Below are 115,343 nucleotides of genomic sequence, written 5' to 3' on the forward strand. Positions count from 1 at the left end.
ACCCTCGATACGTTGCCGTATACACACTTTCCAGGCGTGCTCCTTCAGCCACTCGGACACCTCACCAAATTTTTACTTCTTTGAAGTGGCTTTCGGAGCACGTAAACGTGCATCTTGCCGACTTCGTCGGTGGGCAGCCACTCGGACACCGCACCCAATTTTGGTCTGTGCTTTAACGTGTTCAGCCAACACGAATTCGCTGCGCCGTTGCGCTGGAACGGGGCGTAATGTAAGGGATAGGCGCGAGGCGGTCAATGCAATTTTTTATCTTTTGCCACTGTTTGCTCAATAAGCGAACCAAGTGACTAAAAATATGCCATTTCCTATCCCTTTCCATCAATTTTCAATCGCTTCGTGCAAATGTTCTCCTCGAATCGCCTCTTCCAGTGAGCCGTAGAACTCCAGCTCTCCCGCCACCGGACGCACCTTGGCCCGCGCCAGGGTCTTGAGGGGCTGGAATTGCAATTCAGCCACCTTGAGACGGACCCCCGCCTTGGCCATGCGTTTTGCGAACTGCTGGAAGGCGGTGAGACCGCCAGCATCCAGGATGGAGACCGCCTCCATTTGCAGGATCAACTCCTTGTGGTCCTTCACCTGGGCAAGCAACTCGTCAAAGACCCGCTCGGCGGCGGCAAAGAACAGTGGCCCGTTGATCTTGTAGACAAGGGTCGAGGGGGACACCTCGCTGGCATAGCGTTTGTGATCCGCCAGGTTGTGCAGCCTGGTCATCTTGGCTATCTCGCGCATGAACAGCAAAGAGGCCAGGATCACCCCGAAGGTGATGGCGATGACCATATCGAAGATGACGGTCAGCGACAGGCAGACCAGCAGCACCAGTACATCGGATTTGGGCGCCCGGCGCACCAGATCCACCACCTTGTGGGCCTCGCTCATGTTCCAGGCCACCAGCAGCAACAGGGCGGCCATGGCAGAGAGCGGCAACCAGGAGAGCCAGGGAGCCAGCACCAGGATGGCCGCCAGCACCACCAGCGCATGGACAATACCGGAAATGGGCGAGGTGGCACCGGCCCGCACGTTGGCGGCGGAGCGCGCGATGGCGGCCGTCGCCGTGATGCCGCCGAAGAAGGGGGCCAGGATGTTGCCAAGCCCCTGCCCCACCAGCTCGCCGTTGGAGCTGTGCTTGCGACCCGTCATACCATCGAGCACCACGGCGCAGAGCAGGGATTCGATGGCCCCCAGCATGGCCATGGAGAAGGCGGCGGGCAGCAGCCGCTCGATGGCGGCGAGGTTCCACTCCACCGGTGCCCCGTCCGGCCCCGGCAGCGCCCAGGGCATCACCAGGGTCGGGGCGATGGGGGGAATGCCCATGCCCTGACTGCCGTCGGCCAAGGTATAGCTGAACTTGCTGCCAATGGTGGCGACGTCCACCCCGAACTGGTGCAGACCAAACCCGAGTCCCACTCCCACCAGCACGGCGGGCAGATGGCCGGGTACCGGCAGGCGCAATCTCGGCCAGAGCAGCAGCACCGCCAGCGTCGTCACCCCGACGAGGGTGTCCCCCCACTGCCAGCTGGGCAGGGCATGGGCCAGCGCCTGTACCTTGCCCAGATAGGTTTCCGGCATCTCCAGGACCTGCAGGCCGAAGAAATCCTTGATCTGCAGGGTGGCGATGACGATGGCGATACCACCGGTGAACCCCAGGGTCACCGAGGGGGGAATGTACTCGATGAGGCGCCCAAGACGCGCCATGCCCATGGCCACCAGGAAACAGCCCGAGATGAGGGTGGCCATCAACAGGCCACCCACGCCGAATTGCTGGGCCACCGGGTAGAGGATCACCACGAAGGCGGCAGTGGGGCCCGAAATGGAGAAGCGGGATCCCCCGGTCACGGCGATGACGATGCCGGCGATGATGGCGGTATAGAGCCCGTGCTGGGGCGGCACCCCACTGGCGATGGCCAGCGCCATGGCAAGGGGAATGGCGATGATGCCGACCGTGATGCCGGCGATGAGGTCGCGGCCAAAGCGCGCCACGCTGTAGGGTTCGTCAATGCAGGATTGGCGCAATGCGATGGCCAGCTTCACGCCTTGTAAGGAAGCTTGATTGTGCATGTCTAGGGTAATACCAGAAGAGGGAGACAAAGGCCGGGGTGAACCGGCACCCGATCATCATCAAGGGCCGGCAGAGCTGTCGACGCGGCGATGGTATCGAAGGCAACCATACCCGACCCGGCCAGATAATTCGATGGGCGGGATCAAGAAATGGCCATGAGCGCGCAATATTGTCGGTGACACCCCGAATATCAACGCCGTTTCCCGCCACGGCAGGTTTCCCCGGTCACGGTACTCTGCGGATGAACGACACCACGCCTCCTCCTGGCAGTATGCGGGAATCAGGATACCAAGCAGGCACAACCCGGCCGAAGGCGCGATCTCAAGCTCCTGATTGTGCTGAAAATAGTCCGCGCTGCCCAAGTTTTGGGCAAACGGGCCAAAAAGCCATTTTTTACGCCGACAGGCGGGTTGACACCCGGGAGATGGGCCATTAATATCCGCCCCGTCTCGACGATACAGGCAATTCCTCCTTAGTTCAGTCGGTAGAACGGCGGACTGTTAATCCGTATGTCACTGGTTCAAGTCCAGTAGGAGGAGCCAATTCCCTCGTAGTTCAGTCGGTAGAACGGCGGACTGTTAATCCGTATGTCACAGGTTCAAGTCCTGTCGAGGGAGCCACATTTTAAAGCCCAGCCTTTTGGCTGGGCTTTTTCATATCTGCTCTTCCGGGTCTGTCCACGGCCCCCTGCACGATGGAGCGCCAAACCGCCACCTGCTTGCTTTCCTGATTCCCCATGGCCTTCGATGACGGCCCTTACTCGTCCCTAGGCGCGTCACCAGGGTGTCACAGAGATCCCAAAGACTATGATTGATTCGAAAAGGACCATTTGGAACTATCCAGTCAAGGAGCCATCATGTCACACCCTGCTTCACTGGCCAGTCGCCTGCATGCCCTGGCACTCAACAACACCCTGTTCCCCGATCTCCATCAACTCGAGAAGGCAGAACGGACCCGGGCCATCTACCGGATTTTCCACACTGTCGCCAGCACGGCTGCTCTCGGGCAAGAGGATATCGTTGACGACCTGGCCCCCCTCCTCACCCTGATGGAGTCTCCCTGCCTGACCCGGCAAGGGGGGCTCTGCCCCTTGCTGGCCAGTCATTACAATCTCTATCTCGGCACGCTGCTGGAGCTGGGGGATCGGCACCATCCGGAGATCATCGGCCAGATTGAGGAGGCCCTGGCCCTACGCACTCACGGGCTCTATCTGGTCACCGAGCTCGGTTGTGGCAACAATGCCATGAGCATGGCAACCGAAGTCCGCTACGACAGTGCCACTGACGGTTTTATCCTCCATACCCCCCATCGGCATGCCGCCAAGTTCATGCCCTACATCGCCCTGGAAGGGCAACCCAAGAGCAGCGTGGTGATGGCCAGATTGTGGGTCGGTGAGCAAGACTGTGGCATTCATCCCTTTCTGGTGCCCTGCCGGGACACCCGTGGCGCACTGTGTCAGGGGGTCAGCGTCTCCAGCCCGGACGTGCTCGATCTCCCCTACTTCGACGTGGTGGATCACGCCATCATCACCTTCGAGCAGGTGGCGCTCCCCCGCTGGGCATGGCTCAGGGGTCATGAGCACGACATCAGTGCTGGGGGCGTCTTTCACTCTCGTCTTGCCAGCCAACGCGACATTTTCTTCAGCTCCCTGCGCCGTGTTGAGTGGGGAAAACTGGTGCTGACCGCCTCCCTGATCCCCGGCTTGAAACTGAGCCTCGCACTGGCCATTCACTACGCGCAGCATCGACCGCTGCACGCCCACAACGGGCGGGTCATACCGCTGGCGCACCATGCCCTGCACCGCCGGATACTGACTCGTGCCTATGTGACGGGGCTGGCCGCCATGGCGCTGTATGAAGGGATAAAACAGCGACATTTGCCGGATGGACGGCACTCCTCCCGCTTTCAGACCGACGCAGGCCTGGTCAAGGCCGTCGCCGTCGAACTGATGCGAACCTCCCTGCAACATTGCATGCAGCGGTGTGGTGCCCAGGGAAAATTCCTGCGAAATCGCATCGCCCCTACCCTGCAACTGTGCGATCTGGTCGGCACCGCCGAGGGAGACAGCATGCCCGTCCTGATGAAGGTGGCGAAGGATATTCTGGCCTGGCCTGATGAATCCCTGGATGACGGCACACCCCTGGGCCAACTGCTGCTGCGGATGCGCCGACAGATGAATCAGCAACTGGCCGACGCGACGGACAAACTGGCCGCCTGGCACGACCTCGGCTGCGAGGCGGCCCGCCTCGGCTGGCTTGCTGGCAACCTGGAAGCCTTGCGTCACCTGGGGAGCAGGGACGACATCCGCACGGCCTGCCGGGAGCAGCTCATGCTCGATTATGCTCCCCAGCTCCTGCATCACGGGCTGTGCAGCCCCGCCGAGATTGCCGCCCTGCCCGCACGGCAGGAAGCCACGCTGGATCATGTCTGGGAACATCACGCCGCCCGCGTGCCGGACGAGTTTGACGTTCGTGACCTCATGGCCGCGACGCCGCTGGGCAGCCCGGACCTGGCTTCGGCCTGGTTTGCCCTGGCCCCGTCCCTGCATGATCCCCATCCAGAAGGTTGAACGTTGGGGCCAGCAGGCCGCCCCTCCACTCCCGGTGCCTGAATCACCCCAAGCCCGGCCATCGGTCGGGTTCTTTCTTATCCCCCTGCCCCACCTCGGGGCAAGGGCGCTCGCCTTCCGCCCCCGCATCCCGATGCGCCCGTCCCTTGCCCTCATGGCCTGTTGCCACAAGATGGCGCAGGCTTACCCTCTATGGGGTACCACTCTGGTGCGCCCTGCCTTGCCCCTTGATGACATAAAAGTCATCCATATGATTTTTCAATAAAAAATTACTGACACTGGCCTCGATAGCGACTCAATTGGCTGGCACAGCCCTTGCACTTTGTGATGTACGCAGGGACGTCACAAGGAGTTGCCTATGCTGCCTATCAAGCCCCCCGGACCCGGTTGTTACGACGAGATGCTGCTCACCGACAACCAGTTTCGCGATCATTACCACGCCTACCTCTCGTGGCTGCACCAGACCGACGAGAAGAGCATAGAGCGCAAGCGTGAAGAGGCCGACCTGCTGTTTCGCCGGGTCGGCATCACCTTCAACGTCTACGGGGATGGGGACGGCGCCGAGCGCCTCATCCCGTTCGACAGCATTCCCCGCATCATTCCCGCCCGGGAGTGGCAACATCTGGACAAGGGGATCCGCCAGCGCGTCACCGCCCTCAATACCTTTCTGCACGACATCTATCACGATCAGCGCATCCTGAAGGCGGGGGTGATCCCGGCTGCCCAGATCCTCACCAATGCCCAGTACCAGCCCTGCATGCAGGGGGTCGACCTGCACCGGGACACCTATGTCCACATCACCGGGGTCGACATCATCCGCAACCACGACGGTGAGTACTATGTGCTGGAGGACAACCTGCGCACCCCCTCCGGGGTCTCCTACATGCTGGAGAACCGCAAGATGATGATGCGCCTCTTCCCGGAGCTGTTTCACAACCAGCCCATCGCCCCGGTGGAGCGCTACCCGGCCCTGTTGCTGCAGACCCTGCGCGAGAGCAGCCCGGTGGACAACCCCTGCGTGGTGGTGATGACCCCGGGACGCTTCAACAGCGCCTACTTCGAGCACAGCTTCCTCGCCCAGCAGATGGGGGTGGAGCTGGTGGAGAGCGCGGATCTGGTGGTCAAGGATGGTCAGGTGCTGATGCGCACCACCACGGGGCTGAAAAGGGTGGATGTCATCTATCGCCGCATCGACGACGACTTCCTCGATCCCCTCGCCTTCAACCCGGACTCCCTCATCGGCGTGCCCGGGCTGCTCTCGGTCTACCGCGCCGGCGGCGTGGTGCTGGCCAATGCCATCGGCACCGGGGTGGCGGATGACAAGTCCATCTACCCCTATGTGCCGGAGATGATTCGCTTCTATCTGGAGGAAGATCCCATTCTCAACAACGTGCCCACCTGGCAGTGCCGCGAGCCGGCTGCCCTCTCCCACGTGCTGGCCAATCTGGAGGAGCTGGTGGTCAAGGAGGTCCATGGCGCCGGCGGCTACGGCATGCTTATCGGCCCCTGCGCCAGCCGCGAGGAGCTGGCTCGTTTTCGCGAGCTGCTCAAGGCGCGGCCGGACAACTACATCGCCCAGCCGACCCTCTCCCTCTCCACCTGCCCGACCTTCGTCGACGCCGGCATTGCCCCTCGCCACATCGACCTGCGCCCCTTCGTTCTCACGGGGCAGGAGCTGCGCCTGGTACCGGGCGGCCTGACCCGGGTCGCCCTCACCGAAGGCTCCCTGGTGGTCAACTCCTCCCAGGGCGGTGGCACCAAGGACACCTGGGTCATGGAGGGCAGCCCATGCTGAGCCGCACCGCAAGCGAACTTTACTGGATGTCCCGCCACCTGGAGCGGGCGGAGAACACGGCACGCATGCTGGACGTCACCCAGACCATGTCGCTGATGCCCTCCATCGACGCCGATCACAGCGAGCTGGTGGCGCCTCTCACCATCAGCGGCACCCATGAGCCCTTCCTGGCCCGTTACGGCCAGGTGAACATGGAGAACCTGCTGCAATTTTTCTGCTTCGACGAGGAGAACCCGAGCAGCATCTTCAGCTGTCTGCGCATGGCCAGGGACAACGCCCACGCCGTGCGGGGCAAGATCCCCGGTGAGGTGTGGGAGAGCATCAACGCCGCCTGGATAGAGATCCGCCGGCGCCGCCAGGCGGGCCTCTCCAGCGGCCAGGCCCAGGAGTTCTTCGACTGGATCAAGGAACGCTCCCACCAGTTTCGCGGCGCCACCTATGGCACCATCATGCGCGGTGACGTGCTCTGGTTCCTGCGCCTTGGCACCTTCATCGAGCGGGCCGACAACACGGCGCGCATCCTGACCGTGAAGTATCAGGTGATCCGGGAGGACGAGGACAGCGTGCGCGAGTTCTACCGCTGGAACGCCCTGTTGCGGTCAGTGGGCGCTTACGAGGCCCACCAGACCCTCTACAAGACGCTCTCCCATGCCTCCATCGCCGAGCTGCTGATCCTGCGCAATGAAGTGCCGCGTTCCCTGCGGGCCTGTCTCGACGAAATGGAGCTGATCCTGGCCCAGATCGAGGGCAACGCCGGTCAGACGCCCCGGCGCCTGACCACCATACTCAACGCCCATCTGACCTATGGCGCCATCGACGATGTCTTTGCCCTCGGCATGCAGGAGTACCTGAGTGATTTTCTCAGCGATATCGGCGCCATCGGCCAGAGCATCCACGCCGCCTACCTGGAGGTATTATGAGACTCATCATCGATCACCAGACCCGCTACCACTATGCCGACGTGGTCCGCCGCAGCACCCAGTACCTGCGCCTGACTCCCCACAGCACGGCCCGCCAGCAGATCCTCTCCTGGGAGCTGGAGCTGCCGGGGGAGGCCACCTGCACCACGGACGGTTACGGCAACATACTGCACGTGCTGAGCCTGGAGTCCCCCCACGAGGGGATCCTGATCCGCGCCCACGGGGAAGTGGAGATCTGCGACGACGCCCCGGAAGATGAGGAGTCCTCCCTCATCTCTCCCCTGAGCTACCTGAGGCCCACCCCCCTCACCCGCCCGACCCCGGCCCTGCAGGATCTAGCGAAGGCCTGCCTGCCAGAGGCTCCGACCCTGGCCGACTTGCAGAGCCTGATGGCACGCATCCTGGTGCTGATGCCCTATCAGCCCGGCAGCACGGATGCCACCTTCAGCGCCGACGAGGCACTTGCTTCGGGCAGTGGCGTCTGTCAGGACCACACCCATGTCTTCCTGACCTGCTGCCGCCACGCCGGCCTGCCGGCCCGGTACGTGAGCGGTTACCTTTACAGCCAGGACAACAGCCACGTGGCGATGCACGCCTGGGCCGAGGTGTGGATCGAGGAGCGCTGGCACACGTTCGACGTCACCAACCTCACCAGCTCCACCAGCGAGCACCTCAAGCTCGCAGTCGGCATGGATTATCTGGATGCCTGTCCGGTGCGCGGCGTGCGCTATGGCGGCGGGTGCGAACAGTTGCAGAGCCAGGCGCAGGTGACCCGCCTGGATGGACAGCAGCAATGAAGACCGGGAGAGTCCTGGCGGGAGTGCGGTCATGACCTATTGCGTCGCCATGTGCTTGCAAGACGGCATGGTGTTTGCGTCCGATTCGCGCACCAATGCGGGGGTGGATCACATCGCCACCTTTCGCAAATTGCACCTCTTCACCCGGGAGGACAGGGTGATAGTGCTGCAAAGCGCGGGCAATCTGGCCACCACCCAGAGCGTCATCAGCCTGCTGACGGAGGGGCAGGAGCTCCTTGCCCTCCCCAGCCTCTACGAGGCTGCCGCCCTCATCGGCCAGACCATACGCACCGTCATCAGCCGGGATGGGGGTCAGCAGCAGGGCCATATCAACTTCGGCTGCAACATCCTGCTGGGGGGGCAGATCCGGGGGGAGCGCCACCGCCTGTTCCACATCTATCCGGAGGGCAACTTCATCGAGGCGAGCGCCGACACCCCCTACTTCCAGATTGGTGAGAGCAAGTACGGCAAACCCATCATCGATCGCATCATCCACCATGAGACGCCGCTTCAGACCGCATTGCAGTGCGCCCTCATCTCCATCGACTCGACCCTGCGCAGCAATCTGTCGGTGGGCTTGCCCCTGGATGCCCTGGTCTATCACGAGGGCAGCTTCTCGGCGACGAACCAGCACCGCATCACCGAACAGAACCCCCATTTCGTGGCGCTGCGAAAGGCATGGGGCGAGGGGTTGCAGCAGTTGTTCCAGGGCCTGCCCACTTTCCCCCTCTAGGCCGGGCGGGAGGCGCCAAGGCGCTTTCCCGCTCCTTTCTTTCCGGATATTCTGGCTGCCTTCCTTTTCGATGGAGTTTCCCATGCGCCGCTTCAACGTCATGCTCAACGGCAGCCGGTTGATGATGTTCCCCTTCTATGTCTGCATCCTTATCTGTGTCGCCCTCCTGATGGTGAAGTTCGCCATGCAGCTCTATGTGCTGTGCCGCGACATCATCGACATCCACTATCTGGATCTCATCACGGGGGTACTCACCCTGGTGGACTTCGTGCTGGTGGCCCAGATGCTGATCCTGGTGGCTATCTGCGGCTACGTGCAGTTCATCAAGACCCCGGAGCAGCGAGCGGCCCTCGGCGACAACTGGCTCAGCAAGATCAACTTCGCGTCCCTCAAGCTCATCGTCATCAACTCTCTGGTGACCATCGCCGGCATCGAGGTGCTCAAAGCCTTCCTTGACGACGGCACCGGCAACGAGATCGAGATGAAGTGGTCGGTCATCGTCTTCCTCGCCTTCTCCACCGCGGCACTTATCTATGCGGTGACCGAGCGGCTGGCGGAGCACAAATAGGGCCCGGCGCCATTCAGGGTCTATTCATCAAGAGCCGAATTGATAACTCTTTTCATTACCCTTACTGCATTGTAAACTTGCTCGCCCCGGGCTGAACCGCCCGGGAGCTGGAGCACCCATGACGAGTCTTTCCCTCTCACCACGACACTGCTGGCAGTGGCTGGCCTATCACCATCAGGCGGCCGAGGGTGCCCTTTATCTGATGTTTTTCTCCGGTCTGCTGCTGTGGGAACCCCTGACACCGACCTGGTCCCTGGCGCGCTGGAACCTGTTTTTGCACGTCGCCCTCTCGCTCACCCTGTTCCCCCTGCTGTTTGGCGCCTTCTGGCTTTCCCATCGCAGCCTGCTGCGCAAGAGCCGCAAGCCTTTTTTGCGCACCACCGGCCGCATCATCGAAGCCTTGCTGCTGGTCTGTCTGGCAAGCGGAGTGGTGCTGGTGCTGCACGGCACCCCGGGGGACAGCCTCGGCAACCTTGCCAGCTGGGCCCACTGGCTGAGCGCCCTCGCGTTGACGCCCCTGGTGCTGCGCCACGCCTGGCGCTGGACCATCTTGAAATGGCGCACCTGATCTTATGTTGAAGTTGTTGTTATCCCTGATGTTGGCCGCCCTGCTGCTGGGGACCGCCTCGGCCCGGGAGATGGGCGCCGCCATGATTGCCTATGACGAGGGGAGCGCCCCGCGCCTCGTCACCGCCAACCAGAGTGCCGGCTCCGTCACCCTGCTCGAGCGGGGCACTGGCAAGCGCCTCAACGAGGCACAACTGGGGGGCGATCTGCGCCAACTGGCCCGCGCCGATGACGGCACCCTGCTGGTCACCGATTACAGCGGCGATCGCCTGCTGCTCTTGGATGATGAACTCGAGCTGGAAAAGGCGATCCCCACCGGCCATAGACCCTATGGCGTCATCTTCGATCCCAAGCGGCGCTGGTTCTGGGTCACGCTGTTCGAGGGAGGGCGCCTTCAGGCTTATGACCGCACGGGCAACCTCCAGCTGGATGCAAAAACCGCCGAGACTCCCCGCGGGCTGGCACTGACCAACGACGATCGCCTGCTGCTCACCCACGCCATGACAGGCCAGCTCGCCATCTATGATCTCGCCAAACTTGAGAAGGGCGCTACCCTCCCCAAGCCCAAGCTCATCACCCTGGCGGAAACCCACAGCGACACCCCGAGCGACTCCCAGGGATTGCCGCGCCTGCTGGACGGCATCGCCCTCTCCCCCGATGGCAGCGAAGCCTGGCTGCCCCACGTGCTCTGGAGTTTCGACCACCCCTTCCAGTTTCAGAGCACCGTCTTCCCGGCGGTTTCCATCATCGATCTCGATGAAGAGAAGGAGCGGGTCGATGAAAGAAAACAGCTCTTCTTGCAGATCAACCTGCCCAGCGTCGGCAACCGCAGCCAGATCGTCTCCAACCCGTTCGCGGCGCGCTTCGCCGCCGATGGCAAGCGGGTCTACCTGACCCTGGCGGGTTCCGAAGACTTGCTGGTGTTCGACCTGTCGCGCAGCGGCAAGCAGAACAGCAACCGCCACCGCCGCAAGAAGTTTCAGGGGGGCGCCAAGGCGACCCAGCTCTTGCGTCACCTGCCGGGCCAGAATCCGCGCGATCTGCTGATCGATGGCGACCACATCCTGATCCACAACGTCATGGGGCAGGATCTCACCCGCCTCAATAGCGGCGGCAGCGGCCCGTTTGCCCGGGTCACCGTGGATGTGCCCCACTTCGCCAAACTGGTAGAGACCGATCCCCGCCCCGAGCCGCTCAAGCGCGGTGAGCGGTTGTTCAACCTCGGCAACACTGCCGCCAACAGCCGCTTTCCCATGGCGGGGGACAACTGGATGAGCTGCAACTCCTGCCATCTGGACGGGTTCAACTTCACCAACCGCTATCTGATGGCGGCCCATCGCCAGCAGAGCGGCGACAACGCCATCAACGGCCACGCCAACCTCGCCAACATGGTGGCGGGGGACTTTATCGGCGAATACCTGCGCATGACCCAGCAGACCCAGGGCGGCATGGGCCATGACACCCGCGATGGGGCCGAGCCGGTCGACCCCGCGAGGCCCCATCCCGAGGTGCAGGTGATGATGGAGGATCTGCACGCTTTCGTGACCAGTGATGGCAACCTCCCCTATCTGGCCAACTGGCTTAGGCTCGATGCCCCGCGCAGGGATCCTGCCAAGGCGCCGACCACTCACCCGAAGGAGTGGCTCAACTCCGCCTCCTGCCAGAACTGCCACCAACAGGCGTTCCTGGACTGGAGCGAGAGCAACCACCGGCTGATGGGCAACTCCCACCCCTACTACAAGGTGGTGCAGGCATTGGCCCGCGAAACCGAGGGCGAAGCCTTCGGCCAGTGGTGCCAGGGCTGTCACATGCCCCAGCAGGTGATGAACGGCCAGACTGATCTGCCCAAGGGCTCCCACATGTTCGAGCAGGGCGGAGCCTCGCTCATTGCCGCCCACAAGGCGGGCGAACCTGTGGTTGAGGAAGGGACTGGCTGTGTGCTCTGTCATCGCATCACCAAGCTCGAGGATGCCGGCGGCAACAGCGCCTTTACGGTCAATTTGAAAGACCGCGAGAGCTATGTGTTCGAAGATGCCCCGGGAGGCAGCCTCCAGCACTGGCTGGCCGAGCGGCAGATCAACGCCCGCCCCGCCATGCACAAGGCCTCCTACCAGAAGGATTTCTACCGGGACGCGGCCCTGTGCAAGTCGTGCCACAACGAGTTTGCCCCGGGCACCGGCGCCAATATCGTCAACACCTGGGATGAGTGGGAAAAATCCAGCTTCGCCAAAGCCGAAGATCCTGCCAAACGGCGCACCTGCATCGACTGCCACATGAACCCTACACCTGGCAACGGCGGCGCGCCGGTGGCGGGCCAGTCCACCGAAAACGGCACCGTGAAAGAACGGCTCTATCGCCACAACTTTACCGGCGCCCAGCATCAGCTGGTGGGGCTGAGAAGTGCAACCCTCGAGCAGGAGAGCCTGGCGCTCTTGCGCTCCAGCGCCACCCTCTCGGCCCGCATTGAAAACCAGAGTGGCCAACCCGCGCTGGTGGTGAGAGTCGCCAATACCGGCGCCGGCCACGCCCTGCCCACCGGGGTCGCCGATTTCCGTGAACTCTGGCTGGAGCTGACCGTCACCGACGCCAGCGGCAAGCTGGTGCTCCAAAGCGGCCAGCCGGTGAACGGCGCCGTCCCTGAGGATGCGCGGCTATTTAGAAAAGTGTTTGGCGATGCCGAAGGCAAGCCGGTGGGGCTCAAGTTCTGGCGCTACGCCAAGCTCCTTGAAGACACCCGCATCCCGGCCGATGGCTGGCGCGATGAAGCCTGGCCACTGCCGGCGGATGCCCAGGGGCCCTTCAAGGCCGATATCAGACTCAATTTCCGCACCTACCCCAAGTGGGTCAGTGATGCGGTGCGCGCCGCCGAGCCGAGCTTGCCGGAGCCACCCATAGTGCAACTCAATCGGCTGCAACTGACCCTGCAGCCCCTCCCCGTCACGCCCGATACGGAGCCTCAATCCTGATGTTCGCAAGTTTTCTCATTACCCTGCGCGAAGGGCTGGAAGCCTTCCTGCTGGTCGGCATCTGCCTCTCCTACCTCGCCAAGCTGGGGGCGAGCCGCTACAACAAGTTCATCTATCTGGGGGTGGGCCTCGGTCTTGTCGCCTCCCTTGTCATCACCTTCCTGTTCCAGGTGGTGGTGAGCCAGTTCGAGAGCGAGCGCTACAACCATTTGCTGATGGCGGGGATCCTGATGTTCGCCACCCTGGTGCTCACCTATATGGCTATCTGGATGCAAAAACAGGCCAAATCCCAGGTGGGGGCCATGACGGCGCGCATCGATGCCGCCATCGACGGTGGCAACCTGTTTGGTCTGGTGCTGCTCGCCTTTCTGGCGGTGATGCGCGAAGGCTTTGAAACCGTGCTCTTCTTCTCGGCCCTGGTCTACTCCGGGCAAGGGGTGGATCTGCACCAGGGGCTGATGGGGGCGCTGGCGGGGCTGCTGGTCTCTGTGGTGCTGGTGTGGGGGCTGCTGCGCTCCACCCGCAAGGTGGCGCTGGCCCCCTTCTTCCGCTGGACCGGCCTGCTCATCATCATCATCGCCGCAGGCTTGCTCTCGTCCGCCGTCAACATGTTGCAGGCAGCGGACGTCATCACCTTCTGGACAACGCCCGTCTTCAACATCAGCCACATCCTCGACGATCAGGGGGTATTCGGCACCTTCCTGCGCGCCCTGTTTGGCTACAACGCCTCACCGGCCGGCCTGCAATTGCTGACCTGGGCCTGCTACCTCATGATCTTTGTCACCCTCTGGCATCGCAACTATCGCCCCCAGGGGAGCGCCGCCCCGACCAGGGGCTGAGCCCGGGGATCACACTCTGTTCGGGAGCCGCGCACAGGCGGGCTCCCCCAGCTATCACGCCGTTTCGGAACACTCATGAACGACAACAACAAGAAGCACATTGCGGTGCTGGGCGCCGGCCCTGCCGGTCTGATGGCCGCCTGGCGCCTGCGCCAGGCCGGTTTTGCGGTCACCCTGTTCGAGCAGGAGCCGGTCGTCGGCGGCATGTGCGCCACCCAGACCTTCAAGGGGCGCGACGGCGAGTATCGCTTCGACTACGGTGGCCACCGCTTCATCACCAAGAACCCCGAGCTGCTCGCCTTTATCGACGAGCTGATGGGGGACGACCTGCTCCACGCCGAGCGAAAGAGCGTCATCCGCTTTGGCGGGCGTACCTATGACTACCCCTTGAACCTGCTCAACCTGCTCAAGACGGCGCCGCTGGCCCTCATGGCCGGTGCGGTGAAGGATCTGCTGCTGTTGCCCTTTGCCAAGAAGCCCACCGATTTTGCCAAGGCGAGCTTTGCCGAGTGGATCCAGAGCCACTTCGGTCGCACCCTCTACCGCCAGTTCTTCGAGGGCTACACCGGCAAGTTGTGGGGCATCAACCCGGACCAGCTCTCCGCCGACTGGGCCGGCCAGCGCATCAGCCTGATCGATCTCAAAGACGTGGCGCGCCGCCTGCTGCCAAGGCGCAACGGCAGCATGTCGGTGCGCACCTATGCCCGCAAATACCGCTATCCCAAGTACGGCTTCGGCCAGATTTTCACCACCCTGGGGGAGCGGTTGGTGGCCGAAGGGGTTGAGCTGAAAACCGGCGCCACCATCACCCGCCTTGAGCAGACCGATGGCCGCATCGAACGGGTTTATTGGAAACAAGATCACGTTGAACAGAGCGAGCGCTTTGATCAGGTGATCTCCACCCTGCCGCTGCCGCTCACCTGCCAGCATCTGGGCTTGCCGTGCGATCTGCACTACCGGTCGCTTCGCTTCGTCAATATGCCCCTCAAACAGGAGAACCTGTCGGACAATACCTGGCAGTACCTCTCCGACCCCCATATTCTGGCGACCCGTCTGCAGGAGCCCCGCCGCCGCAGCCCCTTTATGGCGCCCCAAGGCCAGACCTCGGTGATGCTGGAGATCCCCTGCAATCCGGGCGATGCCACCTGGCAGGCACCGCTCTCTGATCTGCGCGGCCGGGTCACCGCCGATCTCGACAGCCTCGGCGTCGATACCCAGAAGCTCGGCGATGAGACATTCGAAGCGCGCAGTGAATACGCCTATCCGCTGATGGATCTGGGTTATCAGGCCCGCCGCAACGAAGCCATCAAGGCGCTGATGCCGATAGGCAACCTCATCATGACCGGCCGTCAGGGGACATTCCGCTACATCTTCACCGACACCGCCATGGAGATGGGGATGATGGCCGCAGACATGGTGATCGACGGGGTGGACAGACGTCACGCCATCTTCAATCATCGCAACGAAAATACCGTCATTGAAACCCAGAGCGTGGCGTGAGCACGATGACTGGTGTTCAACAGGCAGACAGACGCCGCAACACCTTCAATCATCGCAACGAAAATACCGTGATCGAGACCCAGAGCGTGGCCTGAGTGCCGCGCCATGGGCATAACCTCTTGGCATAAGTAAGGAGAACAGGATGACCATCCGCCCGGGTTTACTTGCCCTCACCCTGCTGCTGACCCTGAGCGGTCAGGCGCAGGCTTACTCCTACGCCGCCGCCGGCAAGGAGCCGCTGATCGATGCCCGCGAGGCACTGCTCGGTGCCGCCACCGACGGCAAGGATGCCAGCGCCACCTTGAACGACATCGCCGAGGAGCTGACCTATCTGGAAGAGCACCACAAGGTCGAGCTGCAGGCACCGCTGGCCGCCGCCATCAAGGCCAAAGACGCTGCAACCACCGCCGCCCTGCTCAACCGGGCCTACAAAGCGGAGATCGAGCGCCGCCTCGAGGGGGCCAGCCAGAACCTTGGCGACTACCAGACCGCCAAGGTGCTGGTGGTCAAGAGCAAGCGCTTCCTCGATTTGATCCTCCCCTCCCTCGACGAAGGGGATCGCAAGGCCGCCGAACAGGCGCTGGCCAAGGTACTGGACGCCATCGGCAACCCGGGAGTGTTCGGGGTGGGTGCCAAACCTGCCGATGCCGCTGCCTTCACCGAGGCCGAAAAAGCGCTGATGGCCGTGCTGGCGTCGCTTTGATGGCCACCAGCCCATCATTGCGCCAATTCGTTGTGACAAACGGTGGGTTTCGCTGCACTCTCCCCACCCTACGCACGGCCTGCCGATAGATGCACCCGGACGCCGGTTTGCCCCCTTCTCCCCTTGCGGGAGAAGGGCTGGGGATGAGGGGGAAGGCAACGTATCGGCGTTGGGCTTCCACCAGCTCAATCACCATGTGGCTGCTTGCCCTGCTGCAACTGGCCTGGCTTGGCTGGCTGCTGACCTTCCCCGTTGCGCTCGATTCCGACGATGCCCTGAACTTCGCCCACGGGGTGGTGCGCTTCAGCGTGCTGGAGTTCTCCCCCCACTTTCCGGGCTACCCCGCCTTTATCTGGCTGGCGCGGCTGATCAATCTGGCGGTGGACGAGCCGGCCCGCGCGGTGCAGTGGGCAAGCCTCTTGGGTAGCAGTTTGCTGGCACCGCTCGCCGCCTCCCTCGCGGTCAGGCTGTGGCAGCGGCCAAGCTTGCTGGCGCCGGTCTGGCTGCTGGTGTTGGCCCTGCCGCTCACCCCCACCCTGGCGCTCTCCGGCCTCTCGGACGGGCCGGCGCTGGCCGCCTGGCTGGGCGCGCTCCTGGCTTTGCAACAGCGAAAGATAGCGCTGGCGGGTCTGCTGCTGGGCCTCATGCTGGCGCTGCGTCCCTCCTACTTCGTGTTGGCCCTGTTGCCCCTTTGGCTGGGGATGGCGCAGCAGGGCGCGCGCGTCAGATTTGTGCTCCCCATCGCGCTGGTGGGGCTAGCCTGCCTGCTGTTTGTCTGGCAGGCCGATGGCTGGGCCTATTTCAGCGAGGGGCGGCGCTTTACCGACGGTCACTTTACCCTGTGGGGCAATACGGCGGCGGCCCACGGGGATCGGCTGCTGAGCTGGGCGAATACCTTCAACGAGCAGCTCACCCCGCTCTGGCCCCTCTTGATGGGAGCCTTGCTGATACTGCCACTCTGGCAACGGTCAAAAGATCACAATGCGACCCCCTCCGTGCTCTGGACCCTCTACTGGCTCGTTCTGCTGCTCTGGACCCTGGTTGGCCAGAATCCGGACAATCCCCGCCATCTGGCCCCCATCACCCTGCTTGGCCTGGCGCTGCTGGCAGACTGGCTGCCGCGCCGGGGCGAGCTGCCAGCCATGCTGGGAGCCCTGTTGCTGCTGCTCTGCACCCTCACCCCGCCGGCGGCGCCAGCCATGACCCGGGCCGCCAAGGTGGCCGAGCAGGCGTGCCCGGCGCTGGTGACCCAGTGGGGGGTGAGGCTGCTTAGGGAAACCACAACCCTGCCCGTCACCGACGGCTGGTACCGGGGGGATGCCGCCCTTGCGCTCACCCAGGGGGCCTGCCGCCTCAGCCGCCGCCCCCTGGGGGCAGAGGCGCTACCAGGGCCTTATGACACCCTCTGGTTTGCCCCCCGCTTTCACGCCGAACCCGGCCTCTGGCTCGCCCTGCCCCGCTGAACCGGGCGCTTGCGAGGGCATCGCACGACTCGTCTACACTCACAGCCGGGTCTGTCAGGAACCAGTGCAATGGAAAGAAACACGAGCGGAACCGGGGAGGGGATACGGGTCGCGCTGGCCCTGTTGCTGGCCTGCGCCCTGCTGATGCTGCCGCTCTGGTGGCAGGGGGGCAGCCAGGGACACGATCTGTTTCATCACCTGCTCTCCGGCCACTACTTTGCCCGCCAGCTCTGGCAGGGGGAACTCTATCCCCGCTGGCTGATGGCCATGAACGGCGGCTTCGGCAGCCCCACCTTCTTCTTCTATCCCCCGCTCCCCTACTACGTCAGCGCCCTCTTTGCCGGGCCCGGTGCCCACCCCCAGCAAGCCATCTACCCTTTGCTTGGCAGCGCCACCCTGGCCCTGCTGCTCTCCGGGGTGTTTGCCTATCTGTGGCTGCGTGCCACCACGCCCCCTGGCCGGGCCCTGGCCGCCAGCCTGCTCTATCTGGCGCTGCCCTATCATGTCGCCATGGATCTCTATGCCCGCTTCGCCCTGGCGGAGTTCTGGGCCTTCGCCTGGGCTCCCCTTATCCTGCTGGGGCAGGATCTCGCCCACCGCGGACGACCTCAGGGGTTGCCCCTGCTGATCCTGGGGCTGGCGCTGCTGGCCTTCTCCCACCTCCCCAGCCTCTTGCTCATGATGGGGCTGGTCACCTTGCGCGCCTTCTGGTTCGCCAGACGCACCCGCACTCTGACGCCCTGCTGGCAAGCCCTCGGCGCCCAGGGGGTGGGGCTTTGCATGGCAGCCGCCCTGCTGCTGCCCGCCCTGGCGGATCAGGGGGCCATCTCCATGGAGCTGATGCGCGGCGGCATGTTCGACTACAGGCGCAACTTTCTCGACCGCCTGCCCAGCGCCTGGGAGGACTGGCGTTTTCGCGGTCACCTGGCGTGGCAAAGCATGCTGACCCTGGCCCTGCTGCTCATCGCCTGGGCCGCCGCCCGGGAGCCGCGCCACCCCGAGCTGCTGTGCTGGGGGGCGATCGGCGTCGTCGCCTTCCTGATGATGCTGCCCCCGAGCCAGCCTCTCTGGAGCCTGCTCACCCCCTTGCAGCGGGTGCAGTTTCCCTGGCGGCTCAACCTGGTGCTCGCCCTTGCCACGGTCGCCGTGGTGGCGCTCGGCACCCAGCCCCATCGTCTCTGGCAGGGGCTCTGGTGGGGAGTATTTCTGCTGACCCTCCTCTCCACCCTGGCCTATGTGCGTCATGCCCCCCTGACCCAGGCCCCCGAACGGGAGGCCATGGCATTCGAGTTCGACAGCAAGCGCAGTGCCCGGGAATACAGGCCAAGGCAGGTGCCGGGGGGCATGTTCGCCCCGACCCTGCTCGCCTGGAAGGAGGAGTTCCAGCCGCCCGTCAGCGCCGAACCGCCAGGCGCGAGCTGGACCCTGACCCGCTGGCAACCCCGCGCCCTGGCGCTGGAGATCAAGGCCCGGGTGCCGACCCGGCTGGTCCTGCACCAATACCATTACCCCGGCTGGGAGGCCCGCCTCGACGGGCACCTGGCGCTGACGGTGAGCGCCAATCGCCAGGGGTTGATGCAACTCTGGGTTCCGGCGGGCCACCACAGCCTCACCCTGACCCTGGCGGCACGCTGGCCGGAGCGCACCGGCAATGCCCTCTCCCTGCTCGGATGGCTTGCCTGGCTCTGGCTGCTCTGGCGCCACACCAGACAAAAGGGCATCGGGCAGGATGCACCTGATCGCGCCCGCCAAAACTGATAGACTCAACACCTGCCTCTTAACCCGGCCCAGCCCACGACTCGGATACCCTATGCCCCAAGCCAGCTCCCTCTCCCCCCGTTTCCTCTTCATCCTGCTCGGTGCCCTGGCGGGCCTGACTCCCCTCGCGGTGGACATGTATCTGCCCGCCATTCCCGCCATCGCCCGGGATCTGGCTACCAGCATCGACGGCGCCCAGCTCACCATCAGCGCCTTCCTGGGGGGCTTTGCCATCGGTCAGCTCTTTTACGGGCCGCTCGCCGACAGCTTCGGCAGAAAGCCGGTGATCCTGGCGGGCCTGACGATGTTTGCCGTGGCCTCCGTGGGCTGCGCCATGGCGGACTCCCTGCCTGAGCTCCTCGCCTGGCGCATGTTGCAGGCCGCAGGGGGCGCCGCGGGTTCCGTGGTGGTCAACGCCCTGCTGCGCGACCTGTTCGAGAAGGATGCGTTTTCCCGCGCCATGTCCTTCGTCATCCTGGTGATGACCCTCGCCCCCCTGGTGGCCCCCGTGGTGGGGGGGTATATCAGCGCTCACAGCGACTGGCGGGTCATCTTCTGGCTGCTGGTGGCCATCAGCCTGCTCATCTGCCTGGTGATGCAGTGGAAGATTGAGGAGACCCTCAAACCCGAGCACAAGCAGCCCCTGCGACTCGGGCAGGTGCTTCGCAACTACTGGGGTGTGCTCTCCCACCGTGGTGCCATGGGCTATGTGCTGTGCGGCGCCCTGTCGAGCTCCGGCATGTTCGCCTTCCTGAGCGCCTCCCCCTATGTCTACATCGAGTATTTCAAGGTGCCGACCGAGCACTACGGCTGGCTCTTTGGCCTCAATATCCTGCTGATGATGGTGGTCACCTTCGCCAACAGCCGGCTGGTGAAAGGGGTGGGTGCCGAGCGCATGCTGCGATACGGCCTGACCGTGCTGCCGCTCGCCGGGGCCCTGCTCATCTACAACGCCTGGAGCCAGACCGGGGGCCTGTGGGGCATCGTCATCCCGGTCGTGCTCTTCGTCGGCCACATCAGCCTGGTGGGGGCCAACGCCATGACCGGCCTGATGGGCCACTTCCCTCAGTCCGCAGGCACCGCCTCGGCGCTGGCGGGTACCCTGCGCTTTGGCCTTGGGGCCCTGGTGGGGGTGCTGGTCAACCTCAATCCCCCCGAATCGCCGCTCCCCATGGCCATCGCCATCGCCGGCTGCGGCCTGGGGTCGGCCCTCAGTTACTGGCTGCTGAGCGGCAAGCGCGTCCCCTGATGCCCTGCAATGAAAAAGCCCTGTCCATGGACAGGGCTTTTTGCATCGGGGCGCAGGCCTCAGTCATCGGCCTGCAACCCGCTGCGCGCCAGGATCTCGCTCTCCAGCCCATCCAGGCTTAGCTGGTTCTTCTTGCGCCAGTAGGCCTCAATCCCCTCCTGCCCCTGGCGTGCCGACCAGTTGGCGAGATCCTCCCTGTCTCCCTGATAGTCAAACAGGGGCACCGACATGCCGCACGACGTCTGGACCCGTTCAATGTCCAGCAGGAAGATCTGGCGAGCCGCGACGCTTGGGGGGAACAGCGCCAGCAACGACGGCCACTGCGGATCAGTGCGGTGCAGCACCCGTGCCTGGCCATAGGCCCGCAGAATAAGCGGCGCCCCCTCGAAGGCGCAGAACATCACCGTCATGCGCGGCTGTTGCAGCACCTGGGCCGCGGACTCGTTGCCGCTGCCGGTCAGGTTGAGCCAGGCCAGGGTGTGGGCATCGAGGACGCGCAGCGAATCCCCGCCCTTGGGTGAGAGATTGACCGATCCCTTCGCGGCCGCCGTGCCGACAAAGAAGATCTTCTGCCCCTCGATAAAGGTGACATGGCGCGGCGAAAGCGCCTCGAACAGTTGTCCCATCCTGCCTCTCCCTGGTGCCTGGAACCGGATTCCCTAAAACAGGGCGCTGTTGAGCCACAGGTGCGCCCCTATGCCGACCATATAGCCAAGCAAAATGGCAGGCAACCACTTGAGGTGCCCGACGAAGGTATACATGCCCCTGGCCTGTCCCATCAGGGCCACCCCGGCGGCGGAGCCGACCGAGAGCAGACTGCCCCCCACCCCGGTGGTCAATGTCACCAGCAGCCACTGCCCCGTGCTCATCTGCGGCTCCATGGAGAGCACGGCGAACATCACCGGAATGTTGTCGATCAGGGCGGAGAGCAGGCCGATGGCGACGTTGGCCAGGGTCGGATCGCCGCCGTCGTAGAGGAAATGGGAGGCAAGTGCCAGATACCCCATAAACCCGAGGCCGCCGACGCACATCACCACCCCGTAGAAGAAGAGCAGGGTGTCCCACTCCGCCTTGGCAATCTTGTTGAACACATCGAACGGCACCACCGAGCCCAGACGCAGCAGCCTGGTCTCGTCCCCGGTGCGCTCATACAGCGCCCGTGCCCGGGCCAGGGTGACGGGCTGGGTCTTTCGCAGATAGAAACTGAAAAATTGCAGGTAGCCCAGCCCCATCATCATGCCGAGCACGGGGGGCAACCCCAGGAAGTGATGGCAGGCGACGGCGGTCACTATGGTGAGCACAAAGAGCAGCACGATGACAACGGCGCCGCGCCTTGGCACCACCATCTCGCCCGGCATGGCGGGCACCAGACGGGGCACCATCAGGCTCATCAGGGTGGCCGGCACCAGGAAGTTGAGCAGGGCGGGGATGAAGAGCAGCAAGAACTGCTGGAACGGCACCTTGCCCGCCTGCCACACCATCAGGGTGGTGATGTCGCCAAAGGGGCTGAAGGCGCCGCCCGCATTGGCCGCCACGACGATGTTGATGCAGGCCAGGTTGATGAAACGGCGCTCCCCGTTGGCCACGTTGAGCACCACTGAACACATCAGCAGCGCCGTGGTGAGGTTGTCCACCACGGGGGAGATGAAAAAGGCGAGAAAACCGGTGAGCCAGAAGAGCGTGCGCAGGCTGAAGCCCGCCTGCACCAGTCGTACCCGCAGCACGGCGAACAGCAGCCTGTCCTCCATGGCGCTTACATAGGTCATGGCCACCAGCAAGAAGAGCATCAGCTCGGCATACTCCAGCAGGTTGTGGCGAAAACCGGCCTGAACCAGCTCGCTGTGCCCCTGCCCCGTATAGACCAGGCCGATGGCTATCCAGATGATGCCGGCGGCCACCAGCACCGGCTTGGATTTTCGCAGCTTCAGGTACTCTTCGGCCATCACCAGGGCATAAGCCAGGGCGAAGATGGCGAGGGCAAAGAGCCCGACCCCGCTGTGGGTCAGATCGAGGGGGCCGTTGCCCGCAGCGGCGGGGGCACTGAGCAGGGCCGCCCCGGGCACGAGGCGAAGGAGTCCAGACATGGCGGCATCTCCTGGCAGGCGTCTGGCATTGAGGCTAGCAGCGCAAAGGGAAGCCGCCTCTTTGTCATCCTGATGAGCGGCCCGCCGCGGGCACTCAGGCAAACATGAGCGAGGCCCGTTGCCGGGCCCCGTCATCAGGAGGTCTTCTTGCCAAAACCCGATTGCTTGAGGGTGTAGCCTGCGCTGTTTTGCCAGGCATCCAGCCCGCTTCGGTTGTTGCCCGCCACCAGGCTCGCGGCCAGGCTCGGGCTGTTGAAGAGCTGATCAGCGGTAAAGATGAAGCCCCCTTCGGGGTGGGGAACGAGCACCCCCTTGCCCAGCAGCTCCTGGCGCAGCTCGATCACCGCCTCGCGCAGGGAGGCCGCATCCTCGCCGTTGGCGGTGGAGCCCGCCTGGACCATGAAACCGGGGTTCTGCCGCTTGCCCACCGGATAACCATGGGCCTCTGCCCCCTTGCCGTTGAAGTGGTAGAGCTCTCGCTCCCCCGGCTTGTTGTCGGAGAGGGCCTTTTGCAGGGTCATCAGCTCGTTGTAGATATCGATGGGGACCACGGCAGCCTGCTTGACGCCCTTGCTGTCGACGATAAAACTGACTTGCTTGTGTAACATCCTTGCTCATCCTGTGACCCATGGAAGACCCTATTCTAACCACCTCAGGCGAGCGGGATCCAGCGAGGATCCCCATCCCTTTTGCAGGCGCGATCACTAACTGGCATAGTGACGGACATTGTGAAAGCCATTGACCATCAAACGGTTATCCCATGCTTAGCCTGCGCAACCTCAGTAAACGCTTCGCCAACGGCGGCGAGACGCTCCCCCTGTTCGAGGGGCTGGATCTCGCCCTCACCCCGGGGGAAACCTGCCTGCTGCTGGGGCAAAGCGGCTGTGGCAAGTCCACCCTGCTCAACCTCATCGCCGGTCTCATCGCCCCGGACGAGGGGGAGATCTGGCTGGAAGAGACCCGCCTCGACACCCTGCCGACAGACGAGCGTGCCCGGCTTCGCGGGCGCCATTTCGGCATCGTCTATCAGGATTTCAACCTGCTGCCGACCCTGACCGTGGCCGAGAACCTCGCCCTGCCCCTTCAGATAAACAACCTGCCCCAGGACGATGGGCGCCTCGATGCCCTGCTCGCGCGCCTTGGCATGAGCCACAAGCGCCACGCCTGGCCGGAGCAGCTCTCCGGCGGCCAGCGCCAGCGGGTGGCGCTGGCCCGCGCCCTCATTCATCAGCCCCGTTGGCTGCTTGCCGACGAGCCCACCGGGAGCCTTGATGAACACAACGCCGAGCAGGTGATGGCCCTGATGATGGCGGCGGTGCGCGATACCGGCGCCGGTCTCTTGCTGGTGAGCCACAACCCGGGCTATGGCGACCTGGCGGATCGGGTGCTGCGCCTTGAAGGGGGGCAACTGGTCGAGCTCAAGGGGCGCCGCCATGGCTGACGTTTGCCGGGGGGCCTGCTGATGTTGCCCCTCAAGGCGCTGCTGCGCCTCTATCGCGCTTACCCCTGGTTGCTTTTGATGAGCCTGGCCGGGCTCACCCTCGGGGTCACCCTGGTGGTGGCCATCGAGCTCTTGAACCACAGCGCCCGCACCAACTTCGTCGCCGCCCGCAGCCAGCTCGCCGGGGAGGCCAACTACCGCCTGGCCCCCCAGGGTGGCCTGGATGAGCAAGTCTACGTGAGGCTGGTGCGAAGCCAGCCGAACCTTGACGCCATGCCAGAGCTTCACGCCTGGCTCAAGGACGAGCAGGGGCGCAGCTTCCAGATGCTGGGGATGGATCTCTTCAACCCCGGCCCCCTGCGCCGCCTCTTTGGCGATGCGCCAGACAGCCAACCCGATGTCTCGTTGAATCGCGCCGACAGCGTCTGGCTGGCCGCCCCCGAGGCGAGGCGCCTTGACTGGCAACCGGGCCAGTCGCGAACCTTTGTGCTGGGGGATGAGGGGCAACGCCCCCTGACCCTGACCCTGGCGGGCACCTTCGAGCCCGGCGCCGTCCCCATGGAGCGGCTGCTGGTGACCGACATCGGCCTCGCCCAGCCCCTGCTTGGCAAGGAAGGCAGACTGGATCGCATCGTCTTCAAGCTCAGCGAGCAAGAGGCCAATACCTTGCAAAGAGCCTTGCAGGCGGCCCTGCAATCCTATGCCCCCCATCAACCCCTCTGGCTTGAGCCCATCAGCCCGGCGCTCGATGCCAGCCAGCTCGGGGATGCGCTGGCCCTGAACCTTACCGCCCTCTCCCTGCTCGCCATGGCGGTGGGATTGTTTTTGGTGTTCAACGCCCAGCGCTTCGTGCAGAGCGTGCGCCGCCCCCTGCTCGCCCAGCTCATCATTCTCGGGATGCCGCCGCGCCGGGTGCTGCGCTGGCTGACCCTGGAGATCCTGATCCTCGCCAGCATCGGCACCCTGCTCGGGCTGCTGCTGGGCAGCCTGTTGGCCCTCGCCCTGATGGGGCAGCTCACCCAGGCGCTGGCCGATCTTTATGGCCCCAACCCCATCGACCTGCTGCGCCTCTCCCCGACGAGCCTTGGCAAGGCGCTGGTGATTGGCCTTCTGGGGATGCTTGCCGCCAACCTGTCCGGCTGGTGGCAACTGCTGCGCCAATCCCCCCTTGCGCTGCGAGAGGGCAACAGTCGCCCACCGGCTCACCCCTGGCAACGCCGGGGCCTTGCCATCGCCATCCTGCTGCTGTGCGCCCTGTGTCTATGGCGGCCAGAAACCGGCCTTGGCGGCGCCCTCTTCGTGGCCGGAGGCTGGCTGCTCGCCATGGCCCTCCTGCTGCCCGATGCCCTTCGCTCCTTGCTGGGGCGGCTGAGTGCACGCGGCCCCCTCACCGCCCGGCTCGGGGTGGCCGAAACCCTCTATCACCTGGATCGCACCGCCATTGCGGTGATGGCGCTGCAACTGGCCATCGCCGCGGCCATTGGCATCGGGGTCATGGTGTCGAGCTTTCGCTCGAGCGTGGAGATCTGGCTCGGCCAGCGCCTGGCCGCCGATCTCTACGTCACCGCCCCCAAGGGGGTGGCAGGCAGCAGGGGCGCCCTGGGCGAGCAGACCCTCAACACCATCCTCGCCTCGCCGGATGTGCGCGCCGCCTCGCGCCGCTCGGTGCACCCGGCCCGCTGGCAGGGGCAGCCCATCGAGTGGGCGCAGATGGACTTTATCCCCGAGCTCAAAGCCGCCTATCCGCTGCTGGCCGGACGCTGGCCCGCCACCCCCGACGAGGTGCTGGCGAGCGAACCGCTGACGGTGCGCCTCGGGGTCAGGGTGGGCCAGCGCCTCGAGGTGAGCGGCGAGCAGGGGCCGCGAACGCTCACCGTCACCGGCGTCTATCAGGATTACGGCAGCGACAAGGGGCAGATACTGCACGCCTTCGAAGGGGGCAAGGTGCAATCCCTGGCCCTCTTCAGCCCGCACGTTGATCGCCTCGCCGATCGCCTGCGGGCCCAGTTTGGCGAGCGGGTGAACCTGTTGCCCGCCCCCGCCATCCACGCCGCCGCCCTCAGGGTGTTCGACCAGACCTTCGTAGTCACCGAGCTATTGAAGTTGCTGATCCTGGGGATCGCCTTCGTCGGCATCGGCTCGGCCTTTATGGTGCTGGGGCTGGCCCGGCGCGGCGAGTTGCAGACCCTGCAAAGCCTTGGCCTGAGCCCCCGCCACTGTCGCCGGTTGCTGGTGTGGCAGGGGGCGGGATTGGGACTGCTCACCGCGCTGTTGGCCCTGCCGGTGGGTTATGGCCTTGCCTGGGTGCTGATTGAGGTGGTCAATCCCCGCGCCTTCGGCTGGCGGCTGGCCTTCGAGGCTGCCCCCCTGCACGCCGTCACGGCGCTCCTGCTCGCCCCCGTCTGTGGCGCGCTTGCCTCCTGGTACGCCGCAAGGAGAGTGGTATGACATATTGGTTGGCGCTCTGGCTCGGCCATGGCTTGACGATCCCATTGACCAGATCCCTGTCACCGCACTTGATTCAGCGCAGAGAAGCGCACAGAGCTGCCGCGAACCATCCCCTCTCCCTTCGGGAGAGGGCCAGGGTGAGGGGAATCTTGTCCTCTTGGCTCGCAGCCCTCTTGATCCCGCTTATTGCCATAAGCGGCCACGCGCAGGCCAGCGATCTGGGGAGCATCCTTGGTGGTGGCAGCGATCACTTCAAAAAGGCCCTGCCGGGCCAGTCCATCAACCTGCCCGTGGATCACGGTGCCCACCCCGACTACCGCTCCGAGTGGTGGTATCTCACCGGCAATCTGAAAGACGAACAGGGGCGCGACTACGGCATGCAGTGGACCCTGTTTCGCCAGGGTATCGAGCAAGCAATTAAGTCGGACAACCCCTGGCTCACTCCCCAGCTCTGGCTGGCCCAATTCGCCATCACGGATGTGAGCAAAGGCAGCCACCAGCAGGACGAGCGCACCAGCCGCCAGGGGCCGGGGCTCGCCGGTGCCAGCGGCGGTGAGTATTGGCTCAAAGAGTGGGTGCTGGCTTCTCAAGGGGAAGCGCTCTTTCCCGCCACCCTCAAGGTGCAGAGCAAGGCGGGGGATCTTGATGTGAAGGTGAGTGCCGCCAAGCCAGCGGTGCTGCAAGGCAAAGCGGGTTACAGCGAGAAGAGCCCGGGCAACGCCTCCTTCTACTACTCCTACCCCCGCCTGATCATCAGCGGCACCCTGACCCTGGATGGCGAGACCCGCACCGTCAGCGGTGAGGGGTGGTTTGATCACGAGTGGAGCAGCTCGGTATTGGCCGAGTGGCAATCGGGCTGGGACTGGTTCTCCCTGCAACTTGATAACGGGCGCGAGCTGATGCTGTTTCGCCTGCGCACCAAAGCGGGCCACACTGAGCCTGAGAACCGCTACGGCATCCTGATCGAGCGGGATGGCAGCAGCCGGGTGCTGAGCCCAGATCACATCCACCTCACCCCCGGCAAGACCTGGCGCGGCCCCAAGGGGCAAGCCTACCCCATCGAGTGGCAGCTGGAAGCCGCCGATTTGAACCTGACGATCCGTGCCCGCCAAGCCAATCAGGCCATGACGGGACGCTTTGACTACTGGGAGGGGGCGGTATCCGTCTCGGGGGATGCCAAGGGCGTCGGCTATCTGGAGATGACGGGGTATTGAAACCTTGAAATCTGTTTCGCTTCAAGAAATTATCCATTCCCCACACCCTGAGTTGCATTTTAATTCAGTAGAGATGACAGGTTATGATAAAACCTCCATCTGCTCCTTGTTAATTTATCAACCTTTTGTAAAAGAACCCAATGCACACTTTCTATTATATTTTGCCAAAATAAAGTTCTGTATCACATTTCAATGTTAACGTTTTACGTATTATTATTTATTCAACAGCAAGTTGAGGAAAAAATGAAAGTTGAGGATTTAAAACCCAAAGAACGCCTGCGTATTATGGACCTAGTTTCTGAGGCGGGTATTGACGTAAGTGATTGGGCAAATTTCAAAGGTGGTGAGGGAAAGGCTGCATCTAACCCGAAGTATTGCTATGAATGGTCTTACGAGAACACGAATAAAAATATAATCGTGTTAAACCTTTGGTATGAAGACATTAAATTTTCAAATGGCAGCATTGTCCAGAGTTTGAACATGCGAAAGGTCGCCCAAAATGTCACAACTTCGCCACAATCAAGGCGAGCGATAAAAATGGATTTTTCCCTCCAAAAAGCAGCGCGTCTAAATTGGCCACTAAGGGTAATCATCTGTGATGGAGTCCAACACGAGCAAACAACGGGCCGTGTGAAGTCTACTGCAGAAACGCGCCTTCTTGATTCTGAACTTTGGTACGTTCAGTCTTATGATTCTGACAGCGGCGATTGCCTCCTTATTCGCAGTCAACCCGAGCCAAAATATGTTGACCAGTTCCAGCATTTGGAGTTACCTGAAGGTGAAGGGAAAAGAAAGGAAGTCACTGGAATGATCTTTCAACGGGACCCCAAAATCAGGAATTATGTGTTGACCAGGGCCAGGGGACTGTGTGAATGGTGTGGTGCCAAAGGCTTCGAGACACGGTCAGGCTCTATTTATCTGGAAACCCACCATATACAGCCACTCTCAGAGGGTGGAAGCGATGCAATCACTAATGTAATTGCACTCTGCCCGAATCATCATCGTGAAGCTCACTTCGGTAACAAGGCTGATGACTTAAGAAGTAATTTTTTAAAATGCATCATGAAAACAAGCACTCAAATGTAATCAACGGATAGATTAACTATACCGTAGGCTCGATTTAGCCACGCCAATCGAGCCTACTATATAACCCTAAACCGATGTCCTGTATTGAACCTCACCCAACTCTGTATAACTTATTATCAGCATCTTCCATTAAATAACTCACGCATCGACCATCTGGCTAGATACAGTCGTCAACAACGGTCAATTGAAGTGCTCCAGCATGTCGATTACAACCCTCTTTCGCTTTCTGCCTTGATGGCGCCCAGTATCCGGCGCCGGATCAGGCCGCTGACGGGGCGGATCAGATACCAGTAAGGTGCGAACTTGAGGCGGCAGGCCAGATCCGGGCAGAACACCCTTGTCTGGGTGGTCAACCGGGTGGTGCCGTTTGGCTGGCGGCTGGCCGAAAACCCCAGGGCGAGCTTGGCGACGCCTGGCGCCGCAAAGTCCAGATACGCCTGACTGTCCACCATGGTCACCAGACCAAAGTCCGGCCGCCAGAACCGGCCGACAAGGCCGTAGAGCAGCGTGTTGTCGTCATGGCTGTCGAGCGGCACGAATCTGTCCAAGCCAAAGGGAGGCGGGCTGGCGCTCTGTTGGCGACCGAGAAGATGCCCAAGGCGCATCGGCACTTCCCGCAAGCCGATCAGGTGGCGAAAGGCCGGATCCGCTTCCGGTCGATAGTTGGCCGCCGCCTGGATGACGGTGTGCGGGTCGGCGGCAATATCGCGGGCGTGCTCTTCACAGAAGTGATAGGCAGGCAGATAGTGGTTTAGCGGCGTAATCAATTTTTCCTTACCATCGTTCGTATCAGTATCGGCCCCTTTCATAGCACGTAGCACCAGACAAGTCCCGTTTTTAAGCCACCTTGTTCACCCCATTGAAAACGGCAGGATAGTTATCCTGCCGTTTTTTTCCCCTATCTCGCCGCCTGATCCACCAGATAGAGGATGCTGTGATAGGGAATGCCGGCGTGCTGGCTGAGCCCCATTTCGCAGGTGCGGCTGTTACTGAATCCCTGACGACAATCGTTGGGGACCTGGGCGGGCAGGCTGGCAAGCGCTGCGGCGTTGAGCTCCGGAGTCATCAGCCCCTTGTCGCCGGCAAAGCCGCAGCACTGGATATGCTCAGGGACTATCACCTCCCGGGCGCAGGCGCGGGCCACCGCCAGCACCTTATCCCCCAGCCCCATACGCCGGCTGCTGCAGGTGATATGGAGCATGACGGTCTCATCGATGGGGGTCAGCTCAAGGTGGGGCAGCAGGTGTTCCAGCACAAAAGCGGAGGGCTCGAACACCCGAAGGCCCTTGCCGAGTGCCCCCGAGAGCAGTCGCTGCACGCAGGGGCTGGTATCGAGCAGCACGGGCCAGCGCCCCTGCTCGCTTGCCTGCCACAGCGCCGCCGCCAGCTCACTGCGCTTGGCAGCTGCTACCTCGCTCATCCCCTTGCTGTCATAGGGCATGCCGCAACAGAGCCCCTCAATGCCTTGCGGCACTATCACCCGGCAACCCGCTTTATTGAGCAGGGATAACACCACGTCCGGCAGTGACGGGGCCTCCTCCTGCTGGCCGAACACCCGGCTCGCGCACGACGGCAGGTAGACCACAGCGCGATCCCTTGTTTCGTCATTGCTCCTCTCCCCTTGCGACCACTGGTAACGGCTCGGCCCCGGCAGGGTGGGCAACCAGGCGGGGGTGCGCTGGCCGCTCAGATGGCGAACCCCGTTCACCAATCCTGCCAGCGCCTTGTCTCCCAACACCTTGCCCGCTATGGCTTTGAGGCCCAGCGCACTGCGGGCGGTGCGGGTAACGCCAGCGAAATGATCGGCGCTCCATCGGGCAATGGGCACGAAGCGCTGGTACTTGTCAGTGCGCAGCTTCTTGATAAGGCTGCCGGTGTTGATGCCCACCGGGCAGCGATCGGCGCAGAGCCCGGTCGCGGCGCAGGTGTCGATGCCCTGATAGTCAAACAGCCGGGCAAGCTCGCGGGAGGGCTCATCGGCACGAGTGCGGCGGGCCAGTTCGCGGTAAAGCACGATGCGCTGGCGCGGCGAGAGCGACAGGGTGCGCGAGGGGCAGACCGCCTCGCAAAAACCGCACTCGATGCACGGATCCACGATGGCATCGCTCGCCGGCATGGGCTTGAGGTGGGCCAGGTGGGCCTTGGGGTCATCGTTGATGATGACGCCAGGATTGAGCAGGCCATCGGGGTCGAGCAGCGCCTTGATGCGCCGCATCAGCGCCATCCCCTCCGACCCCCATTCCAGCTCCACATAGGGGGCCATGTTGCGGCCGGTGCCGTGCTCGGCCTTGAGGGACCCGCCAAAACGCACCGCGACCAGCTCCGCCACCGCATCCATAAAGGCGCCGTAGCGGGCCACCTGCGCCGGATCGTCGAACCCCTGGGTAAAGACGAAGTGCAGGTTCCCCTCCAGCGCGTGGCCGAAGATGATGGCTTCACCGTATTCGAAGCGATCAAACAGGGCTTGCAGCCCCGCCACCCCTTGCGCCAGACGCTCGATGGGAAAGGCGACATCCTCGATGATGACGGTGGTGCCGGTGGTGCGCACCGCCCCCACCGCCGGGAAGAGCCCCTTGCGAATGGCCCAGAGGCCGGCGCTCTCGGTAGTAAAAGGCACAGAGGCGACCTGAGCGAACTCGGCCGCCATGGCCGTCACCTGCTCGCAGCGATCCACCAACTCCTCTTTCGATTCCCCATGCACCTCCACAAGCAGGGCGCAGGCGGCCAGATCCAGCGTCTTGATAAAGTCCGGCAGGCCGGGTTTGCCCGCCACCGAGCGCAGGGATCGCCCATCCATCAGCTCCACCGCCGCCACCGGCGCACTTTTCAGGCGCGAGGTGGCCAGACACGCCTGCTCGGCGTCCCGGAACACCAGCAGGGCCGAGGCCTTGTGGGGGTATTCGGGCACGGTATCGAGCACCACCTCGGCGATAAAGCCGAGGGTTCCCTCCGAGCCGATCATCAGGTGGGTGAGGATATCGACGGGATCCTCATGGTCGAGCAGGGCATTGATGGCGTAGCCGGTGGTGTTCTTGAGCCGGTACTTGTGGCGGATCTTGGCGGCAAGCTCGGCGTTCGCCAGCACCTCGGCGCGCAGGGCGGCAAGCCCCGTGAGCAGCTCCGGGCGCACAGCCGCCAAGGCGGCGCGGCTCTGGGGATCGCCACTCTCCAGCACGGTGCCATCGGCCAGCAGCAGGGTCATGGCGTGCAGGGTGTGATAGCTGTTATGGGCGGTGCCGCAGCACATGCCGCTCGCGTTGTTGGCGGCGATGCCACCGAGCTTGCAGGCGTTGATGGAGGCGGGATCCGGCCCAATCTTGCGCCCCAGGGGCGCCAGATAGCGGTTGGCATCGGCGCCGATCACCCCGGGTTGCAGGGCGATGCGCGCCCCCCCGTCCAGAATGCGGTGGCCGCGCCAGCTGTCGGTCAGGGTGATGAGCACCGAATCGCTCAGGGCCTGGCCCGAGAGGCTGGTGCCGGCGGCGCGAAAGGTGCACGGCAGGCCCAATTCGCGGCACACTCCGAGCACGAAGCGCACCTCCTCGAGGGAGTCGAGGCGCACGATGCGCTCGGGCACCAGGCGGTAGAAGCTGGCGTCCGTGCCGTGGGCCAGCCGTAAATCCGGATCGCTCACCAGCCGCTCCGGCGGAATACGCGAGAGCACGGCGGCGTCAAATTCATTCCAGCGCATCAGCAATCCTCCACCAGCACCACCAAGAGGCGGCTCGGGCCGTGGGCGCCGTAGGCCAGGGTCTGCTGGATGTCGGCGGTCTTGGAGGGGCCGGAGACCAGCAACAGGTTGGTGGGCATGGCCTGTTGCCAGCGCCCGGCCGCCACCAGCCCCGCCAGGTTGTCGGTTATGGTGGAGGCCGCCAGCAGGGCGATATGGCAGGGTGGCACAAGCGAGAGGGTGCGCGGCTCGCCGCCATCCGGCAGCAACACGAGCGTGCCGGTATCGGCGATGGCCCCCGCGCAGTGGGTGATGCCCGCCTGACAGACGTCGAACAGATCGTCCTTCCAGCTCGCGAACTCGCCTGCGGGGGTCAACACAGATCGCCCGGCGCAAGCCGCCGCGACCGCCGCCTGCCAGCGACCGCCCTGGCCACAGGCCAGATGCGTCACGCCTTCTTGATCCAACCAGGCGGCCAGATCCCGGGCCAGGTTTGCCTGTTGGACTGTGAGGATCTCGGCATGGCTGGCGCTGATCCCGGCAACAAAGCGCTCACGCCGCGCCTGAACATCCTCCCCGCGCCAGGGCTGCCAGCCATGGGGGGCGTGGGCCATGGGGGTGGCGGCGCCGCGCAGGCGGCTTAATATGGCCTCTTTGCTCGACATCTCAGGACTCCTTCTTCTTCTGGCGCAGCAGGGCGTGTAGGCTCTGGGGGGCGGGTTTGGGGGCTTCGCGGCACTGGGTCCAGGGGCCCAGGTGTTTGGGCATCAGCCCCCGCAGGCGACCGGCCACCCCGGTTGCGGCGTGGTAGAGGCGCGGGTGGGTGGCGGCAAAGGCAAAGCCCTGCATGGCAAGGGTTTCGAGCCGGCTCCTGGCCGCCCCCTGCCCCGCCAGCGGTTCGTGGCCGGGCTGTGCGTCGTGCTTGGCCTCCCGGCGCAGGCGCTGCAACAGGTCGGGAATGGGGATGCGCACCGGGCACACCTCGCCGCAGGCACCGCACAGGCTCGAGGCCGTCACCAGATCGCTCGTGCTCTCCAGCCCCAGCAGGTGGGGGGAGATGATTTTGCCGATGGGCCCCGGGTAGATGGTGCCGTAGGCGTGGCCGCCGATGCGGGTGTAGACCGGGCAGTGGTTCATGCAGGCGCCGCAGCGGATGCACTGCAAGGTCTTGCGCAGCTCCTCGTCCCGGTAAGCCTGGCTGCGGCCGTTGTCGAGCAGCACCAGGTGCACCTCGTCCGGGCCGTCCAGCTCCCCTGCCCGGCGCGGGCCGCTGATGACGTTGAAGTAAGTCGTGATGGCCTGTCCGGTGGCCGAGCGGGTCAGGGCGCTGTAAAGCGGCGGCACGTCGGATAGGCACTCCACCACCTTCTCGATGCCGGTGATGGCCACATGGACTTTCGGCACCGTGGTGCACATGCGCCCGTTGCCCTCGTTCTCCACCAGACACAGGCTGCCGGTCTCGGCCACCGCGAAGTTGACACCGGAGAGTCCCATGCCGGCGCGGCGAAACTCTTCGCGCAGGGCCCGCCGCCCGGTCTGGATCAGGGCGTCCACGTCCGTGGTGGGGGTGAAGCCTTCGAGGTTGCTTGCGAAGGTGTCGCTCACCTCCTGCTTGTTCTTGTGGATGGCGGGCATGATGATGTGGGACGGGGTGTCGCCGTCGAGCTGGACGATAAACTCCCCCATGTCGCTCTCAAGGCAGCGGATGCCGTGGCGCGCCATCTCGTGGTTGAAGCCTACCTCCTCGCTCACCATGGACTTGCCCTTGACGATGCTGCTCACCCCATGTTGCTGGGCGATGCGAAGGATGATGGCGTTGGCCTCGACCGGCGTCTGGGCCCAGTGCACCCGGATGCCGTTGCGCTCACAGTTGGCTTCGAGCTGCTCCAGCAGGTCCGGCAGACGCGAGAGACAGCGCTGGCGAATGTGCTCCGCCGCATCGCGCACCGCCGCTTCTTCCTGCGGGTCGGCGAAGGCATCCCGGCGCTTGGCGCGCAGGTAATCCATGGCGCCGCGAAAATTCTGGCGCAGCACGGGGTCGGCCAGGGCCGCCTCGGCCTGGGGATGGAAGCGGCGCGGCGAATACTTGGCGTGATCAGACATGGGGCTGGGCCTCTTTGGTATGAGCCAAATCGCTAACAGCGGCGCCGTTATGAGCTATTTCGTCACTGTCGGGGCGGCTATGGGCGAGCAGGAAGCTCGCCAGGTGGGTGGCAGGCAAGATCCTGCCCTGATAGGCCAAGGATCCCTTGATGTTCAAGAGGCACCCCCAGTCCGCGCTCACCAGGGTGTCGGCGCCGGTGGCCAGCAGGTGGCGGGTCTTGTCCTCCACCATGGCCTGGCTGATGTGGGGGTGGCGCACCGAGAAGGTGCCGCCAAAGCCGCAGCACTCGCTCTCGTAGGCCTGTTCATGCAAGGTGACGCCATCGAGCTGCCCCAGCAGGCTGCGGGCCGTGGTGTGTACCTGCATCTCGCGCCGGGCCGAGCAGGAGGTGTGCATGACGATGCTCGCCTCCCCTACCCCGTGCCAGCGCACCCGGCAGATCCGAGCCAGAAACTCGGTGAGCTCGAACACCCGATCGCAAAAATCGGCCACCTCGGGGCTCTCGGGGAAGAGGCGGCGGTAGTGGTGGTGCATCATGCCGCCGCAGGAGCCCGACAGCACCACCACCGGCCAGGGCTCGGGGAAGAGCGCCATCTGGCTTTGCGCCACCTTGCGCGCCTCCTCCTCGTGACCCGAGGTGTAGGCCGGCTGCCCGCAGCAGGTCTGTTTCTCGACAAAGTGCACCCTTATCCCTTCCCGCTCGATCAGGGCGATGGCATCGAGCCCCGCCACCGGGTCGAACAGGTCCACCAGACAGGTGGCGTAGAGATAGACATCGGCCGGCTTGGCCGGGTAGACCCGCATTACCTTCATCACTTGCTCTCCTTACTTGAGCTGCAGCAGTGCGTCCGAGATGTGGAAGCTGTACATGAGCGCCAGCCCGATAAGGCCGGTGACCAGCAGGTAGTAGAGGGTCGGCAGCGCGGTCTTGCGCAGCGTCGCCCCCTCACGACCGAGCAGCCCCACGGTGGCCGAGGCCGCCACCACGTTGTGAATGGCGATCATGTTGCCGGCCGCCGCACCGACAGCCTGCAGGGCCAGCATGGCGGCGGTGGAGACCCCCAGGGTCTGGGCCACTTCGAACTGGAACTGGCTGAACATCATGTTCGATACCGTGTTGGAGCCGGCGATAAAGGCCCCCAGCGCGCCGATGGTGGCGCTGAGCGCCGGGAAGAACTCCCCCACCAGCCCGGCGGCAAAGTTGGCGGTGGTCACCGGCATGCTGGCGAGATCCGCCCCGTTGACCCCGGAGTTGATGAAGATGCGCACCATGGGCACGGTGAAAATCAGCACGAAGCCGGCGCCGATCAGGGTACGGCTGGACTCCCCCAGTGCCCGCCCGAAGGGGGCGAGGGAGCGCGATTGCAGCCAGGTGGCGAGCAGGGCGCAGAGCACCAGCAGGCCCCCCGGCAGGTAGAGCGGCTCAATGGAGGCGCTGACCCCCTTCTCCCCCAAGAGGTCCGTGAAGGCGAGGCTCACCGACAGGAGGCTCGCCTTGAACTCCGGGCTCACCCGGCTCGCCACCAGCAGGAGCGCCAGCGCCACATAGGGAAACCAGGCCAGCATGAGCGACATGGGGCGGCCGGCGGCCTCTTTGAGATCGAGCTTCAAGGAGCCCAGCCACTCGGCGGGCCACTCGTTCTCGGGGGCGAAATCCCAGGAGTTCTTGGGCACCAGAAAACCGGCTCGCGCCGCCGTCACCACCAGGGCCAGCCCCACCAGGCCGCCGATGAGGGACGGGAACTCGGGGCCGAGCAGCATGCCGGTGAGGGCATAGGGGACGGTGAAGGCGAGCCCGGCGAAAATCGCAAACGGCAGGATGGAGAGCCCCTCGGTCCAGCTGCGGTTGCGGCCGAAGAAGCGGGTCAGCATCATCACCATCAGCACCGGCATCAGGGTGCCGACGGTGGCGTGAATGAGGGCCACGTTGGTGGTCACCTGTTGCAGGTAGATGTCCCAGCTGCTGCCACCGGCGCTCAGGGTCTGGCCGATGGCCTGGTTATCCAGCCCCTTGTTGATGCCCACCAGGATGGGGGTGCCCACCGCGCCGAACGACACCGGGGTGGACTGGATCATCATGCCGAGCAGCACGGCGGCGAGCGCCGGAAAGCCGATGGCCACCAGCAGCGGCGCCGCGATGGCGGCCGGAGTGCCAAAGCCCGAGGCCCCTTCGATAAAGGCGCCGAAGCACCAGGCGATGATGATGGCCTGGATGCGCCTGTCCGGCGAGATGTTGGTAAAACCGCCGCGAATGGCGGTGATGGCACCGGTGTGTTTGAGGGTGTTGAGCATCAGGATGGCGCCGAACACGATCCAGAGCACGGTCACCGTGATCACCAGCCCCTGCAGGGTGGAGGCGAAGACCCGGGTCGGGCTCATCTGCCAGCCCCAGAGGGCGATGAACACGGTCAACAGGAAGGCGACGGGCATGGCGCGCTTGGCGGGCCAGTTGAGGCCGACCAGCAGCACGGCGGCCACCAGGATCGGCGAGAAGGCCACCAGGGCCAGCAGGGTGTCTGTCATCATTGCGTCCTTGTCCAGAGGGGTGCAGAGGCGCACCTTGTTGTTGTTTTGTTAAGCGGACGTGACCTTACCCTGTTCCTTTTTCGCGATATATGGAAATAATGAACAACATTCGTTCCAAAAGTTGATCAATATGGCCAGTACCGACGACCTCATCCTCTTCGCCCAGGTGGTGGAGGCCGGCTCCTTCAGCAAGGTAGCGGAACAAAATTCCCTGACAAATTCAGTTGTTAGCAAGCGGATCGGGCGTCTTGAGGAGGAGCTCGGGGTCCAGCTCCTCTATCGCACCACCCGCCGGCTCACCCTGAGCGAGGCGGGCAAGGCGCTCTATCAAGGTGCCAAAAATGTGAAGGCCGCCGCACTGGACGCCTTCGACGCGGTGGCGGGATTTGGTGAAAAGGTGAGCGGTCATGTGCGGATGTCGGTACCCACCATCTCCGGCGAGCTGCTGCTGGCCGATGCGGTGGCCGATTTTTGCCAGCAGCACCCGGGGCTCACGGTGGAGATGTCGCTCGACAACCGCTTCGTCAACCTGGTGGAAGAGGGGTTCGATCTGGTCATTCGCACCGGCTATCTGGATGACTCGAGCCTGATTGCCCGCCACATTCTCGACTCCCAGTGGGTGATCTGCGCCGCCCCCGCCTATGTGCGCCGCTTCGGGGCACCGCGGGAGCCGTCGGATTTGCTCACCCACAACTGCCTGCGCTACGCCTACCAGAGCACGGGGGCCTCGGAGTGGGCTTTCAAGGGGGAAGAGGGAAACTATCTGGTGTCGGTGTCGGGGAGCTTTTCAACCGACAACGCCGGGGCCCTGCGCAAGGCGGCGCTGGGAGGACGCGGTATCGTCTATGTGCCGCGTTGCCTGGTCTATCACGATCTGATGAACGGCGAGCTGGTGGATCTCTTCCCCGATCAGGTGGGCAAGAAGCTCGGCATCTACGCCGTCTACCCCTTCACCCGCCAGCCGCCGCGCAAGATAAGGCTGCTCATCGAGCACATCCGCCAGCGCTATCTGGAGATTGGCCACTACTTCCTCTGAGGCCCTTGTCGGGCTTCAAAGAGCGGATGACGCCGCCTGACGGGAGAGAAACGCCAGGGACTGGCGGTTGAAGTGATCCGGCTGCTCCACGTTGCAGACATGGCCGCACTTTTCGATGATTTCGAGGCGGCTGTAAGGGTCGCGGGCCACCTGCTCACGCACCGGGGCGAGGAACATGTGATCCTCCTCCCCCATCACGTAGAGGGTGGGAATCGGCAGGGCCCGCTCGCGAAAGTAGCGCATCAGGGGGTTCACCTCGGTGGCGAGACGGAACCAGCGCTTGAACTCCTTCTGGCACAGCTTTCTGGCCTCGCGCACGAAGAGGTTGCGGGACTCCTGATGGTGCTGGCGCGGCATGATGATGAAGGCGAACAGGCGGTAGAGCCACATGTAGGGCAGGAAGTGCTGGCCGAGGCGGCCAAGCTGCACCAGCACCCGGGAGCGGATGTCGAGACGCAGGATGGCGCCGCCGAGCACCATGCTCTTGACCCGCTCGGGGCGAAGCTCCGCCAGGTGGCGGATGAGGATGGTGCCAAGGGAGATGCCGACAAAATGGGCGTGGGGGATGCGCAGGTGATCCAGCAGGCGCAGGATGTCCTCGGTCACGGCCCGAAAGCTGTAGTGCCCCTTTACCACCTGCTGCAGCTGGTTGGACTGGCCGTGACCGCGAAGGTCCAGCAGCAGCACGTTGAAGTGCTCCCGGTAGGCCCGCAACTGCTTGAACCAGATGGAGGAGCTGCCGCCCGCACCGTGCACGAACACCACCCAATCCCGATCGGGACCCAGTTCAAAGGTCTTGTGGTACAACATCTCATGGGCTCCCGGGGTGATGGGGGGTATACTCGGCGCGCATATTAACAGAAGGCTCACCCCGGTGAACATGCTTCCACCATGATCGGACCAGCCTGGAGTCCCCATGACCCTCGTTCAATTGCGTGAATTTTTGCTCAGCCAGCCCGGCGCCACCGAGGACACCCCCTTCGGCCCGGAGATCCTGGTCTACCGCATCGCCGGCAAGATGTTTGCCCTGGTGGACTGGCAGGCGGAGCCCCTCTCCATCAACCTGAAGTGCGAACCCGAGCTCGCCCTGCTGCTGCGGGAGATCCACCCCGAGGTGAAACCGGGCTGGCACATGAACAAGCAGCACTGGAACACGGTGACCCTGAGTGAAGGCCTGTCTGACGATCTCTGGCAGGGCTGGGTAGTCCACTCCTATGAGCGGGTGGTGGCGGGTCTGCCCAGGGCGAAGCGGCCCCAGGCTCCCCGCGCGACCATCAGGGAGGATTGACCCATGCCGTCTCCTTCTTCTCCCCGCATCGTTCCCCTCGAGAAGGCGCACATACCAAGGCTGCTGGATCTGTTCGAGCAGTCGGTACGCCGCCTGGGGCCTGCACACTACAGCCCGGAGCAGGTGGAGCAGTGGGCCAGGGGCGCCCATCACCCGGGGCTTGCCAGCCAGTTGCGCGAGCACCATGGCTGGGTCATCGAGCAAGACGATGTGCCCCTTGGCTTTGCCACCCTGAGCGATGACGGTCATCTCAGCCTGCTCTACGTGAGCGCGGATCATCCGCGCCAGGGGTTCGGCACCCTGCTGCTGGAGCGGGTGCTGGCAGCCGCCAGCCAGATGGGGCTTGGCAGCCTCACCACGGAGGCGAGCGCCTTCAGCCTCGCCCTCTTCCTGCGTCACGGCTTCCTGTTGACCGGATTGGAGACGGTGGAGCGCGGCGGTGTCCAATTTATCCGCCATCGGCTCCACTGCCGCTTGCCATGACGGGTTCAGCCACTAAAATACGCACCATTTCCCCAAGGCAATGAAGAAAGGGCAGCCATCATGGTGGTAGAGAGCGACGGTTACATTGCGCTGATCGAGTATCTGGTAGAGAGTCTGGGTCTGTTCGAGAGCCAGCAACAGGGCGGCGGCGCCCAGACCATCGAGGATCTGGTGAGCAGCCGGGTGGCCGACAACCTGATGGCCATCTGCGAGCAGAACCCCCAGCTCGACCCCAAGGTGCGCTTCCTGATCATGCAGGAGGCCGATGCCGTGGTCGCCGACCTGGAAGAGGTGCTCTCCGCCGTCTGGTTGTCCGCCCCCAGCGAAGCCCAGCAAGCCTTCCTCATCGAGTTCATCGACCTCATCAAGAACCTGTTCGACAGCACCATCAGCTGACCCCACCCTGCCGTGACGGCAAGGGGACGAGATGCAATGAGGCGAGGAGTGAGGCGGGACGCCCAATGAAAAGGGCCGCCTCATCGGGCAGCCCTGCTTGCTAGCATTGTCAATTCATCGCGCTTGTCAGAGTAATGAATTTCGGGGCAAAAAAATGTGTCTGGTCTTGGCAACCATCCGTGGTCGCTACCCTGTTGGTCAGCCAGGGTTCAGTTTAGTTCCCCACCTGACGCATTTTTTTCAATTATTTTTCATCACAATGACACGGGGGCCTGATGGCCCCCGTGGTATGCAATGACGCCTCAGCGATTCAGGCTGGGAGGCAGGCAGACACCGATGCCCCCCAGGCCGCAATACCCCTCGGGATTCTTCTCCAGATATTGCTGGTGATAATCCTCGGCATAGTAGAAGGGGGCCAGCGGCAGGATGCGGGTGGTGATGGTGCGCCCGTCACCGCTCGCCGTCATGGCCTGCTGGTAGGCGGCCAGGCTCTGCTGGGCAATCGCCTCCTGGGTGTCGTCCCCGACGAAGATGACGGAGCGATACTGGGTGCCGATGTCGCCACCCTGGCGCATCCCCTGGGCCGGATCATGGTGTTCCCAGAACAGCTTGACGAGATCCCCATAGCTGATGACCTTGGGATCGAACACCACCTGCACCGTCTCGGCGTGGCCGGTCAGGCCACTGCACACCTCCTTGTAGGTGGGATTGGGGGTCAGCCCCCCCTGATACCCGGCGGCGGTGGAATAGACCCCGGGCTGCTGCCAGAACAGACGCTCCACACCCCAGAAACAGCCCATGCCGAACCAGGCAAGCTCCATCCCCTCGGGCCAGGGCCCCTGGGTCGGGTGGCCGTTTACTGCGTGCACCTGGCCAATCTCCAGCGCTTCCCGCCGTCCCGGCAGCGCCTCTGCCGGTGAAATAATCTGCTCCATATGCCCTGTCCTTGTATAAAACCCCGCGCAATGCGGCTGACGAAAAGGAACACCGAAGATATCAGGTTATTAGCCCGGATCAACCAGGGAGCGGCCCCCGGGGCGACCCTCCCGCCCTCGCCTGCGTCTTCCCCTCCCCACCCACACTGGTCAAAATGGCGACAAAAAAACACCAAGTCGATATTTAGTCTTGATTTGTGAATTTATTTTCATATATTGGGCGAATTGCTGCTTTTTTATGGAATGAAACACGTGCGTGAACGCGAACCCAGCCTGGTCCATGCCTTTCGGCAATCCACCCCCTATGTCAATGTGCACCGGGGTGCCACCTTCGTCCTGATGATCGGCGGGGAAGCCATTTGTCACCCCAATTTCGCCAACATCGTCAGCGACATCGCCCTGCTGCAGACCTTGGGGATCCGCCTGGTGCTGGTGTTTGGTTCGCGTCCGCAAAATGACGAGGCCCTGGCCCGCGCCGGCATCCAGGCCCAGTATCACAAGCGGATCCGGGTCACCGACGATGCCAGTTTCGCCATCATCAAGCAGGTGTGCGGGGGTCTGCAATACGACATCACCGCCCAGCTCTCCATGGGCCTCGCCAACACCCCCATGCAGGGGGCCCGCATCAGCGTGGTGAGCGGCAACTTCGTCACCGCCCAGCCGCTGGGTGTGGATGACGGCATCGACTTCTGCCACAGCGGCCGGGTGCGTCGCATCGATGTGGAGGGGATCACCCGCCAGCTGGATCAGCACGGCCTGGTGCTCATCTCCCCCATCGGCTGCTCGGTCACCGGCGAGAGCTTCAACTTGAGCTCGGAAGAGGTAGCCCGCCGGGTGGCGGTGGATCTCAAAGCCGACAAGCTCATCTGCTTCAGCAGCACCCAGGGGGTAATGGACAGGCACGGGGAGGCCATCTCCGAGCTCTTCCCCGAGCAGGCCGAAGAGCTGCTGGTGGCGCTGGAGCAGGCGGGGGAAGAGATGTCAGGCACCGCCCGCTACCTGCGCGCGGCCATCGCCTCCTGCCGGGGTGGCGTGCCCCGCTCCCACCTGGTGAGCTATCAGGACGACGGCGCCATGCTGCAGGAGCTGTTCAGCCGCGAGGGGCTGGGTACCCAGATCGTGCGCGAAAGCGCCGAGCGGGCGAGGGCCGCCACCATTGAGGACATCGGCGGCATCCTGGATCTCATCCGTCCGCTGGAGGAGGAAGGGATCCTGGTGCGCCGCTCCCGGGAGCAGCTGGAGATGGAGATAGACAAGTTCACCATCATCGAGCGGGACGGCCTCATCATCGGCTGCGCCGCGCTCTATTGCTTCATGGAAGAAGCCATGGCCGAGATGGCCTGCGTCGCCATCCACCCGGAGTATCGCAACTCCAACCGGGGAGATACCCTGATCGCCAAGGTGGCCGAGCGGGCCAAGCGGCTCGGCATCCGTCGCCTGTTCGTGCTCACCACCCGCTCCATCCACTGGTTCCGGGAGCGGGGCTTCGATCCCCTGGAAGTCGAAGATCTGCCGGTGGAGCGCCAGCGCTTCTACAACTGGCAGCGTCGCTCCAAGGTTTTGTCCAAGACCATTTCGTAACTGATTGATCTTGTGCCTGGTTACCGTCAATTTTGTTCTTTTTTACGAACTCGATTGACAGTGCAATCCAGACCAAGGTATTTGTACATGCACGCCACCTGTCACAGGTGGCACCAGAAGAGGAGCGCTGCCCAGGCAGCCCAGGGGAGGACACCAGTGTCCGGTGAACTTGGGTCAGGGGGAGCAGCGCCGAGACGAGGCGAGTGACTGGACACCGCCACGTCGGCTGCGGGGGCTGAATCCCCCGGGTTGTCATCGGTAGTGGTCATCCCACACCGCGCCCCACCTTGGGGCGGGTACGGGATGGGCTCTGCAGGTGGAGTGCTTCTGGCCGGGATCCTCGCGTTTTCCTGCCATTTTTTGCCTCCTCCTCTCTATTTGCCCGATGAAACCGGATTTTCACCTTGAGACAGGAGTATGCAATGAACCCGATCAATGTCGCCAAGTTTGGCGGAACCAGCGTCGCCAATGCCGCGGCCATGAACCACTGCGCCGACGTGGTGCTGGCCAATCCGGCGACCCGGGTGGTGGTGCTGAGCGCCAGCGCCGGCGTCACCAACCTGCTGGTGAGCCTGGCTCAGGGTGAACTGGACGAAGCCGGACAGGATGCCCAGCTTGCCAGGCTTGCCGACATCCAGCTGGCCATTCTGGCCGCCCTTGGCAACCCGAGCGACGTGAGCGCCCTCATCCATGCCCAGCTCGGCGACATTCGCACCATGGCCCGTCAGGCCAGTCAGCACACCGACGCCGAACTCGCCGATCGCCTCATCGCCTGCGGCGAGCTGATGTCCACCCGTCTCTTTACCGAACTCCTGCACCAGCGCGGGGTCAAGGCCCAGTGGCAGGATGCGCGCCAACTGCTGCGCACCGACAGCCGCTTTGGCAAGGCCACCGTGGATCTCGCGGCAACCCGCGCCTTCTGCCAGCAGGCGGTGGGCCCGTTGCTGGGTGACAGCCTGGTCATCACCCAGGGCTTCATCGGTGCCGACGGCGATGGCCGCACCACCACCCTCGGCCGTGGCGGCTCCGACTACAGCGCGGCCCTCCTGGCCGAGGCACTGGACGCAGGCAGCATCGAGATCTGGACCGACGTGCCCGGCATCTACACCACGGATCCCCGCCTGGTCACCCGCGCCCGCCCCATCCCCGAAATCAGCTTCGTGGAGGCGGCGGAGATGGCCACCTTCGGCGCCAAGGTGCTGCACCCGGCCACCCTGCAACCCGCGCTGCGCCAGGATATCCCGGTGTTCGTGGGCTCCGCCAAGGATCCCGCCGCCGGTGGCACCTGGATCCGCGCCACCACCCGCAGCAACCCGCTGTTCCGGGCCGTGGCCCTGCGCCGCCAACAGGTGCTGGTGACCCTGCACAGCCTCAACATGTTCCACGCCTACGGCTTCCTGGCCGAGGTGTTCGGCATCCTGGCCCGTCACCGCATCTCGGTGGATCTCATCACCACCTCCGAGGTGAGCGTCTCCCTGACCCTGGATCACACCGGCAGCCAGAGCAACGGCGAACCCATCCTGAACGACAAGGTGCTGGCGGAGCTCGGCCAGCTGTGCAAGGTGGAAGTGGAGACCGGTTTCGCCCTGGTGGCCCTCATCGGCAACCGCATGAGCGAGGCGGCCGGGGTGGGCAGCCAGGTGTTCGACGCCATCCGCGAGCACAACATCCGGATGATCTGCTACGGCGCCAGCGCCCACAACCTCTGCTTCCTGGTCAAAGAGGACGAGGCGGGCCACATCGTCAACTGCCTGCACCGGGAACTGCTCGACTGAGTCGCCCCGGCTCTGGCACACCACAAGCCTCCTCCGCCCCATCACACCCGGGGCGGCCTTCCCCACTCAGCAAAGAGGGGCGCCGCGGCGCCCCTCTTGTCACTCTTCTTCCACCATCAGCTGGTGACCAGGGTGGCCCGGGTGGGCAGCAGATTGGCCCGGATCTGCTCGCGCAGCCCCCCCAGCCGTTGCAGCAACCCGGCCTGACCGAGCCCCGCTTCGTCAGGAGCCAGATTGTCCACCAGGGCCGGGAAGTGCTCCCGTACCGCCTGCTCCAGCCAGTCGAGGCGGCGCAGGGTGAGCGGGCCGCAGCTCTTGCCGCTGAGGTCGTCCAGGATGTCGAGCCGATGGCTGCGGTACATGTCGCGCCACCAGTTGGCCGCCAGCGCCTCGTCGCTTGCCAGCGCCGCGCTCCACTCCCCCACCAGTCCCTGCATCCGCGCCAGCACGGGGGCGCTCGCCCCCTCCCGCGACAGGTATTGCAGCTCTCCCCTGGCCCAGGCGAGGCAGAGCTCGCGCCAGCGGCGAAACAGCGGCAAGGGATCTGCCTCGTCCAGCCAGAGCCCGGAGAGGGTGCGGGTTTCCAGCCGCTCAGGCACATGGAAGTCGGGATCGGTGAGGCCGTTGGAGTTGAACTCGTGCAGGGGATCGAAGGGCCACATGTAGCCAAAATCGAACACCGAGATATGCTGGCCGTCATCCAGCAGGTTGCCCGGGCTCGGATCCCAGTCAAACCAGCCCCAGCGGGCCAGCTCCGCCTCCACCGCCAGCATCTGCGCCAGGTTGCGCTCGCAGAGCGTGCGCACCGGCTCCCCCCGCAGCCAGGGGGAGACCAGCACCCCGGCCCGGGCGGAGCCGAAACTGGTGCAGACCACGTTGGAGAGGATGGTGGGGTGCAGCTCCCGCAGGCTCTCTATCTCCCGACGCCGCTCCAGCTCGGTGAGAAAGGCGGTCTTGCCGTCCACATTGGCCACCAGAGAGTCCTGGCGGCAGCGTTTCAGGCACCAGTGGTGCCCCTCCACCTTGAGATGGAACACCTCGGCGGTGAGCCCGTGACCGTAGACCTTGACGACGTCCGGGTGATCCTCGGTCAGCCGGACGAGCTGGGGCAGCGGCAGGGGGCAGTCCCGCTCCCGCCCGATCCGGATCTCTTCTTTGCTCTCCAGCATCTGGAGCAATCTGGCCTGACGCGCCGCAACTTTGGGATTCATACATGTACCTCCAACCGTTACTGAGAGACTAAACAGCGCCCCCCTCCCAGACCAGCGGCAAAGGCTCATGATGACGCTTTCATCACAGAATGAGTGCCCCTGGCGGATCGGGATCACAAATTGCTTCACAGTGCTCATCACGGAATATTCATCTTGTTGTCATTAAATTGACATCAAGGAACAAGCCACGCACCATCGGGTCAAAATAGAGGCAGTCGTCGCTGCCATGACCGCTCCAAGGATGAGCCCTTATGAATGCCCCCGTCACCGGCCACCGCCCCGCCTCCCAGCCCCTGGCCGGGCTGTTGCTGGGTCTGCTGACCGCCCTGCTGCTGCTGACCCTCGCCCTGCCGCTGCTCAACCCCGTCAGCTGGCTCGGGCGTGCCGCCCCCCTCATTCTGGGCCCGGCGGATCAGCCCATCGCGACCCTCAATCGCTACAGCCTGCTCTACAAAAGTGACAACCGGGGCTTCTATCTGGTGGTGCGCAGCCAGTGGCAACTGCTCAAACCCCTGCAGGAGGGGGACAAGGTGCGGGTGGAGCTGCTCAACGACAAAGGGGTGCGCATCGATCAGCTGAGCCAGGCGGTGGACAAGCGCCAGAAGTGCCGCAAGGAGCGCTGCACCCTGAGCCTCAACAGCGCCCTGCGCGCCCCCGACGACGCCCTGGACAGCCGCTACCAGCTGCGCATCGGGCTGCTGCTGGCAGACAGGCCGGAGAGCGCTGAATACAGCCAGATCCTCCAGACCCTGCCGGAGCGCGGTTTCAACCTCCTCTACCTGATGACCAGCCTGCTGCTGGTGCTGCTGGTGAGCGCCGCCGTGCTCAAGGCCCTGCTGCCGCGGCTGCGCCGAAGCTACCGCGCCCGGGTGGCAGGCAGCCTGCTGCTCGGCAACCTCACCTTCGTGCTGCTGCACGGCTTCGTGGTGTTCAAGTTGGGGGAATTCCTGTTCTGGTCGGGCTTTCGGCCCGAGCACTACTACCTCGCCTGGGGCAGCATGGTGCTGGGCTGGAGCCTCTGCGCCCTCGCGGGCTTCAGTCTCTATATGGGGCTGCTCTTCACCGCCCTCTCAGGCATCGGGCTGCTCGCCAACTTCATGAAGATCGCCATCTACGGGGTGCCGCTTGGGGGGGACGATCTGGGCAACCTGCTGGCCCTGCTGCACATCCTGCTCGATCAGCACCCTGTGGTGCCGGTGCTCGTCGTGCTGGGGCTCCTCTTTCTGGTGTGGCGCTTCGCCCTCTCCCGCTGGATCCTGCGGGGCTTGCTGCGCACCGCTGCCGCCACCGCCGCCTTCTTCGCCCTCTGCGTGTTCGCCACCCAGACCGGCAACAAGCTGCTCGGGGCCAACATCCGCTACGTGGACAGGGCGGTGAACTACCACAGGGACATCATCCGCGCCGGCCCCGGCCTCTACCTGTTCAACCTGGTGGACGAGATGCTGCAAAGCGGCAACGTGTTTCGCTACCCCTTGCAGATCAACGAGCGCACCCCGGAGCTGAGCCTGCCCGCCCTGCCCAGAGCTCCCCGCTTCGATCTGGTGATCGTGCTGCAATACGAGTCACTCTGGCTTGACTGGCAGGGCCGTCTCTGCGCCCCCGCCCCCACCTTGAGCCTGCCCGCCAGCGTGGCCCAATGGCGCAAGACCATCCACTCCCCCACCACGGGGGGCATGACGGTGCTGGCGGAGTTCGAGATGAACACCGGCCTGCCGGTGGGCCTGCTCAAACAGGGGGTGGTGCCCTACTACTACCTCTCGGACAAGGTGCCCGGCCTTGCGCGCAGCGCAGCCCAAAGCGGCTACCAGACCCTGTTCGCCCACCCCTATGTGGAGAAGTTCTGGGGCCGCGCCAAGGCGATCCCGGCCCTCGGCTACCAGGAGCGCTGGTTCGATACCCGCTTCACCGCCCTCGAACACAAGGGGCTCTACATCTCCGACGATGCCCTCATCGATCACCTGCTCAAACGCAGCAACCAGGACGATCAGCCCCTGTTCGCCTACGCGGTCACCATGCAGGGGCACGGCCCCTTCGACGGGGATCGCTACCGGGCCCAGCAGCGCAGCGGCGCCTGCCCGGATCAGAGCCCGGCGGATACCCAGTTGCTCAACACCTACTACACCGGGGTGGTAGATGCCATGGCCTCCCTGGAGCGGCTGCTCAAGACCCTGGACAACTCCGGCAAGCGCTACCTGGTGGTGGCCTTCGGGGACCACCAGCCCTTCTTGATGTCGGCGGGCAAGGGTATCCACGGCGCCAAACCGCCACGGGATGCCAGCTACCAGATCCCCATGATGGCCTTCACCCGGGCCGGGGACGGGCTGGATCTCGCCCGCCAGTTCGACCCGGTGCGCCAGCTCTACCAGATGGGCCAGGCCACAAGGCAGCTGCTGGCGGGGGACCTCACCCCCATCCGTGACCAACCCCTGCTCCACCCGGTGCTCGGGGAGGAGAAAGGCTTCGACCCCTCTCCCCTGGTGCCGCAGATCCGCGCCAGCTTCCGGCCCGATGCATTGCCCTGATCGATTGAGACACGAGGGACACAGATCCTTGCAACACCTTCCGGCCCGATGCCCTGCCCTGATCCGCAGCGAACTAGCAGACGACAAAGAGGTCGCCCGGGCGACCTCTTTGTCTCTGTGCCGATGCAACTATGGCAGGCAGTGCAGTGACTCACTCCCCAAGCCAGGACTCGCACAGGGTGAGGCTCTGGGCATCGAGATCCAGTTCGGCCTTGATGCCAAGGGGCAGGGTCAGCATGGGGTGGGTGTGGGCACAGTCATACTCCGCCAGAATGGGGAAGGTCGGCTCCCCCACGACCTCCAGCAGGATGTCGAGGGGCCGCTTGCCGCTGCCCTGAGCATTGAACAGCTCGTGCTTGCCGAGCACCAGGGCACCGATGCGATCAAACATCCCGCACAGCTTGAGGTGGGTGAAGGCGCGCTCCACCGTCTCGGCGGTTTTGAGGCTGTCTTCCAGCAGCAGAATGTCGCCCCGCTCGATGGACGGCATAAAGGGGGAACCCCAGATCCCCGCCAGGGTATTGAGGTTGCCGCCAATGAGCCGACCCCGCACCCGGCCAGTGCCCACCGAGATCAGCCGGTTTGGCCAGCACTGCTTGGCCCGGGTCTGATGCTCCCAGTCGAGCCGCTCCTCGGTCCATTGCGTCGGAGTCGGCAACCGATGGGGTAGGCTGGCACCACCGGCCATGCAAACGGACAGGAAGCCGGCCAGGGTCTCGTCCACCAGCGGCGAGAGCTCGCCAAAGGAAGCCACCAGCGCCGGGCCATAGAAGGTGACGAGGCCGGTCTGGGCATGAATGCCGAGCAGCAGGGCCGTTACATCGGAGTAGCCGATGACTATCTTGGGATCCCGCTTCAACGCATCAAAATCGAGGTAGGGCAGCAGGGAGTTGGAGTTGCTGCCGCCAATCACCGACATGATTGCTCGCACTTGCGGATCGCGAATGAGGGCATTGAGCTCGTCAGCCCGCGCCGCGATGGAGCCGGAGCGCCAGTGATCCTGTTCGCCGGTCAGGCTGCCCGCCTTGAGTTCGAAGCCCTGCGCCGCCAGATAAGCCTTGGCGCGAGCAAAGCGGTTCGGCGCCCAGGCGGTGGCTGCGCTGGAGGGAGAGAAGAAACCTATGGTGTCGCCGGGATTGAGCCCCGGCGGTTTGAGTAAGGTCATGGATGCAGCCCTGCCATATGAGATGAACGCCGCCGGGAAATGCGAGCCCGGCGCCAGACTGCATCCTACTGCGGCCTTTGAACGCCCGGCAAGGGCGAAAAATCGCACTCACAGTGCTCGTTTTTGTTTAGAAAAATTAAATGACTTTCGCTACATGCACACAAAAGATGAACAACAACAGCACAGATCGCGCCCTTTTCCCGGCTTTAAGGTGCCTATCACGCGCTGATACATGGCCGCGAGGTCAGTCCCCACCTCTCCCGACGACATCCCGCCGCCGTTCCCCAATAAAAAAGCCGATCTCGCGATCGGCTTGGCATTGGCTTCTAACGGCGTGAGCGCAGGCTCACACCACCACGGCGGTGCCGCTGATGCTGACCATCAGCATGCTGCCGTTCTGGCCCACCACCTCGTAGTCGATGTCGATGCCCACCACGGCGTTGGCCCCCAGCGCCTGGGCACGCTCCTTGAGCTCCTCGAAGGCGATCTCCCGGGCCCGGGCCAGCTCTTTTTCGTAGGCGCCGGAGCGACCGCCGATGATGTCGCGGATGCCGGCGAACAGATCCTTGAAAATGTTGGCGCCGAGGATGGCTTCGCCCACGACGATGCCACGGTACTCGCGAATGGTCTTGCCTTCCAGGGTGGGGGTGGTTGAGAGGATCATGAGGTCTCCTGTGAGTTGGGCTGGGTGCGCGAAGCACCGTTGCCGTCATGGTAGCAAGGCGCTGGCCAAAGCATAAGCCCGGCGTGGCGGGGCGCCCCGAGCATCGTGCCCGCCACGCTCATCAAGGTGCCATCTATACTGCCTGTGTCGTGCCACTTTCCCCGGGAATGCAAGGATGGGCACCGACGCTGGGGAGAGGGCTTCTCAGCCACGATGAAAGAGGGACCTTGATGAAACGGACACTGCTGCTGTTGCCCCTGACCACCATGTTGAACGCCCCCGCCGAGGGGGCCGGTCTCTACCTGTACGAAACCGGCACCAATGATCTCGGCCTGGCCGCCGCCGGCATGGCCGCCAGGGCCCAGGATGCCACCGTGCAACTGGTGAACCCCGCCGGCCTGACCCGGCTGGGGGGGCGCCACCTCACCCTCGGCGGGCAACTGCTCTACGGGGACCTGCCCTACGATCTGGACGATCCCGCGAAGGGGGATGTCGATACCGTCGTCGGCTGGTTCCCCGCGGCCTCCGCCTACTACAGCCAGCAGCTCGATGATCGCTGGTCGGCGGGCCTGGCGCTCTATGGCAACTTCGGGCTGGGGCTCGATTTTGGCGACTGGGCTGGCAAGCAGCTCATCAAGAAGGCCACCCTGATCGGCCTCACCCTGCAACCATCCATCGCCTATCGCCTCGACGAGCACTGGTCACTCGGGGCCGGGATCGGCATCAACTACGGCCTGTTCTCCCTCACCCGGGAGGGCAGTGGCGGGGAGCAGAAGCAGGACGACGGAGACTGGGCCCTCAATGCCAAGCTGGGGCTCCTCTATGAGCACAATCCAGAGACCCGATTCGGGCTCGGCTATGCCAGCGAGGTGGCCTACCACTTCGCCATCGACCGCACCATCACCTTCTCGCGCCCCAACCTGCCCGGCATCAGCGCCACCCTGCCCCTGTCCGGCATGGTCAACAGCCCCCAGCAGCTGATGGTGAGCGCCTTTCATACTCTGGCCCACGACTGGGCCATCATGGGCAATCTGGGCTGGCAGGACTGGAGCCGCTACAACGACAACGAAGTCACCATCTTTGACCGCACCGCCCCGCAGAAGGGGCTCTATCAGGACAGTTACCACCTGGCGCTCGGGCTCCAGCACGCGCTGACGCCCCAATGGACCCTCAATGGCGGCGTAGCGTACGACACCAGTGCCTACCGGGATCAAGATCACACCTCCCTCACGGCGCCAAGCGGCAGCGCGTTGCGGCTCGGCACCGGTGTCACCTATGCGCTCACCCCTCAGGAGACCCTGGGAGCCGGGTTTGAGTACATCCACATGGAGAGCGCCAGCGTCGATGAGCGGGATCTCTCGGGCCGCTACCCCACTCCGGCCCTCTACTTCTTCGCCCTCAACTACGGCAGACGTTTCTTGCGTCGCCCTGCGTCGGCCATAAAAAAAGGAGAGGCAAGCCTCTCCTTTTTGATGTTCGCAGCGGCAGCCGCCATGCACTCAGTGCAGCTTCATGCTCGGGCGCAGCACCCGGTTGATGCGGCCCACCAGCATGATGAGGCCGGTCTTGATGTAGCCGTGCAGGGCGACCTGGTGCATCCGGTAGAGGGAGATGTAGACGATGCGCGCGATGTAGCCTTCTACCATCATGGAGCCGCGCATCAGGTTACCCATCAGGCTGCCCACGGTGGAGAAGCGGCTCAAGGAGACCAGGGAGCCGTGATCGTGATAGCGGTAGGGCTTCATCTCGCCGCCGTTCATCTTGGCCAGGATGTTCTTGAACGCCTGGGTCGCCATCTGGTGGGCGGACTGGGCGCGGGGCGGCACGAACTTGCCGTCCGGCTGCGGGCAGGCGGCGCAGTCGCCGATGACGAAGATGTTCTCGTCCCGGGTGGTCTGCAGGGTCTCGTGGACCACCAGCTGGTTGATGCGGTTGGTTTCCAGGCCCGCGATCTCCTTCATGAAGTCCGGCGCCTTGATGCCCGCGGCCCACACCATGAGGTCTGCTTCAATCAGCTCCCCATCCTTGGTGTGCAGACCATCGCTGGTCGCCTCGGTGATCATGGTGGCGGTACGCACGTCCACGCCCAGTTTCACCAGCTCCTGATGGGCGGAGCCGCTGATGCGCTCCGGCAGGGCCGGCAGGATACGGGGGCCCGCTTCCACCAGGGTCACCTTGAGGCTGTCGGTGGTGAGGTTCTTGAAGCCGTAGGCGTAGAGCTGTTCCACCGCGTTGTAGAGCTCGGCAGAGAGTTCGACGCCGGTGGCGCCGCCGCCAACGATGGCGATCTTCACCTTGTCACCGGGCTGGTATTCGGTGGCGAACTGCAGGAAGCGGTTCATCATGCTGTTGTAGAAGCGGTGCGCCTGGGAGGGGCTGTCCAGGAAGATGCAGTGATCCTTGATGCCCTTGGTGTTGAAGTCGTTGGAGACGGAGCCGATGGCCATCACCAGGATGTCGTAAGCCACTTCCCGCTCGTTGACCACCAGGGCGCCGCTCTCGTCGTGGATCGGCGCCAGCACGATGCGTTTCTCGTCGCGCTTGATGTCGGTCAGGCTGCCGAGCTGGAATTCGAAGCCGTGGTTCTTGGCGTGGGACTGGTAGCTCAGGGCGTCGATGCCCGCATCCATGGAGCCGGTGGCCACTTCGTGCAGCAGGGGTTTCCACAGGTGGGTGCGATTGCGATCCACCAGGGTGATCCTGGCCTTGTTCTTCTTGCCCAGCTTGCGGCCCAGGCTGGTCGCAAGCTCGAGACCACCGGCGCCACCGCCTACAACGACAATATTCATCATGATGATTTTCCTTGGTTCCTCAAAACGAAAGGGAGCCATTGGCTCCCTAAAACGAAATCGGTTGACGTGATGGCTCAGGCTTCTTTGAAGGCCTTCATCCGTTGCAGATGGTGCGAGATGTTCTTGAACTTATGGGTCTCGCGCTCATCCCATACGATGTCGTAATAGTTCTTCAATTCACGTTCAGTGTCCCGATTATCGCGGATTTCATCCTGAACGGAAAGGATGCACAGGCAGTTTCCTGAATTTTTATTACGAAATTCGGTTACACACTTGGTGCCGATGTCCTCGTACTCCTCCGGCCGGTCGATCTTGCCCTGCATGTTCTCTTCCGGGTGCAGATTGGGGTTGAAGACCACCTGCTTGATGCCGCACAGAAACCCGATCCGCTCGCTCCAGTAGCCACCCAGGCCCACGCCGCAGATGAGAGGTTTGGGATCGGTGCTCATGTCGAGCTGCTTCTTCACTTCCTTGAGCAGATGGCTCATGTCGTGGCGAGGGTGAACCGTGCTGTAGTGCACGAAACGCACATCATCATCGATAAACTGCAACTGCAGCACTTTTTCATGATTGCCGGGGCTGGTGGCATCAAAGCCATGCAGATAGATGATCATGGACAAGACCTCAAAAACTGTGTCGGTTCTATCGAAACTACCCCAGCGACAGGGCCTTGCGCCACCAAAACATCCCACTTTCTTGCTTTGGATCACGCCCCTTCGGGCCACCGAACCGCGCGCCGGGGCCGCTGTGGCAGCGCCATGCCCCGGCGGGACATGGCGCAAACCGGGTCTGGCGAGGTTAACTGCCGCACTGGGCGAAGCGCGCCACCGCCGCTTCCACCAGGGCCAGGCTCCCCTGCCAGAAGGCGGGTTTTCGAATGTCCTGCCCCAAATGCCGTTCGACCAGTTCTTCGGCGCTCATGCGACCTGTGTCTCGCAGCAGAGCGCGGTAGGCCTTCGCCACCCCCTCCTCCCCTGCGGCCTGGCGGCTCATCAGCTGCTGATAGACCCCGAGGCTGAACAGATAGCCAAAGAGGTAGGGGTAGTTGTAAAAACCGAAGCCCGCGATGGAGAAGTGCGCCTTGGCGGCCCAGAACAAGGGGTGATAGCGGTCAAGGCTCTGCTCGTACCAGCGCCCCCAGGCCTCGTCGGTGAGCCCCTTGAGCCGGGCCGACGACACATAGCCCTGCTCGCGCTCGGCCACCAGGGCCCGCTCGAAGTCGAAGCGGGCCGGGATGTTGACCAGGAAGGTGGCGGCGCCGTCGGCATCCGCCCAGGCGATGGCCAGACGCTCCTCGGCGCTTCGGGCCTGCTCGTAGAGGGCGCTGCGCACCAGGGTCTCGGCGAAGATGGAGGCGGTCTCCGCGAGCGTCATGGGGTAGCTGCGCTGGCTCATGGGCAAGTCGCGGATGAGCCAGTTGTGCCAGGCGTGACCGAGCTCGTGGGCCAGCGTGATGACGTTGTCCATGGTGCCCGCATAGGTGATGAAGACCCGCGGCTCCACCGGCTCGGCAAACTTGGTGCAATAGGCCCCGGTGCGCCGGTTGGGGGTGGGGGCGGCATCAATCCAGCCGCGCTCGGCCATCATGCGGGCAAAGTCCCCCATCTCGGGGTCAAAGCGCGCGAAGGCCTGGACGATGATGTCGACCGCCTCCTCGAAGGGGATCTCCCGGCGGCTGGCGGCAGGGGGCGGCGCAAAGAGATCCTCCGGCCCCAGCACCTCGAGGCCGAGGTGACCGGCCATCAGCCCCAGGGCCCGCTGGCCCAGATGACGGGCCTGCCAGGTCTCCGCCATCAGGGTATCCAGGGTCGCCCGCTCGATGTGGCTCTGGTGGCAGGAAACGTCCAGGGCATCGAGGCGCCGGTGTTTGCCGCGCTGGCGCGAGAGCTCCAGGCGCCAGCCGTTGAGGGCGTTGAGGATGGCCGCCACCGTCTCCTGCTCCCCTTCCCAGCCAGCGCTGATGGCATCGAAGGCCTCTTTGCGCAGGGCCCGATCCGGGCTGGAGAGCAGGTTGCTCGCCTCTGCCAGCCCCATCTCGCGACCCGCGATCACCAGCCTTATCTTGCCCACCAGATCGTTGTAGAGGTTGCCCCAGGCGTGCAGGCCGTCGGTGCCAAGGCCGATGACCAGCTGCTCCGCCTCCACCGGCAGCCGCTGATCCTGCAGGCGACGCTCGTGGCGCAGCCGGTACTCCTCCTCCCCGAGCAGGGGGTCGGCCATCAGCTGTTCAAACTCGGGCGCAGGCAGCCCCAGCATCAGATCTTCGATGGGGGCAAGCGTCTTGAACAGATCCGCATTGAGGGCACGGGCCCGGGAGGCAACCTGCTTGGCGAGGGGATCCCGGGCGTCCTGGCTCCCCTTGCAGGCTGCCAGCACGGCGATGTTCCAGCCGATGTCGCGAATGCGCCGGGCCCGCAGGCGTACCTCCCTGAGGAAGTCCTGCAAGGTGCCTGGGGTGCGAGGAACCTGGGCCAGTCCCTCGATAAAACCGCTCAGCTCGGCCAGGCTGGCGCGGGCCAGACTCATGTCCGCCTCGAGGACACAGCTGTCGAGGGAGGGGTAGATGTGATCATTTTGCCACTGCTGTGGATAGACTCGTTGTTGCATCGAACGCTCATCGTCAGGGACGGGCATCGCCCGTCGTGAAATCCAGGTGGCCAGAGCCACCACCTTCGCGGGCAGGCATCACACCAGCCGCTCGAGGCGCACCACCGCCTCTTCCACATAGCGCAGGCTCTCCTGCCAGAACCCGGGTTCGCGGATGTCGACCCCCAGGTGCTTCTCCACCAGCGCCTCGGCGCTCATGCGGCCGGTATCTCGCAGCAGGGCGCGATAGGCGGGCACAAACTCGCCCCCGGCCCGCGCATGCTGGGCATAGAGCCCCAGGCTGAAGAGATAGCCAAACAGATAGGGGTAGTTGTAGAACCCGGACTCGGCGATGGAGAAGTGGCCCTTGCTGGCCCAGAACAGCTCGTCATACTGGCTGAGGGCGTCACCATAGCACTGCTGCTGCGCCGATTTCATCATCTCCCGCATCTGGCTCGCCCCCACGTAACCCGCCTCCCGCGCCGTCACCAGGGCGCGCTCGAAGGCAAAGCGGGCGGGGATGTCGAGCAGCAGGCTCGCGGCCCGCTCCCCGTCCAGCCAGGCGATGGCCCGGCGCTGCTCCACCTTGTCGGTGGCGGCCAGCAGGGCATCGCGCACCAGGATCTCGGCAAAGAGGGAGGCGGTCTCCGCCAGCGTCTTGGGGTAGCCCCGCTGCTCGAAGGGAAGATCCCGCAGCAACCAGCTGTGCCAGGCGTGGCCGAGCTCATGGGCCAGGGTGATGACGTTGTCCATGGTCCCCTCGAAGGTGAGGAAGACCCTTGGCTCGGGCGGATCGGCATACTCGGTGCAATAGGCGCCGCTTCGCCTGTGCTCGCTCGGGGCCGCATCGATCCACCCCTTGTCGGCCATCATGCGGACAAACGCCCCCATCTCGGGGTCGAAGGCGGCAAAGGCCTCCATCACCAGATTCAGCGCCTGCTCGAAGCCGAACTTGCCGTGTACGGCCTGAGGCGCCGGAGCAAAGAGATCCCAGGGGGCGAAGTCGGTGATCTGCTGGGCACAGGCCATGGCCCGCAAGGCGCGGCGCCCGAGCTCCCTGTGCTCCCCGGCCGCCGCCATCAGGGTCTCCAGGGTCGCGCCCGTGATGTGCTCCTGATGGCAGGTAACCTCGAGGGCATCCAGCCTGCGCCCCTTGCCACGCTGGCGGCCGAGCTCGTTGCGCCAGCCGTTGATGGCGTTGAGAATGGCGGCCACCGTCTCCTGCTCCGCCTCCCAGGCGCCCTGGATGGCGTGCCAGGCACTGGCGCGCCGTGCCCTGTCCGGGTGGGCGAGCAGGTTGTCCGCCTGGGCAAGCCCCATGGGCACCCCCTCCACCACCGGCAGCAGCCGCCCCACCAGGTTGTCGTAGAGATCCCCCCACCCCTGCAGGCCGTCCACCGCCAACCCCTCGATGAGCTGCTCGCTCTCGAGCGAAAGCCACTGATCCTGCAGCGCTCTGTCGTGATGGATGTGGTAGGCCAGCTCGAAGAGTTCGGGATCTTGCAGCAGGGTGCGCACCAGTGACTCGGGGGCGCGAACCCAGAACAGGTCCACCGGCTTGCTGCGCTGGTCCAGGGTCGCCTCCAGCTGCTGGCCCCGGGAGAGCAGTACCCGGGCCTCCTCGTCGCGCCCGTTCTGGCTCAGCCGGTTGTAACCATAGACCTGGCTGTTCCAGGCCAGGGTCTTCACCCCGTTGGCCTCGCGGCGGATGGCCCGCAGCAGGTGGCGCAGGGCATTGGCATCCGCAACGGGATGGGCGGGATCCGGCAGGTCCGCCAGGAGGGCGTCAAGCCGGGTAAGGGCGCGGGCAGCCTCCTGGAAGGCGGCCTCGATGGCAGGATCGTCGGGGGCGGCATAGATGTGATCATCTCGCCAAACGGGTGGTTTCATGGTTGTCCTTGTCTGTTTGCGTCCATATCGGGTCACCCCGCCTCTGCGGGCGGGTGAAACCGGATAGTACGAAGGGGGCCAGGCACTTGCCTAGCCCCCATTCGAGGCAACCAGCAGAAGAGCGCCCCCGAGTGCGACGGCCCCTGTCGGCCCTCCCCCGACAAGCGACCTATTTGGCGGGCTGAAGCTTGCTCACCAGGGTCATGGCCACCACCAGCACCAGCCCCGCCACCACGCCGGCCAGGGCGCTCAGCAGGGTGGGCGTCACCACGGCCAGTACCCCGCCGACCCCGGGCAGGGCGGCCACCGTACCCGCAGTCCCTTCGATGAGGTGATGGAGGAAGGGCCAGCCATGGACCAGAATGCCGCCGCCGACCATGAACATGGCGATGGTGCCCACCAGGGCAAGCAGGTGCATCAGACGGGGCGCCGTCACCAGCAGCCCCTGCCCCACCGCCCGGCGCACGGCGCCGCCATCGGGCTTTTGCAGCAGGTGCAGACCGATGTCGTCGAGCTTGACGATGAGCCCCACCAGGCCATAGACCCCGACGGTCATCAGCAGGGCGATGCCCGCTACCACGGCGATCTGCAGGCCCAGGCTCGACCCCTGCACGGTACCGAGGGCGATGACGATGATCTCCGCCGAGAGGATGAAATCGGTGCGAATGGCCCCCTTCACCTTCTGGCGCTCATAGGCCGCCAGATCCTCGGGCACCGGCGCCGCCTGATGCGCCTCCTCCTCGTGGGGCAGGAACTTGTGGACCAGCTTCTCCGCCCCCTCGAAACAGAGGTAGGCCCCCCCCAGCATCAGGAGCGGGGTGATGAGCCAGGGGATAAGAGCACTGATGGCGATGGCGGCAGGCACCAGAATGAGCTTGTTGCGAAACGATCCCTTGGCCACCGCCCACACCACCGGCAGCTCACGCTCGGCCCGCACCCCGGAGACCTGTTCTGCATTGAGGGCGAGATCGTCCCCCAGCACCCCGGCCGTCTTCTTCGCCGCCACCTTGGTCATCAGGGCGACATCATCGAGCACGCTGGCAATATCATCGAGCAGGGTCAACAAACTGGCTCCGGCCATATCTGGCATTCCTTCTATTGAGTGGGACACATCCGGGCTGCCCCGGTCAGGGTGATGAGGGGGTCAGGGGATCACGGGCCCATCCGGGGATCACCCTTTGGGGCAAAAGATGGCACAGTGTAACGGGAAGCCGCCACGGCGGCAGCCCCCCATGGCAGATCCCCTGCTCCGTTTTCACTTCACGGCCACCGGCCCAAGGAGTTCCCATGCAACCCTGGCAACCTCTGCTCGATTTCTGGTTTGGCGATGACGCAGACGACGCTCCCCGTGCCGCCCGCCAGGCCCCCCTCTGGTGGGGCAAGAGCAGCGAGACCGATGCCCTGCTGGCCTCACGCTTCGGCGAACTGGCGGCCCGTGCCGCAGCGGGCGAGCTCGCCCATTGGGAGGGCGATCCCGCAGGGCGCCTGGCCCTCATCCTGCTGCTGGACCAGCTGCCGCGAAACCTTCACCGCCACACCCCCGCCGCCTTCGCCCAGGACGACAAGGCCAGGGCGCTGTGCCTCAAGGGGCTCACCCTCGGGGTCGACAAGGGGCTCTCGCCGCTGGCCCGGGTCTTCTTCTATCTGCCCCTCGAGCACGCGGAGTCCAGAGAGCAGCAGGCCAGAAGCGTCGCCCTGTTCGAGGCCCTGGCCGACGAGCAGGCCACAGGCCCGGCCCGGGCCACCTTCGAAGGCTTTGCCGACTTTGCTCGGCGCCACCAGGTGATCGTCGAGCGCTTTGGCCGCTTCCCCCACCGCAACGCCATCCTGGGCAGGGCGAGCACGGAGGAAGAGGCCGCCTTCCTGCAACAGCCCGGTTCGGGGTTCTGACATAAAAAAATCCCCGCCATGGGCATGGCGGGGAGAGAACAACCGATCCGCGCATCACTGGATGCGATAGCGGGAGATCTGCTGGTGGATATTCTCCGTGGTCACGTTCAGCTCCTCTGCGGCGGCGGAAGTCTCCTCCGCCGTGCTGCTGGTCTGCTGCACCACCTGGGCTATCTGCTCGACCTGGAGGGCGATGGATTCCGCCGCCGAGGTCTGCTCGCGGATGGCCAGGGTGATCTCGCCGACCTGATCCATGACGCGATGGGAGGCCTGGCGGATCTGGGTGATGATGGCCCCGCTTTCCGTCGCCATGGCCACCCCTTGCGCCACCTTCTCCTCCACCAGGACCATTCTGGCCACCGTGGCCTCGGACCCTTGCTGGATAGCCTCCACCGTCCTTGAGATCTCCTGGGTCGACTGGGCCGTCCGCTCCGCCAGCTTGCGCACCTCGTCGGCGACCACCGCAAAGCCGCGTCCCTGCTCACCGGCCCGCGCCGCCTCGATGGCGGCGTTGAGCGCCAGCAGGTTGGTCTGCCCCGCCACATCGTTGATGACGTTCACCACCCCACCGATGCGGGAGATCCCCTCCCCCAGCGCCGTCACATCGCGGGAGGCCTGACGAATGGCGTCGGCGATGTCGTTGATGGCGAGCACAGTGCGCTCTATGGTGGCCCCGCCGTCACTGGCGAGCTTGCCGGATTCATTGGTGATGCGGCTGGTCTCCTGGGTGCGCTGGGAGATGTCCGTGATGCTCACGCTCATCTCCTCCACCCCGGCGGCGATAAGGCTGGTGGCGTCATTGGCCTGACTCGCCGACTCCGCCATGTGCTGGGCCGCCTGGGAGAGGGACTCTGCCGTGCTCTTGATCTGCAGGCTGCCCACCGAGAACTCGGTGAAGGTCTGCTGCAAGGTGTCCAGCAGGCGGTTGACCGCCGTCAGCGTCTGGCCGATCTCGTCCTGCTGGCTCACATTGGCCCGCAGGGTGAAGTTCAGGTCGCGCTGGATCTCGGACAGGGTCGCCATGGCCAGACGGAGGGGATTGGCGACCTGCCTGAACAGCCAGAGAAAGAGCACCAGCGTGAGGGCACCCGCGCCCACCGAGATGAACAACAGGGCCTGCATGCTGCTATCGGCATTCTGCTCGCCTCGCAGCTTGACGGCGTCACCTTGCTGGATGTTGAAGTGGACGTGCTTGTCGATGGCCTGGGAAAGCTGCTCAAACAAGGGGGCAAGCTCCTTGTCGATCGCCTCTCTGGCCTCCACATTCTTGTTCTCGCGGGACAGGCGCAGGACGTCTTCAGAGGCCTTGCCGTACTGGGCAACCAAGCGCCGATCATCGGCGACGAGCTGCCTGTCCTCCTCATTGGAGATCATCCCGCTTTCATACTGACTCAGCAGGGCGTCCATCTTGGTGTGAAGGGATGCAATGCTCTGCTCTATCTGACTCATCTTGCCGTCGTCGGTGTTGAGCACGTGCGCCTGGATCAATGAGTGCAGGGCGTAGAAGTCTGTTTGTATCTCCTTGATCGTGGAAATGCTGGGGACTGTGTTGTCTGTTACATAGCTGAGATCCGCATTGGCGGAGGAGAGTCTGCTGATACTGAACCAGCTGAGACACCCCAGGGCCAGCATGACCAGCAGGGCAATGAGTTGAAGCCGACGAGCGATATTCATGAGTGCTTACTCCATCCATAGACTCCCTGCCAGTGTAGCCGATGCGGGCCCCGAAAATAGCGCCTAAAACATGCATTTCATTACACTTTTCAACTTCTGCTCGGCCGCGTCACACCCGCCGCCCCAACCCGGCCTTCGGGACCGCCGCCCCCCTCTGGCAGAATGGAAAAAGGAAGGCATTCGCCTTCCTTTTTTGCCCGGGGCGGCCGCACTGGCCGCCCATGTGCCCCGTGACGGGGCGCTCGCCGGTCACGCCGCCTCGGCCAGCTCCTCCTCTTTTTTCTGGTAGGCCTGGGGGGAGAGCCCCAGCAGCTCCTGCACGGTGGAGGCCACCGTGATGGAGGAGAGCGTCCCCACCAGGATGCCCGCGAACAGGGTGAAGGAGAAGCCGTAGAGGGCGTCGCCGCCGAACAGGAGCAGGGCCCCCACGGTGAAGAGGGTGGTGCCCGAGGTGATCATGGTGCGGCTGAAGGTGGCCTTGATGGCCACGTCCGAGCACTCGTGGATCCCCATACGGGTACGCGACCCCAGCAAGTCCCGCAACCGGTCCGAAATGACGATGCTGTCGTTGAGGGAGTAGCCTATCACCGCCATCAGGCCCGCGATGACGTTGAGGTCGAACTCGATGTCAAAGAGCGCGAGCAGCCCGATGGCCACCAGACCGTCGTGCAGTACCGACACCAGGATGCCGATGGCCTGGCGCCACTCGAAGCGCACCGCCAGGTAGGCGGAGATGGCGAGCGAGGCCACCAGCACCGCCAGCATCCCCTGCTGGAACAGCTCCGCGCCCACCTGGGGCCCGACGATGGTGGTGCGCAAGAGCTCCACCGGCAGGGCGAGTTGCTGCCCCAGCATGGTCGCCAGATCCTCCGCCGCCCAGGGCAGCGCGTGGGGGGGCAGCTTGATGAGCCACTCGCCGGGCACACCGGCGCCGTGCAGCTCCACCACCCCCGCCAGGGGCGCCGTCAGCAGGGCGTTGAGCTCATGGGCCTCCTTCAGGGTCTGGATGCGAAACTCCAGCAGGATCCCGCCGGTGAAATCGAGCCCGAGGGCGAGCCCTTTTGTCGCAAGGACGGCCACGCAGGCCAGGGTCAGCAGCACGGAGGCCCACAGCCCGATATAGCGCCAGCGGGTCAGCCCCATGGCCAGGATCATTCTCAGCATTGTTCTTCCCTCGACGTCAGGTGGTACAGGCTTCCCGGCAGGAAGCGGTCGGTGTGCAGGCCATACAGGCTCACGGGCGCGGCGTCATGGTGATGAAGTCGGTTCATGGTCATACCCTCAGCAGCTTGGCGCGGCTGTTGCCCCACAGGGGGTTGATGATGGCGCGGGTGCCCCAGATGCCGGTCACCATGCTGGAGATGAGCCCCAGGATCAGGGTGATGGAGAAGCCCTGCAGCGGCCCGGAACCGATGGCATAGAGCACCACGGCGCAGATGAGGGTGGTGATGTTGGCATCGAAGATGGTGCGAAACGCCGAGCGATAACCAAAGTCGATGGCGTTGGCCAACGACCCCCCTTCCCGCAGCCGGTCCTTGATCCGCTCAAAAATCAGCACATGGGTATCCACCGCCATGCCGACGGTGAGCACCAGACCGGCGATCCCCGGCAGGGTCAGCACGGCCCCCGGCAATACTGCCAGCATGCCCACCTGCATCAGCAGGTTGGCGACCAGCGCCGTGATGGCGACCCAGCCGAACTTGCGATACCAGGCCATCATGAACAGCATCATGCCCGCCATGCCGAACGCCAGGGCGGTGAAGCCCGCCTCGATGTTCTGCAGACCTAGGGTCGGGCCTATGCTGCGCTCTTCCAGGATCTTCAGCGGCGCGGTGAGGGCCCCGGCCCGCAGCAGCATAGCAAGCTCCTGAGCCTCCGGCAGGCTGCCAATCCCGGTGATGCGGAACTGGTTGCCAAGGGCGGTCTGGATGGTGGCGACGTTGATCACCTCGCTTCGGGCGCGCAGCTTGCCTTCGGCGTTGGTCTTGTACTCGGTGAAGACGGTGGCCATGGGCTTGCCCACGTGCTGGCGGCTGAACTGGTTCATCTTGCTCCCCCCCAGGGTGTCGAGCACGATGTTGACCTGGGGCTGCCCCATCTCCCCCATGTTGGCGCGGGCATCGACGATGTGCTCGCCGCTCAGCACCGGCTGGCGGGCCAGCCCCACCGCCTGGCCGCTGCGATCCGCCATGAAGAAGCGGCTGTCGGCCTTGGCTTCATAGAAGGCCAGGGACGCGGTGGCGCCGATCACCTCTTTCGCCTGCTTGGGGTTGTGCACCCCCGGCAGCTCGATGCGGATGCCGTCCTGCCCCTGACGTACCACCGAGGCCTCGACGATGCCGAGCTCGTTGATCCGCTTTTTCAGGATCGACAGGTTCTGGGTCACGGCGTTGTTCACCAGCAGGGTACGCTCGGCGTCGCTCAGCACCAGGGTCAGTGCGTTGCCGGAACGGCTCAGTGTCCACTGATCCTGGCGGGTACCGGCACTCTCCTTGATGATGGAGAGCCAGGCCTCCTGCCCCGCCACGTCGGGCAGGGTGACGGCCACGCTCCCCTGGGCGGTGCGCATCACGCTGGCACCGCGCAGGTTGGCCTCGCGAAAATGGGTGCGCAGGGTATCCACCAGGTTCTTGGTCTGGTTGTCGATGACGAAATCCACGTCCACCCCGATCAGCAGCTGGGAGCCACCGCGCAGGTCCAGCCCGAGCTTGATGGGGTCGGCGCCGAGCCGGCTGATCCAGGCCGGGGCGTTGGAGTAGAACTCCAGGGTCAGGGCGGCGCTGTCCAGCCCCTGCTGCTCCAGCAACTGCTTGGCCAGTTGCTGCTCCCCCTGGCTGGCGAACACCAGCGCCATCCGGCCACCCTGGGCGATCTGCTTGAGGGGGTCGATGTGGTTCTCGGCCAGCAGGGTGCGCTGCGCGTCGCTCAGGCGCGACTGGCCGTGCAGACCGAGGGAGGGCTGCTCACCGAAGAAGGTGGGCAGGGAATAGAACGCGAACGTGACCAGCATCAGCAGCAACAGGGCGTACTGCCACAGGCTCATGCGGTTCAACACGGTATGACTCTTTTTTCTCATGAAATCGGCCTCTGTCAGGCGATGGCAAGGGGCGACACCGGGGTCGCACCGTGCAAAAAAATGAAACAAGACAGCCTAGCCGTTCACTAAAAGTGAACAGCAACAGAGAGAAGATGAGGCAACAGGTGGCAAGCTGACCCCATCGGGATCAGGCGAGGAAGCTCTGGGCGAAGCGGTACTGCAGATGCCGGCGCTGCAGGCGGCGCCTGTGAATGCCGGCGAAGTGATCGCGAAAGCTCGTCCCCGGGTAGAAGAGGGCGGCATAGAACAGCAGGCCGCACAGCAGCAGCAGGATCGCCTGCTGGGACCAGCTCATCACCAGCTCGTAGACCACGCTGCCGGGCTGATGATCGCGGCTCAGGGAGTGCTCGAGGCGCAGCAGGTGATTCTGGTGGGAGCCGACGAACTTGACGATGCCATCGTCACTGCCGCTGACGCCGTGGGCCGCCGGGCTTGCGTCGGCAGGCGCCGCCCCCTCCGCCAGCGAGTGGGCCTGCTGGGCCGAGGGCTGGAACGCGGGTACCTTGACCCCCTCCACCGAGAGGGTAGAGAACAACAATGCGAGGGTGATGAGCAGGGTCATCGCCGCCAGTTTCACGTTGTCGGTCAGGTTCAAAAGTTAATTCCCACACAATAGAAAGGGCAAGCTACCACAGCCTGCCCCACAAGAACAAGGGCGGCAGGCCCGGGGCCCGCCGCCCTTGTGTTGTCTCACCGCGTCCTCAGCGGCTGCGGGTCATGGCCTCGAAGTCCTCGGCATAGTCCTTGAGCAGGGTGTAGAGGTGGGCCCGCTGGGAGAGATCCATGGAGTGGCTGAGATCGCTCAGCCACTGGATGGTGCGCTGGCGGGACTGGTCCGTGTAGCCGGTGAAGCGGCCATCCATCAGGCCGTCCCCCTGCTGGAGCAAGCGGGTCAGCTCCTGGCCGAAATCCGGACTCTGGCGCTGTTTCATCAGCCGATCCAGCTCCTTGGTCCAGGCCTCCTGAAAGTCGAGCCAGGGGGCCATCATCTCGTATTGCCACTCGGCCCACTGCGTGATGAGAGGCTCCTGGGCCGGTTTCACCTTGCCAATCCAGAACACCAGGCGCTCGTTCATCTTCTCCCGAAAGCCCTTAATCATCTCGGCCTTCGACTGGGTGGCAAAATCGTGCTGGCGCTCCTGCTGGCGCTTCACCCGATCGGCCATGAAGCGAGCCACCTGCTCGTCGGTCAGGGTCTTGGCGAGGCGCACCGTGCGGGGAATGGCGTTCTCCAGGGTACGGGTCAGGCTCGCCTGGGTTCTGTCCAGATGCAGGGTCACCTGGGCCGGGCTCATGGGGCTGGCCACCGCCTTGGCCAGGGCGTCGAGATCCCGGGCATAGATGGGCAGCTCATGCTGCCGGTGCCAGGCCATCAGCCCCTTCACCTCCTGGTCCAGCAGCTTCTTCTGGCTGCGGTCCAGGGAGAAGTAGTCGTCCAGTTGCCAGACGATGGCCGAGTCGAGCCAGTAGTAGATCACCCGGGTGGCGCAACCCGTCAGCAGCAGGCAGAGCAGCAGCAGGCTCCAGCTACGCGGTTGACGCCATGAGAATGTGGTCACCATGCATGCCTCCCATTCATTGAATATACGCGTCGCGCGGGCCGTTGCCGGGCATCACTCCAGGCGCTGGCGGTTGATGTCGATCAGGGCCTGATACTCGGGCCCGGGTTGCTGTTCGGCCATCAGCAGCGCCCACAGCAGGCCGATGTAATCGACCCAGGGCAGGAAGGCATCGGCCTGGAATCCCCGGGGCCCCAGCCCCGTCGCTGCCCCGTCCATGGCTTCAAGATAGCAGCTCTCCAACTGGCACCGCTGCTCTTCGCTCCAGCCGTGGGTGCGCTGAATGCTGGCGGCCTCGAACCCCGGATGGCCGGCGGCGCCGTACTCCCAGTCGATGACCCAGGGCCGCGACCCCAACAAGTTAGCCGGATTGAGATCGTGATGGCAAGGGAGCCAGCAGTCGTCCGGCTCCCGGCTCGCGAGCAGGGCCCGCTCCAGGGCGGGCAGCCAGGGAGGGATATGGGCCAGACGCTGCCGATACCCGCCGCTGTGGGCCCGCACCGCCATCACCACGGTCGGCACCGGCAGGCGGTGCAGCCGCACCAGCACATCCGCCATCAGGCGGGGCTGCACGGCGAGAGGCGGCGCCTGCTCGGCCCAGTTGGGTTCGTCGCACCACGCCAGCAGCATCAGGCCGGTGGCGGGATCGCCGTGATGACAGGGCAACGCCAGCCCCTGCCCCACCGCCCCCTGGTAGAGCTGCCACTCGGTGGCCCGGTCGATGCCAAGGCGCACCGGATCAGGATGACCGCGGCGCAGGAAGGCCTGCTCGCCAGTGGGGAGGCAGAGCCGGTAGTTGCCGTTGGTCAGGCCCTGGCCAAGCGGCTCAAGGCGCCCCTGATCCCAGGGCGCCGGCAGGCTGGCGAGGAGCGCCAGCTCCGCCAGATCCCCCTGCCCCCGCGGGTCCTCACCAGCCAAAGGTGGACTTCTTGGCCTGTTTGCGGATCTCTTTCTGATCGGCCCACAGCAGCTCGCCGTTCTCCACATCCATCAGGTTCATGGTCATCTGGTAGTAGACGTCCTTCACCTTGCCGTTGTCCTTGACGATGCTGGCGAGGTTGCCATAGACCATGTAGCGGGCACCGGTCTGCTTGCCGAGCCGCACCATGGTGGCGGGATCCACCATGCCGCTGCCCTGCTGGTATTCGAGCTGCTGCTTGACCGCCGCCACCTTGCTCATGTCCACGAAGCGGAACTTGCCCGAGCGCAGCAGCTTGGTGCGGATAGTGTCGGTGATGGCCTCGGTGTCGATGTGCTCCGAGGTCTTGTTGCGGATGGAGTCCATGAACATCACCGGGCGGCCCCCGGCGGTGATCTCGCTGGTGGCCGGGGACGCCAGCATGGAATCCGCCATCTTGTCGGCGATGGCCTGCAAGTCGGAGGAGCCGTAATCGACGGTCACCGTCTCGGTCTCGGTGGGATCGCCATAGCTGACTGTGGTGCTGGAGCAGCCGCCCAGCACCAGGGCGCCGGTCAGGATCAGCAGGGCATGATTCATTTTCATCAGTAGGATTCCTCCATCACTTCGCGAACGTAAATCCGGTAACCCCGTGCAGCAGGGCTCGGCGCCAGGGCGGACAGGGTGCGGGTCTGGTAGCCATGCAGCTTGAGGGGGGTCCAGCCGCGGCCATCGCTGGCCACCTCCTGCCCCGCGTCGTCATACCAGTAGAAGAGATATTGCAGCGTGTTGTCACCACGCTGGGTGCTGGCCGCCACCACGTTGACCTGCAACAGGCCGTTCTGCTGGCGCCGGCTGAGTTCGGTCAGGGTGACGTTGACGTTTTGATGCTGCTCGGCCACCGCCGCCGCACCGGCCGCGCCATAGAGCGCCACGCCGGAAGTATTGGTGGCACAGCCCGTCAGCAGCAGAACCAGGCCCAGGGCCAACCCTTGTGCTTTCATCTTGTTCTCCTTGCCGGTGGCCGTCGGCCTGACCGGTCATTCATCTGAGTTGCCATATCCGGTTCCCCCTAGAGGGGCATCACCCGGGTCGTGAGACCGCTCCCCAGGCGCTGTACCCACACCAGGGTGGTGCGCCCGGCGTGGACGCTGAGTGGCAGGGTGCGCATGGCGCTGCCCGCCCCCAGGGTCAGGGTGACGTTCCCGGCCGGGACCATCCCCTGCCAGCTCGAGGCCTTGGCGGGCAGCGTCAGCCAGCTGCGGGTATCCGCCCGCTCCGAGAGGGTGTTGAAGATCCCCACCAGGATGTTGCCCACATCCCCCCCCTCCTTGGCGGCAGTGCGCCGCACCTGCTCCTTGGCCACCAGCCGCAGGGCCTGCCGGGCCAGCATGCCGGGCAGCCGCTCCTGCAGATCCTTGGCCGCCAGCGCCTCCAGCCTTACCAGCTCGCTGGTCTGCGCCACCCCCTTGCCCACCGACAGGGTAAGCGGGACGCCGTCGCTGGCCCGATTGTCGTAATAGGGCACCGCCACGGTAAAGGTACGAAAATCGCCGCTGGAGGTGGAGATGGGCAGCGGCAGGAAGAGCTCCCGGCGCGCCGGGATGAGGCCATCTTCAAACAGCACCACCAGCTGGCCCTGATCCTTGGCCAAGGGCGGCGCCTTGCGGCCCATCCGTTGCTCGGTCTCCTTGAGCTCCTCGGGAGAGCCGCGAAGCCGGGCCAGGCGCAGCAAGGCATCCTGCAGGCTCTGGTTGTCCGGCGCTATCTGGTAGCCGCGCTGGTAATCGACCCAGGCATCGTTGAGATCCCCGGCCGCCTCGTAGAGCACGCCGGAGAAATAGAAGGTGTAGGCGTTCTGGAAACCGTTTTTCACCTGGCCTATCAGGCGATCGAGCTCGGGGGCGCCGCGCGACATCAGCTGGCGCATCTCCCCGGCTTCGTCCTCCTGCGCCCCCTCCTGCGCGGCCTTGCGCACCTCGTCGGCCCGCCGTTTAAGGGCCTGCTCCTGCACCTGGTTGGCACGGCGCACCTCTACCAGGGCGCCGTCGGCATCCCCGCGCTGCAAGTAGTTGAGCGCCAGATAGTGGTGCAGCATGGTGCGCTCGTAATCGGGCGCCTGGTAAGCCAGGGTCTGATCGTTGGTGAGCAGGCTGCCCGCCTGGGCCAGTCCCCGGCTCAGGCGGTACTCGGCCTGATTGTCTTCCCACGCAAGCCGGCTGTCGGCGGCGGCAAAGGCCTGCTTGCTGGGGCCGTCCTGACCCGCCAGCCAGGCGATGCGCCCCTTCTCCAGCTGGTCGAGCACGAAGGTGTCGTCCCCCGGGGTCGATTCGCGCACCTCGGACAGGGCCTCGGCGGCATGGCCCAGCAGCAGCTGGTTGCGCAGGGGCACCATCTGATCCGAGTAGGAGACGAACATGTCTTTCCACTGGGAGGCACAGCCCCCCAGCAGCAGACCGGCCAACAGCAGGCCGGTCGACGGGACGAGGCGCATCACAGGCTCAGCAGGGGTCCCAGGGGCTCGCCACCGACCAGGTGCAGGTGGATGTGATAGACCTCCTGCCCGCCGTGGCGGTTGCAGTTCATGATGAGGCGGTAGCCGTCCTCGGCGATGCCCGCGTCGCTGGCGAGCTTGCGGGCCACGGTGAACATCCGGCCCAGCGCCAGCTCGTGATCCGGCTCCACGTCGTTGACGGTGGGGATGAGCACGTTGGGAATGATCAGGATATGGGTCTTGGCCTTGGGCTGGATGTCGCGAAACGCGGTCACCAGATCGTCTTGATAAAGGATGTCGGCGGGGATCTCCTTGCGGATGATTTTGCTGAAAATGGTTTCTTGCGCCATGGGTAACTCCTTTATAGGAAAAAGAAAATTCAATACAAAGCTCAAGCGGCTCCCAAACAGGCCGCCGCAACGCGCCAAGTGTGACACAAGCCGACATTTGGCACAGCCGTTGTCCCAATCGCTTCAGTTATTGTGAAGAATACCGATAGCGAGGAGACGTCCCGCGAACCACAACGGCATCCCCTTCGGGGCATGCAGGGTATCAAAGGGACGGGGTACTCAGGCAAGGGACTTTTGCACAGACAGCGGGACAATAATGAAACAAACAATGTCAGACCTCTCGATCTTACAGAGAGTCTATCTGGGCTTTGCCATCCTGGTCGCCGTCATGGTCGCCAGTGCGGTACTGACCTTTCGCGGCCAGAGCGAACTCAGCGGCGCCCTGGATCAGGTGACCCAGGAGTCCATGCCGCTGGTACTCGCCAGCAGCCAGACCCAGATAAGCCTGCTCAGCGCCAACAAATGGCTCACCGACGTGCTGACCGAGCAGGATCTCAAGCAACTGCCGGCGGAAGTGGCCGAGTTGCAACAGGCCAAGGGCCAGGTCGACAAGATGGTCGCCAGCCTCAAACAGCAGGTGGCGGTTCATCCCCAGTTGCAGGCGGACATGACTGCCCTCGTCAAGCTGGTGGATGACTACCTGCAACTGACCCAGACCCTGCCCGGCGAACACGAGGCCCTGCTCACCCGGCTGCACAAGGTCAATCAGGCCAAGGGCCAGTTCCAGGTCAGCCTGCCCCAGTTCAAGAAGAACCTGGGGGACATGATGGTCACCATCGACGACAGCTTCATCAAGATGCTCTCCGAGACCCTGACCACCAAGCTCTCCGCCATCGAGCTCTCCACCATGGATGCCCTCAACCAGAGCATCCCCGCCCCCATCGAGGCGGCGCTCAAGCGCAACAAGATGCAGATCGAGGGCTTCAACAGCACCATCAAGGATCTCCAGGGGGAGCTCAAGGACTTCGACAACAACATGGGCCACTACGTCCATGGTTTCGTGCGCGACACCACGGGCAATGACGGCGTGCTCTCCCAATACCTGGCCCTGATGAAGCAGCAGCAGGCCATGCGCGAGCAGAGCAAGCAGGCGAGCCAGCTCATCCTCAGCATCCAGAACAAGCTGGAGGGGATCACCGCCCAGAGCCAGCAGCTGATGAACGCCAGCATCCAGGCCTCCGATCGGGTGCAGACCCAGAGTACCCTGACCCAGGGGATCAGCATCGCCATCGCCATCTTCGTCGCCATCCTGGTGGCCTTGACCCTGGGCAAGGCCATCCGCCGCCCCCTGAAAGAGCTGCTGCGGGTGCTGACCGAGGTGACCCAGGGTGACATGACCCAGCGGGTCGGCTTCAAGAGCCAGAACGAATTCGGCCAGCTCGCCAGCCAGATCAACCTGCTGATCCACCAGATGGGGGATGTGCTCAAGCAGCTCTCCCAGGCGTCGACCCAGCTCAACAGCGCCGCCCACGACAACCGCCACACCACCGAATCGGTGCGGGCGGATCTGGAAAAACAGCGTCAGGAGACCGCCTCGGTCGCCGCCGCCATGACCCAGATGGAGGCCTCGGTGCGGGAGGTGGCCCAAGCCGCCAACCAGACCCTGGAGCGGGTGCAGGATGTGGAGAAGGCCTCCGAGATGGGGCGCAAGGTGATGGCAGGCAACATCACCACCACCCATCAGCTCGCGGGCAAGCTGCAGCAGACCGGCAAGGTGATTGGCGACGTGAGCGCCATGAGCGGCCAGATTGGCAACATCCTCGACGTCATCCGCGGCATCGCCGAGCAGACCAACCTGCTGGCCCTCAACGCCGCCATCGAGGCGGCCCGTGCCGGCGAACAGGGACGCGGGTTTGCGGTGGTGGCCGACGAGGTGCGCAACCTGGCCGGCCGCACCGCCCAGTCCACCAGCGAAATCCAGACCATGATCGAGAACCTGCAGCAAGGCGTCGCCCGGGCGGTCAACGTGATGCAGGAGTGCTCCCGCGAGATGGACAGTTGCGTGGATCAGAGCTCCCAGGCCAACAACGCCATGGAAGAGGTGCAGGGCATCGTGGTGCTCATCAGCGACATGTCGAGCCAGATAGCCTCCGCCGCCGAGCAGCAGCAGGCCACCAGCGCCGACATCGCCACCAACCTCAACCGCATCTCCGACATCTCGGATCTCAACTATCAGGGCATAGAGCGGGTCGCCGAGACCAGCCAGCAGCTCGACTCCCTTGCCGAGCAGCAGGAGGGGCTGGTCCAGCGCTTCCGCCTCAGTGCCTGATGGCCACGACCCGATACGACAAGGCCCCGCATTGGCGGGGCCTTGTTTTTTACTGGCATGTGGCGCGGGATCAGGCGTAGGCGATGGCGCCCTTGCCGACCCCTTCATAGGCGACAATCTTGACGAACTTGTCCCCTACCTGCTTCTTCACTTCGCGGGCGATGTAATGGGCCAGCAGCTCGATGGTGGTGTCGGTGTCGATCATCTCCACCTCCGCCGCCGGCATGGCGAGCTGGAACAGCCCCTGGGGCGCCACGTACTTGAAGCCGATGTAGTGAGCGTTCCCTTCTTTCAGTGACGCCTCGGCCCGCTCGCTCAGGGCGAGTTCGCCAAGGGCCACCCTGTCCTCTTCGGTGCCCAGGTAGATGTCGGCCCAGCGCTCGGCCCAGTTCAGCTCCAGCTCCTCGTTGCGCGCCCCGTCCACCTCTATCTCGATGGGAGAGCGGTGGCCGTGGGCGATGCGCTGGCAGTTGCCATCGTGCTTCTTGAGGCCGTGGCTGTAGTGGTAGAAGGCGCCCTCGATGCGCTCCTGGCGCAACGTCAGGGAGAGATCCTTGATGTTGCCTGGCAGCCGCTTGGCCAGTACCCCCAGCAGATAGCGGGTCACCGACTCTTTATCCACCTGGGGGGCGGGAATGAAGGCGAAGCCCTGGGTCGGGCAACGCAGGTGAATGGCGCGACCCGGACGCAGCAGATCCACGGTGCTCTCGTCGTTGTCCAGCGCGTGGACATGGACCAGGGGACATTCCGTCGGCACCAGCAGCTTGTGATCCACCTCTTCATCGATGATCGACTTGATGAGCTTCTTCACCCGACCGAAGTCCAGCAGCATGCTCATCTCGTTGAGCTCGCCACTCATCTCGATGTCCACCAGCCAGCTCTCGCCCACCATGCCGCGGCGCTCGCATAAATAGCTGGAATCGATCACAGTCAAATCTCTAACAAATAACTTCATTACTCAGGCCTTGCTACAGAGAAAGTGCAGTTTGCGATATTATGACCCCGGATTATCGGCAAAGGAACTGGAACCCCCCATGAACAAATTGCTTATCAAGAATGCCACCCTGGTCAACGAAGGCCGCATCTATGCCTCCGACGTCCTGATCGAGGGTGAGCGGATCGCCCGCGTCGCCCCGGACATCAGTGCCCCCGATGCCGTGGTGATCGATGCAACGGGCCGTCATCTCATCCCCGGGATGATCGATGATCAGGTCCACTTCCGGGAGCCCGGCCTGACCCACAAGGGAACCATCGCCAGTGAATCCCGGGCCGCCGTGGCCGGTGGCACCACCAGCTTCATGGAAATGCCCAACGTCAATCCCCAGACCACCACCATCGACGCCCTCGAAGCCAAATACCAGATCGCCGCCAACTCCGCCGCCGCCAACTACAGCTTCTACCTGGGTGCCACCAACGACAACCTGGAAGAGATCAAGAAACTCGATCCCAAGCAGTCCTGCGGCATCAAGATCTTCATGGGGGCCTCCACCGGCAACATGCTGGTGGACAACCAGGAGACCCTGGCAGCCATCTTCCGCGAGAGCCCGGTGATGATCGTCACCCACTGCGAGGACACCCCGTCCATCAAGGTGCTGGAAGACGAAGCCCGCGCCAAGTGGGGCGAAGACGTGCCCATGCGCGAGCACGGCCGCATCCGCAGCGCGGACGCCTGCTACAAATCCTCCAGCATGGCGGTCTCCCTGGCCAAGCAGTACGGCGCCAAGCTGCACGTGCTGCACCTGACCACGGCGAAAGAGCTCTCGCTCTTTACCGCCACCCCGGATCTGAAGGATCTCAAGGACAAGAACATCACCGCCGAAGTGTGCGTCCACCACCTCTTCTTCAACGAGGCGGACTACGACACCCTGGGCAGCCAGATCAAGTGCAACCCGGCGGTGAAGAGCGCTGCCGACCAGCACGCCCTGCTGGATGCGGTGCGCAACGACGTGCTCGACATCATCGCCACCGACCACGCCCCCCACACCTGGGAAGAGAAGCAGAACAGCTACTTCAAGGCGCCGTCCGGCGTGCCCCTGGTGCAGCACTCCCTGCAGGCGCTGCTGGAGCTCTACCACAACGGGGTCTTCAGCCTGGAAACCATCGTCAAGAAGACCTCCCACGCGGTGGCCGAGCGCTTCCAGGTGCAGGATCGCGGCTACATCCGGGAAGGCTACTTCGCCGACCTGGTGCTGCTGGATCTCGGCAAGCCCTACGTGGTCACCGACAGCAACCTGCTCTACCTGTGCGGCTGGTCCCCGTTCAACGGCTACCGCTTCCAGAGCACCATCGAGATGACCCTGGTGAACGGACAAATAGCCTGGCAGAACGGCCAAGTCACCGACAAGGTATTGGGCAAGCGACTCACCTTCAACCGCTGATCTGGATGATGACCGCTTCCAGCGCGCCTTGCTTGAGATGACCCTGGTCAACGGGCAAATAGCCTGGCAGAACGGCCAAGTCACCGACAAGGTATTGGGCAAGCGCTTGACCTTCAACCGCTGATCTCGGCTTGAGAGCATCACGCCAAACGGCCACCTCCGGGTGGCCGTTTTTCATGCAAGACGGCGGTGATGTGCCGACAAAATGCACAACCGGTCGTACTTTGATCCGAAGTTGCTCGCAAAGCAGGCAAACGATCTCGAACCTGAATTTCCCCTGTTGACAGGGTCGGGGCATCTCCATAAACTCCCTCCCCGTCAGCCGAGCTGACTCCGTCGGTGTGTAGCGCAGCCAGGTAGCGCATCTGCATGGGGTGTAGAGGGTCGGAGGTTCGAATCCTCTCACACCGACCAAATTCCCCGAGAAAGGCCTTGTCAGACGACAAGGCCTTTTCTTTTATGGTCTTCCACCGCGATTGTCTCTCCGATCCCTTTGTGCTGTAGTAAACCCCCCTTTGCCAAGCGGCCCGCATCATGTTGCCTTCCCTTCGTACTTTCTGCACCCTTGCCCTCAGCGCCCTGCTGGTCGGCCAGCTCGCGGGCTGTGCCACCGCCTATGACAGTGAAAAATCGTTCTGGAATGGCCAGACCGGTTTTTCACAGACCCAGCTTGGCCCGGCCCGCTGGCAACTGGAGTTTGTGGGCAACGATCTGGTGGACAGGGAAACGGCGCGCAAATACGTGCTCAAGCGGGCCGGTGAGGTGGCACTGGCAAAGGGATACCCCTGGATTCGGGTCGAGACGCTGACCCTGTCGCGGGATGCCGTCAGGGTCACCCCGACCCGCCCCCAATTCGGGTTCGACGAGTACGAGCCAGACACCTTCATGGACGACATGCAGGTGGAACATCGCACCTCGGCCCTGCTCGTCTTCACCCTGGAGGCCAGCCCCCGGGACGCACAGAGCATGGAAGCCGTTTATCTCGCAAAAATTAAAATAAACAGCGATTAATACAAATAAATCACAAGATGCATATCAAATGCAGCTAACAACGGCGCAAAACTCCGAAACAAGTCACTGGATTTCCCCTTCGCGATTAGGCATGCTCCAGCACACCGGCTGTCTGGATTCCACCGCCCGGATCACAAAAAAAAGGACTGAGGCGGCCCCTCGCCGCCTGCACAGGCATTGCACCTATCGAAACCGGAACTCCCCCATGAAAATGAACAAGTTGACCGTTGCCATCCTCATTGCGATGTTGCTTGGCATCGTGACCGGGCAGGGTTATCGCCTGCTCGCGCCCGCACAGGCCGCAGGCTTTGCCGATGACATCACCCTGCTGACCGACATCTTCCTGCGCCTCATCAAGATGATCATCGCCCCCCTGGTGTTCACCACGCTCGTGGTCGGTATCGCCAAGATGGGCGACACCCGCACCGTGGGCCGCATCGGCGTCAAGACCCTGGGCTGGTTCATGCTCGCCTCCCTGCTGTCCCTGACCCTGGGGCTGGTCATGGTCCACCTGATGCAACCCGGGGTGGGGCTCTCCCTCTCCCTGCCCGATGACGGCGCCAGCTCCGGCGTGGTTGCCACCGCCATCTCCCTCAAGGATTTCGTGACCCACGCCATCCCGAAAAGCGTGGTCGAGGCGATGGCCACCAACGAGATCCTGCAGATCGTGGTCTTCTCCCTCTTCTTCGGGCTGGCCGCCGCCGCCCTGGGGGACGACGCCAAGCCCGTGGTCAAGCTGATGGCAAGCGGCGCCGAGATCATGCTCAAGGTGACCGGCTACGTGATGAACTTCGCCCCGTTCGCGGTGTTTGGCGCCATCGCCGCCATGGTCGCCAAGGAGGGGCTCGGCATCCTCGCCACCTATGGCACCTTCATGGCCCAGTTCTATCTGGCGCTCGGCTGCCTCTGGCTGCTGCTCATCGCCATGGGCAGCCTCTTCATCCGTCGCCGCATGCTGACTCTGCTCGCCCTCATCCGCGAGCCCATCCTGCTGGCCTTCTCCACCGCCAGCTCCGAGGCCGCCTATCCCAAAACCCTGGACAGGCTGGAGAAATTTGGCTGTGACAAGCGCATCGCCAGCTTCGTGCTCCCCATGGGCTACTCCTTCAACCTGGACGGCTCCATGATGTACTGCACCTTCGCGGTGATGTTCATCGCCCAGGCCTATGGCATCGAGCTCTCCACGGCCCAGCAGATCACGATGCTGCTGCTGCTGATGGTTACTTCCAAGGGAATGGCCGGGGTGCCCCGCGCCTCCCTGGTGGTGATTGCCGCCACCCTCAACCAGTTCCACATCCCGGAAGCGGGCATCCTGCTGCTGCTCGGCATCGACCACTTCCTCGACATGGGGCGCTCCGCCACCAACGTGCTGGGCAACGCCATCGCCGCGAGCGTGGTGGCCAAGAGCGAAGACAGCCTGGGGGAGACCGCCCCCCTCGGCGAGGTAGACACCGCCAAGGCGTGATCCCCTGACCCCCATGACAACGGCCCGCCTATGCGGGCCGTTGTCATATGCCTGATGGGGCACACCGCGCCTCAGCACCAGCGCCTGACCTGCCGGCAATAGTCGTCATAGGCATCGCCGAATTGTCGCCGCAGCGCCTGCTCCTCCGCCAGGATCTGGAAGCGGGTAAGCCAGCCCCAGAGCAGCAGCGGCCCGAGCCACACTGCCATGCCTCCCAGATAGCACGCCAGCGCCAGGGTCCAGCAGAGCAGCCCCAGGTACATGGGATTGCGGCTGATGCGATAGACGCCCCGAGTCACCAGCACCCGGCTGCTCTCCAGCCGCTGGGGGTGCACGGTGGTGCGCTGCTGCCAGAAATGCAGAAGCGCACCGCCTCCCAGCAGGGCTCCCGCCAGCCACAGCGTGGCGACCAGCACCAGCCACAGGGGCGCTGCCCTCCCCTCGCCCCGCCCCAGCCACATGGCGAGCACGATGACGACGAACAGCAGCAGCGGTGGAATCCGCAACGTCAGCTTCATATTTTCTTCCTGCAACACGTGCCACGATTGACGCCGTTGAGATACACTCCCAGAGTCGGCATCTGGATAAAAAGTGAAATATATCATTAGCATAGCAACATGCTATGACCAGCCATGCCGCAGCTCGCCTCAGCGATGAGCCCAGCCTCAACTCAAGACAATAAGAAAGGACTTGCCCCATGCACAAGAAAACACTGCTCGCGACCCTGATCTTTGGCCTGCTGGCCGGCCAGGCGGTCTCCGCCCCCTATCTGCCGCTCGCCGACGACCACCGCAACGGTCAGGAACAGACCGCCGCCAACGCCTGGCTGGAAGTGGATCTCGGTGCCTTCGAGCACAACATCCAGACCCTGAAGAATCGCCTCGGTGACAAGGGCCCGCAGATCTGCGCCATCATGAAGGCGGACGCCTACGGTCACGGCATCGACCTGCTGGTCCCCTCGGTGGTCAAGGCAGGCATCCCCTGCATCGGCATCGCCAGCAACGAAGAGGCCCGCGTGGCCCGCGAGAAGGGCTTCGAAGGTCGCCTGATGCGGGTGCGTGCCGCCACCCCGGATGAAGTGGAGCAGGCCCTGCCCTACAAGCTGGAGGAGCTCATCGGCAGCCTGGAGAGCGCCAAGGGGATCGCCGACATCGCCCAGCGCCATCACACCAACATCCCGGTGCACATCGGCCTGAACTCCGCCGGCATGAGCCGCAACGGCATCGATCTGCGCCAGGACGATGCCAAGGCCGATGCCCTGGCCATGCTCAAGCTCAAGGGGATCACCCCGGTCGGCATCATGACCCACTTCCCGGTGGAGGAGAAAGAGGACGTCAAGCTGGGGCTGGCCCAGTTCAAGCTGGACTACCAGTGGCTCATCGACGCCGGCAAGCTGGATCGCAGCAAGCTCACCATCCACGCCGCCAACTCCTTCGCCACCCTGGAAGTACCGGAAGCCTACTTTGACATGGTGCGCCCGGGCGGCATCATCTATGGCGACACCATTCCCTCCTACACCGAGTACAAGAAGGTGATGGCGTTCAAGACCCAGGTCGCCTCCGTCAACCACTACCCGGCGGGCAACACCGTCGGCTATGACCGCACCTTCACCCTCAAGCGCGACTCCCTGCTGGCCAACCTGCCGATGGGCTACTCCGACGGCTACCGCCGCGCCATGAGCAACAAGGCCTATGTGCTGATCCATGGCCAGAAGGCCCCCGTCGTGGGCAAGACTTCCATGAACACCACCATGGTGGACGTCACCGACATCAAGGGGATCAAACCCGGTGACGAGGTGGTCCTGTTCGGACGCCAGGGTGATGCCGAGGTGAAACAATCTGATCTGGAGGAGTACAACGGTGCCCTCTTGGCGGACATGTACACCGTCTGGGGCTACACCAACCCCAAGAAGATCAAGCGCTAAGCAAATTGCTGACATGAAAAAGGGCTCCCGAGGGAGCCCTTTTTACTGCGCCGTTCACGCCGCCTTTTTGCGGGTCATCAGCAGACTCAGCCCCATGGAGGCCAGCAGGATCAGCGCCACCACGCCAAGGGCGATGCCGGTCGGTATCTTGAAGATATCGAGCAGCAACATCTTGACCCCGATGAACATCAGGATCAGCGCCAGGCCGTATTTGAGCAGGGCGAAGCGATCGGCCACCCCGGCCAGCAGGAAGTACATGGCGCGCAGCCCCATGATGGCGAAGATGTTGGAGGTGAGCACGATGAAGGGATCCGTGGTCACCGCGAAGATGGCCGGGATACTGTCCACCGCGAAGATGAGGTCGCTCACCTCCACCAGTACCAGGATGAGCAGCAGCGGGGTCGCGTAGCGCACACCGTCACGCCAGACGAAGAACTTCTCCCCCTCCAGCGTCTCGGTCACCTTGAAGCGACGACGCATCCAGCCGAGCAGGGCATTGTTCTCGAGATCCGGCTCCTTGTCGGCCGCCCACAGCATCTTGGCACCGGTCAGCAGCAGGAAGGCCCCGAACAGGTAGAGGATCCAGTGGAACTGCTCGATGAGCCAGCTGCCCGCGAACACCATGCCGGCGCGCATCACGATGGCCCCCAGCACCCCGTAGAGCAGGACCCGGCGCTGCAGCTCCGCCGGGATGGCGAAGTAGCCGAACAGCATCAGCCAGACGAAGACGTTGTCCACCGCCAGTGCCTTTTCGATGAGGTAGCCGGTGAGAAACTCCAGCCCCTTCTGGTTCGCGATTTCGCGCCCGGCACTGTGATCCAGCCAGAGCCAGATGGCCAGGTTGAACAGGAGCGCCACGCTGACCCAGATGAGAGACCAGATGCCCGCCTCTTTCAGCGACACCTTGTGCGCCTTGCCGCCACCGACAAAGCGGATATCAATCCACAACAGGACCAGCACTATGCTGAAGAAACCGGTCCACATCCACCATTCACCCATTTTAACTTCTCCCAAAACGACAAAACCCACGGCCGGGAGGCAGTGGGTTCGCGTTTGGAGCAGATACACCTTGCCTCTCGGCAAGGTCTCACTTACAGCCGACTTGCGTCAACTGCCCGGCTGCCGGGTGCACTGCAGGATATGGGTGCACCGTAATGACGACAAACCGGCGAGAAGTTACTCCCCTTGTGCGGCGGATAGTAGCAGCGACAACCGCTGGCGCCAAGAGGCATCTTATCCCCCATGCAATAAAAAGGGCGCCAGCACGCGCCCTTCTCGATACGGTTCTCCTTAAAACCTGTTTACGAGCTGTCGCGAGAGGTCGTCAGCAAGGTAAAGTGCAGCGCAGGAACCGGAATGTATATGAATACATGAGCACTCTTTGTTACAAACAAGCGAGCAGCGCATGAGCCTTGATCACGGCCTCGCAGCAAGATCGTTAACAGGTTCTCAGAGCGGATCCACCTTGAGGCAGGAGACCGCGTGATCGAAGTTCCCCTCCAGCATGGGCCGGGTCTTGGCACATTCGGGGCCAGCCACCGGACAACGGGTACGGAATACGCAACCGGACGGCGGGTTCATGGGGGACGGCAGATCCCCTTCCAGGATCTGGATGGTCTTGCTGCGCTCCACGTCCGGATCCGGGATGGGCACTGCCGACATCAGCGCCTTGGTATAGGGGTGCAAGGGGTTCGCGAAGATCTCCTTGCCGGTGCCGAGTTCCACCGCGTTGCCCAGGTACATCACCAGCACCCGATCCGAGATGTGCTTCACCACGGAGAGGTCGTGGGCGATGAAGATGAGGGAGAGCCCCATCTCCTTTTGCAGGGATTTCAGCAGGTTCACCACCTGAGCCTGGATGGAGACATCCAGCGCCGAGACCGGCTCGTCACAGATGATCATCTTGGGCTCGAGGATGAGCGCCCGGGCGATGCCGATGCGCTGGCACTGGCCGCCGGAGAACTCATGGGGGTAACGGTTCACCAGGTTCGGCAACAGACCCACCTTGGTCATCATGGCGCGCACCTTCTCCTTCACCTCTTCCCTTGGCAGGGTCGGGTAGAAGGTGATGAGGGGCTCGGCGATGATGTCGCCTATGGTCATGCGGGGGTTCAGGGAGGCCAGCGGGTCCTGGAAGATCATCTGGATCTCCTTGCGCTTCTCCCGCAGGGCGTTCTGCTCGAGCTTGGTTAAGTCCTGCCCAAGCCACACAACCTTGCCGTCGGTGGCCGGTACCAGGCCGATGAGGGCACGGGCGAAGGTGGATTTGCCGCAACCGGACTCCCCCACGACGCCCAGGGTCTCCCCTTCGTAGAGGCGCAGGGTCACCCCGTCCACCGCCTTCAGGGCGGAGGGCTTGGCCCAGGGCCAAGCCTTGTCACTCTTGATATGGAAGTGAACCTTGAGGTCGGACACTTCCAGCAGCAGTTTCTTGTCAGTACCCATTTAGTTCACTCCCTTGATCATGGCATCCGATACCCAGTGGCACGCCCGCTCCCGGCCGTCGTTGAACGGTGTCAGGATCGGAGACTGCTGGCCACAAATCTCGCTCACCCGGTGGCAACGCTCCTGGAAGGGGCAGCCGGTGGGCAAACGCAGCAGGTTGGGCGGATTGCCCGGAATGGTGGGCAGCTCTTCCCCTTCGGTGTCGAGGCGGGGAATGGCGCGCAGCAAGCCTTCGGTATAGGGGTGGCTCGGGCGATAGAAGATATCGTTGACCCGGCCGTACTCCATGGTCCGGCCTGCGTACATCACCAGCACCTTGTCGCAGATGCCGGCCACGACGCCAAGATCGTGGGTGATCATGATGATGGCGGTGTTGAACTCGCGCTTGAGCTCGTTCATCAGGGTCATGATCTGGGCCTGTACCGTCACGTCCAGCGCCGTGGTCGGCTCGTCGGCGATGAGCAGCTGCGGTCGGCACAGGAGCGCCATGGCGATCATCACCCGCTGGCGCATGCCGCCGGAAAACTCGTGGGGGTACATGTTCATCCGCTTGCGCGACTCGGGGATCTTCACCGCGTCCAGCATGCGCACCGACTCCTCGAAGGCGGCAGCCTTGGTCATCCCCTTGTGCAGCATCAGCACTTCCATCAGCTGATCCTTGACCTTCATGTAGGGGTTGAGCGACGTCATGGGGTCCTGGAAGATCATGGCGATCTTCTCGGAGCGGATCTTGTTGAGCTTGTGCTCCGGCAGATTCAGGATCTCGTCCCCCTGAAATTTGGCCGAGCCGGTGATGACACCGTTCTTGGCCAGCAGCCCCATGATGGCAAAGGCAGTCTGGGACTTGCCTGAGCCTGACTCCCCGACGATCCCCAGGGTTTCGCCAGCAGAAAGAGAAAAGTTGAGGTCGTTGACGGCCACCACATTGCCGTCCGGGGTCTTGAACTCGACCCGCAGATCTTTCACATCCAGTAATTTCATCTCAGTACTCCTTATCGCGCTGTCGTGATGGGGGCCTGCCCGTGGTGAACGCGGTGCGTTCCCTGAACGGGTCTGATGGCCCCTTGGCGTCTTGCCGGTCCCTGGGTATCAGCGATCCTTGGGATCCAGGGCATCACGCAGACCATCCCCGAGGAAGTTGAAGCAGAACAGGGTCACCACCATGAAACCGGCGGGGAACAGGAGTTGCCAGATGGCCACTTCCATCGACTTGGAGCCTTCATCCAGCAGGGCGCCCCAGCTGGTCATGGGCTCTTGCACGCCCAGACCCAGGAAGCTCAGGAAGGATTCGAACATGATCATCCCCGGCACCAGCAGGGTGGCGTAGACCGCCACTATGCCGAGCACGTTGGGCACGATATGACGGGTGATGATCTTCCACTTGGAGACGCCGCAGACGTGGGCCGCCTCGATGAACTCCTTGCTCTTGAGACTCAGGGTCTGGCCGCGCACGATCCGCGCCATGTCGAGCCAGCTCACCGCGCCGATGGCGAGGAAGATGAGGGCCAGGTTGCGACCGAAGAAGGTCACCAGCATGATCACGAAGAACATGAAGGGGAAGGCGTTGAGGATCTCCAGCACGCGCATCATCAGGCTGTCGACGCGACCGCCGATGAAGCCGGACGCGGCGCCGTAGAGGGTGCCGATGATGACGGCCACCAGGGCCCCCATGATGCCGACCATCAGGGAGATGCGTCCGCCGAGCAGGGTACGCACGAACAGGTCGCGCCCCAGGCTGTCGGTGCCGAACCAGTGGCCGGTCTCCATGTCCGGGGCACTCTGCATGGCCCCCCAGTCCGGGTCATCGAACGTGTACTGGGACAGGTGGGGCCCCACGATCACCGCCAGACCGATGATGGTCAGGATGATGAGGCTGGTCAGGGCCGCCTTGTTGCGCAGGAAACGGCGACGGGCATCCTTCCACAGGGAGCGTCCTTCCACCACTTCCACTTTCTGGGCGAACGCCTCGACGGCTTCGCGCTTTTCAGTTGTGACTACCATGATGTACTCCCGGCTTAGTAACGGATCTTGGGATCGATGACGGCATAGAGAATATCGACCACGGCGTTAAAGGTGATGGTGAGGGCGCCGACCAGAATGGTCAGACCGAGCACCATGGAGTAATCACGGTTGAGGGCACCGTTGACGAACAGCTGGCCAATCCCCGGCAGGCCGAAGATGGTCTCGATGACCACGGAGCCGGTGATGATGCCCACGAAGGCCGGTCCCAGGTAGGAGACCACCGGCAGCATGGCCGGGCGCAGCGCGTGCTTGAGGATGATGTGGCGCAGAGGCAGCCCCTTGGCGCGGGCGGTACGGATGAAGTTGGAGTTCATGGTCTCGATCATGCTGCCGCGCATGATGCGGGAGATGGCCGAGATGTAGTACATCATCATGCCGAACACCGGCAGTACCATGAACTGGGCGCCGCCCCCCTGCCAGCCTCCCGCCGGGAACCAGCCCAGATAGATACTGAAGAAGAGCACCAGCAGCGGTGCCAGCACGAAGCCGGGTATCACCACCCCGGCCATGGCCGACGACATCAACAGGTAGTCGATGAGGGTGTTCTGTTTCAAGGCCGCAATGGTGCCGAAGGTGACCCCCAGGGTCACCGCCAGCAGGAAGGCGACCGAGCCTATCTTGGCGGAGACAGGCAGGGCCTGGCTCACCAGATCATTGACGGTGAAGTCCTTGTATTTGAAGGAGGGCCCCAGATCCCCCTGGACCAGGTTGCCGAGGTAAGTGAGGTATTGCATGCCGATGGGCTTGTCGAGGCCATATTTGGCTTCGATGTTGGCAAGCACTTCCGGCGGCAGGGCGCGTTCGCTGGTGAAGGGGTTGCCCGGGGCGAAGCGCATCATGAAGAAGGAGACGGTGATCAAGACCAGCAGAGTCGGGATCGCTTCCAGTAGACGTTTAAGGATGAATTTCAACATAGACATTTCCTGTCCTGTACTGCTTCCAAAGGGTCGCGGTTGTAATAAAGGCCCGCCGTCTGGCGGGCCCTGCTTGTTATGCGACTTGTTTCTTTACTCAGTGAGCAACGATGTACATGTCTTTGCTGTAGATGTTGTCCAGCGGGTTGGCCGGGTAGCCGCCCACGTAGGGCTTGACCATGCGGGAGGTCACGTACTGATAGATGGGGGCGATCGGCATGTCCTTGGCCAGGATCTCTTCGGCCTGGACATAGAGCTTGTTGCGCGCCTCGGCATCCACCTGGTTGCGGGACTCGCTCATCAGCTTGTCGAACGTCGGGTTGGAGTATTTGCCGTCGTTGTTGCCGTGAGTTGTCTGCATCAGATCCAGCATGGAGGAGGCTTCGTTGTAGTCGGCAATCCAGCCGGCGCGGCCCACGTCGAAGTTACCCTGCTTCTTGGTCTCCAGGTAGGTCTTCCACTCCTGGTTCACCAGGCTCACCTGCACGCCGAGCTTCTTCCACATGGAGGCGACGGCCACGGCCACCTTTTTGTGGTTGTCGTCGGTGTTGTAGAGCAGCTCGAACTTGAGCGGCTTGCCCGGGCCGTAACCGGCTTCGGTCAGCAGCTCTTTCGCCTTGGCATCGCGCTCTGCCTGGGTCAGCTTGGACCAGGCCGGCGCCACCGGCTTGAAGCCATCTACAAAGTCAGGCACGAGCGTATAGCCCGGGGTTTCGCCCTTGCCCATCACCTTGTCGGCGATCACGTTGCGATCGATGGCATAGGAGAGGGCGGTACGCACCCGCACGTCGTCAAACGGCTTGTGCTTGAAGTTGTACTGGTAGTAGTAGGTGCCCACATAGCCGCTGACCTTTACTTCGTCCGGCAGCTCTTTCTTCATCTGCTTGAAGCGTTCGATGGGCATGTTGTAGGTCAGATCCACTTCGCCAGCCAGATAGCGGTTCAGCTCGGCGTTGGTGGACTGGATGGGCAGGTAGGTCACCTTGTTGATGACGGTCTTGCCGTTGTTCCAGTAGTTGGGGTTGCGCTCGACGTCGACGCGCTCGTTGACCACCCAGTCCTTCAGCACGTAGGCGCCGTTGGATACCATGTTGCCGGGCTGGGTCCACTTGTCACCGAACTTCTCGATCACCTTCTTCGGGACCGGATAGGTGGTGGTGTGGGAGAGCATGCTGACGAAGTAAGGCACCGCCTTCTCCAGCTGCACCTCGAAGGTATGATCGTCCACCGCCTTCACGCCCAGGGTGTCGGCCGGCTTCTTGCCCGCGATGATGTCGGAGGCATTGATGATGGTCGGGATCTCCATGTACCAGGAGTAGGGAGAGGCCGTCTTGGGATCCACCGCGCGCTGGAAGGCAAAGACGAAGTCATGCGCGGTGACGGGATCCCCGTTGGACCACTTGGCATCCTTGCGCAGGTGGAACACGTAATGTTTGTTGTCCTTGGTTTCCCAGGACTCGGCGACGCCGGGCAGGGTCTCACCCTTGGGGCCGGAGGTGACCAGCCCCTCGAACAGGTCGCGCAATACGTTGGATTCGGGGGTACCTTCCACTTTCTGGGGATCCAGGGTGGCGGGTTCGGAACCATTGCCTTTCACCAGGGTTTGCTCGGGAGCAAGCTTGGTACCGGCGGGGACATCGGCGGCGTGAGCCAGGGTGGCGCCACCGAAAAGTGCAGTCAATAAAAGGGTATTAATAATTGTTTTTCTATGAGTCATTTCCATACTCCAACAAGAACATTCCATGCATTTGTTATCCACGAGATAAACACCTCGCTGCCCGCATAATTCCCTGACAATTCTGATAATGCAATAGATATCATCAGGAACAGGCCGCTTTCATGGTCAAAAAAACAACTTAAAACCATTTATTCAGCATTTAAATATCCCGCAGCGGTCATTTTTCGTACAAGGCCGCTCGATTCTAGGAAATGACCAACAAAAAAGAAACAATAAAAAGCCGGTCACAAGGACCGGCTCCGACAAAAACGGACCTGGCTCACACCAGACCGGGGAAGACTCCCTTGATGCCCGCCACGATGATCTCGATGCCAAGGGACATCATGATGAGACCCATGATACGGGTCACCACGTTGATGCCGGTGTTGCCCATCAGCTTGAACAGCAGGGGAGCGGCGCGGAAGATGAGCCAGGAGCAGCAGGCAAACGCCACCACCACCACGAACATGCCGGCCATCTGGGGCAGGGTCTTCTGGCTGGCATAGACGATGGAAGAGGAGATGGCACCGGGTCCGGCCATCAGCGGCAGTGCCAGGGGCACCACGGCAATGGATTCACGCGCAGCCAGTTCACCCTTCTCCTGCTTGTTGTGCTTCACCTCCCCCAGCTTGCCCTGCAGCATCGACCAGGCGATCAGGGTAATCAGCGAGCCACCGGCAATGCGAAACGACGCCAGGGAGATGCCGAAACTGTCGAGGATGAGCTGTCCCATGCACATGGAGACCATCAGGATGATCATCACGGCAATGTGGGCGGTGGTGTTGGTCTTGCGTCGCTCCTCCGGCGACATGTGGCCCGTCAGGCTCACAAAGACCGGCAACAGACCCAGCGGGTTGATGATCGCAAACAGGCCGACGAAAAATTTCAGGTATAAAGAGAAGTCTATTGCTGCCATAGGCGCCATCCAGAACCAATACGAGCCACAAGGGGCCAGCCCCCAAACTGCGCGTAAATTTACACCATGGCTTTTCCCTTCTCCAATCAAATAATCTCACCCTTACCGGGGCTTTTTAGTTAGTTCCGCTAATGTATCGACAAAATTCAACATATCGGGTTGTTAAGGGAGAGAGGCCGCCATTAACATCGCCTGGTGCCATGGCAGCGCGTTATATCACCCCTCAGCCAAGAAACGATATTTTCGGCAAATGGCCCCCTTGCTTCTCACCACGCCTGCTTGCCGCCCCCACCCGCTCCTGTGACCCCGATTTTTGGCCTTTCTCACCCTGGTGCGGCGCCAGTGGAGCCGGCGGTGAAGAGGTGACGCGCTCCCTGCCACCGCCAGATGTGCTGTTTCGCCAGGGCGACTGGATGAAAACAACAACCCCTTTCTCAACATAAATGAAACGTCCGGGGAGTGGACGTTCTGCCACCATCACGGCGATACCGCCTCCCCCCATCCCGGTCAAGGCGAGAATTCATCGGATCCCCTTCCCTGATCAGATATTCCAAGGGCGCGTGACAGCAGCTCGTGATGCCAAGAAAGGATGACACACTCCCGTAACATAGTGGTGCGACAAGGGGTGAAACAAAATTTCTTTTGTTCTTTTGTTACATATGATCCAGATCAATCTTTTCTGACACATCCCGACCCTATAATCGAGCCAGAAAACAGTTTACTAAGGCATGTAAATACCCCGTTATGGTGATTCTCGCCTTGACAAGGTGGCTATAATTGCCGGGCATTGCCAAGGTCTTACTAAACAGTTTTCAAATCATCAGGAGATAAACATGGCAGTAACCAATTTGGCTGAACTGGATGCACTGGTTGCCCGCGTCAAAGAAGCACAGCGTCAATTCGCCAGCTTCTCGCAAGAGCAGGTAGACAAGGTCTTCCGTGCCGCCGCCCTGGCCGCCAGCAACGCCCGTATCCCCCTGGCCCAGATGGCCGTGGCTGAATCCGGTATGGGTATCATCGAAGACAAGGTTATCAAGAACCACTTCGCCTCCGAATACATCTACAACGCCTACAAAGATGAGAAGACCTGCGGCATCCTCAGTGAAGATGACGAGATGGGCACCATCACCATCGCCGAGCCGGTAGGCATCATCTGCGGTATCGTACCGACCACCAACCCGACTTCCACCGCGATCTTCAAGGCCCTCATCTCCCTGAAGACCCGCAACGCCATCATCTTCTCCCCGCACCCCCGCGCCAAGAACTCCACCAATACCGCAGCCAAGCTGGTACTGGATGCAGCCGTGGCCGCCGGTGCGCCGAAAGACATCATCGGCTGGATTGATCAACCCTCCGTCGAACTCTCCAACGCCCTGATGCGTCACGACGACATCAACCTGATCCTGGCCACCGGTGGCCCGGGCATGGTGAAGGCCGCCTACTCCTCCGGCAAACCCGCCATCGGCGTGGGTGCGGGCAACGTGCCCATCGTCATCGACGAAACCGCCGACGTGAAGCGTGCCGTCGCCTCCATCCTGATGTCCAAGACCTTCGACAACGGCGTGGTCTGTGCCTCCGAGCAGGCTGTCATCGTGGTCGACTCCATCTACAACCAGGTCAAGGAGCGTTTCGCGACCCACGCCGGCTACATCCTCTCCAAGGACGAAGCGGACAAGGTGCGTAAAGTGCTGCTGATCAACGGCGCCCTGAACGCCGACATCGTGGGCCAGCCTGCTACCAAGATCGCCGCCATGGCCGGTGTGACCGTGCCTGCCACCACCAAGATCCTCATCGGTGAAGGTCTGGAACTCTGCGCGGAAGACGAGTTCGCTCACGAGAAACTCTCCCCGACGCTGGGTATGTTCCGTGCCAAGAACTTCGAAGAAGCCGTCGAAATGGCCTGCGACATGGTCAACATCGGTGGTATCGGCCACACCTCCGGTCTCTATACCGACCAGGATCGCAATGCCGACCGCATCAAGTACTTCGGCGACAAGATGAAGACCGCCCGTATCCTCATCAACACCCCCTCCACCCAGGGTGGTATTGGTGACCTGTACAACTTCGCGCTGGCCCCGTCCCTGACCCTGGGTTGCGGCTCCTGGAGTGGTAACTCCATCTCCGAGAACGTCGGTCCCAAGCACTTGATCAACAAGAAGACAGTCGCAAAACGGGCAGAAAATATGCTGTGGCACAAACTTCCGAAATCCATCTACTTCCGTCGTGGTTCCCTGCCGATCGCCCTGGGCGACCTGGAAGGCAAGAAGCGCGCCATGGTGGTGACCGACCGCTTCCTGTTCAACAACGGCTATGCCGATGAAGTGGTGCGCCTGCTCAAGAAGCTGAACATGGAAGTGGAGATCTTCTACGAAGTGGAAGCCGACCCCACCCTGTCCGTGGTCCGCAAGGGCGCCGAGATGGCCAACTCCTTCAAGCCGGACGTGATCGTCGCCCTGGGTGGTGGTTCACCCATGGATGCCGCCAAGATCATGTGGGTCATGTACGAGCACCCGGATACCGCATTCGAAGACCTGGCCATGCGCTTCATGGACATCCGCAAGCGTATCTACAAGTTCCCGAAAATGGGCGTGAAGGCCGAACTGGTCTGTATCACCACCACGTCCGGTACCGGTTCTGAAGTGACCCCGTTTGCGGTCGTGACCGACGACGCCACCGGCATGAAGTACCCGCTGGCCGACTACGAGCTGACCCCGAACATGGCCATCGTGGATGCCAACCTGGTGATGGGCATGCCCAAATCCCTGTGTGCCTTCGGTGGTATCGACGCCGTGACCCACGCCATGGAAGCCTATGTCTCCGTGCTGGCCAACGAATACTCCGACGGTCAGGCGCTGCAAGCCCTGAAACTGCTGAAGGACTACCTGCCATCCAGCTACATCAACGGCGCCAACGACCCGGTTGCCCGCGAGAAGGTGCACAACGCCGCCACCATCGCCGGTATCGCGTTTGCCAACGCCTTCTTGGGTGTGTGCCACTCCATGGCCCACAAACTGGGTGCGGAGTTCCACATCCCCCACGGTCTGGCCAACGCCCTGCTGATCAGCAACGTCATCCGCTACAACGCGAACGACAACCCGACCAAGCAGACCGCGTTCTCCCAGTACGACCGTCCGCAGGCTCGCCGTCGCTACGCCGAAGTGGCTGACCACCTGGGCCTGACCGCTGCCGGTGACCGTACCGCCGCCAAGATCGAGAAGCTGCTGACCTGGCTGGACGAGCTGAAGGCCACCCTGGGGATCCCGGCCTCCATCCGCGAAGCCGGCGTGAACGAAGCGGACTTCCTGGCCAAGGTAGACCAGCTGGCCCTGGAAGCCTTCGATGACCAGTGCACCGGCGCCAACCCGCGCTACCCGCTGATCACCGAGCTGAAAGCCATCCTGATGGACACCTACTACGGCCGTCCCTTCATCGAGGAAGCCCCTGCTGCCGCCCCGGTTGCAGCCAAGGTCGACGCCAAGGTGGACAACAAGAAAAAATCCAAGGCCTGATAAACGCCACGGATGACAAAAGCCCGCGCACATGCGCGGGCTTTTTTGTTTGTCTATCTGTTTAATTTTGCTAGCTTGTTGATAGGCAAATTCGACAGAAGAGCTAGTCCATGGCGCTGATACAGGCCTCCATCGAGCAGTTGAGAGTCGGCCACTACATCCATCTTCCCACGGGATGGACGAGCCACCCTTTCATGTTCAACGCCTTCAAAATCAAGGACCAGCAACAGCTCGACATCATCCGCCACCTCGACCTGACCCTGCTGATGGTGGATCCCGACAAGAGCGATCTGCCGGTCGAGCCCCTGCTGCGGGCCGAACCCGTCCCCTCGCTTGAGATGAGCGACACCGGGGATATCACCTCCTCTTCTGAGGACCCCACCTTCGACGAAAAGGCGTTCAGGCGCTCCCTTCGCATCGCGGACAAGGCGTTCGGTCAATCCCTGTCAGATCTTCGCGACGCCCTTGGCGCCCTCAACCTCAAACCGGACGAAGGCCTGGCCAATACCGCGCAGATAGTGCGCAGCACCGCCGCCCGTCTGGCAGAACACCAGGGACCGCTCGGTCTGCACCTCATCCGCAGCCAGAACACGGATACCCTGCTGCAACACAGCCTGAGCGTGGCCTTCATCGCCATGTTGATGGCACGGGAGCTTGGCATGAATCCCGTCGAGATCGAGGAGACCGGTCTGGCGGGCCTGCTCCACGACATCGGCGAGCTCAGGATCCCGAGCCAGATCATCCAGAAGCGGGGGGAGCTCAGCAAGGCGGAGCAGAATTTCCTCAACATGCACCCCCAGTACGGACTGGAGATGCTCAACCAGTTGCAGGCTTTCGAACCCAGGATCCGCGAGGTGGCCTACCTGCATCACGAACGCCTCGATGGCAGCGGTTTTCCCCTCGGGATCAAGGGCGACAAGATCCCTCCCCTCGCCCGCCTCATCGGGCTGGTGGATCACTATGACGAGCTGCTTCACCCGCGCAGCGGCCTCAACCCGCCGGGACCCAGCCAGGTGATCGGCCAGCTCTACAAGCTCTCCCAGAAGAAGTTCGAGCAAACCCAGGTCAGGTTGCTGATAAAAGTGCTGGGGGTCTATCCACCGGGTTCCCTGGTGCGCCTGGATGACGATGCCCTGGCCCTCGTGCTTTCCACCGAGCCCAGCATGCCCCTCAGACCCAAGGTGCTGCCCTACCTCAAGGGGCAGCGACCGGAAGGGGTGGCCATGATCGATCTGCGGGAAGATGCGCGAAGCATCGTCGCCACCCTCAGACAGGAAGAGCTGGACGACGCGCAACGCGCCTTTTTCGGTCTGGGTCGGCGGGTCTGTTACTATTTCGCCTTCTGAGTTATCCCCAGAAGCTGGGGATAACTCATTGGACAAACCTGAATAATTGCTCAGGTCCCCTCGAAATCGTCCACCATTGGAGCTGGATAAAAAACGCCCAGCCGATGGCCGGGCGGAGCATGCCACCTCCGTGTGGCGTATCCGGTGGATACCTTCATGCTCGCATCAGCAATATCAAGCGGGCACCGATTACACAAATATCAATTTAACGTGCTGATTTTATATGGTTTTATTTTTCCATTCTGGCAAACTGCCGCAGCGTTCCGCCCGCAGCCCGCATCAGGACGGGCTCAGGCTCACCCTGCGTCATGACAACGCCCGGCTCCGGCGTGGTGTTTGAGGAAGCTTTTTTATGCAACTAGTCCTCTCTCTGCTCCAGCAGATGAGCGTCAGCCTGGTCATCGCCTACCTTTTTTCCAAGAGTCCCCTGTTGCGTCCCCTGGCCAACTACTCCGTCAGGCTGCCCCACAAGGTGCTCATCTATGTCATCTTCTCCTGCTTTTGCATCCTGGGAACCTATGTAGGCCTCGACATCGATGATGCCATCGCCAACACCCGGGCGGTCGGTGCCGTACTGGGGGGACTGCTGGGCGGCCCCCTGGTGGGATGCCTGGTGGGGCTGACCGGCGGCCTGCACCGCTATACCCTGGGGGGGTTCACCGATCTCGCCTGCGCCATCTCCACCACCTGCGAAGGCTTGCTGGGGGGGCTGGTTCACTGGCGGCTGATGCGGGCAGGCAGGGTCAATGACCTCTTTGCGCCCAGGGTCGCCTTCTTTACCACCTTCGTGGCCGAGATCATGCAGATGGTGATCATCCTGCTGGTCGCCACCCCCTTCGACAAGTCCCTGCTACTGGTGCGCACCATCGCCACCCCCATGATCCTCGCCAACTCCTGCGGGGCGGCACTCTTCATCAGCATGATCCGCGACCAGCAGCGGATGTACGAAAAGTTCTCCCGGGTCTTCTCCGCCAAGGCGCTCACCATCGCCAACCGCACCGTCGGCATCATGAGCCAGGGGTTCACTCCGGAGGCCAGCGGCAAGATAGCCCATATCGTTCAGGAAGAGACCGGGGTCGGCGCCGTCGCCATCACGGACACCGACAAGATCCTCGCCTTCATCGGCACCGGAGAAGATCACCACAAGCCGGGCACCCCCATCACCTCGGCGATCACCCTGCAAGCCATCGCCCAGAACAAGGTGCTGTTCGCCGATGGCAACAGCCAGCCCTATCGTTGCAGCATCTCCCCCCAGTGCCAGCTCGGCTCCGTGCTGGTGATCCCCCTGCAGGGTGACGAGGGGGTGATCGGCACCATCAAACTCTATGAGCCCAAGAAGCGGCTCTTCCTCAAGATCAATCACACCCTGGGAGAAGGGATCGCCAACCTGTTGTCCCAGCAACTGCTGGCAGGCCGCCTGGAGCAGCAGCAGCGCCTGCTGGTGCAATCCGAGCTCAAGCTGGTGCAGGCACAGATAAACCCCCACTTCCTGTTCAACACCCTCAACACCATCAGCGCCATTACCCGCCGCGATCCGGGACGGGCACGGGAGCTGCTGCTGCACCTCTCCCGCTTCTTTCGCAACAACCTCAAGCGCCAGAGCGGCCTGACCACGCTGCGTGAGGAACAGGAGCACTGCCTCTCCTACCTGGAGATAGAGCAGGCCCGCTTTGGCGAGCGGCTCACCGTCATCAACGAGATCCCGCCCCACCTTGCCGAGGTGCAACTGCCGAGCTTCACCCTGCAGCCCCTCATCGAGAATGCCATCAAGCACGGCATCTGCTCCCTGCTGGGAGAGGGGCGACTTCGCCTCTTCGCGAGGGAGACCCCCGAGGTGATCACCCTTTGCGTCGAAGACAATGCCGGGGCCTGGCAACCATCCGGCCAGGGGGATGGTCTGGGGATGAGCCTGGTGGACAAGCGCCTCAAGAGTGCCTTTGGCGAGCGCTATGGCATTGACGTCCAGTGGGAGCCAGAGCAATGGACCCGGGTCTCCCTGACGCTCCCACGACAACCCCGCACCACCGCCAAGGAGATGACATGATCCGCACCCTGATCGTCGATGACGAGCCCTATGCCCGCGAGGAGCTGGCAGAGCTGCTGGCCAGCGATCCCGACATCGAGATCCTGGGCATGGCGGGCAATGCCATCGAGGCGCTCGGCCTCATCCAGCAACTCAAGCCGGATGTGGTGTTTCTCGATATCCAGATGCCCAAACTCAGCGGCATGGAGCTGGTGGCCATGCTCGATCCCCTGCCCCGCATCGTCTTTGTCACCGCGTTCGACGACTACGCCATCCAGGCGTTCGAGGAGAACGCCTTCGATTACCTGCTCAAGCCGGTGGAGCCGGCGCGCCTCGCCAAGACCCTGGCGCGGCTCAGGCAGGACATCACCCCGCAACCGGTCGGGACCCTGGCCCCGACCATCCACCATATCCCCGGATACCTGCACAACCGGGTACGGCTGCTCCCAACCTCCCAGGTGGAGTACGCCTTCTCCGATCTCGGCGGGGTGCACGTGGCAAGCCAGGGCGAGCTTTTCCATACCCAGCTCACCCTCAAGTCCCTCGAGGAGAAGACCCCGCTGCTGCGCTGTCACCGCCAGTATCTGGTGGCCCCGGCCGCCATCTTCGAAATCCGGCTGCTGGAGAATCAGCTGGCGGAGATCGTGACCCCAAGCGGGGCCCGGGTACCGGTCAGCCGCCGCTACCTCAAGGAGCTCAAAGACGAGCTGGGACTGGAATAAAGCGGGGCGCGATGTGCGCCGGATCACAGCGGGCAACCGCTCGGCTCGCCATGTCGCCGCTCACCCTCTTTCACCTGCCGTTAACAGAAGTCCCCCCCTACACTGGCTGCGCACACCAAAAAATAACAAAGCAGGAGCGTAGCAATGATCTGGTTCTTCCTCTGTGTCGGCTTGTTGATAGCCGGCTACTTCGTATACGGCAAATTCATCGAACGGATATTCGGGCCCAAACCCGAGTTGAAGACCCCAGCCATCACCATGGCGGACGGAGTGGACTATGTCCCCATGTCGGACAAGAAGGTCTACCTGGTTCAACTGCTCAACATCGCCGGCGTCGGCCCCATCTTCGGCCCCATCCTGGGTGCCCTCTATGGTCCGGTCGCCATGCTCTGGATCGTCTTTGGCTGCATCTTCGCCGGTGCGGTCCACGACTACTTCTCCGGCATGCTGTCGGTACGCGCCAGAGGCGCCTCGGTGCCGACCGTGGTCGGTGAGCACCTGGGCACCGCCGCCAAGCACTTCATGAACCTCTTTGCCGTGGTGCTCCTGATGCTGGTGGGCGTGGTCTTCGTCCTGAGCCCGGCGGGCCTCTTGGCCAACCTCACCTCCACCGATCTGGTCTACTGGATTGCGGCCATCTTCGCCTACTACATCCTCGCGACCATCGTCCCCATCGACAAGATCATCGGCCGCTTCTACCCCATCTTCGGTGCGCTGCTGGTCTTCATGTCAGTCGGCCTCATCATCGGCCTCATCGTCTCCGGCAAGGGCTTCTACAACACCGGGATGGACTTCTCCAACCTGCACCCGACGGATCTGCCGCTCTGGCCGCTGCTGTTTATCACCATCGCCTGTGGTGCCGTCTCCGGTTTCCACGCCACCCAGTCTCCGCTGATGGCGCGCTGCATGCAGAACGAGAGCTCCGGTCGCTTCATCTTCTACGGAGCCATGATAGGGGAAGGGATCATCGCCCTCATCTGGTGCACCCTGGGTCTCTCCTTCTACGACAGCACCGAAGCGCTCAACGCCACCCTGGCCAGCGGCGGCCCCTCTGCCGTGGTGCACGAAGTCTCCACCAGCCTGCTCGGTACCGTGGGCGGCATCCTGGCCATCCTCGGCGTGGTGATCCTGCCCATCACCTCCGGTGACACCGCGTTTCGCAGCGCCCGCCTCATCGTGGCGGACTTCCTGAACCTGACCCAGAAGCCCATGGCCAAGCGTCTGCTCATCGCCATCCCCATGTTCATCCTGGGCTTCATCATCTCCAAGGCCGAGTTCGGGGTGATCTGGCGCTACTTCGGCTGGGCCAACCAGACCACCGCCGTCATCATGCTGTGGGCTGCGGCCGCCTACCTCATTAAGGAAGGCAAGCTGCACTGGGTATGCACCATTCCCGCCATCTTCATGACCGCAGTGGTCATCACCTACCTGGCCAACGCCCCCATCGGTTTCGGCCTCGAGATGAATGTTTCCACCATCATCGGTCTGGTGAGCACTGCCCTCATCACCCTCGCCTTCCTGGTGAAATTCAGGCCCGCGCTGATCAACAAGCCCAGCGAAAGTTAATCCACGCCAACCATGTCAAAAAAGGAGCCGTCAAGGCTCCTTTTTTTGCTGAACATTTCCCTTCAGCAATGCCATACTCCCAGCGTAAATCCTTGTCATGGATACGACTTTACGGACTTGCCCCCAATAACATCAGCGTCTGTTTTGGCGACTTGGAAACCACTTAAGCTTCAGTACAACAAAACAACTTAAGATTTCGGGCCCGACAGGAGGGAAATCAGGTGGCTGACTGCCTTGCAGAGCCCTGTTCCCAATGACAATGCGGTGCGTCAAGCCAGCGGAGGCATAAATGGCACTCGATTATTTTGCTCTTGGTCTGCTTTTTTTTGTGGGTTTGGTCATTTTTTATGGGGTCATCGTCATTCACGACATTCCCTATGAAATAGCCAAGCATCGTCAGCACCCCCATCAGGACGCCATTCACGTGGCCGGCTGGGTCAGTCTGTTCACCCTGCACGTGCTGTGGCCCTTCCTCTGGATATGGGCCACGATTTATCGCCCCGATCGCGGCTGGGGCTTCAACCAGCGGCTGCAGCAGGATGAAGAGGATATCCAGCAGCTCAAACAGGAGCTGGCCGACCTCAAGGCCCGCCTCAGTACCATCGAACAGACCGAGCAACAGGGATAAATCATGGACCTGCTACTGATCCTGACCTACACGGCCGTCTGCGTGGCCATCTTCAAAATCTTCCGTATCCCGCTCAACAAGTGGACCGTGCCTACCGCAGCGCTGGGTGGCGTGCTGCTCATTGGCACCCTGATCATGCTGATGAACTACAACCACCCCTATTCCGAGATGGCGCGCAACTACTATGTCTCCACCCCGATCGTGCCGCTGGTCAAGGGCCGGGTAATCGAGGTGCCGGTACAGGCCAACCAGCCGGTGAAGAAGGGCGACGTGCTGTTTCGCCTGGATGCCGCCCCCTTCCAGCTCAAAGCAGACAGCCTGGCGGCCCGGGTTGAATCCAACCGCAACCACCTCAAGTCCATCGAGGCCAGACTGCGCTCCGCCAAGCTCGACCGGGATCGCGCCAGCGACCTGATGCGTCGCGGCGTCGGCAAGCAGCGCGACCTCGATGTCACCCAGGCCAACGTGGACGACATCGTGGCCCAGATCGAGCAACAACAGGCGACACTGGAAGATCTGCAGGCCCAGCTCGACGAGGCCAGGTACCAGGTCGAGCAGACCGTGGTCTATGCTCCGAGCGACGGCCACGTGGTGCAGCTGGCCCTGCGCCCCGGCATGATCGCCACCCCGTTCATGTATCGTCCGGTGATGACCTTCATCCACAAAGACGAGACCGCCTATGTTGGCTGGTTCTGGCAAAACAGCATGCAGCGCCTGGCGGTGGGCGATGAGGCCGAAGTGGTGATCGACGGCATCCCCGGCAAGATCTTCCAGGGCAAGGTGACCGCCGTGATCCCGGCCATCGCCGCAGGCAATGTGCAGGCCAACGCCGGTTTGCTGGATCAGACCAGTGCCGTGCGACCGGGTCGCCTGCCGGTGCTCATCTCCATCACCGACCCCGAGTGGGCCAAGTATCAGGTGATCGCCGGGGCTAGCGGCCAGGCCGCCATCTACACCAAGCACTTCCACCATGTCTCGGTGATGCGCAAGGTGCTGCTGCGCATGGCCAGCTGGATGAACTACGTCTTCCCCTTCCACTAAGCGAAGACATTATCGCCAGCGGCCGGCACCATGCCGGCCCGCTGTTTTTTGGTGCCAGGATCCCTATAATGGCGCCATCCTGCACCACCCCATATCGATACCCCAAGCCTGCATGTTCGTTCTCAGACCCTATCAGACCGACGCGGTCAACGCCGTCATCAGCCACTTTCGCAAACACCCGGATCCCGCCGTGGTGGTGCTGCCCACCGGGGCCGGCAAGAGTCTGGTGATCGCCGAACTGGCCCGCAAGGCGCGCGGCCGGGTGCTGGTGCTGGCCCACGTCAAGGAGCTGGTGGAGCAGAACCACGCCAAGTACGAGGCGTGGGGGCTCAAGGCCGACATCTTCGCCGCCGGGCTGGATCGCAAGGAGGTGAGCGCCCAGGTGGTATTTGGCTCGGTGCAGTCGGTGGCACGCAATCTGGCAGCATTCGACGGGGCGTTTTCGCTGCTCATCATCGACGAGTGCCACCGGGTCTCGCTCGATGACGACAGCCAATACCACCAGGTGATCGAGCATCTCAAGGCCGCCAACCCTGCCCTCAAGATCCTCGGGCTCACCGCCACCCCCTATCGGCTGGGGCTGGGCTGGATCTACCGGCGCCACTACCACGGCATGGTCAAGAGCCACGGCGAGCGGCTCTTTGGTGACTGCGTATTCGAACTGCCCCTGCGCTTCATGGTGAAAAACGGCTACCTGACCCCGCCGCGTCTGGTGGACGCCCCCATCGTCCACTACGACTTCAGCAAGCTGGTGCCGCGGGAGAACGGCCTGTTCAGCGAGGCGCAGCTCAACGGCGAGATCAGGCGCCAGGAGCGGGTCACCCCCCATATCCTGAGCCAGGTGCTGGAGTATGCCGCCGACCGGCAGGGGGTGATGATCTTCGCCGCCACCGTCGAGCATGCCCGGGAAATTCATGGCCTGCTCGATGCCAGAGGCCAGCAGGCCGCCCTCGTCACCGGCGAGACGCCGGGACCGGAGCGCGACGCTCTAATCAGTGCCTTCAAGGCGCGCGAGCTCAAGTTTCTGGTCAACGTGGCGGTGCTCACCACCGGCTTCGATGCCCCCCACGTCGACCTTATCGTGATGCTGCGTCCCACCGAGTCGGTGTCGCTCTACCAGCAGATTGTGGGACGGGGCCTGCGCCTCTCACCCGGCAAGAGCGATTGCCTGGTGCTCGACTACGCAGGCAACAACTTCAACCTGTTTGCCCCCGAAGTGGGGGAGCCCAGGCCCCACGCCGGCACCGAGCCGGTTCAGGTGCCCTGCCCCGCCTGCGGCTTTGCCAACACCTTCTGGGGCAAGACCGACGAGGATGGCAAGGTGATCGAGCACTATGGCCGCCGCTGTCAGGGACTGTTTGAAGATGACGAGGGCAACCGCGAGGAGTGCGACTACCGCTTTCGCGCCAAGATCTGCCCCGGTTGCGGCGCTGAAAACGACATCGCCGCCCGTCGCTGCCAACGCTGTGACCAGCTGCTGGTGGACCCTGACGACAAGCTCAAGGAGGCCCTCAATCTCAAGGACTGCATGGTGATCCGCTGCGCCGGTTTGACCCTGAGTGCCGGGCGAGGCAAGCAGGGGGAGCGGCTGGAGGTGACCTACCACGACGAGGATGGCTTGACCCTGACGGAGTACTTCCCCTTTCACTCCCGGGGTGCACAGCGCTTGTTTCAACAACGCTTTGTGCGTCATCATTGGCCCGCCCCGGGCCTGGAGCCCGAATTCACGACCCTGGCGAGCGTGATGCTCGCGGCAGACCAGTTCCGTCACCCGGATTTCGTCATCGCCCGCAAGTCGGGACGCTTCTGGCAGGTGAAGGAAAAAATATTCGATTACGAGGGGCGTTACCGGACTGCCAACGCCCCGGCCTGACCCCATGGCAGGTGATACCCGGCAGTCACCCGGTTAGATTATCGGGGCGGTTTCTGATGCCGCCCTTTCGTTCAGTTAGAGGATCCTATGCAGCGGCTGTTGATTGGTTTTTGTGCTCTCTTTTCTCTGGCGGTCCACGCCGCCCCGCTGACCCCGCCCAAGGGGGGCCAGTACGCCGTCATCGTACAGGGCAACAACGGGGTGGAATTTGCCCGTCACGCCGATGACATGATAGCCCCCGCCTCCACCATGAAGGTGCTCACCGCGCTCGCTGCACGCCTCGAACTCGGTGCCGACTTCCGCTTCGCCACCGACATCCAGGCCCAGCCCGGCGCCAAACAGGGCACCACCATCAACGGCGACATCTGGATCAACTTCGTCGGCGACCCGACCCTGTCGCGCATGGATCTGGTTGCCCTGTTCAAACAGTTGGGCGTCACCCGCATTCAGGGCAACGTCTATGTCAACACCGGTGCCTACAACGGCTATGAGCGTGGCAACGGCTGGTCCTGGGGGGATCAGACCCTCTGTTTCGCCGCTCCCGTCTCCTCGGTCATCATCGACAAGAACTGCGCCTACGGCACCATCACCGCCACCCAGATTGGCAAGCCTGCGGTGGGCAACGTGGCCACCGGCGTGCCCATCGGCATCGGCGCCGACAACGTGGAGGTGATGAGCTATGGCGACATGGCGCGTCAGTTCTGCGCTCTGGAAGTAGACATGGCCAAGGGCAACTTCTACGAGCTCAAGGGCTGCATCACCCCGAACAAGGAGCCACAAGGGCTGCGCTTTGCCATCCATGACGTGGAGGCCTGGGGCTGGGACAACATCCGCTGGGCCATGAACCGCGCCGGGATCAGCCACGACGGCCTGCTGCGGGTCACCCATCAGTCCCCTGTCGATGCCCAGACCCTGGCGACCCACTACTCTGTCTCCCTGCCGGTGATGCTCGCCAAGATGTTGAAAAAGTCCGACAACCTCTACGCCGATACCTTCCTCAAAACCGTGGGGCGTCACTACTACAACAAGCCGGGCAGCTATCGCAGCGGCACCATGGCGGTGCGCGCCATCCTGACCAAGCACGGCATTGACCTTGGCAACGCCACCCTGGCCGACGGCTCCGGCCTCTCCGCCCACAATCTCATCAGCGCACGCCAGATGTTGTCGGTGCTTAACTTCATCCAGAAGAACGATGCCGAGCTCGACTTCATCAAGCTGCTGCCAAGCTCCCAGGTGGACGGCACCCTGGCCTGGCGACGCAGCGTCACCGCCCCCATGATGAAGAACAAGGTGCACGCCAAGACCGGTACCATCACAGGTACGTCGAACCTCGCCGGTTTCATCGACACCGCCGGTGGCCAGCGCAAGGCCTTCGTGATGTTCCAGCGCGGTCTCTCCCAGGATCCGGCGACCCACGAGCGCTACCGCGCCAGCAAGGCGCCCTGGCCCTGGACCGTCTTCGAAAAAGGCGTGCTGGAGAGCATCTACCAGCAACAACCCATCCAGATCGTCGAGCAGTGATAGACGGGCTGCCTTGCCGGCAAGGCGGCCCGATTCCCCGGCCTTGGGGCGAAACAGGGACGCTGGCGCCGTCATCAGCAGTGGGTGCAATCGGAGATGGCGAACGTAAGCATCGCTATTTTCAGCTTTGACTGACAGGGCGCCACGGCTATGCTGTGCCCAGCCTCATCTCAATGGCCTTCTTCAACGGCTTGTTTAATGGAGAGAAAAGATGTTTGTAGAGATTTTTGGTCGTCCCGGTTGCCCCTATTGCGTGCGTGCCAAGCAGATTGCCGAGCAACTGACCGAGGAGCGCGATGACTTCGAGTTCCGCTACGTGGATATCAACGTGGCCGGGCTGACCAAGGACGATCTCGCCGCCAAGGCGGGCAAGCCGGTCACCACTGTGCCGCAGATCTTTCTGGATGAGCAGCACATCGGCGGCTGCACCGATTTTGAGGCCTATGCCAGAGCCAATCTGGGTCTGTAAGCCCCGACACCATGAAAAAAGGCGCCTCTGGCGCCTTTTTTCATGTCGTCAAACCTGCCTCAGGCCACCGGCGTGAAGCGGCTCACCACCAGCCCCTGATGTTCAATCCACTCCATGAACATGGCGACGGGGCGGGCATAGACCTGACCATCCTGTTCGGATTGATAGATCACCAGCTGCTCCTGGGTTTCGGTGTGCAAAGCCAGGGCCAGAACCTGGTAATAGCCCCCCTTGAAATGGCGGTAGCGACCGGTGGCGGGTGCCTGCATGAGTGAACCTCGAGAGCGGGAAGATGAGCCCCCGTGCCTGCGTGCTCCCCTGGCAGACCGACGGGTCGGGGCCTTTTTTACCCCAGCCAATCGTGCCAGATGGGGGAGATATTTCAATACACTCATGTTGCTTTATGAATCTGCCCCTCATCTTTCACTAATCTACCAAAGAGAGGCAAACGATCATGCTGAATTTAACATTTCAACAACCCTGTTTCAGGGGTAAATATCAGGGATTTATTCCATAAATTAGATTGTTCTAGCATTCAATTCTGTGAAGAATAGGGGCAGAGAAATTTGATACTAAAAACAGCTTTTCTGCCAACGCGCCCCACGGGGAAGGAATCACGCTCACCATGTTCACTATCGACAAGTCGCACAAGCTCGACGATGTCTGCTATGACATCCGCGGCCCGGTGCACAAAGAAGCTCGCCGTCTCGAAGACGAAGGTCACCGCATCATCAAGCTCAACATCGGCAATCCGGCCCCGTTTGGCTTCGAAGCACCGGAGGAGATCATCAAGGATGTGATCCTCAACATGCCCCAGAGCCAGGGCTACTGCGACTCCAAGGGGCTCTTCTCCGCCCGCAAGGCGGTGATGCAGTACTACCAGCAAAAAGGGATGCGCAAGGTTGACATCGACGACATCTACATCGGCAATGGCGCCAGCGAGCTCATCGTGATGGCGATGCAGGCGCTGCTCAACAACGGCGACGAGATGCTGGTCCCCTCCCCCGACTACCCGCTCTGGACCGCGGCCGTCACCCTCTCCGGCGGCCATGCGGTGCACTACCGCTGTGACGAAGGGGCTGACTGGTATCCGGATCTCGACGACATCCGCGCCCGCATCACCCCGCGCACCCGCGGCCTGGTGCTGATCAACCCCAACAACCCGACCGGCGCCGTCTACGGCAGCGAATTTTTGCTTGAAGTGATCGAGATCGCCCGTCAGCACAACCTCATCATCTTCGCCGACGAAATTTACGACAAGATCCTCTACGACGACATCTCCCACACCAGCGTCTGCACCCTGTGCGACGATGTGATGGTGGTGACCTTCAACGGCCTCTCCAAGGCCTACCGCGCCTGCGGCTTCCGCCAGGGCTGGATGGTCATCACCGGTCCCAAGGGGCGTGCCAAGGGTTATATCGAGGGGCTGGAGATGCTGGCCTCCATGCGGCTGTGTGCCAACGTGCCCATGCAGCACGCCATCCAGACCGCCCTTGGGGGCTACCAGAGCATCAACGAGCTGATCCTGCCGGGGGGCCGCCTGCGTCGCCAGCGGGACAAAGCCTGGGAGCTTTTGAACGAGATCCCCGGGGTCTCCTGCGTCAAGCCCAAGGGGGCGCTCTACATGTTCCCGCGCCTCGACCCCAAGGTGTACGACATCCGCGATGACCAGAAGATGGTGTTCGACCTGCTGCAGCAGGAGAAGCTCCTGCTGGTGCAAGGCACCGGCTTCAACTGGCCGGCACCGGATCACTTCCGGCTGGTGTTCCTGCCCCGGGAAGAGGAGCTGGAAGAGGCCATCGGTCGCCTCGCCCGCTTCCTCAAGGGCTACAAGCAGTAAGCAAGGCTCATGAAAAAGGCTCCCGCGGGAGCCTTTTTGTTGTCTGTCGCTTTCTATCCGCGCCATCAGCCGTGCAGCAGGGCCCCGGCCACCAGCACCGCCATGGTGATGAGGGCCACCCCGATGATGAAGGGCAGCACCCAGCGCACGAAGCGATCGTAGGGGATCCTGGCGAGCGCCAGCCCCGCCACCAGATGGGCTGCTGTGGGGGCGAACAGGTTGATCCAGCCGGAGGCGGACTGATAGGCGGTGATCACCAGATCCCGCGAGATGCCGGAGAAGTCCGCCAGCGGCCCCATCAACGGCATGGAGACGGTCGCGAGCCCCGAGGTGGAGGGAATGAAGAAGCTCAGGATGATGTGCACCAGATAGGCCATCAGAATGAAGACCGACGACGACAGCCCGCTCACCAGTCCCTCGGCCCAGTGCAGTATGGTGTCGATGATGACGCCGTGCTCCATCACCACATAGATGCCGCGCGCCACCGCTACCACCAGGGCAACCCCGATGAGATCCCGCGCCCCGTTCAGGAAGGTCGCCACGTAGTTGGACTCCGGCATCCGGTTGATGAGGGCAATCAGGATGGAGGCGCTGAAGAAGAGGGTGGAGAGCTCGTCGAACCACCAGCCCAGGGTGGGCAGCAGATCGATGCCCAGATCGGACCAGGGCACCACCGCATAGATCATCAGCAGGAAGGTGCCGAAGAAGACCAGCATGGTGAGCTTCTGCTTGCCGCTGAAGGCGAGGTTGCCGCTCTTCATCTGGGAGAACTCGTCGTCATAAACGATATCGGCCAGCACGGAGCGGGACTTGTCCTGCTGCACCTGCCTGGCGTAGCGCATCACGAACCAGGAGGCGAAGATCACCAGCAGCAGCCACTGGATGACCCGCAGCCCTATCCCCTCACCGATGGGGATACCCGCAAAGCCGGAGGCGATGCCGGTGGCAAACGGATTGACGGTGGAGGCGAGCACCCCGACCCCGGAGCCGAGCAGGATGATCCCCGCTGCCACCATGCGATCGAAGCCCGCCGCCATCATCACCGGCACGATGAGTGCCCAGAAGGCCACCGTCTCCTCCGCCATGCCGAAGGTGGAGCCGCCGAGGGCGAACAAGGCGATCAGCACCGGGATGAGCAGCCGCTCGCGCCCGGCAAAGGTACGCACTATGGCCCCGACCCCGGCATCCAGCGCCCCGCTCTGCATGGTCACCGCCAGAAAGCCGCCGATGATGAGCACGAACAGTGCCACGTCCGCCGCCTTGTGAAAGCCCTGGATGGGCGCCTTGAGCACATCGAATACCCCCTGGGGTTGGGAGGGGAGCTCGGTGTAACTGCCGGGTACCGGCAGCAATCGCTCGTCACCGCTGTAGTCGGCCACGGCCGCCGCAGCCACCGGCTGCTGGGTCTTGGCCGTCACATAGTTGTATTTGCCCGCCGGCAGCACCCAGGTGAGGGCCGCCATCAGGGCGATGATGATGAAAAGCAGGGTATAAACCGTGGGGAGCTGGCGCTTCTTGGGCGCCTCATGGGTTGTGGTCATGACTTTCGTACCTCGGCGGTGCCGTCTGTGATCCGGACAGCGCAAGCCTAGCGGGTTTGTTCGGGGAAAAAGGTGATCGCGGATAATAAACCTGAGGCAACAGGTTGAGCCTGCTGCAAAAAAACAGGGCCCCGCAGGGCCCTGTCTGTGCTGACGACCGACTTACAGCTCGACCACGTCGAATTGCACGTCCGGATTCACGTCCGCATCGTAGTCCACCTCGTCCAGACCGAAACCGAACAGGCGCAGGAACTCCTGCTTGTAGCCGGTGTAGTCGGTCAGTTCACTGAGGTTCTCGCTGGTGATGGAGGGCCAGAGATCACGGCAGGTCTGCTGCACGTCTTCACGCAGTTCCCAGTCATCCATGCGGATGCGGGCCTGCTCGTCCAGCGCCATGTCGGCGCCGTACAGGCGGGTGCGCATCATGCGGTCCACCTGCTCCATGCAACCCTCGTGGATGCCCTTCTCCTTCATGATCTTGAAGGCCATGGAGATGTAGAGCGGCATCACGGGAATGGCAGAGGAGGCCTGGGTCACCACGGATTTGAGCACGGCCACGTGGGCGGTCCCCCCCTTGGCGGCCAGATCGCCACGGATGGCGGTGGCGGCACGGTCCAGATCTTCCTTGGCGCGCCCCAAGGTACCATGCCAGTAGATGGGCCAGGTCAGGTCGGTACCGATGTAGGAGTAGGCCACGGACTTGGCGCCGTCAGCCAGCACACCCGCATCGCGCAGAGCAGCCATCCACAGTTCCCAGTCCTGGCCGCCCATGACGGTGATGGTGCTCTGGATCTCTTCTTCATTCGCCGGCTCGACGGTGGCGGTGATGATCTGATCCTTGTTGGTGTCGATGGCGGTGGAGGTGTAGACCTCGCCGATGGGTTTGAGGGCGGAGCGCACCACTTCGCCGGTGTCCGGCAGCTTGCGCACCGGAGAGGCCAGGGAGTAGACCACCAGATCAATCTGACCCAGATCCTGCTTGATGAGCTCGATCACCTTGGCACGGCACTCGTGGGAGAAGGCATCGCCATTGATGCTCTTGGCGTAGAGGCCGGCCTCTTTGGCGGCCTTGTCGAAGGCGGCGGAGTTGTACCAGCCGGCGGAGCCCGTCTTGGTCTCGGAGCTCGGCTTTTCGAAGAAGACACCGATGGTGGCAGCTCCGCTGCCGAAGGCTGCGGCAATGCGAGAGGCCAGACCATAGCCGGTGGAAGCGCCGATCACCAGCACCTTCTTGGGGCCATTCTCGATGGCGCCCTTGGCTTGGGTGTAAGCGATCTGGCGACGAACATTGGCTTCACAACCGACCGGGTGGGTGGTGGTGCAGATAAAGCCGCGAACCTTGGGTTTGATGATCATGTGTTGTCTCTTATCCGTTTGATGGATGAAATCGGGGCATAAGATACCTCATTGCGGCCCGTTATGGTGCTCTGATGTGTTGAACTGCGGGGAAACAGGCAGGGATCCGTCGCTTTATGCCGCCATAGCACACCCATTGCGCAGGAGATCTCCCCGCCATGGACCAGAGAGAGGCAACGTGAGGACCGGAATGTCACACCCGGAACGAGGCCGTTGTCTGACCTTGCGCCATGTACTAGTGTGCAAGGAAGAGGATTCAAGGAGGAGTCTATGTCACGCATGCTGGTCATCTCTCTCGCCTGCCTGGGACTTGCCAACGTCCCCGTTGTCCAGGCGGCTGTCTATCAATGCGCCCGCGACGGGCAGATCACCTTCAGCGACATCCCCTGCAGCAGCGACGCCAAACCCATGGCACTCAATGTCTATACCCCCTCCCCCGAGGCGGTGGAGCAGGCGGCCAACCAGACCCGGGAGATAGAGCAGAGCCTGGCGAACGGCCAGAAACAACGCCAGGCCGAGGCGCTGCGCACCGAGATCGAGGCCAAAAAGCAGAAGATGAACAACGAGATGACCCAGATCACGGAGAACAAGGCAAGATCCCGCAATGTCTCGGCAGAGATGCAGTCGGTCACTACCCGATATCAGAAAGAGATTGAGTCCCTGAACCAGAAACTCTCTACCTTGCAGGCAAAATAAACACTCCCTGTTTCGGGACAAAAAATATACCGAAGCGGCAATGTCGTCACGGGTTCACACATGCCGCATATCCAAAAGCTCACACCCTTGGCCGTTTATTTCTCACACCAGAGAGTCAGATAGCGGCTATTTCCAGATCCCCGCCTCCACCTATTTCACTGTGTCCATATAAGACTCATTGAATCCCCATGTAGGCCACATGGCGCGCCACTGGGTTCATATGAAGGCGATATATAGAATAGTCAGTGCCAAAAGAGGCGCCTTCATGCCAATATTCCCTGGGGCCAGGGCGGCCCAGGAGATAAATAACCCTTGTACGAGACCCCACAATTAAAAAGCCATTTATCAACATTGAAAAATAAAAAGTTAATTTGAGTTCGATGACGACTCATCAGGACGCAATGCTATTGTTAATTTACTCAGATTTGGTCGTTATCCCATTCAAGGGTCTCATGGAGGAGCACTGTCATGTTCTGGAATCAAAAGGCAAGCAAGGAAGCCAGTGAGCAAGCGGCAAGGGTGGTGGAGCTGGGGGCATTTGAACAGGCTATCCAGTTGCAGGTCCCCTTCGTCCAGTTCACCCCGGCGGGAGTGGTCACCTTCGCCAACGAGCTGTTTCTCAAGATCGTGGGATTTGAGCGTGACGAGGTGATCGGCAAGCATCACAGCACCCTCTGCTTCCCCGACGACGTCAATACCCGGGATTACGAGACCTTGTGGCAGGATCTGCGCCACGGCGTCTCCCGCAGCGGCCGCTTCATTCGCCAGTCGAAATCCGGCAAGGCCGTGTGGCTGGAGGCGACCTATTTCCCCATCGTGATCGACGGCAAGGTGGTGCGGATCGCCAAGGTCGCCTCCGACGTGACCCAGCAGCAATCCACTCTGGAGCGCACCCAGGCCCTGCTGGCAGCGCTGGACAAGTCCCTGGCGGTCATTGATTTCCAACCCGATGGCACCGTCATCACCGCCAACCAGAATTTCCTCAACTGCTTTGGCTACCGGCTGGAAGAGGTGGTCGGCAAGCATCATCGCCTCTTCTGTGACACCGAGTTCTACCAGAACAACCCCCATTTCTGGCAGGATCTTGGCTCGGGTGACATCAAGTCAGGGCTTTTCATGCGTCTGGGTCACCGGGGGGAGAAGATCTGGCTGGAGGCCACCTACAACCCCATCTTCAACCACGAGGGCAAGGTGGTCAAAATCATCAAGCTGGCGAGCGACATCACCGAGCGGGTGGAGAAATCCATCTCCACCCGGGAAGCGGCCCAGAAGGCGTGTGCCATCGCCAGCGAAACTGTCGCGAGCGCTGCCAGGGGGCGGGAGGTCATCGACAGGGTGCTCGACACCTCCTCTCACATCAACACCTCGGTCAATGCGGTCAGCAAGCAGATAGAGCAGCTCAACCAGCAATCCAGGAGCATCGAATCCATCATCTCCACCATCAGCGGCATCGCGGATCAGACCAACCTGCTGGCCCTCAACGCGGCCATCGAGGCGGCCCGCGCCGGGGAACAGGGACGGGGATTCGCGGTCGTGGCCGACGAGGTGAGGCAACTGGCGGCGCGCACTTCCAGCTCCACCAGCGAGATCGTCACCGTCATCAAGCACAACTCGGAGATCACCTCCCAGATCACCCAGACCGTCTCCGTCGTCTCCGACAAGGCGGTGGCAGGTCAGGAGCAGGCCACCATCATCGCCGATGTCATCAAGGAGATCATCGAGGACGCCAACTCGGTGTCGGACACCGTCAAGAGCCTCTCCATCTGAGCGACAGCTGCCAATGACAACGGGGGGCCCAGGCCCCCCGTTGTCATTGCTGTCCGCCCACCCGACACCCGCTCAGCCATCCCCCAGGAGATAGTGTCTGGCTTCCTCGTCCGCCAGCGCGAGGGCGATGTCCCATAGCGCGGCGATGCAGAGCCCCTCCTCCCCCACAGCCTCCTCTTCCAGCGCCTCCAGGGCTCTGGCATCGGCCAGGGTAAAGGGGGGATGGCTCAACAGGCTTTTGGCAGCGGCCAGCAAGTGCATGTCGCTCATCGGTCGGCTCCTTCTTAGACAGCGTGTTTCCCTGCCCAGACTGTAGCCCAATGGCGGCGACTCATCCCCCGGTGGCGACTGCCTGCGCACGCTTCCTGCCGGACGGCAGTTGGCCAACCCCGATGCCGACCAGCACGGCGGCGCAGGCCACCCATTGCAGGGCCGTGAGCGTCTCTCCCAGCAGCAGATAGGCGAGCAGCAGAGTAAAGACCGGGATGAGGTTCACATAGGCCGCCGCCAGGGTCACCTTCACCTGGGTCACCGACCAGTTGTAGAGCAGGTAGGCACCCAGGGTCACGAAGGCACCGAGGAAGAGGATGACCCCCATGTCCTGCCAGGCCCAGCTCGCGGGCCAGGGCGCACTGAAGGCAAAGGGCGCGAAGAAGAGCGTGCCGACGAAGGCCTGCAACGCCGTCAGTGTCATCACGCCGTAGCGGCTGGAGAGCTTCTTGAATACCACAGAATAGGTGGCGGCGCAGAGCATGGCGCCCATCTCCAGGCTGTTGCCGAGCAGGGCGTTGGGGGCGAACTCGTCGGCGCCCTCCCCCAACCCCAGCAGGGCGATGCCAACGATGGCGATGGCAAAGCCCAGCAGCTGGCGGCGACTCACCCGCTCTCCAAGCAGCACGAAGGCCACCAGGGCCACCATCAGGGGAAGCAGGGCACAGACCATACCGGCCTGGCCGGCACTGGTGTAACGCAGGGCGTTGACTTCCAGAAGGAAGTAGAGACAGGGCTCAAGTGCCCCCATCAGGGCCAACCAGCGCCAATCCCCCTTCTGGTAAGTGACGCGGCCAAGCTGGCGGTAGCAGAGCAGCCAGCAACAGGACGCCACCCCCATCCGCATGAAGAGCACCTGACCGAAGGACCAGATTTCCAGCACATGTTTGAGGGCGATGAAGGAGCTGGACCAGAGCAGCATGGCCAGGGTCAGCGTCAGGACGGGTAAAAGGCGCACAATGCCTCCATGAATTGGGCATTCGAATAATAACCATACGGCCTTGCGGTTGTCTAAAGGCACCTAACATCAGATAATACGGCCGCCTTCATACCGGATAACCCATCTTCAATGACTGAGTACCTGCTTTTACTGGTCGGCACCGTGCTGATCAACAACTTCGTGCTGGTGAAGTTCCTCGGCCTTTGCCCCTTCATGGGTGTCTCCGGCAAGCTGGAAACCGCCATCGGCATGGGTCTGGCCACCACCTTCGTCATGACGCTGGCCAGCGCCTGCTCCTATCTGATGGAGCACTACATCCTGATCCCGCTGGAGATCGCCTACCTGCGCACCCTGGGCTTCATTCTGGTGATCGCCGTGGTGGTCCAGTTCACCGAGATGGTGATCCGCAAGAGCAGCCCGACCCTCTATCGCCTGCTCGGCATCTTCCTGCCGCTCATCACCACCAACTGTGCCGTGCTCGGCGTGGCGCTGCTCAGCATCAACGAGCGCCACAACTTCATCCAGAGCATCATCTACGGCTTCGGGGCCGCCGTCGGCTTCTCTCTGGTGCTGATCCTGTTTGCCGCCATGCGTGAGCGGCTGGTGGCCGCCGACGTGCCGGCACCGTTTCGTGGCGTCTCCATCGCCATGGTCACCGCTGGCCTGATGTCGCTGGCCTTCATGGGCTTTACCGGCCTCATCAAGATATAACGCTATGATTCACATACTCTTTGCCATTCTGGTGCTGGCCCTGCTTGCCCTGGCCTTCGGCATCATTCTCGGCTTTGCCGCCGTCAAGTTTCATGTGCAGGCCGATCCCATCGTCGATCAGCTTGATGCCCTGTTGCCCCAGACCCAGTGCGGCCAGTGCGGTTACCCGGGCTGCAAACCCTACGCCGAAGCCCTGGCCAATGGCGACAAGATCAACAAGTGCGTGCCCGGTGGTGACGCCACCATGCGCAAGATTGCCGACCTGATGGGGGTCGAGCCCCAGTCTCTGGACGGCGGTGAAGACGCGGCAATCCCCGTCAAGAAGGTGGCCTTCATTCACGAAGACATGTGCATCGGTTGCACCAAGTGCATCCAGGCCTGTCCGGTCGACGCCATCCTGGGTGCCACCAAGGCGATGCACACCGTCATCGCGGCCGAGTGCACCGGGTGCGACCTCTGCGTCGACCCCTGCCCGACCGACTGTATCGAAATGATCCCGGTGCCGACCACGGTCGACAACTGGAAATGGGATCTGGCCAAGATCGCCATTCCGGTCAAGATAGTGGAATAAACAGCGGAGTAACCATGCAGCATCTGCTCGAACGCATCAAAGCCGGCACTCTGTGGGATTTTCACGGCGGCATCCATCCCCCCGAGAACAAGCACCAGTCCAGCCTGACCCCCGTCGTTGACGCGGGCCTTCCCCCCCAGCTCATCATTCCGGTGCGCCAGCACGCGGGTCCGGCCGGCGAACTGCTGGTGCGGGTGGGGGACAAGGTCAAGAAGGGGCAACCCCTCACCCGTTTTGACAAGGGACGCATCGTGCCGGTGCACGCTTCCACCTCGGGCACCATCACCGCCATCGAGCAGCACACGGTGGCCCACCCCTCCGGTCTTGACGATCTCTGCATCCTCCTCACCCCGGACGGAGACGATGCCTGGGGCGAGCGCACACCCCAGCCTGACTACTGGAACCTGGAGCGGGGGGAGTTGCTCGAGCGCATCCAGCAGGCCGGCATCGCCGGGCTCGGCGGCGCCGTCTTCCCGACCCACAGCAAGCTCGACGGCCGTGGCCAGCTTACCGAGATCCTCATCGTCAACGGGCTGGAGTGCGAACCCTACATCACCACGGATGACAGGTTGATGCAGGAGTACGCCGACGAGATCATGGACGGCATCCGGGTACTCAAGCACCTGCTCAAGCCCAAGCTCACCCTGATCGGGGTGGAAGACAACAAACCGGCGGCCATCGAGGCCCTGACCCGCCATGCCAGCGACGCCGACGTGCTGGTCAAGTCGGTACCGACCAAGTACCCCTCCGGCGGCGCCAAACAGACCATAGAGCTGCTCACCGGACGCCAGGTGCCCAAGGGAGGCCGGGCGGTGGACATGGGCATCATGGTGCTCAACGTCGCCACCGTCTTTGCCATCAAGCGCGCCATCATCGATGGGGAGCCGCTCATCGAGCGCATCGTCACCCTCACCGGCGACGCCTTCAAGAAACCCGGCAATGCCTGGGTGCGTCTGGGCACGCCGGTACGCTGGCTGCTCCAGCGTTTCGAGCTGCAACCGGAGGCGGATCAGCGGGTCATCATGGGGGGCCCCATGATGGGCTTCACCCTGCCCCACGCCATGGTCCCCGTGGTCAAGGCCACCAACTGCCTGCTCTCCCCCACCCGCGCCGAGCTGCCGCCCCCCGGCCCGGAACAGGCCTGCATCCGTTGCAGTGCCTGCGCCGATGCCTGCCCCGCCACCCTGCTGCCCCAGGAGCTTTACTGGTACAGCCGGGTCAAGGAGTACGACAAGGCCGAGAAGCTCAACCTCTTTGACTGTATCGAGTGCGGCGCCTGTGCCTGGGTCTGCCCGAGCGAAATCCCCCTGGTGCAGTACTACAAGATCGCCAAGGATGACATCCGCGAGGCCCGTGCCGAGGCCGAGAAGGCCGAACGTGCCAAGCAGCGCTTCGAGGCCAAGCAGGCTCGCTTCGAGCGTGAGAAGGCGGCCCGCGAAGCCCGCCACGCCGAGGCCGCAGCCCAGCGTCGCCAGGCCATGACGACGGCCGGGGGCGCAGATCCGGTCGCCGCCGCCCTGGCCCGCATCAAGGCCAAACAGGAAACGGCCCAGGTGGCCGTGAGTGAACCCGCACCGGACAACGAGGCCATGATTGCCGCCCGTGAGGCGCGCAAGCAGGAGGCCATCGCCCGTCGTGCCGCCAAGGCCGCCAATGGCGAGGGCAATGGGCTGGCTGACACCCCGGCACCTGGGGAGCAACATCCCAAGGCAGAGCTGGATCCCAAGAAAGCCGCCATCGCCGCAGCCCTGGCACGGGCCAAGGCCAAGAAGGCCGCCCAGGCGCAAGGTGACGGGCCGGTGGTCGCAGGTGAGACATCTGTGAACACAACCGATAACGCCGTTGAGGCCCCGGCTGCCGCATCCGGGCCCGCCGCCGAGGTGGACCCCAAGAAGGCGGCCATTGCCGCCGCCATCGCCCGGGCCAAGGCCAAGAAAGCCGCCCTGGCGCAAGGTGACACGCCGATGGACGCGGATAAGACATCCGTGAACACAACCAGTAACGCCATTGAGGCCCCGGCCGCCGCATCCGAGCCCTCCGCCGAGGTGGACCCCAAGAAGGCGGCCATTGCCGCCGCCATCGCCCGGGCCAAGGCCAAGAAAGCCGCCCAGGCGCAAGGTGACGGGCCTGTGGTCGCGGGTGAGACATCCGTGAACACAACCGATAATGCCGTTGAGGCCCCGGCCGCCGCATCCGAGCCCGCTGCCGAAGTGGACCCCAAGAAGGCGGCCATTGCCGCCGCCATCGCCCGGGCCAAGGCCAAGAAAGCCGCCCAGGCACAAGGTGACGCGCCGGTGGTCGCGGGTGAGACATCCGTGAACACAACCGATAATGCCGTTGAGGCCCCTGCCGCCGCATCCGGACCCGCCGCCGAGGTGGACCCCAAGAAGGCGGCCATCGCCGCCGCCATCGCCCGGGCCAAAGCCAAGAAGCTGGCGGCCGAGGCCGCCTCCTCCCCTTCGACCGACAAGAGCCACTGATCCATGTTCAATATCGCGAGTGCGCCCTTTGCCCACAACCGCAAACAGACCCAGACCCTGATGGTGCTGGTGATCCTGGCCTGCCTGCCCGGCTTCCTGGCGCAGACCTGGTTCTTCGGCTGGGGGACCCTGATCCAGATCCTGCTGGCGCTGGTCACGGCCCTGGGTTCGGAGGCCCTGGTCCTTCGCCTGCGCGGCCGCCCCGTCAAACCGGCCCTGCTGGATGGCAGCGCGGCGCTCACCGCCGTGCTCATCGGTCTCTCCCTGCCCCCCCTGCTGCCCTGGTGGATGCTGGTGCTGGGCACGGCGTTCGCCATCATCATCGCCAAGCATCTCTATGGTGGGCTCGGTCAGAACCTGTTCAATCCTGCCATGGTGGCCTATGTGCTGCTGCTGGTCTCCTTCCCGGTCCAGATGACCAGCTGGCTGCCCCCCTCCAGCATCGCCGCCTACGACATCGGCTTCGCCGATGCGGCCTCGGTGATCTTCACCGGCTTCAGCCTCGACGGCTACAGCATGCTGCAGCTCAAGCAGGGGGTGGATGGCCTGACCATGGCCACGCCGCTGGATACCTTAAAGACCGGGCTGACCCAGGGGCTGACCGCCACCGAAGTGATGACCCACAAGGTCTTCGAGGGCTGGGGTGGCATCGGCTGGAGCTGGGTCAACCTCGGCTACCTGCTGGGAGGCCTCTTCCTGCTCCAGCAGAAAGTGATCAACTGGCGCATTCCGACTGCCGTGCTGGGCGCATTGTTGCTCGCTGCCACCCTGGGCTATCTGGCCACCCCGGATGCCACCGCCACCCCCATGCTGCACCTGTTCAGCGGTGCCACCATGCTCGGGGCCTTCTTCATCGCCACCGATCCGGTGAGTGCCAGCACCACCGCAAAGGGGCGCCTCGTCTACGGTGTGCTCATCGGCGTGCTGGTCTATGTCATCCGCCGTTTTGGCGGCTATCCGGATGCCTTCGCCTTCGCCGTGTTGCTGGCCAACCTGTGCGTTCCCCTGATTGACAGTCTGACCCGCCCCAAGGTCTATGGAGCCCGTCGCAAATGAACCCCCATCTGAATTGTCGCAGACGCGAGACAGGGAGCCTCCCATGTTGAAAAGCATGCGCAAGAATGGCCTGACCCTGGCCCTCTTTGCCCTCGGCTGCACCGCCATGGTGGTGCTGACCAACGAACTGACCCGGGATCGCATCGCCCACCAGCAAGAGCTGGAGAAGCTGCGCACCCTGCAGGCCCTGCTGCCCGAGGGGAGTTATGACAACGATCTGGTGGCCAGTTGCAAGCTGGTCAGCAGCCGGGAATACCTGGGCAGCGATGAGCCCATGCCCCTCTATACCGCCACCCTCAAGGGGGTGCATACCGGCTACGCGCTGGAAACCGTGGCCCCCGATGGTTACAGTGGAGCCATTCGCATGGTGGTCGGCACCGATGCCAAGGGGGCCGTCAGTGCGGTCAGGGTGCTGGCCCACAAGGAAACCCCGGGGCTTGGTGACAAGATAGAACTGAAGAAATCCAGCTGGATCGACAGCTTCACCGGCAAGTCCCTCACGGCCGACAACGACGCCACCTGGGCGGTGAAGAAGGATGGCGGCGAATTCGACGCCTTCACCGGGGCAACCATCACCCCGCGGGCCGTGGTCAAGGCAGTGAAAAATTTGCTGAGGCTGCAACAGGAGCACCCCGAACTGCTGCACGATGCCCCCTCCTGCCATACCAACCCCTAACGCCGGAGCACACGCAATGGAACAAGTCGACGTGATTGACACGGCCAGCCAACCCGCCGGGGAAAGTGGCCGCCGCGAAGAGCTCAAGGAGCTGATGCTGCAGGGGCTGTGGAAGAACAACCCCTCTCTGGTGCAGGTGCTGGGTCTGTGCCCCACCCTGGCAGTCTCCTCCACCTTCACCAACGCGCTGGGGCTCGGCCTTGCCACCATGGCGGTGCTGGTCAGCTCCAACCTCGCCATCTCCCTGGTGCGCAACTGGGTGCCCAAGGATATCCGCATCCCGGTCTACGTGATGATCATCGCAGCCCTGGTGACCAGCG

General features: G+C 63.1%; 96 protein-coding genes, 3 tRNA genes, 1 pseudogene and 1 riboswitch (1 of these 101 running past the window's edge). Of the genes and pseudogenes, 55 read left to right on the top strand and 45 right to left on the bottom strand.

Going from position 1 to position 115,343, the window contains the following annotated elements:
* Positions 1–336: 336 nt before the first annotated feature.
* On the bottom strand, positions 337–2,073 hold the full coding sequence (gene dauA / locus OKC41_RS12125; protein WP_201894718.1) for a C4-dicarboxylic acid transporter DauA: 1,737 nt from the start codon (positions 2,071–2,073) through the stop codon (positions 337–339).
* 467 nt (positions 2,074–2,540) lie between these two features.
* On the opposite strand from dauA, the gene OKC41_RS12130 reads away from it, so the two are divergent.
* The 16 genes from OKC41_RS12130 to OKC41_RS12205 all read left to right on the top strand — a co-directional run bounded on the left by OKC41_RS12130 (position 2,541) and on the right by OKC41_RS12205 (position 20,501).
* Positions 2,541–2,616 (top strand) — tRNA-Asn (locus tag OKC41_RS12130).
* A 2-nt stretch (positions 2,617–2,618) separates the two neighbouring features.
* A tRNA-Asn gene (locus OKC41_RS12135) sits at positions 2,619–2,694 on the top strand.
* Positions 2,695–2,930: 236 nt separating this feature from the next.
* Complete coding sequence (locus OKC41_RS12140) at positions 2,931–4,643, top strand: hypothetical protein (RefSeq protein WP_201894719.1); 1,713 nt, start codon at positions 2,931–2,933, stop codon at positions 4,641–4,643.
* A 358-nt stretch (positions 4,644–5,001) separates the two neighbouring features.
* Positions 5,002–6,438, top strand: coding sequence for a circularly permuted type 2 ATP-grasp protein (locus tag OKC41_RS12145; protein ID WP_270672055.1), 1,437 nt, complete (start codon positions 5,002–5,004; stop codon positions 6,436–6,438).
* A complete protein-coding gene (locus OKC41_RS12150) occupies positions 6,432–7,358 on the top strand; it encodes an alpha-E domain-containing protein (RefSeq protein ID WP_010674396.1) in 927 nt (308 codons plus the stop codon). Before OKC41_RS12145 ends, OKC41_RS12150 begins: the two co-directional genes overlap by 7 nt.
* Complete coding sequence (locus OKC41_RS12155; RefSeq protein WP_103259930.1) at positions 7,355–8,155, top strand: transglutaminase family protein; 801 nt, start codon at positions 7,355–7,357, stop codon at positions 8,153–8,155. The genes OKC41_RS12150 and OKC41_RS12155 overlap by 4 nt, the downstream gene beginning before the upstream one ends.
* 31 nt (positions 8,156–8,186) lie before the next feature.
* Entirely contained in the window at positions 8,187–8,888 is a 702-nt protein-coding gene (locus OKC41_RS12160) for a peptidase (RefSeq protein WP_010674394.1), read from the top strand.
* Positions 8,889–8,970: 82 nt separating this feature from the next.
* Entirely contained in the window at positions 8,971–9,456 is a 486-nt protein-coding gene (locus OKC41_RS12165; RefSeq protein ID WP_010674393.1) for a YqhA family protein, read from the top strand.
* 118 nt (positions 9,457–9,574) lie between these two features.
* Positions 9,575–10,024, top strand: coding sequence for a hypothetical protein (locus OKC41_RS12170; protein WP_069652630.1), 450 nt, complete (start codon positions 9,575–9,577; stop codon positions 10,022–10,024).
* A 4-nt stretch (positions 10,025–10,028) separates the two neighbouring features.
* Positions 10,029–12,989 (top strand): hypothetical protein, encoded by a 2,961-nt coding sequence (locus OKC41_RS12175; RefSeq protein ID WP_270672056.1) that lies wholly within the window; start codon positions 10,029–10,031, stop codon positions 12,987–12,989.
* Positions 12,989–13,828, top strand: a complete 840-nt coding sequence (locus tag OKC41_RS12180; protein ID WP_201894722.1) for an FTR1 family protein — start codon at positions 12,989–12,991, stop codon at positions 13,826–13,828. Before OKC41_RS12175 ends, OKC41_RS12180 begins: the two co-directional genes overlap by 1 nt.
* Positions 13,829–13,903: 75 nt before the next feature.
* On the top strand, positions 13,904–15,328 hold the full coding sequence (locus tag OKC41_RS12185; RefSeq protein WP_270672057.1) for an NAD(P)/FAD-dependent oxidoreductase: 1,425 nt from the start codon (positions 13,904–13,906) through the stop codon (positions 15,326–15,328).
* A 142-nt stretch (positions 15,329–15,470) separates the two neighbouring features.
* Positions 15,471–16,031 carry a hypothetical protein gene (locus OKC41_RS12190; RefSeq protein ID WP_270672058.1) on the top strand — a complete coding sequence of 187 codons (561 nt, stop codon included), beginning with the start codon at positions 15,471–15,473 and terminating at the stop codon, positions 16,029–16,031.
* A gap of 200 nt (positions 16,032–16,231) precedes the next feature.
* Positions 16,232–17,494 carry a hypothetical protein gene (locus OKC41_RS12195; protein WP_270672064.1) on the top strand — a complete coding sequence of 421 codons (1,263 nt, stop codon included), beginning with the start codon at positions 16,232–16,234 and terminating at the stop codon, positions 17,492–17,494.
* 69 nt (positions 17,495–17,563) lie between these two features.
* Positions 17,564–19,252: a hypothetical protein gene (locus tag OKC41_RS12200; RefSeq protein ID WP_270672059.1), complete on the top strand. Its 1,689-nt coding sequence runs from the start codon at positions 17,564–17,566 to the stop codon at positions 19,250–19,252.
* Positions 19,253–19,304: 52 nt separating this feature from the next.
* Positions 19,305–20,501: a Bcr/CflA family multidrug efflux MFS transporter gene (locus tag OKC41_RS12205; protein WP_010674385.1), complete on the top strand. Its 1,197-nt coding sequence runs from the start codon at positions 19,305–19,307 to the stop codon at positions 20,499–20,501.
* Between the two features lie 59 nt (positions 20,502–20,560).
* On the opposite strand, the gene OKC41_RS12210 is transcribed toward OKC41_RS12205, so the two are convergent.
* From OKC41_RS12210 to OKC41_RS12220, 3 genes are all read right to left on the bottom strand, one after another.
* The gene (locus tag OKC41_RS12210) at positions 20,561–21,127 is read right to left on the bottom strand and encodes a pyridoxamine 5'-phosphate oxidase family protein (protein WP_042863680.1); all 567 of its coding nucleotides are present in this window, start codon (positions 21,125–21,127) and stop codon (positions 20,561–20,563) included.
* A 33-nt stretch (positions 21,128–21,160) separates the two neighbouring features.
* Positions 21,161–22,585, bottom strand: coding sequence for a sodium:proton antiporter NhaD (gene nhaD / locus OKC41_RS12215; protein ID WP_201894726.1), 1,425 nt, complete (start codon positions 22,583–22,585; stop codon positions 21,161–21,163).
* A gap of 134 nt (positions 22,586–22,719) precedes the next feature.
* Complete coding sequence (locus OKC41_RS12220; RefSeq protein WP_010674381.1) at positions 22,720–23,193, bottom strand: DUF4357 domain-containing protein; 474 nt, start codon at positions 23,191–23,193, stop codon at positions 22,720–22,722.
* Between the two features lie 152 nt (positions 23,194–23,345).
* Here OKC41_RS12220 and OKC41_RS12225 point away from each other — a divergent pair, with 152 nt between their 5' ends.
* The 4 genes from OKC41_RS12225 to OKC41_RS12240 all read left to right on the top strand — a co-directional run bounded on the left by OKC41_RS12225 (position 23,346) and on the right by OKC41_RS12240 (position 28,774).
* The gene (locus OKC41_RS12225) at positions 23,346–24,026 is read left to right on the top strand and encodes an ABC transporter ATP-binding protein (protein ID WP_041215391.1); all 681 of its coding nucleotides are present in this window, start codon (positions 23,346–23,348) and stop codon (positions 24,024–24,026) included.
* Between the two features lie 21 nt (positions 24,027–24,047).
* Complete coding sequence (locus OKC41_RS12230; protein WP_270672060.1) at positions 24,048–26,474, top strand: FtsX-like permease family protein; 2,427 nt, start codon at positions 24,048–24,050, stop codon at positions 26,472–26,474.
* 173 nt (positions 26,475–26,647) lie between these two features.
* Positions 26,648–27,688, top strand: coding sequence for a lipocalin-like domain-containing protein (locus OKC41_RS12235; RefSeq protein WP_201894824.1), 1,041 nt, complete (start codon positions 26,648–26,650; stop codon positions 27,686–27,688).
* A gap of 243 nt (positions 27,689–27,931) precedes the next feature.
* Complete coding sequence (locus OKC41_RS12240; RefSeq protein ID WP_201894728.1) at positions 27,932–28,774, top strand: HNH endonuclease; 843 nt, start codon at positions 27,932–27,934, stop codon at positions 28,772–28,774.
* Positions 28,775–28,980: 206 nt separating this feature from the next.
* On the opposite strand, the gene OKC41_RS12245 is transcribed toward OKC41_RS12240, so the two are convergent.
* From OKC41_RS12245 to OKC41_RS12270, 6 genes are all read right to left on the bottom strand, one after another.
* Entirely contained in the window at positions 28,981–29,541 is a 561-nt protein-coding gene (locus OKC41_RS12245; protein WP_234922286.1) for a hypothetical protein, read from the bottom strand.
* Between the two features lie 131 nt (positions 29,542–29,672).
* Entirely contained in the window at positions 29,673–32,465 is a 2,793-nt protein-coding gene (locus OKC41_RS12250; protein WP_201894729.1) for an FAD-binding and (Fe-S)-binding domain-containing protein, read from the bottom strand.
* Positions 32,465–33,109, bottom strand: coding sequence for an LUD domain-containing protein (locus tag OKC41_RS12255; RefSeq protein WP_201894730.1), 645 nt, complete (start codon positions 33,107–33,109; stop codon positions 32,465–32,467). The genes OKC41_RS12250 and OKC41_RS12255 overlap by 1 nt, the downstream gene beginning before the upstream one ends.
* 1 nt (position 33,110) lies before the next feature.
* Positions 33,111–34,547, bottom strand: coding sequence for a LutB/LldF family L-lactate oxidation iron-sulfur protein (locus tag OKC41_RS12260; RefSeq protein ID WP_270672061.1), 1,437 nt, complete (start codon positions 34,545–34,547; stop codon positions 33,111–33,113).
* A complete protein-coding gene (locus OKC41_RS12265; protein WP_010674372.1) occupies positions 34,540–35,361 on the bottom strand; it encodes a (Fe-S)-binding protein in 822 nt (273 codons plus the stop codon). The genes OKC41_RS12260 and OKC41_RS12265 overlap by 8 nt, the downstream gene beginning before the upstream one ends.
* A 12-nt stretch (positions 35,362–35,373) precedes the next feature.
* The gene (locus OKC41_RS12270; RefSeq protein WP_201894732.1) at positions 35,374–37,071 is read right to left on the bottom strand and encodes an L-lactate permease; all 1,698 of its coding nucleotides are present in this window, start codon (positions 37,069–37,071) and stop codon (positions 35,374–35,376) included.
* A 61-nt stretch (positions 37,072–37,132) separates the two neighbouring features.
* Here OKC41_RS12270 and OKC41_RS12275 point away from each other — a divergent pair, with 61 nt between their 5' ends.
* A complete protein-coding gene (locus OKC41_RS12275; protein ID WP_197971228.1) occupies positions 37,133–38,110 on the top strand; it encodes a LysR family transcriptional regulator in 978 nt (325 codons plus the stop codon).
* A gap of 15 nt (positions 38,111–38,125) precedes the next feature.
* Here OKC41_RS12275 and OKC41_RS12280 read toward each other — a convergent pair whose 3' ends face one another.
* Positions 38,126–38,920 carry an alpha/beta fold hydrolase gene (locus tag OKC41_RS12280; RefSeq protein ID WP_010674369.1) on the bottom strand — a complete coding sequence of 265 codons (795 nt, stop codon included), beginning with the start codon at positions 38,918–38,920 and terminating at the stop codon, positions 38,126–38,128.
* A 106-nt stretch (positions 38,921–39,026) separates the two neighbouring features.
* On the opposite strand from OKC41_RS12280, the gene OKC41_RS12285 reads away from it, so the two are divergent.
* The 3 genes from OKC41_RS12285 to OKC41_RS12295 are packed head-to-tail and all read left to right on the top strand — an operon-like array spanning position 39,027 to position 40,277.
* On the top strand, positions 39,027–39,398 hold the full coding sequence (locus OKC41_RS12285; protein WP_182935564.1) for an MmcQ/YjbR family DNA-binding protein: 372 nt from the start codon (positions 39,027–39,029) through the stop codon (positions 39,396–39,398).
* Positions 39,399–39,401: 3 nt separating this feature from the next.
* Complete coding sequence (locus OKC41_RS12290; protein ID WP_201894733.1) at positions 39,402–39,881, top strand: GNAT family N-acetyltransferase; 480 nt, start codon at positions 39,402–39,404, stop codon at positions 39,879–39,881.
* A gap of 60 nt (positions 39,882–39,941) precedes the next feature.
* Complete coding sequence (locus OKC41_RS12295; protein WP_010674366.1) at positions 39,942–40,277, top strand: DUF3802 family protein; 336 nt, start codon at positions 39,942–39,944, stop codon at positions 40,275–40,277.
* Positions 40,278–40,579: 302 nt separating this feature from the next.
* On the opposite strand, the gene msrA is transcribed toward OKC41_RS12295, so the two are convergent.
* Positions 40,580–41,212 carry a peptide-methionine (S)-S-oxide reductase MsrA gene (msrA, locus tag OKC41_RS12300; protein ID WP_010674365.1) on the bottom strand — a complete coding sequence of 211 codons (633 nt, stop codon included), beginning with the start codon at positions 41,210–41,212 and terminating at the stop codon, positions 40,580–40,582.
* Positions 41,213–41,464: 252 nt separating this feature from the next.
* Between msrA and argA the strand changes: the two genes are divergently transcribed.
* Both argA and lysC read left to right on the top strand, forming a co-directional pair.
* Entirely contained in the window at positions 41,465–42,793 is a 1,329-nt protein-coding gene (argA, locus tag OKC41_RS12305) for an amino-acid N-acetyltransferase (protein WP_041215931.1), read from the top strand.
* Between the two features lie 109 nt (positions 42,794–42,902).
* Positions 42,903–43,128, top strand: a riboswitch (Lysine riboswitch).
* Positions 43,129–43,215: 87 nt separating this feature from the next.
* Positions 43,216–44,568 (top strand): lysine-sensitive aspartokinase 3, encoded by a 1,353-nt coding sequence (gene lysC / locus OKC41_RS12310; RefSeq protein WP_201894734.1) that lies wholly within the window; start codon positions 43,216–43,218, stop codon positions 44,566–44,568.
* 116 nt (positions 44,569–44,684) lie between these two features.
* On the opposite strand, the gene OKC41_RS12315 is transcribed toward lysC, so the two are convergent.
* On the bottom strand, positions 44,685–45,779 hold the full coding sequence (locus OKC41_RS12315) for a hypothetical protein (protein ID WP_010674362.1): 1,095 nt from the start codon (positions 45,777–45,779) through the stop codon (positions 44,685–44,687).
* Positions 45,780–46,030: 251 nt separating this feature from the next.
* Here OKC41_RS12315 and OKC41_RS12320 point away from each other — a divergent pair, with 251 nt between their 5' ends.
* Positions 46,031–48,301 (top strand): LTA synthase family protein, encoded by a 2,271-nt coding sequence (locus OKC41_RS12320; protein WP_201894735.1) that lies wholly within the window; start codon positions 46,031–46,033, stop codon positions 48,299–48,301.
* Positions 48,302–48,452: 151 nt separating this feature from the next.
* Here the strand turns inward: OKC41_RS12320 and OKC41_RS12325 are convergent, their stop codons facing one another.
* Entirely contained in the window at positions 48,453–49,466 is a 1,014-nt protein-coding gene (locus tag OKC41_RS12325) for a S66 peptidase family protein (RefSeq protein WP_201894736.1), read from the bottom strand.
* Here OKC41_RS12325 and OKC41_RS12330 point away from each other — a divergent pair.
* Complete coding sequence (locus tag OKC41_RS12330; RefSeq protein WP_201894737.1) at positions 49,465–49,695, top strand: hypothetical protein; 231 nt, start codon at positions 49,465–49,467, stop codon at positions 49,693–49,695. The two genes, OKC41_RS12325 and OKC41_RS12330, sit on opposite strands and share 2 nt — an antisense overlap.
* Positions 49,696–49,812: 117 nt before the next feature.
* Here the strand turns inward: OKC41_RS12330 and OKC41_RS12335 are convergent, their stop codons facing one another.
* Positions 49,813–50,130, bottom strand: a complete 318-nt coding sequence (locus OKC41_RS12335) for a heavy metal-binding domain-containing protein (RefSeq protein WP_124244354.1) — start codon at positions 50,128–50,130, stop codon at positions 49,813–49,815.
* Positions 50,131–50,396: 266 nt separating this feature from the next.
* Here OKC41_RS12335 and OKC41_RS21105 point away from each other — a divergent pair.
* A pseudogene (locus tag OKC41_RS21105) lies at positions 50,397–51,479 on the top strand (OmpP1/FadL family transporter); the annotation flags it as partial.
* Between the two features lie 150 nt (positions 51,480–51,629).
* Here the strand turns inward: OKC41_RS21105 and OKC41_RS12340 are convergent.
* The 5 genes from OKC41_RS12340 to OKC41_RS12360 all read right to left on the bottom strand — a co-directional run bounded on the left by OKC41_RS12340 (position 51,630) and on the right by OKC41_RS12360 (position 58,479).
* Positions 51,630–52,922 (bottom strand): NAD(P)/FAD-dependent oxidoreductase, encoded by a 1,293-nt coding sequence (locus OKC41_RS12340; RefSeq protein ID WP_039038963.1) that lies wholly within the window; start codon positions 52,920–52,922, stop codon positions 51,630–51,632.
* Positions 52,923–52,996: 74 nt separating this feature from the next.
* Positions 52,997–53,536, bottom strand: a complete 540-nt coding sequence (ycfP, locus tag OKC41_RS12345) for an alpha/beta hydrolase YcfP (RefSeq protein WP_005331594.1) — start codon at positions 53,534–53,536, stop codon at positions 52,997–52,999.
* A 184-nt stretch (positions 53,537–53,720) separates the two neighbouring features.
* A complete protein-coding gene (locus OKC41_RS12350) occupies positions 53,721–55,529 on the bottom strand; it encodes a M3 family oligoendopeptidase (protein ID WP_201894738.1) in 1,809 nt (602 codons plus the stop codon).
* A gap of 78 nt (positions 55,530–55,607) precedes the next feature.
* Positions 55,608–57,398: a M3 family oligoendopeptidase gene (locus OKC41_RS12355; protein WP_201894739.1), complete on the bottom strand. Its 1,791-nt coding sequence runs from the start codon at positions 57,396–57,398 to the stop codon at positions 55,608–55,610.
* A 169-nt stretch (positions 57,399–57,567) separates the two neighbouring features.
* Positions 57,568–58,479: a DUF808 domain-containing protein gene (locus OKC41_RS12360; RefSeq protein WP_039038966.1), complete on the bottom strand. Its 912-nt coding sequence runs from the start codon at positions 58,477–58,479 to the stop codon at positions 57,568–57,570.
* Between the two features lie 206 nt (positions 58,480–58,685).
* On the opposite strand from OKC41_RS12360, the gene OKC41_RS12365 reads away from it, so the two are divergent.
* Positions 58,686–59,288 carry a DUF924 family protein gene (locus tag OKC41_RS12365; RefSeq protein ID WP_041215410.1) on the top strand — a complete coding sequence of 201 codons (603 nt, stop codon included), beginning with the start codon at positions 58,686–58,688 and terminating at the stop codon, positions 59,286–59,288.
* 54 nt (positions 59,289–59,342) lie between these two features.
* On the opposite strand, the gene OKC41_RS12370 is transcribed toward OKC41_RS12365, so the two are convergent.
* From OKC41_RS12370 to hinT, 10 genes are all read right to left on the bottom strand, one after another.
* Complete coding sequence (locus OKC41_RS12370) at positions 59,343–60,962, bottom strand: methyl-accepting chemotaxis protein (protein WP_103858521.1); 1,620 nt, start codon at positions 60,960–60,962, stop codon at positions 59,343–59,345.
* Positions 60,963–61,211: 249 nt separating this feature from the next.
* Complete coding sequence (secF, locus tag OKC41_RS12375) at positions 61,212–62,126, bottom strand: protein translocase subunit SecF (RefSeq protein WP_029314368.1); 915 nt, start codon at positions 62,124–62,126, stop codon at positions 61,212–61,214.
* A 109-nt stretch (positions 62,127–62,235) separates the two neighbouring features.
* Positions 62,236–64,038 carry a protein translocase subunit SecD gene (secD, locus tag OKC41_RS12380; RefSeq protein ID WP_201894740.1) on the bottom strand — a complete coding sequence of 601 codons (1,803 nt, stop codon included), beginning with the start codon at positions 64,036–64,038 and terminating at the stop codon, positions 62,236–62,238.
* A 148-nt stretch (positions 64,039–64,186) separates the two neighbouring features.
* On the bottom strand, positions 64,187–64,654 hold the full coding sequence (locus tag OKC41_RS12385; RefSeq protein ID WP_041212852.1) for a hypothetical protein: 468 nt from the start codon (positions 64,652–64,654) through the stop codon (positions 64,187–64,189).
* Positions 64,655–64,760: 106 nt separating this feature from the next.
* Positions 64,761–65,621 (bottom strand): DUF6279 family lipoprotein, encoded by an 861-nt coding sequence (locus tag OKC41_RS12390; protein ID WP_201894741.1) that lies wholly within the window; start codon positions 65,619–65,621, stop codon positions 64,761–64,763.
* Positions 65,622–65,672: 51 nt separating this feature from the next.
* Positions 65,673–66,536, bottom strand: coding sequence for a phosphotransferase (locus OKC41_RS12395; protein ID WP_201894742.1), 864 nt, complete (start codon positions 66,534–66,536; stop codon positions 65,673–65,675).
* Positions 66,526–67,122, bottom strand: a complete 597-nt coding sequence (lpoB, locus tag OKC41_RS12400; protein ID WP_201894743.1) for a penicillin-binding protein activator LpoB — start codon at positions 67,120–67,122, stop codon at positions 66,526–66,528. Before lpoB ends, OKC41_RS12395 begins: the two co-directional genes overlap by 11 nt.
* Positions 67,122–67,520 carry a YcfL family protein gene (locus OKC41_RS12405; protein ID WP_201894744.1) on the bottom strand — a complete coding sequence of 133 codons (399 nt, stop codon included), beginning with the start codon at positions 67,518–67,520 and terminating at the stop codon, positions 67,122–67,124. Before OKC41_RS12405 ends, lpoB begins: the two co-directional genes overlap by 1 nt.
* Positions 67,521–67,588: 68 nt before the next feature.
* The gene (locus tag OKC41_RS12410; RefSeq protein WP_201894745.1) at positions 67,589–69,010 is read right to left on the bottom strand and encodes a COG3014 family protein; all 1,422 of its coding nucleotides are present in this window, start codon (positions 69,008–69,010) and stop codon (positions 67,589–67,591) included.
* The gene (gene hinT, locus OKC41_RS12415) at positions 69,010–69,360 is read right to left on the bottom strand and encodes a purine nucleoside phosphoramidase (protein WP_010674343.1); all 351 of its coding nucleotides are present in this window, start codon (positions 69,358–69,360) and stop codon (positions 69,010–69,012) included. Before hinT ends, OKC41_RS12410 begins: the two co-directional genes overlap by 1 nt.
* A 256-nt stretch (positions 69,361–69,616) precedes the next feature.
* Between hinT and OKC41_RS12420 the strand changes: the two genes are divergently transcribed.
* Positions 69,617–71,629: a methyl-accepting chemotaxis protein gene (locus OKC41_RS12420; protein WP_201894746.1), complete on the top strand. Its 2,013-nt coding sequence runs from the start codon at positions 69,617–69,619 to the stop codon at positions 71,627–71,629.
* Positions 71,630–71,699: 70 nt separating this feature from the next.
* Here the strand turns inward: OKC41_RS12420 and OKC41_RS12425 are convergent, their stop codons facing one another.
* Entirely contained in the window at positions 71,700–72,584 is an 885-nt protein-coding gene (locus OKC41_RS12425; RefSeq protein WP_201894747.1) for a 6-carboxytetrahydropterin synthase, read from the bottom strand.
* 79 nt (positions 72,585–72,663) lie between these two features.
* Between OKC41_RS12425 and OKC41_RS12430 the strand changes: the two genes are divergently transcribed.
* A complete protein-coding gene (locus tag OKC41_RS12430) occupies positions 72,664–74,007 on the top strand; it encodes a dihydroorotase (RefSeq protein ID WP_039038976.1) in 1,344 nt (447 codons plus the stop codon).
* Here the strand turns inward: OKC41_RS12430 and OKC41_RS12435 are convergent.
* A complete protein-coding gene (locus tag OKC41_RS12435; protein ID WP_270672062.1) occupies positions 73,997–74,311 on the bottom strand; it encodes a hypothetical protein in 315 nt (104 codons plus the stop codon). The genes OKC41_RS12430 and OKC41_RS12435 overlap by 11 nt on opposite strands.
* Positions 74,312–74,344: 33 nt before the next feature.
* Between OKC41_RS12435 and OKC41_RS12440 the strand changes: the two genes are divergently transcribed.
* From OKC41_RS12440 to OKC41_RS12450, 3 genes are all read left to right on the top strand, one after another.
* Positions 74,345–74,421: transfer RNA gene (locus OKC41_RS12440), tRNA-Pro, on the top strand.
* Positions 74,422–74,541: 120 nt separating this feature from the next.
* The gene (locus OKC41_RS12445) at positions 74,542–75,018 is read left to right on the top strand and encodes a hypothetical protein (protein WP_041212844.1); all 477 of its coding nucleotides are present in this window, start codon (positions 74,542–74,544) and stop codon (positions 75,016–75,018) included.
* Between the two features lie 205 nt (positions 75,019–75,223).
* Positions 75,224–76,483: a dicarboxylate/amino acid:cation symporter gene (locus OKC41_RS12450; RefSeq protein WP_109112358.1), complete on the top strand. Its 1,260-nt coding sequence runs from the start codon at positions 75,224–75,226 to the stop codon at positions 76,481–76,483.
* A gap of 71 nt (positions 76,484–76,554) precedes the next feature.
* Here OKC41_RS12450 and OKC41_RS12455 read toward each other — a convergent pair whose 3' ends face one another.
* The gene (locus OKC41_RS12455) at positions 76,555–77,001 is read right to left on the bottom strand and encodes an isoprenylcysteine carboxylmethyltransferase family protein (protein WP_010674336.1); all 447 of its coding nucleotides are present in this window, start codon (positions 76,999–77,001) and stop codon (positions 76,555–76,557) included.
* Positions 77,002–77,180: 179 nt separating this feature from the next.
* Here OKC41_RS12455 and alr point away from each other — a divergent pair, with 179 nt between their 5' ends.
* Complete coding sequence (gene alr / locus OKC41_RS12460; protein ID WP_201894798.1) at positions 77,181–78,407, top strand: alanine racemase; 1,227 nt, start codon at positions 77,181–77,183, stop codon at positions 78,405–78,407.
* 54 nt (positions 78,408–78,461) lie between these two features.
* Here alr and OKC41_RS12465 read toward each other — a convergent pair whose 3' ends face one another.
* From OKC41_RS12465 to OKC41_RS12495, 7 genes are all read right to left on the bottom strand, one after another.
* The gene (locus OKC41_RS12465) at positions 78,462–79,406 is read right to left on the bottom strand and encodes a TerC family protein (RefSeq protein ID WP_029314355.1); all 945 of its coding nucleotides are present in this window, start codon (positions 79,404–79,406) and stop codon (positions 78,462–78,464) included.
* Between the two features lie 450 nt (positions 79,407–79,856).
* On the bottom strand, positions 79,857–80,852 hold the full coding sequence (oppF, locus tag OKC41_RS12470; RefSeq protein ID WP_201894799.1) for a murein tripeptide/oligopeptide ABC transporter ATP binding protein OppF: 996 nt from the start codon (positions 80,850–80,852) through the stop codon (positions 79,857–79,859).
* Positions 80,853–81,833, bottom strand: coding sequence for an ABC transporter ATP-binding protein (locus OKC41_RS12475; RefSeq protein ID WP_039038983.1), 981 nt, complete (start codon positions 81,831–81,833; stop codon positions 80,853–80,855). It lies immediately after the preceding gene.
* A gap of 108 nt (positions 81,834–81,941) precedes the next feature.
* Complete coding sequence (gene oppC / locus OKC41_RS12480; protein WP_010674331.1) at positions 81,942–82,853, bottom strand: oligopeptide ABC transporter permease OppC; 912 nt, start codon at positions 82,851–82,853, stop codon at positions 81,942–81,944.
* Positions 82,854–82,867: 14 nt separating this feature from the next.
* The gene (gene oppB / locus OKC41_RS12485; protein ID WP_010674330.1) at positions 82,868–83,788 is read right to left on the bottom strand and encodes an oligopeptide ABC transporter permease OppB; all 921 of its coding nucleotides are present in this window, start codon (positions 83,786–83,788) and stop codon (positions 82,868–82,870) included.
* A gap of 97 nt (positions 83,789–83,885) precedes the next feature.
* Positions 83,886–85,505, bottom strand: a complete 1,620-nt coding sequence (locus tag OKC41_RS12490) for an ABC transporter substrate-binding protein (protein WP_201894800.1) — start codon at positions 85,503–85,505, stop codon at positions 83,886–83,888.
* A 280-nt stretch (positions 85,506–85,785) separates the two neighbouring features.
* A complete protein-coding gene (locus tag OKC41_RS12495) occupies positions 85,786–86,421 on the bottom strand; it encodes a YchE family NAAT transporter (protein WP_010674328.1) in 636 nt (211 codons plus the stop codon).
* An 833-nt stretch (positions 86,422–87,254) separates the two neighbouring features.
* On the opposite strand from OKC41_RS12495, the gene adhE reads away from it, so the two are divergent.
* From adhE to OKC41_RS12545, 10 genes are all read left to right on the top strand, one after another.
* Entirely contained in the window at positions 87,255–89,930 is a 2,676-nt protein-coding gene (gene adhE, locus OKC41_RS12500) for a bifunctional acetaldehyde-CoA/alcohol dehydrogenase (protein ID WP_042017218.1), read from the top strand.
* Positions 89,931–90,040: 110 nt separating this feature from the next.
* A complete protein-coding gene (locus OKC41_RS12505) occupies positions 90,041–91,276 on the top strand; it encodes an HD-GYP domain-containing protein (RefSeq protein ID WP_167825086.1) in 1,236 nt (411 codons plus the stop codon).
* A 352-nt stretch (positions 91,277–91,628) separates the two neighbouring features.
* Positions 91,629–93,320, top strand: a complete 1,692-nt coding sequence (locus tag OKC41_RS12510; RefSeq protein ID WP_103259896.1) for a sensor histidine kinase — start codon at positions 91,629–91,631, stop codon at positions 93,318–93,320.
* Positions 93,317–94,021 carry a two-component system response regulator BtsR gene (gene btsR / locus OKC41_RS12515; RefSeq protein ID WP_042017214.1) on the top strand — a complete coding sequence of 235 codons (705 nt, stop codon included), beginning with the start codon at positions 93,317–93,319 and terminating at the stop codon, positions 94,019–94,021. Before OKC41_RS12510 ends, btsR begins: the two co-directional genes overlap by 4 nt.
* A 144-nt stretch (positions 94,022–94,165) precedes the next feature.
* Positions 94,166–95,587, top strand: coding sequence for a carbon starvation protein A (locus OKC41_RS12520; protein ID WP_201894801.1), 1,422 nt, complete (start codon positions 94,166–94,168; stop codon positions 95,585–95,587).
* A gap of 289 nt (positions 95,588–95,876) precedes the next feature.
* Positions 95,877–96,215, top strand: a complete 339-nt coding sequence (locus OKC41_RS12525) for a DUF3302 domain-containing protein (RefSeq protein ID WP_201894802.1) — start codon at positions 95,877–95,879, stop codon at positions 96,213–96,215.
* 3 nt (positions 96,216–96,218) lie between these two features.
* Positions 96,219–97,256 (top strand): HlyD family secretion protein, encoded by a 1,038-nt coding sequence (locus tag OKC41_RS12530; RefSeq protein ID WP_201894803.1) that lies wholly within the window; start codon positions 96,219–96,221, stop codon positions 97,254–97,256.
* Between the two features lie 112 nt (positions 97,257–97,368).
* Complete coding sequence (locus OKC41_RS12535; RefSeq protein ID WP_201894804.1) at positions 97,369–99,129, top strand: DEAD/DEAH box helicase; 1,761 nt, start codon at positions 97,369–97,371, stop codon at positions 99,127–99,129.
* Positions 99,130–99,216: 87 nt separating this feature from the next.
* Positions 99,217–100,650, top strand: coding sequence for a D-alanyl-D-alanine carboxypeptidase/D-alanyl-D-alanine-endopeptidase (gene dacB / locus OKC41_RS12540; RefSeq protein ID WP_201894805.1), 1,434 nt, complete (start codon positions 99,217–99,219; stop codon positions 100,648–100,650).
* Between the two features lie 211 nt (positions 100,651–100,861).
* Positions 100,862–101,119 carry a GrxA family glutaredoxin gene (locus OKC41_RS12545; RefSeq protein WP_010674029.1) on the top strand — a complete coding sequence of 86 codons (258 nt, stop codon included), beginning with the start codon at positions 100,862–100,864 and terminating at the stop codon, positions 101,117–101,119.
* Between the two features lie 59 nt (positions 101,120–101,178).
* Here OKC41_RS12545 and OKC41_RS12550 read toward each other — a convergent pair whose 3' ends face one another.
* Entirely contained in the window at positions 101,179–101,388 is a 210-nt protein-coding gene (locus tag OKC41_RS12550) for a DUF1653 domain-containing protein (protein ID WP_201894806.1), read from the bottom strand.
* Positions 101,389–101,744: 356 nt separating this feature from the next.
* Between OKC41_RS12550 and OKC41_RS12555 the strand changes: the two genes are divergently transcribed.
* Entirely contained in the window at positions 101,745–102,959 is a 1,215-nt protein-coding gene (locus OKC41_RS12555) for a pyridoxal phosphate-dependent aminotransferase (RefSeq protein WP_005302243.1), read from the top strand.
* 65 nt (positions 102,960–103,024) lie between these two features.
* Here the strand turns inward: OKC41_RS12555 and OKC41_RS12560 are convergent, their stop codons facing one another.
* Positions 103,025–104,500 carry a YfcC family protein gene (locus OKC41_RS12560; protein ID WP_103259890.1) on the bottom strand — a complete coding sequence of 492 codons (1,476 nt, stop codon included), beginning with the start codon at positions 104,498–104,500 and terminating at the stop codon, positions 103,025–103,027.
* A 162-nt stretch (positions 104,501–104,662) separates the two neighbouring features.
* The gene (fabV, locus tag OKC41_RS12565; RefSeq protein WP_201894807.1) at positions 104,663–105,856 is read right to left on the bottom strand and encodes an enoyl-ACP reductase FabV; all 1,194 of its coding nucleotides are present in this window, start codon (positions 105,854–105,856) and stop codon (positions 104,663–104,665) included.
* A gap of 270 nt (positions 105,857–106,126) precedes the next feature.
* Between fabV and OKC41_RS12570 the strand changes: the two genes are divergently transcribed.
* Together OKC41_RS12570 and OKC41_RS21110 are read left to right on the top strand one after the other, a co-directional pair.
* The gene (locus OKC41_RS12570) at positions 106,127–106,552 is read left to right on the top strand and encodes a DUF4124 domain-containing protein (protein WP_201894808.1); all 426 of its coding nucleotides are present in this window, start codon (positions 106,127–106,129) and stop codon (positions 106,550–106,552) included.
* Between the two features lie 468 nt (positions 106,553–107,020).
* A complete protein-coding gene (locus OKC41_RS21110; protein ID WP_042863647.1) occupies positions 107,021–108,319 on the top strand; it encodes a methyl-accepting chemotaxis protein in 1,299 nt (432 codons plus the stop codon).
* Positions 108,320–108,391: 72 nt separating this feature from the next.
* Here OKC41_RS21110 and OKC41_RS12585 read toward each other — a convergent pair whose 3' ends face one another.
* Both OKC41_RS12585 and OKC41_RS12590 read right to left on the bottom strand, forming a co-directional pair.
* A complete protein-coding gene (locus OKC41_RS12585; protein WP_039038678.1) occupies positions 108,392–108,589 on the bottom strand; it encodes a hypothetical protein in 198 nt (65 codons plus the stop codon).
* Between the two features lie 61 nt (positions 108,590–108,650).
* Entirely contained in the window at positions 108,651–109,547 is an 897-nt protein-coding gene (locus tag OKC41_RS12590; RefSeq protein ID WP_042017198.1) for a DMT family transporter, read from the bottom strand.
* Positions 109,548–109,658: 111 nt separating this feature from the next.
* On the opposite strand from OKC41_RS12590, the gene rsxA reads away from it, so the two are divergent.
* The 6 genes in view from rsxA to OKC41_RS12620 are tightly spaced (at most 43 nt apart) and all read left to right on the top strand, a layout consistent with a single transcriptional unit that may run on beyond the window.
* On the top strand, positions 109,659–110,240 hold the full coding sequence (gene rsxA / locus OKC41_RS12595; protein WP_039038677.1) for an electron transport complex subunit RsxA: 582 nt from the start codon (positions 109,659–109,661) through the stop codon (positions 110,238–110,240).
* Between the two features lie 4 nt (positions 110,241–110,244).
* Positions 110,245–110,811 (top strand): electron transport complex subunit RsxB, encoded by a 567-nt coding sequence (gene rsxB / locus OKC41_RS12600; RefSeq protein ID WP_201894809.1) that lies wholly within the window; start codon positions 110,245–110,247, stop codon positions 110,809–110,811.
* A gap of 14 nt (positions 110,812–110,825) precedes the next feature.
* Complete coding sequence (rsxC, locus tag OKC41_RS12605) at positions 110,826–113,291, top strand: electron transport complex subunit RsxC (protein ID WP_270672063.1); 2,466 nt, start codon at positions 110,826–110,828, stop codon at positions 113,289–113,291.
* Positions 113,292–113,294: 3 nt separating this feature from the next.
* Positions 113,295–114,347, top strand: coding sequence for an electron transport complex subunit RsxD (rsxD, locus tag OKC41_RS12610; protein ID WP_010674314.1), 1,053 nt, complete (start codon positions 113,295–113,297; stop codon positions 114,345–114,347).
* A 43-nt stretch (positions 114,348–114,390) separates the two neighbouring features.
* Positions 114,391–115,023: an electron transport complex subunit RsxG gene (gene rsxG, locus OKC41_RS12615; protein ID WP_041212825.1), complete on the top strand. Its 633-nt coding sequence runs from the start codon at positions 114,391–114,393 to the stop codon at positions 115,021–115,023.
* Positions 115,024–115,039: 16 nt separating this feature from the next.
* On the top strand, positions 115,040–115,343 hold the 5' end (the start) of the coding sequence (locus OKC41_RS12620; RefSeq protein WP_042865265.1) for an electron transport complex subunit E. The gene runs 455 nt beyond the window's last position; only the first 304 of its 759 coding nucleotides appear in the window; it begins with the start codon at positions 115,040–115,042; its stop codon lies off the right edge, out of view.

It is taken from the genome of Aeromonas sp. QDB17 (assembly GCF_027705305.1).
GTDB lineage: Bacteria > Pseudomonadota > Gammaproteobacteria > Enterobacterales > Aeromonadaceae > Aeromonas > Aeromonas caviae.

Excerpts from the sequence above, each read along its gene's own strand:
- oppC (WP_010674331.1), bottom strand. The coding sequence starts at position 82,853 with ATGGTAGTCACAACTGAAAAGCGCGAAGCCGTCGAGGCGTTCGCCCAG.
- OKC41_RS12465 (WP_029314355.1), bottom strand. The coding sequence starts at position 79,406 with ATGGGTGAATGGTGGATGTGGACCGGTTTCTTCAGCATAGTGCTGGTC.
- fabV (WP_201894807.1), bottom strand. The coding sequence starts at position 105,856 with ATGATCATCAAACCCAAGGTTCGCGGCTTTATCTGCACCACCACCCAC.
- OKC41_RS12405 (WP_201894744.1), bottom strand. The coding sequence starts at position 67,520 with ATGAAAGCACAAGGGTTGGCCCTGGGCCTGGTTCTGCTGCTGACGGGC.
- OKC41_RS12510 (WP_103259896.1), top strand. The coding sequence starts at position 91,629 with ATGCAACTAGTCCTCTCTCTGCTCCAGCAGATGAGCGTCAGCCTGGTC.
- OKC41_RS12180 (WP_201894722.1), top strand. The coding sequence starts at position 12,989 with ATGTTCGCAAGTTTTCTCATTACCCTGCGCGAAGGGCTGGAAGCCTTC.
- secF (WP_029314368.1), bottom strand. The coding sequence starts at position 62,126 with ATGCTGAGAATGATCCTGGCCATGGGGCTGACCCGCTGGCGCTATATC.
- OKC41_RS12445 (WP_041212844.1), top strand. The coding sequence starts at position 74,542 with ATGTTGCCTTCCCTTCGTACTTTCTGCACCCTTGCCCTCAGCGCCCTG.
- OKC41_RS12505 (WP_167825086.1), top strand. The coding sequence starts at position 90,041 with ATGGCGCTGATACAGGCCTCCATCGAGCAGTTGAGAGTCGGCCACTAC.
- rsxC (WP_270672063.1), top strand. The coding sequence starts at position 110,826 with ATGCAGCATCTGCTCGAACGCATCAAAGCCGGCACTCTGTGGGATTTT.
- OKC41_RS12495 (WP_010674328.1), bottom strand. The coding sequence starts at position 86,421 with ATGGCAGCAATAGACTTCTCTTTATACCTGAAATTTTTCGTCGGCCTG.
- OKC41_RS12165 (WP_010674393.1), top strand. The coding sequence starts at position 8,971 with ATGCGCCGCTTCAACGTCATGCTCAACGGCAGCCGGTTGATGATGTTC.
- OKC41_RS12140 (WP_201894719.1), top strand. The coding sequence starts at position 2,931 with ATGTCACACCCTGCTTCACTGGCCAGTCGCCTGCATGCCCTGGCACTC.
- ycfP (WP_005331594.1), bottom strand. The coding sequence starts at position 53,536 with ATGATCATCTATCTGCATGGCTTTGATGCCACCAGCCCCGGCAATCAT.
- OKC41_RS12225 (WP_041215391.1), top strand. The coding sequence starts at position 23,346 with ATGCTTAGCCTGCGCAACCTCAGTAAACGCTTCGCCAACGGCGGCGAG.
- OKC41_RS12570 (WP_201894808.1), top strand. The coding sequence starts at position 106,127 with ATGTCACGCATGCTGGTCATCTCTCTCGCCTGCCTGGGACTTGCCAAC.
- OKC41_RS12490 (WP_201894800.1), bottom strand. The coding sequence starts at position 85,505 with ATGACTCATAGAAAAACAATTATTAATACCCTTTTATTGACTGCACTT.
- dacB (WP_201894805.1), top strand. The coding sequence starts at position 99,217 with ATGCAGCGGCTGTTGATTGGTTTTTGTGCTCTCTTTTCTCTGGCGGTC.
- OKC41_RS12455 (WP_010674336.1), bottom strand. The coding sequence starts at position 77,001 with ATGAAGCTGACGTTGCGGATTCCACCGCTGCTGCTGTTCGTCGTCATC.
- OKC41_RS12585 (WP_039038678.1), bottom strand. The coding sequence starts at position 108,589 with ATGAGCGACATGCACTTGCTGGCCGCTGCCAAAAGCCTGTTGAGCCAT.
- OKC41_RS12355 (WP_201894739.1), bottom strand. The coding sequence starts at position 57,398 with ATGAAACCACCCGTTTGGCGAGATGATCACATCTATGCCGCCCCCGAC.
- OKC41_RS12360 (WP_039038966.1), bottom strand. The coding sequence starts at position 58,479 with ATGGCCGGAGCCAGTTTGTTGACCCTGCTCGATGATATTGCCAGCGTG.
- OKC41_RS12320 (WP_201894735.1), top strand. The coding sequence starts at position 46,031 with ATGAATGCCCCCGTCACCGGCCACCGCCCCGCCTCCCAGCCCCTGGCC.
- OKC41_RS12200 (WP_270672059.1), top strand. The coding sequence starts at position 17,564 with ATGGAAAGAAACACGAGCGGAACCGGGGAGGGGATACGGGTCGCGCTG.
- OKC41_RS12280 (WP_010674369.1), bottom strand. The coding sequence starts at position 38,920 with ATGTTGTACCACAAGACCTTTGAACTGGGTCCCGATCGGGATTGGGTG.
- OKC41_RS12365 (WP_041215410.1), top strand. The coding sequence starts at position 58,686 with ATGCAACCCTGGCAACCTCTGCTCGATTTCTGGTTTGGCGATGACGCA.
- OKC41_RS12450 (WP_109112358.1), top strand. The coding sequence starts at position 75,224 with ATGAAAATGAACAAGTTGACCGTTGCCATCCTCATTGCGATGTTGCTT.
- OKC41_RS12335 (WP_124244354.1), bottom strand. The coding sequence starts at position 50,130 with ATGATCCTCTCAACCACCCCCACCCTGGAAGGCAAGACCATTCGCGAG.
- alr (WP_201894798.1), top strand. The coding sequence starts at position 77,181 with ATGCACAAGAAAACACTGCTCGCGACCCTGATCTTTGGCCTGCTGGCC.
- OKC41_RS12340 (WP_039038963.1), bottom strand. The coding sequence starts at position 52,922 with ATGATGAATATTGTCGTTGTAGGCGGTGGCGCCGGTGGTCTCGAGCTT.
- OKC41_RS12160 (WP_010674394.1), top strand. The coding sequence starts at position 8,187 with ATGACCTATTGCGTCGCCATGTGCTTGCAAGACGGCATGGTGTTTGCG.
- OKC41_RS12530 (WP_201894803.1), top strand. The coding sequence starts at position 96,219 with ATGGACCTGCTACTGATCCTGACCTACACGGCCGTCTGCGTGGCCATC.
- OKC41_RS12220 (WP_010674381.1), bottom strand. The coding sequence starts at position 23,193 with ATGTTACACAAGCAAGTCAGTTTTATCGTCGACAGCAAGGGCGTCAAG.
- secD (WP_201894740.1), bottom strand. The coding sequence starts at position 64,038 with ATGAGAAAAAAGAGTCATACCGTGTTGAACCGCATGAGCCTGTGGCAG.
- OKC41_RS12555 (WP_005302243.1), top strand. The coding sequence starts at position 101,745 with ATGTTCACTATCGACAAGTCGCACAAGCTCGACGATGTCTGCTATGAC.
- OKC41_RS12205 (WP_010674385.1), top strand. The coding sequence starts at position 19,305 with ATGCCCCAAGCCAGCTCCCTCTCCCCCCGTTTCCTCTTCATCCTGCTC.
- OKC41_RS12520 (WP_201894801.1), top strand. The coding sequence starts at position 94,166 with ATGATCTGGTTCTTCCTCTGTGTCGGCTTGTTGATAGCCGGCTACTTC.
- OKC41_RS12560 (WP_103259890.1), bottom strand. The coding sequence starts at position 104,500 with ATGACCACAACCCATGAGGCGCCCAAGAAGCGCCAGCTCCCCACGGTT.
- OKC41_RS12420 (WP_201894746.1), top strand. The coding sequence starts at position 69,617 with ATGAAACAAACAATGTCAGACCTCTCGATCTTACAGAGAGTCTATCTG.
- OKC41_RS12410 (WP_201894745.1), bottom strand. The coding sequence starts at position 69,010 with ATGCGCCTCGTCCCGTCGACCGGCCTGCTGTTGGCCGGTCTGCTGCTG.
- OKC41_RS12315 (WP_010674362.1), bottom strand. The coding sequence starts at position 45,779 with ATGAATCCCAAAGTTGCGGCGCGTCAGGCCAGATTGCTCCAGATGCTG.
- OKC41_RS12425 (WP_201894747.1), bottom strand. The coding sequence starts at position 72,584 with ATGAAGTTATTTGTTAGAGATTTGACTGTGATCGATTCCAGCTATTTA.
- nhaD (WP_201894726.1), bottom strand. The coding sequence starts at position 22,585 with ATGTCTGGACTCCTTCGCCTCGTGCCCGGGGCGGCCCTGCTCAGTGCC.
- rsxD (WP_010674314.1), top strand. The coding sequence starts at position 113,295 with ATGTTCAATATCGCGAGTGCGCCCTTTGCCCACAACCGCAAACAGACC.
- OKC41_RS12435 (WP_270672062.1), bottom strand. The coding sequence starts at position 74,311 with ATGGAGATGCCCCGACCCTGTCAACAGGGGAAATTCAGGTTCGAGATC.
- OKC41_RS12370 (WP_103858521.1), bottom strand. The coding sequence starts at position 60,962 with ATGAATATCGCTCGTCGGCTTCAACTCATTGCCCTGCTGGTCATGCTG.
- OKC41_RS12240 (WP_201894728.1), top strand. The coding sequence starts at position 27,932 with ATGAAAGTTGAGGATTTAAAACCCAAAGAACGCCTGCGTATTATGGAC.
- OKC41_RS12330 (WP_201894737.1), top strand. The coding sequence starts at position 49,465 with ATGGATGCAGCCCTGCCATATGAGATGAACGCCGCCGGGAAATGCGAG.
- OKC41_RS12350 (WP_201894738.1), bottom strand. The coding sequence starts at position 55,529 with ATGCAACAACGAGTCTATCCACAGCAGTGGCAAAATGATCACATCTAC.
- btsR (WP_042017214.1), top strand. The coding sequence starts at position 93,317 with ATGATCCGCACCCTGATCGTCGATGACGAGCCCTATGCCCGCGAGGAG.
- dauA (WP_201894718.1), bottom strand. The coding sequence starts at position 2,073 with ATGCACAATCAAGCTTCCTTACAAGGCGTGAAGCTGGCCATCGCATTG.
- OKC41_RS12550 (WP_201894806.1), bottom strand. The coding sequence starts at position 101,388 with ATGCAGGCACCCGCCACCGGTCGCTACCGCCATTTCAAGGGGGGCTAT.
- OKC41_RS12295 (WP_010674366.1), top strand. The coding sequence starts at position 39,942 with ATGGTGGTAGAGAGCGACGGTTACATTGCGCTGATCGAGTATCTGGTA.
- OKC41_RS12270 (WP_201894732.1), bottom strand. The coding sequence starts at position 37,071 with ATGACAGACACCCTGCTGGCCCTGGTGGCCTTCTCGCCGATCCTGGTG.
- OKC41_RS12285 (WP_182935564.1), top strand. The coding sequence starts at position 39,027 with ATGACCCTCGTTCAATTGCGTGAATTTTTGCTCAGCCAGCCCGGCGCC.
- OKC41_RS12190 (WP_270672058.1), top strand. The coding sequence starts at position 15,471 with ATGACCATCCGCCCGGGTTTACTTGCCCTCACCCTGCTGCTGACCCTG.
- oppB (WP_010674330.1), bottom strand. The coding sequence starts at position 83,788 with ATGTTGAAATTCATCCTTAAACGTCTACTGGAAGCGATCCCGACTCTG.
- OKC41_RS12145 (WP_270672055.1), top strand. The coding sequence starts at position 5,002 with ATGCTGCCTATCAAGCCCCCCGGACCCGGTTGTTACGACGAGATGCTG.
- OKC41_RS12255 (WP_201894730.1), bottom strand. The coding sequence starts at position 33,109 with ATGTCGAGCAAAGAGGCCATATTAAGCCGCCTGCGCGGCGCCGCCACC.
- OKC41_RS12250 (WP_201894729.1), bottom strand. The coding sequence starts at position 32,465 with ATGCGCTGGAATGAATTTGACGCCGCCGTGCTCTCGCGTATTCCGCCG.
- OKC41_RS12430 (WP_039038976.1), top strand. The coding sequence starts at position 72,664 with ATGAACAAATTGCTTATCAAGAATGCCACCCTGGTCAACGAAGGCCGC.
- rsxG (WP_041212825.1), top strand. The coding sequence starts at position 114,391 with ATGTTGAAAAGCATGCGCAAGAATGGCCTGACCCTGGCCCTCTTTGCC.
- OKC41_RS12185 (WP_270672057.1), top strand. The coding sequence starts at position 13,904 with ATGAACGACAACAACAAGAAGCACATTGCGGTGCTGGGCGCCGGCCCT.
- msrA (WP_010674365.1), bottom strand. The coding sequence starts at position 41,212 with ATGGAGCAGATTATTTCACCGGCAGAGGCGCTGCCGGGACGGCGGGAA.
- OKC41_RS12475 (WP_039038983.1), bottom strand. The coding sequence starts at position 81,833 with ATGAAATTACTGGATGTGAAAGATCTGCGGGTCGAGTTCAAGACCCCG.
- lysC (WP_201894734.1), top strand. The coding sequence starts at position 43,216 with ATGAACCCGATCAATGTCGCCAAGTTTGGCGGAACCAGCGTCGCCAAT.
- OKC41_RS12390 (WP_201894741.1), bottom strand. The coding sequence starts at position 65,621 with ATGGTGACCACATTCTCATGGCGTCAACCGCGTAGCTGGAGCCTGCTG.
- OKC41_RS12170 (WP_069652630.1), top strand. The coding sequence starts at position 9,575 with ATGACGAGTCTTTCCCTCTCACCACGACACTGCTGGCAGTGGCTGGCC.
- OKC41_RS12175 (WP_270672056.1), top strand. The coding sequence starts at position 10,029 with ATGTTGAAGTTGTTGTTATCCCTGATGTTGGCCGCCCTGCTGCTGGGG.
- OKC41_RS12150 (WP_010674396.1), top strand. The coding sequence starts at position 6,432 with ATGCTGAGCCGCACCGCAAGCGAACTTTACTGGATGTCCCGCCACCTG.
- lpoB (WP_201894743.1), bottom strand. The coding sequence starts at position 67,122 with ATGAAAATGAATCATGCCCTGCTGATCCTGACCGGCGCCCTGGTGCTG.
- oppF (WP_201894799.1), bottom strand. The coding sequence starts at position 80,852 with ATGGGTACTGACAAGAAACTGCTGCTGGAAGTGTCCGACCTCAAGGTT.
- OKC41_RS12545 (WP_010674029.1), top strand. The coding sequence starts at position 100,862 with ATGTTTGTAGAGATTTTTGGTCGTCCCGGTTGCCCCTATTGCGTGCGT.
- hinT (WP_010674343.1), bottom strand. The coding sequence starts at position 69,360 with ATGGCGCAAGAAACCATTTTCAGCAAAATCATCCGCAAGGAGATCCCC.
- rsxB (WP_201894809.1), top strand. The coding sequence starts at position 110,245 with ATGATTCACATACTCTTTGCCATTCTGGTGCTGGCCCTGCTTGCCCTG.
- adhE (WP_042017218.1), top strand. The coding sequence starts at position 87,255 with ATGGCAGTAACCAATTTGGCTGAACTGGATGCACTGGTTGCCCGCGTC.
- OKC41_RS21110 (WP_042863647.1), top strand. The coding sequence starts at position 107,021 with ATGTTCTGGAATCAAAAGGCAAGCAAGGAAGCCAGTGAGCAAGCGGCA.
- OKC41_RS12290 (WP_201894733.1), top strand. The coding sequence starts at position 39,402 with ATGCCGTCTCCTTCTTCTCCCCGCATCGTTCCCCTCGAGAAGGCGCAC.
- OKC41_RS12535 (WP_201894804.1), top strand. The coding sequence starts at position 97,369 with ATGTTCGTTCTCAGACCCTATCAGACCGACGCGGTCAACGCCGTCATC.
- OKC41_RS12260 (WP_270672061.1), bottom strand. The coding sequence starts at position 34,547 with ATGTCTGATCACGCCAAGTATTCGCCGCGCCGCTTCCATCCCCAGGCC.
- OKC41_RS12265 (WP_010674372.1), bottom strand. The coding sequence starts at position 35,361 with ATGAAGGTAATGCGGGTCTACCCGGCCAAGCCGGCCGATGTCTATCTC.
- OKC41_RS12155 (WP_103259930.1), top strand. The coding sequence starts at position 7,355 with ATGAGACTCATCATCGATCACCAGACCCGCTACCACTATGCCGACGTG.
- OKC41_RS12525 (WP_201894802.1), top strand. The coding sequence starts at position 95,877 with ATGGCACTCGATTATTTTGCTCTTGGTCTGCTTTTTTTTGTGGGTTTG.
- OKC41_RS12325 (WP_201894736.1), bottom strand. The coding sequence starts at position 49,466 with ATGACCTTACTCAAACCGCCGGGGCTCAATCCCGGCGACACCATAGGT.
- rsxA (WP_039038677.1), top strand. The coding sequence starts at position 109,659 with ATGACTGAGTACCTGCTTTTACTGGTCGGCACCGTGCTGATCAACAAC.
- OKC41_RS12210 (WP_042863680.1), bottom strand. The coding sequence starts at position 21,127 with ATGGGACAACTGTTCGAGGCGCTTTCGCCGCGCCATGTCACCTTTATC.
- OKC41_RS12230 (WP_270672060.1), top strand. The coding sequence starts at position 24,048 with ATGTTGCCCCTCAAGGCGCTGCTGCGCCTCTATCGCGCTTACCCCTGG.